Origin of the sequence: Novosphingobium sp. HII-3 (genome assembly GCF_002916655.1) — a bacterium.
Lineage (GTDB): Bacteria > Pseudomonadota > Alphaproteobacteria > Sphingomonadales > Sphingomonadaceae > Novosphingobium > Novosphingobium panipatense.
Map to the genome: position 1 here is coordinate 1 of NZ_PPSM01000005.1, position 89,803 is coordinate 89,803.

General features: G+C 65.8%; 90 protein-coding genes, 1 tRNA gene and 2 pseudogenes. 39 read left to right on the plus strand and 54 right to left on the minus strand.

Going from position 1 to position 89,803, the window contains the following annotated elements:
* Window positions 1-127: 127 nt before the first annotated feature.
* Window positions 128-982: pseudogene (locus C2R25_RS00665) on the plus strand (YifB family Mg chelatase-like AAA ATPase); the annotation flags it as partial.
* A gap of 13 nt (window positions 983-995) precedes the next feature.
* Here C2R25_RS00665 and C2R25_RS00670 read toward each other — a convergent pair.
* Together C2R25_RS00670 and C2R25_RS00675 are read right to left on the minus strand one after the other, a co-directional pair.
* The gene (locus C2R25_RS00670; protein ID WP_103727384.1) at window positions 996-1,757 is read right to left on the minus strand and encodes a triacylglycerol lipase; all 762 of its coding nucleotides are present in this window, start codon (window positions 1,755-1,757) and stop codon (window positions 996-998) included.
* Between the two features lie 16 nt (window positions 1,758-1,773).
* Window positions 1,774-2,319: a DUF3617 domain-containing protein gene (locus tag C2R25_RS00675; RefSeq protein WP_103727385.1), complete on the minus strand. Its 546-nt coding sequence runs from the start codon at window positions 2,317-2,319 to the stop codon at window positions 1,774-1,776.
* 114 nt (window positions 2,320-2,433) lie between these two features.
* On the opposite strand from C2R25_RS00675, the gene uvrB reads away from it, so the two are divergent.
* On the plus strand, window positions 2,434-4,620 hold the full coding sequence (uvrB, locus tag C2R25_RS00680) for an excinuclease ABC subunit UvrB (RefSeq protein WP_103727386.1): 2,187 nt from the start codon (window positions 2,434-2,436) through the stop codon (window positions 4,618-4,620).
* A gap of 203 nt (window positions 4,621-4,823) precedes the next feature.
* Here the strand turns inward: uvrB and C2R25_RS00685 are convergent, their stop codons facing one another.
* The 4 genes from C2R25_RS00685 to hemF form a co-directional block, all read right to left on the minus strand.
* Window positions 4,824-5,234, minus strand: a complete 411-nt coding sequence (locus C2R25_RS00685) for a hypothetical protein (RefSeq protein WP_103727387.1) — start codon at window positions 5,232-5,234, stop codon at window positions 4,824-4,826.
* A gap of 39 nt (window positions 5,235-5,273) precedes the next feature.
* Window positions 5,274-5,480, minus strand: coding sequence for a ParD-like family protein (locus tag C2R25_RS00690; protein WP_103727388.1), 207 nt, complete (start codon window positions 5,478-5,480; stop codon window positions 5,274-5,276).
* A gap of 287 nt (window positions 5,481-5,767) precedes the next feature.
* Window positions 5,768-7,066, minus strand: coding sequence for an MFS transporter (locus tag C2R25_RS00695; RefSeq protein ID WP_233203694.1), 1,299 nt, complete (start codon window positions 7,064-7,066; stop codon window positions 5,768-5,770).
* A gap of 81 nt (window positions 7,067-7,147) precedes the next feature.
* Window positions 7,148-8,011, minus strand: coding sequence for an oxygen-dependent coproporphyrinogen oxidase (hemF, locus tag C2R25_RS00700; protein ID WP_103727389.1), 864 nt, complete (start codon window positions 8,009-8,011; stop codon window positions 7,148-7,150).
* Window positions 8,012-8,102: 91 nt separating this feature from the next.
* Between hemF and pdeM the strand changes: the two genes are divergently transcribed.
* Both pdeM and infC read left to right on the plus strand, forming a co-directional pair.
* Window positions 8,103-8,795 carry a ligase-associated DNA damage response endonuclease PdeM gene (pdeM, locus tag C2R25_RS00705; protein WP_103727390.1) on the plus strand — a complete coding sequence of 231 codons (693 nt, stop codon included), beginning with the start codon at window positions 8,103-8,105 and terminating at the stop codon, window positions 8,793-8,795.
* Between the two features lie 164 nt (window positions 8,796-8,959).
* Entirely contained in the window at window positions 8,960-9,481 is a 522-nt protein-coding gene (infC, locus tag C2R25_RS00710) for a translation initiation factor IF-3 (protein ID WP_103727391.1), read from the plus strand.
* Between the two features lie 91 nt (window positions 9,482-9,572).
* Here infC and C2R25_RS00715 read toward each other — a convergent pair whose 3' ends face one another.
* From C2R25_RS00715 to hisB, 15 genes are all read right to left on the minus strand, one after another.
* On the minus strand, window positions 9,573-10,106 hold the full coding sequence (locus C2R25_RS00715; RefSeq protein WP_103727392.1) for a J domain-containing protein: 534 nt from the start codon (window positions 10,104-10,106) through the stop codon (window positions 9,573-9,575).
* Window positions 10,107-10,210: 104 nt separating this feature from the next.
* Window positions 10,211-10,750 (minus strand): peptidoglycan-associated lipoprotein Pal, encoded by a 540-nt coding sequence (gene pal, locus C2R25_RS00720; protein ID WP_103727393.1) that lies wholly within the window; start codon window positions 10,748-10,750, stop codon window positions 10,211-10,213.
* A 154-nt stretch (window positions 10,751-10,904) separates the two neighbouring features.
* Window positions 10,905-12,272, minus strand: a complete 1,368-nt coding sequence (gene tolB, locus C2R25_RS00725) for a Tol-Pal system beta propeller repeat protein TolB (RefSeq protein ID WP_103727394.1) — start codon at window positions 12,270-12,272, stop codon at window positions 10,905-10,907.
* Entirely contained in the window at window positions 12,269-13,318 is a 1,050-nt protein-coding gene (locus C2R25_RS00730; protein WP_103727395.1) for a hypothetical protein, read from the minus strand. The genes tolB and C2R25_RS00730 overlap by 4 nt, the downstream gene beginning before the upstream one ends.
* Before the next feature lie 24 nt (window positions 13,319-13,342).
* Complete coding sequence (locus tag C2R25_RS00735; protein ID WP_103727396.1) at window positions 13,343-13,786, minus strand: ExbD/TolR family protein; 444 nt, start codon at window positions 13,784-13,786, stop codon at window positions 13,343-13,345.
* Window positions 13,786-14,493 carry a protein TolQ gene (tolQ, locus tag C2R25_RS00740; RefSeq protein WP_103727397.1) on the minus strand — a complete coding sequence of 236 codons (708 nt, stop codon included), beginning with the start codon at window positions 14,491-14,493 and terminating at the stop codon, window positions 13,786-13,788. The genes C2R25_RS00735 and tolQ overlap by 1 nt, the downstream gene beginning before the upstream one ends.
* Window positions 14,490-14,975, minus strand: a complete 486-nt coding sequence (locus C2R25_RS00745; RefSeq protein ID WP_103727398.1) for a YbgC/FadM family acyl-CoA thioesterase — start codon at window positions 14,973-14,975, stop codon at window positions 14,490-14,492. Before C2R25_RS00745 ends, tolQ begins: the two co-directional genes overlap by 4 nt.
* Before the next feature lie 102 nt (window positions 14,976-15,077).
* Window positions 15,078-15,455: a histidine triad nucleotide-binding protein gene (locus C2R25_RS00750; protein ID WP_103727399.1), complete on the minus strand. Its 378-nt coding sequence runs from the start codon at window positions 15,453-15,455 to the stop codon at window positions 15,078-15,080.
* A gap of 13 nt (window positions 15,456-15,468) precedes the next feature.
* Window positions 15,469-15,795, minus strand: coding sequence for a phosphoribosyl-ATP diphosphatase (locus C2R25_RS00755; protein WP_103727467.1), 327 nt, complete (start codon window positions 15,793-15,795; stop codon window positions 15,469-15,471).
* A gap of 67 nt (window positions 15,796-15,862) precedes the next feature.
* Complete coding sequence (locus tag C2R25_RS21235; protein WP_369825680.1) at window positions 15,863-16,066, minus strand: PEP-CTERM sorting domain-containing protein; 204 nt, start codon at window positions 16,064-16,066, stop codon at window positions 15,863-15,865.
* 86 nt (window positions 16,067-16,152) lie between these two features.
* Complete coding sequence (gene hisF / locus C2R25_RS00765) at window positions 16,153-16,914, minus strand: imidazole glycerol phosphate synthase subunit HisF (RefSeq protein WP_103727400.1); 762 nt, start codon at window positions 16,912-16,914, stop codon at window positions 16,153-16,155.
* 4 nt (window positions 16,915-16,918) lie between these two features.
* On the minus strand, window positions 16,919-17,164 hold the full coding sequence (locus C2R25_RS00770) for a hypothetical protein (protein ID WP_103727401.1): 246 nt from the start codon (window positions 17,162-17,164) through the stop codon (window positions 16,919-16,921).
* Window positions 17,161-17,892: a 1-(5-phosphoribosyl)-5-[(5-phosphoribosylamino)methylideneamino]imidazole-4-carboxamide isomerase gene (gene hisA / locus C2R25_RS00775; protein ID WP_103727402.1), complete on the minus strand. Its 732-nt coding sequence runs from the start codon at window positions 17,890-17,892 to the stop codon at window positions 17,161-17,163. Before hisA ends, C2R25_RS00770 begins: the two co-directional genes overlap by 4 nt.
* Window positions 17,893-17,896: 4 nt before the next feature.
* Window positions 17,897-18,520 (minus strand): imidazole glycerol phosphate synthase subunit HisH, encoded by a 624-nt coding sequence (gene hisH / locus C2R25_RS00780; protein WP_103727403.1) that lies wholly within the window; start codon window positions 18,518-18,520, stop codon window positions 17,897-17,899.
* Between the two features lie 49 nt (window positions 18,521-18,569).
* Complete coding sequence (gene hisB, locus C2R25_RS00785; RefSeq protein ID WP_103727404.1) at window positions 18,570-19,172, minus strand: imidazoleglycerol-phosphate dehydratase HisB; 603 nt, start codon at window positions 19,170-19,172, stop codon at window positions 18,570-18,572.
* A 197-nt stretch (window positions 19,173-19,369) separates the two neighbouring features.
* Between hisB and C2R25_RS00790 the strand changes: the two genes are divergently transcribed.
* The 7 genes from C2R25_RS00790 (at window position 19,370) to C2R25_RS00820 (ending at window position 23,212) form a co-directional block, all read left to right on the plus strand.
* Entirely contained in the window at window positions 19,370-19,867 is a 498-nt protein-coding gene (locus tag C2R25_RS00790) for an SspB family protein (RefSeq protein ID WP_103727405.1), read from the plus strand.
* A gap of 28 nt (window positions 19,868-19,895) precedes the next feature.
* The gene (locus C2R25_RS00795) at window positions 19,896-20,345 is read left to right on the plus strand and encodes a hypothetical protein (protein WP_103727406.1); all 450 of its coding nucleotides are present in this window, start codon (window positions 19,896-19,898) and stop codon (window positions 20,343-20,345) included.
* Between the two features lie 96 nt (window positions 20,346-20,441).
* Window positions 20,442-21,107, plus strand: a complete 666-nt coding sequence (gene gmk / locus C2R25_RS00800) for a guanylate kinase (RefSeq protein WP_103727407.1) — start codon at window positions 20,442-20,444, stop codon at window positions 21,105-21,107.
* Between the two features lie 122 nt (window positions 21,108-21,229).
* Entirely contained in the window at window positions 21,230-22,063 is an 834-nt protein-coding gene (gene dapD, locus C2R25_RS00805; protein ID WP_103727408.1) for a 2,3,4,5-tetrahydropyridine-2,6-dicarboxylate N-succinyltransferase, read from the plus strand.
* A gap of 149 nt (window positions 22,064-22,212) precedes the next feature.
* A complete protein-coding gene (locus tag C2R25_RS00810) occupies window positions 22,213-22,434 on the plus strand; it encodes a hypothetical protein (RefSeq protein WP_103727409.1) in 222 nt (73 codons plus the stop codon).
* A 3-nt stretch (window positions 22,435-22,437) separates the two neighbouring features.
* A complete protein-coding gene (locus C2R25_RS00815; protein WP_199183726.1) occupies window positions 22,438-22,932 on the plus strand; it encodes a DUF1810 domain-containing protein in 495 nt (164 codons plus the stop codon).
* Between the two features lie 79 nt (window positions 22,933-23,011).
* A complete protein-coding gene (locus C2R25_RS00820; protein WP_103727410.1) occupies window positions 23,012-23,212 on the plus strand; it encodes a hypothetical protein in 201 nt (66 codons plus the stop codon).
* Between the two features lie 196 nt (window positions 23,213-23,408).
* On the opposite strand, the gene C2R25_RS00825 is transcribed toward C2R25_RS00820, so the two are convergent.
* Complete coding sequence (locus C2R25_RS00825; protein ID WP_103727411.1) at window positions 23,409-24,299, minus strand: TIGR03620 family F420-dependent LLM class oxidoreductase; 891 nt, start codon at window positions 24,297-24,299, stop codon at window positions 23,409-23,411.
* A gap of 163 nt (window positions 24,300-24,462) precedes the next feature.
* Between C2R25_RS00825 and C2R25_RS00830 the strand changes: the two genes are divergently transcribed.
* Window positions 24,463-26,046 carry a GMC family oxidoreductase gene (locus C2R25_RS00830; RefSeq protein WP_103727412.1) on the plus strand — a complete coding sequence of 528 codons (1,584 nt, stop codon included), beginning with the start codon at window positions 24,463-24,465 and terminating at the stop codon, window positions 26,044-26,046.
* 3 nt (window positions 26,047-26,049) lie between these two features.
* Here C2R25_RS00830 and C2R25_RS00835 read toward each other — a convergent pair whose 3' ends face one another.
* The gene (locus C2R25_RS00835; RefSeq protein WP_103727413.1) at window positions 26,050-26,877 is read right to left on the minus strand and encodes a sugar phosphate isomerase/epimerase; all 828 of its coding nucleotides are present in this window, start codon (window positions 26,875-26,877) and stop codon (window positions 26,050-26,052) included.
* A 66-nt stretch (window positions 26,878-26,943) separates the two neighbouring features.
* A complete protein-coding gene (locus C2R25_RS00840; RefSeq protein WP_103727414.1) occupies window positions 26,944-27,378 on the minus strand; it encodes a hypothetical protein in 435 nt (144 codons plus the stop codon).
* A gap of 78 nt (window positions 27,379-27,456) precedes the next feature.
* On the opposite strand from C2R25_RS00840, the gene C2R25_RS00845 reads away from it, so the two are divergent.
* The 3 genes from C2R25_RS00845 to C2R25_RS00855 all read left to right on the plus strand — a co-directional run bounded on the left by C2R25_RS00845 (window position 27,457) and on the right by C2R25_RS00855 (window position 29,881).
* On the plus strand, window positions 27,457-28,779 hold the full coding sequence (locus tag C2R25_RS00845) for a replication-associated recombination protein A (protein WP_103727415.1): 1,323 nt from the start codon (window positions 27,457-27,459) through the stop codon (window positions 28,777-28,779).
* Window positions 28,780-28,813: 34 nt separating this feature from the next.
* Window positions 28,814-29,707 carry a hypothetical protein gene (locus tag C2R25_RS00850; RefSeq protein ID WP_103727416.1) on the plus strand — a complete coding sequence of 298 codons (894 nt, stop codon included), beginning with the start codon at window positions 28,814-28,816 and terminating at the stop codon, window positions 29,705-29,707.
* A gap of 98 nt (window positions 29,708-29,805) precedes the next feature.
* Window positions 29,806-29,881: transfer RNA gene (locus C2R25_RS00855), tRNA-Thr, on the plus strand.
* A 40-nt stretch (window positions 29,882-29,921) separates the two neighbouring features.
* On the opposite strand, the gene C2R25_RS00860 is transcribed toward C2R25_RS00855, so the two are convergent.
* From C2R25_RS00860 to C2R25_RS00870, 3 genes are all read right to left on the minus strand, one after another.
* On the minus strand, window positions 29,922-31,211 hold the full coding sequence (locus C2R25_RS00860; protein ID WP_103727470.1) for an MFS transporter: 1,290 nt from the start codon (window positions 31,209-31,211) through the stop codon (window positions 29,922-29,924).
* Window positions 31,212-31,324: 113 nt separating this feature from the next.
* Window positions 31,325-32,191, minus strand: a complete 867-nt coding sequence (locus C2R25_RS00865) for an alpha/beta fold hydrolase (RefSeq protein WP_103727417.1) — start codon at window positions 32,189-32,191, stop codon at window positions 31,325-31,327.
* 22 nt (window positions 32,192-32,213) lie between these two features.
* Window positions 32,214-34,586 (minus strand): TonB-dependent receptor, encoded by a 2,373-nt coding sequence (locus C2R25_RS00870; protein WP_103727471.1) that lies wholly within the window; start codon window positions 34,584-34,586, stop codon window positions 32,214-32,216.
* Between the two features lie 136 nt (window positions 34,587-34,722).
* On the opposite strand from C2R25_RS00870, the gene C2R25_RS00875 reads away from it, so the two are divergent.
* Window positions 34,723-35,331: a TetR/AcrR family transcriptional regulator gene (locus tag C2R25_RS00875; RefSeq protein ID WP_199183729.1), complete on the plus strand. Its 609-nt coding sequence runs from the start codon at window positions 34,723-34,725 to the stop codon at window positions 35,329-35,331.
* 95 nt (window positions 35,332-35,426) lie between these two features.
* Window positions 35,427-36,074: a L,D-transpeptidase family protein gene (locus C2R25_RS00880; protein WP_103727419.1), complete on the plus strand. Its 648-nt coding sequence runs from the start codon at window positions 35,427-35,429 to the stop codon at window positions 36,072-36,074.
* 6 nt (window positions 36,075-36,080) lie between these two features.
* Here the strand turns inward: C2R25_RS00880 and tilS are convergent, their stop codons facing one another.
* The 5 genes from tilS to C2R25_RS00905 all read right to left on the minus strand — a co-directional run bounded on the left by tilS (window position 36,081) and on the right by C2R25_RS00905 (window position 41,846).
* Window positions 36,081-37,067, minus strand: a complete 987-nt coding sequence (tilS, locus tag C2R25_RS00885) for a tRNA lysidine(34) synthetase TilS (protein ID WP_103727420.1) — start codon at window positions 37,065-37,067, stop codon at window positions 36,081-36,083.
* The gene (locus C2R25_RS00890; RefSeq protein ID WP_103727421.1) at window positions 37,048-38,001 is read right to left on the minus strand and encodes a hypothetical protein; all 954 of its coding nucleotides are present in this window, start codon (window positions 37,999-38,001) and stop codon (window positions 37,048-37,050) included. The genes tilS and C2R25_RS00890 overlap by 20 nt, the downstream gene beginning before the upstream one ends.
* Window positions 38,002-38,148: 147 nt before the next feature.
* Window positions 38,149-39,105: a helix-turn-helix domain-containing protein gene (locus C2R25_RS00895; RefSeq protein WP_103727422.1), complete on the minus strand. Its 957-nt coding sequence runs from the start codon at window positions 39,103-39,105 to the stop codon at window positions 38,149-38,151.
* Between the two features lie 169 nt (window positions 39,106-39,274).
* Entirely contained in the window at window positions 39,275-41,551 is a 2,277-nt protein-coding gene (gene ptsP, locus C2R25_RS00900) for a phosphoenolpyruvate--protein phosphotransferase (protein ID WP_103727423.1), read from the minus strand.
* Window positions 41,552-41,690: 139 nt separating this feature from the next.
* Window positions 41,691-41,846, minus strand: coding sequence for a DUF465 domain-containing protein (locus tag C2R25_RS00905; protein ID WP_103727424.1), 156 nt, complete (start codon window positions 41,844-41,846; stop codon window positions 41,691-41,693).
* Between the two features lie 248 nt (window positions 41,847-42,094).
* On the opposite strand from C2R25_RS00905, the gene C2R25_RS00910 reads away from it, so the two are divergent.
* The 8 genes from C2R25_RS00910 (at window position 42,095) to C2R25_RS20305 (ending at window position 48,069) form a co-directional block, all read left to right on the plus strand.
* Window positions 42,095-42,292 carry a YdcH family protein gene (locus C2R25_RS00910; protein ID WP_103727425.1) on the plus strand — a complete coding sequence of 66 codons (198 nt, stop codon included), beginning with the start codon at window positions 42,095-42,097 and terminating at the stop codon, window positions 42,290-42,292.
* A gap of 112 nt (window positions 42,293-42,404) precedes the next feature.
* Window positions 42,405-42,923 (plus strand): DUF1465 family protein, encoded by a 519-nt coding sequence (locus C2R25_RS00915; RefSeq protein WP_103727426.1) that lies wholly within the window; start codon window positions 42,405-42,407, stop codon window positions 42,921-42,923.
* The gene (locus C2R25_RS00920) at window positions 42,920-43,816 is read left to right on the plus strand and encodes an MBL fold metallo-hydrolase (protein WP_103727427.1); all 897 of its coding nucleotides are present in this window, start codon (window positions 42,920-42,922) and stop codon (window positions 43,814-43,816) included. Before C2R25_RS00915 ends, C2R25_RS00920 begins: the two co-directional genes overlap by 4 nt.
* 73 nt (window positions 43,817-43,889) lie before the next feature.
* A complete protein-coding gene (locus C2R25_RS00925; RefSeq protein WP_103727428.1) occupies window positions 43,890-44,600 on the plus strand; it encodes a hypothetical protein in 711 nt (236 codons plus the stop codon).
* 83 nt (window positions 44,601-44,683) lie between these two features.
* Window positions 44,684-45,670, plus strand: coding sequence for a quinolinate synthase NadA (gene nadA / locus C2R25_RS00930; protein WP_103727429.1), 987 nt, complete (start codon window positions 44,684-44,686; stop codon window positions 45,668-45,670).
* A gap of 154 nt (window positions 45,671-45,824) precedes the next feature.
* On the plus strand, window positions 45,825-46,157 hold the full coding sequence (locus tag C2R25_RS00935) for a hypothetical protein (RefSeq protein WP_146049590.1): 333 nt from the start codon (window positions 45,825-45,827) through the stop codon (window positions 46,155-46,157).
* 95 nt (window positions 46,158-46,252) lie between these two features.
* Window positions 46,253-47,929 carry a YbaL family putative K(+) efflux transporter gene (gene ybaL, locus C2R25_RS00940; RefSeq protein WP_103727431.1) on the plus strand — a complete coding sequence of 559 codons (1,677 nt, stop codon included), beginning with the start codon at window positions 46,253-46,255 and terminating at the stop codon, window positions 47,927-47,929.
* Window positions 47,926-48,069, plus strand: coding sequence for a hypothetical protein (locus C2R25_RS20305; protein ID WP_158250593.1), 144 nt, complete (start codon window positions 47,926-47,928; stop codon window positions 48,067-48,069). Before ybaL ends, C2R25_RS20305 begins: the two co-directional genes overlap by 4 nt.
* 27 nt (window positions 48,070-48,096) lie before the next feature.
* Here the strand turns inward: C2R25_RS20305 and trxC are convergent, their stop codons facing one another.
* From trxC to C2R25_RS00980, 8 genes are all read right to left on the minus strand, one after another.
* Window positions 48,097-48,549 carry a thioredoxin TrxC gene (gene trxC / locus C2R25_RS00945; RefSeq protein ID WP_103727432.1) on the minus strand — a complete coding sequence of 151 codons (453 nt, stop codon included), beginning with the start codon at window positions 48,547-48,549 and terminating at the stop codon, window positions 48,097-48,099.
* 15 nt (window positions 48,550-48,564) lie between these two features.
* Window positions 48,565-49,113 carry a pseudouridine synthase gene (locus tag C2R25_RS00950; protein WP_103727433.1) on the minus strand — a complete coding sequence of 183 codons (549 nt, stop codon included), beginning with the start codon at window positions 49,111-49,113 and terminating at the stop codon, window positions 48,565-48,567.
* Window positions 49,114-49,234: 121 nt separating this feature from the next.
* Complete coding sequence (locus C2R25_RS00955) at window positions 49,235-50,236, minus strand: TerC family protein (RefSeq protein WP_103727434.1); 1,002 nt, start codon at window positions 50,234-50,236, stop codon at window positions 49,235-49,237.
* A gap of 74 nt (window positions 50,237-50,310) precedes the next feature.
* Entirely contained in the window at window positions 50,311-50,499 is a 189-nt protein-coding gene (locus C2R25_RS00960) for a DUF465 domain-containing protein (protein ID WP_103727435.1), read from the minus strand.
* Window positions 50,500-50,761: 262 nt separating this feature from the next.
* Entirely contained in the window at window positions 50,762-51,634 is an 873-nt protein-coding gene (locus C2R25_RS00965; protein ID WP_103727436.1) for a dienelactone hydrolase family protein, read from the minus strand.
* Window positions 51,635-51,691: 57 nt separating this feature from the next.
* Window positions 51,692-52,093 carry a VOC family protein gene (locus tag C2R25_RS00970; protein ID WP_103727437.1) on the minus strand — a complete coding sequence of 134 codons (402 nt, stop codon included), beginning with the start codon at window positions 52,091-52,093 and terminating at the stop codon, window positions 51,692-51,694.
* A 72-nt stretch (window positions 52,094-52,165) separates the two neighbouring features.
* Window positions 52,166-53,020: a formyltetrahydrofolate deformylase gene (gene purU, locus C2R25_RS00975; protein WP_103727438.1), complete on the minus strand. Its 855-nt coding sequence runs from the start codon at window positions 53,018-53,020 to the stop codon at window positions 52,166-52,168.
* Window positions 53,021-53,031: 11 nt separating this feature from the next.
* Entirely contained in the window at window positions 53,032-54,063 is a 1,032-nt protein-coding gene (locus tag C2R25_RS00980) for a nitronate monooxygenase family protein (protein WP_103727439.1), read from the minus strand.
* Window positions 54,064-54,287: 224 nt separating this feature from the next.
* Here C2R25_RS00980 and C2R25_RS00985 point away from each other — a divergent pair, with 224 nt between their 5' ends.
* On the plus strand, window positions 54,288-55,583 hold the full coding sequence (locus C2R25_RS00985; RefSeq protein WP_283405703.1) for an acetyl-CoA hydrolase/transferase family protein: 1,296 nt from the start codon (window positions 54,288-54,290) through the stop codon (window positions 55,581-55,583).
* A 63-nt stretch (window positions 55,584-55,646) separates the two neighbouring features.
* Here the strand turns inward: C2R25_RS00985 and C2R25_RS00990 are convergent, their stop codons facing one another.
* Window positions 55,647-56,891 (minus strand): aspartate kinase, encoded by a 1,245-nt coding sequence (locus C2R25_RS00990; protein ID WP_199183731.1) that lies wholly within the window; start codon window positions 56,889-56,891, stop codon window positions 55,647-55,649.
* Between the two features lie 97 nt (window positions 56,892-56,988).
* Between C2R25_RS00990 and ubiG the strand changes: the two genes are divergently transcribed.
* Together ubiG and C2R25_RS01000 are read left to right on the plus strand one after the other, a co-directional pair.
* Window positions 56,989-57,738: a bifunctional 2-polyprenyl-6-hydroxyphenol methylase/3-demethylubiquinol 3-O-methyltransferase UbiG gene (ubiG, locus tag C2R25_RS00995; RefSeq protein WP_103727442.1), complete on the plus strand. Its 750-nt coding sequence runs from the start codon at window positions 56,989-56,991 to the stop codon at window positions 57,736-57,738.
* A gap of 92 nt (window positions 57,739-57,830) precedes the next feature.
* Window positions 57,831-58,880 (plus strand): hypothetical protein, encoded by a 1,050-nt coding sequence (locus C2R25_RS01000; protein WP_103727443.1) that lies wholly within the window; start codon window positions 57,831-57,833, stop codon window positions 58,878-58,880.
* Here C2R25_RS01000 and C2R25_RS01005 read toward each other — a convergent pair.
* From C2R25_RS01005 to C2R25_RS01015, 3 genes are read right to left on the minus strand one after another with little or no spacing between them, the layout of a single operon-like run.
* The gene (locus tag C2R25_RS01005; protein WP_103727444.1) at window positions 58,877-59,386 is read right to left on the minus strand and encodes an AAA family ATPase; all 510 of its coding nucleotides are present in this window, start codon (window positions 59,384-59,386) and stop codon (window positions 58,877-58,879) included. The two genes, C2R25_RS01000 and C2R25_RS01005, sit on opposite strands and share 4 nt — an antisense overlap.
* Window positions 59,383-59,946: a nicotinamide riboside transporter PnuC gene (gene pnuC / locus C2R25_RS01010; RefSeq protein ID WP_103727445.1), complete on the minus strand. Its 564-nt coding sequence runs from the start codon at window positions 59,944-59,946 to the stop codon at window positions 59,383-59,385. The genes C2R25_RS01005 and pnuC overlap by 4 nt, the downstream gene beginning before the upstream one ends.
* A gap of 26 nt (window positions 59,947-59,972) precedes the next feature.
* Complete coding sequence (locus C2R25_RS01015; RefSeq protein WP_103727446.1) at window positions 59,973-60,320, minus strand: ArsC family reductase; 348 nt, start codon at window positions 60,318-60,320, stop codon at window positions 59,973-59,975.
* Between the two features lie 232 nt (window positions 60,321-60,552).
* Here C2R25_RS01015 and aroC point away from each other — a divergent pair, with 232 nt between their 5' ends.
* The 4 genes from aroC (at window position 60,553) to ahpF (ending at window position 64,646) form a co-directional block, all read left to right on the plus strand.
* Window positions 60,553-61,632: a chorismate synthase gene (aroC, locus tag C2R25_RS01025; protein WP_103727448.1), complete on the plus strand. Its 1,080-nt coding sequence runs from the start codon at window positions 60,553-60,555 to the stop codon at window positions 61,630-61,632.
* 43 nt (window positions 61,633-61,675) lie between these two features.
* Window positions 61,676-62,128, plus strand: coding sequence for a YaiI/YqxD family protein (locus C2R25_RS01030; RefSeq protein WP_103727472.1), 453 nt, complete (start codon window positions 61,676-61,678; stop codon window positions 62,126-62,128).
* Window positions 62,129-62,347: 219 nt separating this feature from the next.
* Entirely contained in the window at window positions 62,348-62,914 is a 567-nt protein-coding gene (gene ahpC, locus C2R25_RS01035) for an alkyl hydroperoxide reductase subunit C (protein WP_103727449.1), read from the plus strand.
* 142 nt (window positions 62,915-63,056) lie between these two features.
* Window positions 63,057-64,646 (plus strand): alkyl hydroperoxide reductase subunit F, encoded by a 1,590-nt coding sequence (gene ahpF / locus C2R25_RS01040; protein WP_103727473.1) that lies wholly within the window; start codon window positions 63,057-63,059, stop codon window positions 64,644-64,646.
* 72 nt (window positions 64,647-64,718) lie between these two features.
* Here the strand turns inward: ahpF and glpK are convergent, their stop codons facing one another.
* From glpK to C2R25_RS01055, 3 genes are read right to left on the minus strand one after another with little or no spacing between them, the layout of a single operon-like run.
* A complete protein-coding gene (glpK, locus tag C2R25_RS01045; protein WP_103727450.1) occupies window positions 64,719-66,197 on the minus strand; it encodes a glycerol kinase GlpK in 1,479 nt (492 codons plus the stop codon).
* Window positions 66,194-67,678, minus strand: coding sequence for a glycerol-3-phosphate dehydrogenase (locus C2R25_RS01050; RefSeq protein ID WP_103727451.1), 1,485 nt, complete (start codon window positions 67,676-67,678; stop codon window positions 66,194-66,196). The genes glpK and C2R25_RS01050 overlap by 4 nt, the downstream gene beginning before the upstream one ends.
* Before the next feature lie 20 nt (window positions 67,679-67,698).
* Window positions 67,699-68,763 carry a YeiH family protein gene (locus tag C2R25_RS01055; RefSeq protein WP_103727452.1) on the minus strand — a complete coding sequence of 355 codons (1,065 nt, stop codon included), beginning with the start codon at window positions 68,761-68,763 and terminating at the stop codon, window positions 67,699-67,701.
* 164 nt (window positions 68,764-68,927) lie between these two features.
* On the opposite strand from C2R25_RS01055, the gene C2R25_RS01060 reads away from it, so the two are divergent.
* A complete protein-coding gene (locus C2R25_RS01060; RefSeq protein ID WP_103727453.1) occupies window positions 68,928-70,199 on the plus strand; it encodes an MFS transporter in 1,272 nt (423 codons plus the stop codon).
* Window positions 70,200-70,744: 545 nt separating this feature from the next.
* On the opposite strand, the gene C2R25_RS01070 is transcribed toward C2R25_RS01060, so the two are convergent.
* Window positions 70,745-73,069 carry a TonB-dependent receptor gene (locus tag C2R25_RS01070; protein ID WP_103727455.1) on the minus strand — a complete coding sequence of 775 codons (2,325 nt, stop codon included), beginning with the start codon at window positions 73,067-73,069 and terminating at the stop codon, window positions 70,745-70,747.
* A gap of 127 nt (window positions 73,070-73,196) precedes the next feature.
* Between C2R25_RS01070 and C2R25_RS01075 the strand changes: the two genes are divergently transcribed.
* From C2R25_RS01075 to C2R25_RS01090, 4 genes are read left to right on the plus strand one after another with little or no spacing between them, the layout of a single operon-like run.
* Complete coding sequence (locus tag C2R25_RS01075) at window positions 73,197-75,230, plus strand: alpha-glucosidase (protein ID WP_103727456.1); 2,034 nt, start codon at window positions 73,197-73,199, stop codon at window positions 75,228-75,230.
* Entirely contained in the window at window positions 75,227-76,243 is a 1,017-nt protein-coding gene (locus C2R25_RS01080) for a LacI family DNA-binding transcriptional regulator (protein WP_103727457.1), read from the plus strand. The genes C2R25_RS01075 and C2R25_RS01080 overlap by 4 nt, the downstream gene beginning before the upstream one ends.
* A gap of 11 nt (window positions 76,244-76,254) precedes the next feature.
* A complete protein-coding gene (locus tag C2R25_RS01085) occupies window positions 76,255-77,163 on the plus strand; it encodes an aldo/keto reductase family oxidoreductase (protein WP_103727458.1) in 909 nt (302 codons plus the stop codon).
* Window positions 77,160-78,248: an LLM class flavin-dependent oxidoreductase gene (locus tag C2R25_RS01090; protein ID WP_233203696.1), complete on the plus strand. Its 1,089-nt coding sequence runs from the start codon at window positions 77,160-77,162 to the stop codon at window positions 78,246-78,248. Before C2R25_RS01085 ends, C2R25_RS01090 begins: the two co-directional genes overlap by 4 nt.
* A gap of 80 nt (window positions 78,249-78,328) precedes the next feature.
* Here C2R25_RS01090 and C2R25_RS01095 read toward each other — a convergent pair whose 3' ends face one another.
* From C2R25_RS01095 to C2R25_RS01110, 4 genes are all read right to left on the minus strand, one after another.
* Window positions 78,329-80,593 carry an NADP-dependent malic enzyme gene (locus C2R25_RS01095; RefSeq protein WP_103727459.1) on the minus strand — a complete coding sequence of 755 codons (2,265 nt, stop codon included), beginning with the start codon at window positions 80,591-80,593 and terminating at the stop codon, window positions 78,329-78,331.
* 187 nt (window positions 80,594-80,780) lie between these two features.
* The gene (locus tag C2R25_RS01100; RefSeq protein WP_199183727.1) at window positions 80,781-82,232 is read right to left on the minus strand and encodes an efflux transporter outer membrane subunit; all 1,452 of its coding nucleotides are present in this window, start codon (window positions 82,230-82,232) and stop codon (window positions 80,781-80,783) included.
* Window positions 82,233-82,234: 2 nt separating this feature from the next.
* Entirely contained in the window at window positions 82,235-85,417 is a 3,183-nt protein-coding gene (locus C2R25_RS01105) for an efflux RND transporter permease subunit (protein ID WP_103727461.1), read from the minus strand.
* Window positions 85,418-85,423: 6 nt separating this feature from the next.
* Window positions 85,424-86,602: an efflux RND transporter periplasmic adaptor subunit gene (locus C2R25_RS01110; RefSeq protein WP_103727462.1), complete on the minus strand. Its 1,179-nt coding sequence runs from the start codon at window positions 86,600-86,602 to the stop codon at window positions 85,424-85,426.
* Window positions 86,603-86,701: 99 nt separating this feature from the next.
* On the opposite strand from C2R25_RS01110, the gene C2R25_RS01115 reads away from it, so the two are divergent.
* Complete coding sequence (locus C2R25_RS01115) at window positions 86,702-87,319, plus strand: TetR/AcrR family transcriptional regulator (RefSeq protein WP_103727463.1); 618 nt, start codon at window positions 86,702-86,704, stop codon at window positions 87,317-87,319.
* A gap of 137 nt (window positions 87,320-87,456) precedes the next feature.
* A complete protein-coding gene (locus C2R25_RS01120; protein ID WP_103727464.1) occupies window positions 87,457-87,717 on the plus strand; it encodes a hypothetical protein in 261 nt (86 codons plus the stop codon).
* Between the two features lie 117 nt (window positions 87,718-87,834).
* Here C2R25_RS01120 and C2R25_RS01125 read toward each other — a convergent pair whose 3' ends face one another.
* Both C2R25_RS01125 and C2R25_RS01130 read right to left on the minus strand, forming a co-directional pair.
* Window positions 87,835-88,653: a hypothetical protein gene (locus C2R25_RS01125; protein ID WP_103727465.1), complete on the minus strand. Its 819-nt coding sequence runs from the start codon at window positions 88,651-88,653 to the stop codon at window positions 87,835-87,837.
* Window positions 88,654-89,103: 450 nt separating this feature from the next.
* Window positions 89,104-89,803, minus strand: a pseudogene (locus tag C2R25_RS01130) (transposase); the annotation flags it as partial.

An 89,803-nucleotide genomic window follows, 5' to 3' on the forward strand; every position in this document is an offset into this window, starting at 1 on the left:
CTTCCGCTCCGCTACAGCCGCTTCCCCGCTGCCGAGAGCGTCCAGCCTCAACCATGAGGCTTTTTATTCAAACCAACTGGCCCCTTTTTAAACCGGTGCCTGGCCCAATTTTATCCCGGCGTTGACAGGAGCCGGCAAGTCGCTCCTCGCGTCCTGTCTGCCGGGAGTGCTGCCGGAACTCACCCCGGCAGAGGCCCTCGAAGTCTCCATGATCGCCTCGGTCGCAGGCACGCTGGAAGGCGGGCGCATCAGCCGCGCGCGGCCTTACCGCTCGCCCCATCACTCAGCGTCGATTGCTGCTCTAACCGGCGGCGGTATCAAGGTTCGCCCCGGCGAGGTTTCCATGGCGCACCTGGGCGTCCTCTTCCTTGATGAGTTGCCGGAGTTTCAGCGGCAGGCCCTCGATTCACTGCGTCAGCCACTGGAAAGCGGGGAAGTGACGGTGGCGCGGGCCAACGCGCACCTCACCTATCCGGCCCGGGTGCAACTCGTGGCCGCCATGAACCCCTGCCGCTGCGGGCATCTCGGCGACCCGGCACTCGCCTGTTCCCGTGCGCCGCGCTGCGCCGCCGATTACCAGAGCAAGGTTTCCGGCCCCCTGCTGGACCGCATCGACCTTCACGTGGAGGTCGACCCCGTGCGCGCCGCCGATCTCGCGCTGCCCCCGCCCGAGGAAGGCAGCGCCGAAGTGGCCGCACGCGTGGCGCGGGCGCGGCGGGTGCAGACGGAACGCCTTGCCGGCACCGGCACCAGGACGAACGCCGAACTGGACGGCGACCGTCTCGAAAAGCACGCCACGCCTGACGAGGGCGGAAAACGCCTGCTCTTCCAGGCTGCGGAGGCGATGCGGCTCTCCGCACGCGGCTACACCCGCATCCTGAGGGTGGCGCGCACAATCGCCGATCTCGCCGGAAGCGAGCGAGTTCAGCGCATCCACGTGGCCGAGGCTTTGAGCTACAGGCGCCAGGCTCCGCGGGCCTGACCGGACGCCTCGTTCACTCCTCCACGTCGAGTTGGCGCAGGACTTCGGCCACGACCTGCGGCGCTCCGGCGAAATCCAGGTGCGTGCAGCGAACCGCGACGGCGCGGTCGCGCTCCTGCGGCCAACCCGCTGCGGCGCGGGGATCGACGATGCCGTCCCGTGGGCTCCAGAGCGCCACGGTCGGCACGGGAGGCTTGGATGCGTGGCACTCGACGGGCGGCGTGTCCACCGTGTGCCCGGTGATGATCTGGTAGGCCCGCCACGCGTTGTTCGCGTGCCGATCGCCCGAAAAGGGCGAGCCCATCGTGATCACTTTCGCCACAAATTCCGGTTGCTGCCGCGCCACCTCCCGCGCGAAGACGCCGCCCAGGCTCCACCCGACCAGCGCCACCGGTTCCGCGTTTTCGGACGCGATACGGGCGACGCGGTCCAGGAGGCGGGAGAATTTGCGGGCGCTCGGCCCCATGTTGAAGCCGAGACCCCAGTCGTAGACGCGGTGCCCGGCCGCCCGCAACGCATCGGCCATCGGCTTCATGCGAAGCGGGTGCGTGCAGAAGCCGGGCAGGAGCATGACCGGCATCGGCCGCGCAGCGGCCGTCACCGCCTGCCCTCGATAGCCGCCGCGATAGAGCGAGCGAAGTTCGCCCAGCAGCAACCGCTTCGACGGAGCGCGGACGCCCTGCGGGTGTTGCTCGCGCACGTATGCGATACGCCGGGCTATCGCATCGCGCAGGCTTTCGCCGGCCGGAGGAACTTGCGCGTTCAGTCGCTCCATCAGGCCTCCGTCAGCATCAGGACGCCGGACAGTCGCCCACGCGCGTGGTGGTCAGGCGCATGGTCATCTTCATCCCCTGACCAGGTAACGGGTTGCCCACGGGATCCACGTCGATGGTAACGTCCGAACGATTCGGCCCGAGCGTACCGGCCAGCTTCATAATCATCTGGCCCTGCCCCGCCGCCTTGCAGTCCATCTGCGCGTCCAGTTTTCCGCCGTTCACCTCGAAACGGGAATAGGCGCATTCGCTGCCCTTGCGCACGTCCTTGAACATGTCGCGGTAGCCCTTGGCGGCATCGGCCTGCGTTATGCAGACGAGGGTCTCCTGCTTGTCCGCCATCGCCGTCTTCATCTGCTCCGCCGCTTCGGGGGGAAGGCCCGGCAAGTCGAGCCGCGTCACTTCCAGAACCTGCCGGTACTGGCCCGGTTCCGGCGCGTCGAGCTTCGCGACCTCCTTCTTCAGGTCCGCCTCGCTGCGTGGCGCACCATCGGCCGTGTCCTTCGAACCGCAACCCGAGAGCGCCAGCGCGGCCAGCGCCGCCATCATGATACCTGCCTTCACCGCTCTCTCTCCCTGTGTACAAACCGCAGCGCTAACACCCGCTCGCCCCCGCGCCAACGCACAATGCTGCGGCAGCTGTTGCCGTGACGAACGGCAGACCCCATATGTTCCGCCATGGCAGAGCTCATCATTCGTCGCGGCCTGGAAGAACCGGATACGACCGGCGCCTTCGTCCCTCACAAGCCGCAGCGGCCCGACAAGTCGATGCCGGGCAAGCCGTTCAAGATCGTCTCGGATTACGCACCCGCCGGCGACCAGCCCACCGCCATCGCCGATCTCGTCGCCTCCGCCCGCGAAGGGGAAAAGACGCAGGTGCTGCTCGGCGTCACCGGTTCGGGCAAAACGTTCACGATGGCCAAGGTCATCGAGGAACTGCAGCGCCCCGCGCTGATCCTCGCGCCGAACAAGATCCTCGCCGCGCAGCTCTATGCGGAGTTCCGGGACTTCTTCCCGGAGAACGCGGTCGAATACTTCGTGTCGTACTACGATTATTACCAGCCCGAAGCCTACGTGCCCCGGTCCGACACCTACATCGAGAAGGAAAGCTCGGTGAACGAGGCGATCGACCGGATGCGCCACTCGGCCACCCGCGCGCTGCTGGAGCGCGACGACGTTATCATCGTCGCTTCCGTATCGTGCCTTTACGGCATCGGCTCGGTCGAGACCTACTCCGCCATGATCTTCGACCTGGAAACGGGCAAGGCCCAGGACCAGACCGAGATCATCCGCAAGCTCGTCGCCCTCCAGTACAAGCGCAACGACGTAGCGTTTTCACGCGGCAACTTCCGCGTGCGGGGTGATAACCTCGAACTGTTCCCGAGCCACCTGGAGGACGTTGCATGGCGCATCAGCTTCTTCGGCGACGAGATCGAGGAGATCGCCGAGTTCGATCCCCTGACCGGCAAGAAGGGCGCGGTTCTGCCCAAGGTGCGCGTCTATGCGAATTCGCACTACGTCACGCCGGGGCCGACGATGCGCCAGGCCAGCGAGGCGATCCGCTTCGAGTTGACGGAACGCCTGAAGGAACTGGAAGCCGAAGGCCGCCTGCTGGAAGCGCAGCGTCTGGAACAGCGCACCAACTTCGACCTCGAGATGATCGCCGCCACGGGATCGTGCAACGGCATCGAGAACTACAGCCGCTTCCTGACCGGCCGCCTGCCCGGCGAGCCGCCGCCGACGCTGTTCGAGTACCTTCCGGACAACGCCCTGCTCTTCATCGATGAAAGCCACCAGACGGTGCCGCAGATCGGCGCGATGGCGCGGGGGGACCACCGGCGGAAGATCACGCTGGCCGAGTACGGCTTCCGGCTGCCCTCCTGCATCGACAACCGGCCGCTACGCTTCAACGAGTGGGACGCGATGCGCCCGCAAACCTTCGCCGTGTCGGCCACGCCGGGGGGCTGGGAAATGGAGCAGACCGGCGGCGTCTTCGCCGAGCAGGTCATCCGGCCCACCGGCCTGATCGACCCGCCGGTGGAGATCCGCCCGGTCGAGGACCAGGTGCAGGACTGCATCGCCCAGTGCAAGGAAACGGCGGCCAAGGGCTACCGCACCCTCGTCACCACCCTCACGAAGCGCATGGCCGAGGATCTGACCGAGTTCATGCACGAACAGGGCGTGCGGGTGCGCTACATGCACTCCGACGTCGAGACGCTGGAGCGCATCGAACTGATCCGCGACTTGCGCATGGGCGTCTACGACGTGCTGATCGGCATCAACCTGCTGCGCGAGGGCCTCGATATTCCCGAATGCGGCCTCGTCTGCATCCTTGATGCCGACAAGGAAGGTTTCCTGCGCTCGGAAACCTCCCTGATCCAGACCATCGGCCGCGCCGCGCGCAACGTGGATGGCCGCGTCATCCTCTACGCGGACCGCATGACCGGATCCATGGAGCGGGCGATCGCCGAAACCGACCGCCGCCGCGCCAAGCAGGAGGAGTACAACGCCGAGCACGGCATCACCCCGCAGACGATCAAGCGCCGCATCGCCGACATCGTGGCGGACACCGCCAGCCGCGACGGCGTGGTGATCGACCTAGAGGACGACAGCACCAACAACCTCGTGGGCCACAACCTGCGCGGCTACATCGAAGACTTGGAAAAGCGCATGCGCGCCGCAGCCGCCGACCTCGAATTCGAGGAAGCCGGCCGCCTGCGCGACGAGATCCGACGTCTCGAACAGAGCGAACTTGGGTTGCCCGAGGCGGAACATAAAGCCCCCCGCGTCGGCCGCAGCAACGAAGGCAAGCCCGGAACACGCAAGCTGCGGTACGGCAAGACGCAAAGGAAGTTCGGGAAATAGGGCTGGGCCGCCATCTCGCTTGCCCAGCCCGCGGGGCAAAATCTTCAAACAGCACGACTGTCCGCTATCAACCCGCTTCGCGAGCAACTCTCATGGCGAGTAAGGGTGGATTTGCAGCCGTCAGCTTCTGGCCAGTAGGTTGCGATAGCTGCCGTCCCGAAAACGATCGCGTTCCGGGAATGGCCAAGCGGTAGCAAACCCGATCAGAGCTGAACGCCCTTGGCCGTCCAAGCCGCCATCTCACCATCGGCTATGGTCAGCGATACGCGCCAGGTGTCGGTGCGGCGCAGGATATAGACATGCTCCCACTCGGCCACAGGAGCGCCGTCGGCCCCCATCATGCGATAAACCATGCGTGCCTGGGCAACGTTCGGGAACAACTCCTCGGCGGACAGCAGGGCACCTTCCGGTCGCACGATGCCTTGCGCTCGATAGAAGTCGAACAGTGAGATGCAATGATCGCGGAACGGGGATCGCGCCATGGCGAAATTGCCGTTGGGGGCGGGAAATAGCCTAACCTCGTCCCACAGCTCGCTTAACGCGTCGGCGTCCTCGCGAGCGAAGGCATCGACGTAGCGGCTGAAGAAGTCCGTGATTTCGTCATGAAAGGTCATGTCCGTCCTAGCGGTAGCGGAAGTGATGGCAGCGCTCGATCAGGCGACGCGCGGCTGGGCGAGGCAGACGTTCGCTTCCGCGAGCTGCATCTTCACGAGATCATTGAAGGCGAGGGTGGGATTGGCCTCGGCAAGCATCCCGATCTTCATCCAGAATTCGGCTTGGGCGTTGATCGACCGGCACATCACGGCGCTGGCGCGGCGGGCCTCCTCATGCAGTTCGTCATCAATCTTTACCAAACCCATTAGCCAATACCCGTCTTGTTGATATACGATTCGTTTATGAAACGCATATAATTCCGTCAATGGCTATCCCGACCTGTCGTCGCTCTGCCCATTGCTTTGCGCGCGTCGAATGGCCGGTTTCGGGATGCTGACCTTACCTCGCGAACTTCCGCAATGGGGCGGAACCGGGAAGTCCGCTCTGGAGGCAATCGCAGATACCTAATGAAGAGATGGGGGCGCTTCCGAAATGCCTCGCCCGGCGGGGCCACGAGGGCGATCCCGAACGCATAACGCCTCGCGCGGCCTGATCATCGCGGCCGCGTTTCCGGTAGTTTCAGCAGCACCGGCAGCACGCCTATCGCCACCAGCGCGATCATGACGCCGGGAGCACTCGGGCTTTGCGTGCGCAGGGTCAGCACTTGCGCCAGCCAGGGAGTCAGGCCGCCGAAGATCGCGGTCGCGCTCGTGGCGCCGAGGGCCAGGCCGCTCAGGCGGCCTTCGGCGGGCATCTGCTCGGCCGTTGCGACCGCTCCGACCGCGCTGACGCCGCCAGCCAGCGAAGCCAGCAGGATGGCGCCCAACCACACCGCCGCAGGGGCGGCTCCTGCAAGCAACTGGAACAATGCGTAAGGCAGCGCGGCAGAGAGCACGGCCAGGCTGACGAGGACGGGGCGGCGGCCGAAGCGGTCGGATAACAGCCCGATAACCGGGGTAACCAGTATGACGGCCAATCCTGCCCCGGTGGCGAGTTGCAGCGCCTGTGCTTCGTTCAGGCTTCCCGCAGTAGTCAGGAATACCGGCACATACGTGATGCCGACATAGTACGTGATGGAGCCCAGAGCCGAGATGGCGAAGCCGCGCAGAATACCCGACCGGTAATGAGTCATGGCGCGGCGAAGCGGTCGCCGGGCCAAGGCACCCGCCTCCCTTTGCGCTTCAAACTCCGGCGATTCGGCCATGGCTGCGCGGGCAAGAAGAATCAGTCCGGCCAGTGCGGCTCCGACGAAGAAAGGGATGCGCCAGCCCCAACCATCGAGCACGGCGGTGGGCATCAAGGTCACGACCAGAGCCGACACCCCGGCCGCAAGGAGCCCGCCAACCTCGCTGGTTGCCGCCGCCAGCGAGGTGACGAGGCCGCGCCGATGCACGGGCGCGCCTTCGAGGAGATAGGCGACGACGCCGGTGTACTCGCCCCCGACGGCGAATCCCATGACGCAGCGCAAAGCCAGCAGCAGGACGCCGGCCACCGGCCCAATCTGCGCCGCCGTCGGCAGCAACGCGGTGAGCAGCATCGCCACCGTCATGAGCGCCATCGACGCGAGCAGCGTCGCCCGCCGCCCGTGCCGGTCTCCGAAGTGGCCGAAGACCGCTGCACCCACGGGGCGCATCAGGTAAGCCATCGCAAATCCCAGCAACGTGGTGAGCACCGCTCCTTTGCCCACGAAGAACACGCGGGACAGGACCGTGGCGAGGTAAAGGAAGAGAGTGAAGTCGTACCACTCCACGACGGTCGACAAGGCCGCGAGGGTAAGGGAGCGGCGGTCGAGCGAAGCGGGTGGTGCTGGCGGCATGGCGCTTACAACGCAATCGCCCTGCTGCGGCTGCATGCGGCACGATCCTCCCCGCGCAGGCCGCTGGGCTCCTCTTCACTTCCCAGGTCGCGCACGTACGCAGCGCAGGCCCGGTCGTCAGCTCCAGGTGGCTTCGGGCGGCAGGCTCATCAGGATCGCGTCGATGTTGCCGCCGGTCTTCAGGCCGAACAGCGTGCCACGGTCGTAAACGAGATTGAACTCGGCATAACGGCCGCGCCATTCGAGCTGCTGTGCCTTGTCTTCCGGCGTGAAAGCCATGCCCATGCGGCGGCGGACCAGGCGCGGGAACACGGCAAGAAACGCCTCCCCCACGGCCTGCGTGAAGGCGAAGTTGGCTTCCCAGGCTGCTTCGTCCGCGCACTCGAGATGGTCATAGAAGATGCCGCCGACGCCGCGATGGACCTTGCGGTGGGGGATGTAGAAGTACTCGTCCGCCCAAGCCTTGAACCGGTCGTAGTAATCCGCGCCATGCGCGTCGCAGGCGCCCTTGAACGCGGCGTGGAACTCGGCGGTGTCCTCGGCATAGGGCAGCGGCGGGTTGAGGTCCGCGCCGCCGCCGAACCACGCCTTCGTGGTGGTGAGGAAGCGGGTGTTCATGTGGACCGCCGGGACGTGCGGGTTGGCCATATGCGCGACGAGGCTGATGCCCGTCGCGGAGAAGGCGTTGTTCTCCGCCGAGGCGCCGTTGATGGTCGCGGCAAAGTCCTTCGCCAGCCCGCCCGAGACGGCGGAGATGTTGACGCCGACCTTCTCGAAGACGCGGCCCTTCATGAGGCCCCGCGTCCCGCCGCCGGTCTCGCCGCCTTCCCCTTCGACGGCGGCGCGCTGCCATGGCGTGTAACCGAACACCGCCTCCGAACCCGCCTCGCGCTCGATCGCCTCGAACTCAGCGCAAATGCGGTCCCGCAGGCTACGGAACCAGTCGCTGGCGCGTGCGGTGTAGGGAGTCCAGTCAGTCATCCGTGTCCTCATGGCAAGGCGGCGTCGCTTTGGCGCCGTCAACGTCCATGGCGCGCTTGCCAAATCGAACCGGCTGCGGCAAGGGAAAGCCATGGTTCCCTTTTCGTTCTGCTCAGAGGAGATGCGGCTCGTCGATGAAGGCAGCCGAGGCCCCAGCGCGCTGTTCTGGCCGCGTGAGCAGGCCCTCCTTGTTGCGGACCTGCACCTTGAGAAAGCCAGCTTCTTTGCCCGCACAGGGCAGATGCTGCCACCCTACGACACGCGCGAAACGCTGGAGCGCGTCGCCTCCGCCATCCGTGTGACGGGGGCCCGCCGCGTCTTTGCGCTGGGAGACAACTTCCATGACAGCAAGGGACCGGCGCGGCTTGAACCGCACGCTGCTGGCATGCTCTCCGCTCTGACGCGGGCGCTCGACTGGGTGTGGATCACCGGCAACCACGATCCTCATCTCGGTGCCGAAGCCGGGGGAACACGGGTGGAGGAGATGGCCGTGAACGGGCTGATGCTGCGTCATCAGGCGCTGCCCGGCACGCGCGAAGCCGAAGTCTCCGGCCATTTCCATCCCCGCCTCGTGGTTGAAGCGCGCGGGAGACGGATCGCTCGCCCCTGTGCCGTTCGCAGCGAGAACCGGCTCATCCTTCCTGCGTTCGGCGCCCTGACCGGCGGAATGAATGCCGGCGATTCGGCCATCCTATCGGCCCTTCAGCCTGCCGACGCAATCGAAGCGCTCGTGCCGGCACGTGGCCAGCTGGTTCGCTATCCGCTCTGGCGTAAAGCGGCCTGAAGGCCTATATAGCGCCCGTGGCCGCACCCTCGGCCGGGGCATCATGCGAATCGTGACGAAATCCTGCTTTGCGCGGGACGCCGATTCGCATTAATGACCGCCGAATTCAGCCACGTCGACAGTAACGACTCAGGAGAACGCTTATAGCACCCCCACCCCGGCGCATGATGACGCCACCGGTCAAGAGTGGACCGCGCTACAATAACATGATCCAGTCGGACAAGGTCCGCGTCATCGACCAGGATGGCGAAAATCTGGGCGTCATGTACACGCGCCAGGCTATCGAGCAGGCTGCGGATGTGGGTCTGGATCTCGTTGAGGTTTCCCCGAACGCGGATCCGCCGGTGTGCAAGTTCCTCGATGTGGGCAAGTACCGGTACGAGGCTCAGAAGAAGGCCAACGCCGCACGAAAGACGCAGAAGACGCAGGAGATCAAGGAGATCAAGATGCGTCCGAACATCGATGACCATGACTACGACACCAAGATGCGCAACGTCGTGCGCTTCATCGGTGACGGTGACAAGGTCAAGGTGACGCTGCGCTTCCGCGGCCGCGAACTTTCGCACCAGCAGCTGGGAATGGACCTGCTGCGCCGCGTCCAGCAGGACGTCGAGGAAGTGGCGAAGGTCGAAGCCTACCCGCGCATGGAAGGCCGCCAGATGCTGATGGTGCTGGCGCCGAAGTAAGCGCCGCCGTCCGGAGCTGACGAAACACAAAGGGCGTGGCCGATGGCCGCGCCCTTTGTCGTTTCAACTCACGATGGCGTCAAAATGCCGATCAGCCCCGCCATTCCCGGCGCTCCTCCGCCGCGCGCAGGACTTCGTAGGCAAGTTGGTAGGTCTGGAACGCCTTGGCGGCTTCGGGATCGTTAGGCCGAACATCGGGGTGGACCTCCTTGGCGCGGCTGCGCCAGGCCTTGCGCACGGCATCGAAATCGGCATCGGGATCGAGCCCAAGAGCTTCGAGAGCCCGCAATTCGTCCCTGCTGCGGGTCCCGTCTCCGGAACCGGCCCATCCATAGTGCGCCGATTCGCGAAAGCCGGAGGCTTCGGAACGTTCGCTCGCCTCGCGTTCGGCGGCTTCCTCCGCGTCAAGACCGGCGAAGTAATCCCACCCCGCGTTGTATTCGGCGGCGTGGCGCTGGCAGAACATCCAGCGGTCGGGGCTGTTGGGGCTTTTGGGCGCGGGGCAGTTCCCGGGCTCGGAACAGCCGTGGCGATCGCACAGGCGCACCTGTGCCGCTTCGCGCGAACTGCCATAGCCGCGCCAGCGTGGGAACCCCCAGTCAGTGGATCGGCGTGCGCGGCTCATCAGATGAGCGATATGCTCCGAACGCCCTGCGATTCAAGCCTTGGGAAGGGAAATATCATACTGTTCGGAAAGAACCCGGCGGCCCGCCGGGTCCTCCTCGTTCCTCAATCGATGGTGACGGTCACAGCGCGGCGGTTCTGGGCCCACGACTGTTCGTCGGAGCCGAGAGCGATCGGGCGCTCCTTGCCGTAGCTTACGGTGGTGACGCGAGCAGGATCGATGCCGAGGCTGACCAGGTAGTTCTTGGCGGCATTGGCGCGGCGTTCACCCAGCGCGATGTTGTATTCGCGGGTTCCGCGTTCGTCGCAGTGGCCTTCGATGGTGACGCGCTTGGCCGAATACTGCTGCAGCCACTGCGCCTGCTTCGTGAGCGCTGCCTGATCTTCCGCGTCGATGTCCGTCCGGTCGAGGCCGAAGTAGATCGTATCCGAGCCCATCATCTTCGCGACGAAGTCGGCCTGGCTTCCGGGCTGCGCACCATAGCTGTCGGTCGGACCGGTCGGAGCGGCGGTGGCCGAACCCGGATCGGGCGGCAGCTGCGCAGGAGCTTTCTTGCCGCACCCGGACAGCGCCAAGGCGCCGGCTGCGACGAGCGCGACCGCGCCCGTGCGGCTTACGCGCAGAGTGGAGAGGAAAGAAGGCATCGGCAGACTCCTATGCAGCTCGCCCCGGAAATGGGCGGCATGGTAATTTGGTTCCGTTCAATTTCCTACACAAGCAAGATGAACGCTGCGCAACCCGGCACACCCGGTCGGGTCTGGAGAATCCAGGCTGCACGTACGCGTCTCATCTCCGGCTTCAGGGGCGAACCGGCCCCCATGCGGGGTCCGATGCACCAACCGGAGTGGGCAGCTTGCGCTCGTTTCGGCCGGTGAGGTCCACCTGCCAGATCGACGCCAGGCCGGAGCGCTGTTCCGTACGGAAGAACTGCACGATGCGGCCGTTGGGGGACCAGGTCGGAGCTTCGTCCTGCCAGGAGTTGGTCAGATGGCGCATGCCGCCCCCGCCAGGCGTCATCACCGCGACGCGCAGGTTCCCGGCGATGTGCGTGAAGGCGATCTGGTCACCGCGCGGGCTCCACTCCGGCGTGGCCGCACGGCCTCCGAAGAAGCTGATGCGCCGCTGGTTGGATCCGTCCGCATTCATGACGTAGATCTGCTGGCTGCCCGATCGATCGCTTTCGAAGACGATCTGCGAGCCATCGGGCGAATAGCTTCCGCCGATGTTGATACCGGGCCCATTGGTCAGACGCTGCGGGGTGCCGCCGCCCGCCGACGAGATGCGGTAGATGTCCGTCGTACCGCCCTTCGCCACTGAATAGAGCACCCATTTGCCATCCGGCGACCAACGTGGTGCAAGGGTCGGAGCGCCGGTGCGGGCGATGAGCGTCTGCCGGTCAGTCGCCAGATCGTACGCGTAGATGCTCGGCTGTCCGTTGAGATAGGACAGGTAGAGGATCTTGCTGTAGTCCGGCGAGTAGCGCGGCGTCAGCGCCATGGACTGCCCACTGGTGAGATAGCGATGGTTCGCGCCGTCGGAATCCATGATCGCGAGGCGCTTCATGCGGCGGTCCTTGGGACCGGTTTCAGCGATGTAGGCGATCTTGGAATCGAAGAACGGACTTTCTCCGGACAGGCGGGAATAGACCATGTCGGCACACTTGTGCGCCGCGCGGCGCCAGTCGGAAGGCGGCACCTGCCAGCCACCCTTCACCAGCTGCTGCTTGAGCTGCACGTCATAGAGATAGCAGCCAACGGTTAGATTGCCGTCGCCGCCGGCCCGCACATAGCCCTGCACGAGCATGTCGGCCCCGCGAGACACCCAGGGTGCATAGTCCGGTGACTGAACCTGCGGATAAGACGGCTGCGGAAGGCCGTCCGGCCCCGAGGGCTTGAAGAGACCGTTGTTCTTGAGGTCACCGGCAACCACTTGCGCCAGGGCGCGGCCGAGCTGCACGGTCGAGCCGGCATTTGTCCGGGTCGGCACATCCGCATCGGTGGCGAAGGTCGTGATGGCAATGCCGAGATCCTGCCACTCGCTCTCGTCGGAGACGGTGACCTCGAGGCCACCCTCCGTCTGAGGCTCGACCGGGGTCGGCACCTGCGCGGCAACCCCACTTGCGGCGGACAGCAGCAGACCAAGTGCGAGGATGCGGGTTATCTTCATTGCGATAGCCTTCTGTCAAAGTTTGTCGTGACGACCTTCCAGCCCTCGTAAAGGTCGTCGGGCAAGCTGAAGGGAGCGGCCAGCCGGACTGCGCGAACGGCCTGCTCCTGGTGACGCGTCACCTGTGCCTGGTTCGTGGCGTTCTGCCCCGTCGTGCTTACCACCTGCGGCGCACCGGCCAGGCTGCCATCACGATTGAGCCGGAAGCGCACCTTCGTCACCAGCAGTTCCACGTCGGCGCCTTGTGGCGCCTGCCAGTGCGGCTTGAGCTGCCGATTGATCGCCGCGCCAAGAGCCGAGCGGGCCTGCGCGCCGATCTGGGCAGCGGGCGTTCCCGTCTGCCGCGTGGCAGTGGCTCCCGGCGTTCCGTTCTTGAAGGCATCGTCGAAGGCACTGCTTCCTGCCTTCTTCGGCGCGGCAGTGGCCTTGGAAGCCGACGCGCCGCTGCTGCCGGAAGCGGGCTTCGCGGCCGGCTTGGCCGCAGGCTTGGCTGCGGACGGCTTAGTCGCAGGCTTGGCCGCAGGCTTCGCGGTCGTCTTCTTGCTGACGATGTCGTCGATCGCGCTGGTCTTGCGCGAGGGCGAAGGCTTTGGTGCAGGTTTCGGCTTTGGCTTCGGCACGGGCTTGGGAGTTGACTTCGGCTGCGGCTTCGGCGCGGGCTTGGGAACTGCCTTCGGAGTGGGCCGCGGCTCCGGCTTCGGCGCGGGCTCCGGACGCGGCTTCTCGGTCACACGAGGTGCAGGCGCCGAGGCGGGCGCGGGTTCCGGATCCGCGACGGGCGCAGGTGCAGGCTCCGGCGGAGCGGCGGCAGCGGGCGGTGCCGGCTCGCCCTGCTCCGGTCCGGCGTCAGGCGCCGCCTTGCCGGGGTCGGGCGCGGTCGAGGTCATCCCCACCTGATCGCTGATGGTCACGGCGATACGCTCTGGCGGCTTCACCACGTCATTCGAGCGCGGGCTGAACAGGATCGCGCCCAGCACCGCCAGATGCAGTGCCACGGCAACGGCCAGGCCGACCCCTTCATCCTTGCGCAATCCCAGTGCAGCCATCAGCCGGAACCTAGCCTGAGCGCCTTAACCGCCGCTGACATCTGTCACCAGGGAGATGGAGCTGAAGCCCGCACGATTGAGTTCGCCCATGACCTCCATCACGCGTCCGTATTCCAGCGCTTTGTCGGCACGCAAAGTGACGAGCGGCGGCTTGCCATCCGGCCCCCGCGGTGTAGCAGCCAGCCGGTCCGGCAGCTCACCCGGCGCGAGCTCGTTTTCTTCATAGAAGACGGCGCCGTCACTGCGCACGGTGATGGTGATCTGGCCCTGCTCCTCGCTCATCGCCTTGGCCCGGCTTTCGGGAAGTTCGATGGGGACCGCCGCTTTCAATAGCGGCGCCGTGACCATGAAGATGATCAGCAGCACCAACATCACGTCCACGAGCGGTGTGACGTTGATTTCCGCCATGGGGCCGCGCGCGCCGCGCCGGCGCCGGCGGCCGCCCCCTCCGGAGAGGCCCATCGCCATCAGCGCTGCTCCAGCTGACGCGTCAGGGCGGCGTGCAGGTGGTCCGCGAACCGCTGCAGGCGGGCCTCGAAGCCATTAACGCGATGCGAGAAGCGGTTGTAGGCGATCACTGCGGGAATAGCGGCGAAGAGGCCGATTGCGGTTGCAAACAGCGCCTCGGAGATACCCGGCGCCACGACAGCCAGGGACGAGTTCTGCTGCTGACCGATCTGGAAGAAGCTGTTCATGATGCCCCAGACCGTACCGAACAGACCCACGAAAGGGGCGACCGAGCCGACTGTGGCGAGAAAGTTCAGGCGGTCCGACAGCTTGTCGGCCTCTTCGCCCACGGCCGAGTTCATGACGCCGGCGATGCGCTGGCGGGCGCCCTCAAGGTCGATGTTGGCCGCCGCGTTGAGCTTGAATTCTCCAAGCCCGGCACCGGCGACCTTGCCCATCGGCACGTCGCCACGACGGCGTTCCTTCTGGTAGACATCGAAGTTTTGCGCCTCCCAGAACCCTTCCTCGTACTCGTCGCAACGGCGGTTCACGGCACCCATGCGAAGGGTGAAGGTGACGATGATCATCCACACCCAGACACTGGCCAGAACCAGCCCGGCCATGATCGCCTGAACGACGATATCGGCGTCGAGAAACAGCTTAACCGGATTGAGATGGTCATTGTCGCCGGCGAAACTGATAGTCGAGGCAAGCAGATCGAGCGTCATTCTGGTCCTTCCGGGGCCGGATTGGCGATGGGAACAAGTGAGGTAAAAGCCTGTTGCCAGGCTTCAGGTTGTCGGCGTGGTCGTCCTTCAGGGCTGATGAACCCTACCTTTACGAGCCCTTCGCAAAGCCGAACGCCGTCGCGCAGCGCGACCTGCCGCAGGGTGCAGGCAACCCGCCCGACGGTGAAGGCGCTCGTCTCGATGACGATCGTATCGCCCAGTCGTGCGGGAGCCAGGTAACGCAGGTTCGCCTCGGCTACGGTGTACAGGCCGGTACCTGCCTCAAGCGCGGCCCGCTGGTCTATGCCAAGGACGTCGAGGAGATCCGATCGTGCCCGCTCGAACCATCGAAGATAATTGGCGTGGTACACCACTCCGCCGGCGTCGGTGTCCTCGTAGAACACGCGCAAAGCATAATGGTGCACGTCGCCGGCGATCACGCCGGATGCGGGCGCGGGTAAGGAGGCTGGTGCGTCCATCATGCCCGGATGTGTAACGGCAGGGCACATGACTTCAAGCCCGCCCCACCAGTAACCACCCCCGCTACCTGTATTGCGAGGTAAATTTCCGGTGGATTGCGGCGATCAGTCGGCGATCATCTGGTAGAACTGTCGGCCGCCGAAGATATGGAAATGCAGATGGGGCACTTCCTGATGGCCGCTCGCCCCCATGTTCACCATCAGGCGATAACCGGGGCCGTCGAGCTCCAGCTGGCGCGTGACGTTGCCGACGGCGCGCATGAAGCCTGCGATCTCCGCATCGTCGGCCTTCATGGTGAAATCATCCCACGAGACATACGGCCCCTTCGGGATTACCAGCACGTGCACGGGTGCCTGCGGACGGATGTCGTTGAAGGCGAGCGCGTGATCGTCCTCGTAGACCTTGGAGCACGGCAGTTCACCGCGCAGGATCCTGGCGAAGATGTTCGTGTCGTCGTACGGCAGTGTCGGGTCGATCGGCATCGGTTTCTCCGGTTCAGTCCTTGGGGCGGGCGGCCTTTTCGGCGATCCCGGACACTCCCTCACGGCGATCCAGTTCCGCCAGCACGTCCGCGAACGGCACACCCTTTTCGCCAAGCAGCACCATCATATGGAAAAGAAGGTCCGCCGCCTCCCCCACCAATGCCGAAGAACTGCCGGTGAGCGCGGCAATGACAGTCTCCGTCGCCTCTTCGCCCACCTTCTGCGCGATCTTCTCGACACCCTTGGCTGTCAGCTTGGCGACATAGCTGGTATCGGGGCTGGCTAATCGCCGCTCGGCGATGGTGGCTTCTAGACGCGCGAGGGTATCGGGGCTGCTCATGCTGGGGCAATGCGGCGGACGGGCAGCGTGGTCAAGCGCCTGCGCGCCCGAACCGTCCGCGGCGGCTTCAATCATCGCGCCGCTTTACCGAAAATCTGCGCCCTATCACCACGCCTGCAACACCGATCCCCAGCAGCATGAGGCCGCTTGGCTCAGGAAGCGGGATGCCACCCGCCGCATGGGCAGGAAACGGTGGAAGCGAGGCCGCAATGATGGCGGGCAAGACCTTCAGCCGGGGCAATGCGAATCCTTCTGTCGGCTCAATCGCCACGTCCGCCTTCGGTGAAGAACGGCTCCGGGGCAAGCGCGCTCATGGCCGCTCCCCGGTTTCGGATTCCCGCAACGGGACGCCGTGCCTCAGCCGCGGGCGGGCAATCCGGCCGCGCGCAGGGCGGCGTGAGCCTCTGCAACGGTATACTTGCCGAAGTGGAAGATGGAGGCGGCCAACACCGCGCTCGCCTTCCCCTGCGTCACCCCGGCAACCAGATGATCGAGGTTGCCGACGCCGCCGCTCGCCACCACCGGCACGGAGACCGCCTCGGCGATGGCGCGCGTGAGAGCAAGATCATACCCATTCTGCGTGCCGTCCCCGTCCATCGAGGTCACGAGAAGTTCGCCGGCTCCGAAACGCGCAAGCTTCATGGCGTGTTCGAGGGCGTCGATGCCCGTGGCCTTGCGGCCGCCATGCGTGAAAATTTCCCACTTGCCCGGTGCCGTGCGCCGAGCGTCCACCGACGCCACGATGCACTGCGATCCGAACTTCTCCGCGATGTCCGCGACCACTTCGGGCCGCGTCACGGCAGCGGAATTGACCGCCACCTTGTCCGCACCCGCCAGCAGGAGCGCGCGCGCGTCCTCGGCCGTGCGCACGCCGCCGCCGACGGTCAGGGGCATGAAGCAGACTTCGGCCGTCCGCTGCACCACATCGAGGAGCGTTCCGCGTCCCTCGTGGCTGGCTGAAATATCAAGAAAGCACAGCTCGTCCGCTCCGGCGGCATCATAGGCGCGCGCCTGCTCGACGGGATCGCCGGCGTCCTTCAGGTCGACGAAGTTCACGCCCTTCACCACGCGCCCATCGCGGACGTCGAGGCAGGGGATGACCCGGATACGTACGGTCATGGCCTCACTCCACCGGCTTGAAGAACAGCAAGACTGCGAACACCGCCACCACCGCGCAGAGCGCGAAGTTGAAGGCGGTGTAGATGGCGAACTTGCGCGGATTGTCCGCACGCATCGTCTCGATCTTCACCCGCGCGCGGCTGAACAGCATCAGGCGGGCTTTCCCGGCGCGGAAGTCCTGCCAGGCCCACACCGCGCCCGGCACGAAGATGGCAAGCGCAAGCACCGCCATCAGGCGATTCTCGTTCACCCCTCGCGCTCCGCGAACTGGATCGCCGTCGCCAGGTCGAGGCGACCGTCGTAGAGCGCGCGGCCGGTGATCACGCCTTCGATGCCGTCCTTCGCGTGCAGCGCCAGCAGGCGGATGTCGTCAAGCCCCTTCACCCCACCGCTGGCGATCACGGGAAGATCGGTGCGCCGCGCAAGATCCACCGTCGCCTCGATGTTGACGCCCTTGAGCAGGCCATCGCGTCCGATGTCGGTGAACAGGAGGCTGGCAACGCCCGCGTCCTCGAACCGCCGGGCCATGTCCACGATCGAGACGTCGGACACTTCCGCCCAGCCTTCCGTCGCGACCATGCCGTCGCGCGCATCCACGGCAACGACGATGCCGCCTGGGAAGGCCTTTGCCATGTCTTTGACGAACTGCGGATCCTTTAGTGCCGCCGTGCCCATGACCACGCGCGAGACGCCAAGGTCGAACCACCCTTCGACCGCTTCGGGGGTTCGGATGCCGCCGCCCAGCTGCACATGGCCGGGAAACACCTCCAGGATCGCTTCCACCGCGCCGCGGTTCTCGGCCCGACCGGCAAACGAGCCGTCCAGATCGACGACGTGCAGGAACTGCGATCCGGCTTCGGCGAAGAGCGTGGCCTGTGCCGCAGGGTTGTCGCCATAGACGGTGGCGCGTTCCATGTCGCCTTCGGCAAGGCGGACGACCTGCCCCTGCTTGAGGTCGATGGCGGGAAAGACGATCATGATCTCAGGGCTTCCATTCGAGGAAACGGGACAGCAGCGAAAGGCCGTACTGCTGGCTCTTCTCAGGGTGAAACTGCACACCCACGACATTGTCCTGCGCCACGGCCGCGACAAGCCCGCCGCCATGGTCCGTCATGGCAGCCACGTTTGCCCCGTCTTCCGGCTGGAAGTGGTAAGAGTGCAGGAAGTAGGCCTCGCCCGCATCGATCAGGCCCTCTGCGGGATCGTGAAGACCAAGCGACACGTCGTTCCAGCCCATGTGAGGGATCTTGATCTGGGGGTCCGTCCGCTCGATCAGGCGAACTTCGCCGGCGATCCAGTCGAGCCCCGGCGTAACGCCATGCTCCAGGCCGCGGGTGGCGAGCAGTTGCATCCCAACGCAGATGCCAAGGAAAGGCGCGCCGCCCACATGCACGCGCTCGGCCATTGCCTCGACCATGCCGCCGATGGCGCGCAGCCCTTCCGCGCAGGCCTTGAAGGAGCCGACGCCGGGCAGAACGATGCGGTCCGCCGCACGCACCACATCGGGACTGGCGGTGATGGTCAGGTCTTCCGCACCCGCAGCGCGAAGAGCGTTGGCGACCGAGTGCAGGTTGCCCGCACCATAGTCGATCAGCGCCAACGTCATGCGCGCGAAGCCCTGGAAGGGCGGCGGCTCATGGAGACGAACCCTGCCATCACAGCGTATCCTGCCCGAGAATTCCCTTGGTCGAGGGGATGGCTCCGCCCTTGCGCGGGTCGAGTTCGACCGCACTGCGCATCGCGCGCGCAAAGCCTTTGAAGATGCCTTCGCAGATGTGGTGATTGTTGGTGCCGTAGAGCAGTTCGATGTGCAGCGTGATGCCGATCGCCTGCGCAATCGAGTGGAACCAGTGCTCCACCATCTCAGTATCGAATTCGCCGAGTTTCTCCTGGGTGAACCTGGCCTTCCACACAAGATAGGGACGGCCCGAGATGTCCAGCGATACGCGGCTCAATGCCTCATCCATCGGGGAATTCACGTCGCCGTAGCGCCCGATACCCGCCTTGTCGCCGAGCGCCCTGGTGATCGCCTGTCCGATGGCGATGGCGCTGTCCTCGGTCGTGTGGTGCTGGTCGACGTGGAGGTCGCCCTTGATCCGGCACCGGATGTCGATCAGCGAATGGCGGCTGAACTGCTCGATCATGTGGTCAAGAAAACCGATGCCGGTCGACACGTCATAGGCGCCGGTGCCGTCGAGATTGACCTCGACTTCGATGTCGGTCTCGTGAGTCTTGCGGCTGATCGTGGCGGTACGCATGGCCGTGCCTAATAGACGTGTCTGAGCGGGAATCAATTCCGCACCTCATCCGGAGCCGGAAGGCCACGGGGGCGTTGAACAGGCGAGAGCCGAAACAGGCGATTTTCTCTCCTGCAACAGAGAAAATGGGACCATCGGCGTCTTTTTAGGTCGGAACACGCTTGACCGGACAAGCCAGCATGAGCACGTAGGGCGCGATGAACGACACCACGCAAGACAGCCTGATCCCTTACGACGAAATCGTGCAGGAGGCCCTGCGCGCCGTCGTCGGCCGCGTGCTTGGCCAGGTAGAAGCCTCCAACGGCGTTCTTCCCGGCGGACACCACTTCTACATCACCTTCAAGACGGGGGCCCCCGGCGTAAGCATCCCCGCCGACCTGCGGGCCCGCTTCCCCGATGAGATGACCATCGTCCTGCAGAACAAGTTCTGGGATCTCGGCGTCTCGGACACCGGTTTCACCGTCAGCCTTTCCTTCAACCAGATGCCGGCCAAGCTGGACATTCCGTTCTCCGCGATCACCGCGTTCGTCGATCCGGCCGTCGACTTTGGCCTCCAGTTCCATGCCATGGCCGACGTCGAGAGCGAGCAGGTCTCCCCGGCGGAGAACGACGCGGAACGCGATGTCGCCTCGCGCATTACTCCCAGCGAGGATGGCTCGAACGTGGTCTCCGTGGATTTCGGCAAGAAGAAGTGACCGGGCTCGCCCGGGGATAGGGCGCAAGATGGCTACGAAGCTTGGAACCGGAGTTCTCAAGAAGCAGGCAAAGAAGGCGGCAAATGTCGTCTCCGCCCCCGCCAGGGGGCTCAAGAACCTTGCGAACAACGGCGGCGAACTCCACGGGCCCAGCCCCAACCCGGCGACGAACCTGGTCATCGCGGACATCGCGCTGCGCACCGGGACCATGGTCGCCCGCCGCGCGGTAGAGCGGTCCGTCCTCGGAGCGAGCTATTCGCCGCGCAAGGCCAAGTCGATCCTGAAGGGCCGCTCGATCAGCGAAACGCTGCTGCACGGCGCCCTGGCGCGAGTCGCCGTCGGGTCTGTCCCCGGAGCGCTGGCGGTCAGCGGTGCCCTTGTGGTCAAGACACTGTACGACCGGAGCCGTGCCCGGCAGGCGCGCGCCGAAGGCGCCAGGGATCTCCATGAACAGGCGAAGGATGGGGAAACCTCCTGAGTTGGAGGCTGCGGCCCGGGCCTTCTGTCCGCGACTGACCTGCCCCCTCGCGCAACCGCCACTTGATTTGCGGGGCCGTCATCGGCATCGGGAACCATGGCCCATGACGCTCCCTCTCCCGACACCACCGGTACACTCGCCCGCCGCGGGCTGATGTTCATCCTGTCCTCGCCCTCGGGCGCTGGCAAGACCACCATCGCCAGGATGCTGCTCGAAGGCGATCCCCATATCCGCAACTCCGTCTCCTGCACCACCCGCGCGCCGCGGCCGGGTGAGGTCGATGGGCGTGACTATCACTTCGTCAGCCATGCCCAGTTCGATCGCATGGCCGAGGACGGGGAGTTCCTGGAATGGGCGACCGTCTTTGGCCAGAGCTACGGAACGCCCAAGGCCCAGGTCAAGGCCGGCCTGAAGGAGGGTGTCGACTACATGTTCGACATCGACTGGCAAGGGACCCAGCAGCTTTACCAGAAGCTCGAGCGCGACGTGGTGCGCGTGTTCCTACTGCCCCCCAGCATTGCGGAACTTCGCCGCCGCCTCACTGGCCGTGGAACCGACACTCCGGAGGTCATCCACGGCCGGATGGAGCGCGCCCGGTCCGAAATCAGCCACTGGGACGGTTACGACTACGTCGTCGTCAATGATGATATCGATCGCTGCTTCGAACAGGTGCAGAAGATTCTCCATGCCGAGCGACTCCGCCGCGCCCGCCAGACGGGGCTGATCGGCTTCGTGCGCGAACTGATGCAGCCCGACGACTGACCCGGCCGCTATGGCGAAGCCGCCTGCGCGCCGCCACGGTGACGTAGCTCTTGCCGCCCCGCCGCTCAGCCTCTAGGCCGCGCCGCAACAGATCGACCTACCCATCTTCCGGAGACCCAGCCATGTCCGACCTTGCCGCCAAGATCGAAGCCGCATTCGACGCCCGCGACACCGTCACGCCCGCCAGTGAGGACGTTCGCCAGATCGTCGACGAAGCCCTGGAGTTGCTTGATGCGGGCAAAGCCCGCGTGGCCGAAAAGGTCGACGGCGAATGGGTCGTGAACCAGTGGCTCAAGAAGGCTGTCCTTCTCAGCTTCCGCCTGAACGACAATGGCGTGATGGACTACGGCGCAGCCGGCGCGCCCGCCTTCGACAAGGTGCCGCTCAAGTTCGCGGGCTGGGATGAAAGCCGCTTCAAGGCTGCCGGCGTCCGCGTGGTTCCCGGTGCCGTGGTGCGCCGCAGCGCCCATGTCTCCAAGGGCGTGGTGCTGATGCCGAGCTTCGTGAATCTTGGCGCCTACATCGGCGAGGGCACGATGGTGGACACCTGGGCCACCGTCGGATCCTGCGCGCAGATCGGCAGGAACGTGCACATCTCGGGCGGCGCCGGCATCGGTGGCGTGCTTGAGCCCCTCCAGGCGGGCCCCGTCATCATCGAGGACGGCGCCTTCATCGGCGCCCGCTCGGAAGTCGCCGAAGGCGTCATCGTCGGCGAGGGTGCGGTTCTCTCGATGGGTGTGTTCATCGGTGCCTCGACCAAGATCGTCGACCGTGCGACCGGCGAAGTCCACATCGGCCGTGTCCCCCCCTACGCCGTCGTCGTGCCTGGCGCGATGCCCGGCAAGCCGCTTGCCGACGGCACGCCCGGCCCATCGCTCTACTGCGCGGTGATCGTGAAGACCGTTGACGCGCAGACCCGCTCGAAGACCGGTATCAACGAACTCCTGCGCGACTGATCGCGGCTATAGCGGCCGTTCGCCTTACCGATGGCGTGCGGCTCACGGTAACGAAACCATCTCTGCAGGGCGGCTGGCGGAACGCCGGTCGCCCTGAAGTGTTTCGTGTGGAAATGGGCGGAACACCGTTCGCTACCGGAGAGACGAGAATGGAAAGACGGAAAGAGGAAGTACACCTCGGCGACGTCGAGGCCCGCAGCGGTTCGACACCCGGCATTGTGCGGTATATCCTCCTCATCAGCCTCGTTCTTGTCATCCTCGGTTTCTCGGCTGTCTGGCTGACAGGCGTGCTCACCACGCCGGAAACGGGTGGTCATGCGGACACCGAGCGAGCCGTCGCCGAACAGCGCGACGAGCCGCAACAACCCTGACCGATGGGTACCAGTCAGGCGTTCGGCACGGTGCCCGATCTTGAACGTTTCGTGCCGGCGCAGGACGAAATCTTCGATGAGGTCCGGGTGGAGCTGTCAGCCGGACACAAACGCACGCACTGGATGTGGTTCGTCTTTCCCCAGATCGCAGGGCTGGGATCAAGCCCGATGGCGCGCCACTACGCCATTGCGAATCTGAACGAGGCCCAGGACTACCTTGCCCACCCTATCCTGGGTCGCCGTTTGCATGAGGTCACTCACCTCATGCTGGCCTGGCGCGGACGGCGAAGCGCGGATGAGATCCTCGGCTCTATCGATGCCATGAAGTTCTGCAGCAGCATGACCCTGTTCGAGTACGCGTCGCCGGATGGCCAGGCTGCCGCCCCTTTCGCCGATGCGCTCGAGACGTTCTTCGGAGGGAAGCGGGATGAGCGCACCCTGCATCTGCTCGAGGAGCAATCCGCGCGTCATGCTCGAAGCGCATCGCCGGGAACTTGATTGCCGCTCCTGGCGTTCCGCAAGATGGTCCGATGATGCGCGACCATGAAGGCCGCCGTCGGGCCGACGGAGAGCAGCCATGCATCGTACCGGTGATGAAGTTCATCTCGATGACGATGAAGCGCGCGGGGGAAGCACCCCGCAGATCGTCCGCTATGTCCTGATCGTCAGCCTGCTGCTGGCGCTGGTCGCGATGTCCGCCGTGTGGATCACGCGCGCCGTCGTGGACCAGCCGTCCCGCGCCCCGGTGACGGCGGAACAGCATGCACTAGGAGGCTGAGGGGTAGCTGTCGGGAATTGCCAGGAGCCGCTCGCGAAAGGTGCCGATGCGCCAGACGGCGGCACCTTCACCACGGTTTCGACCCCAACCTGTCGGCAGGGATCACGCCCGGTTCGCCGGCGGCTCCTGTCAATCTGACGGCCGAAGCCGCCATCTCCTGTGTCCCCGGATCTAGCCTGGAAGGGTTTCCAAACCGTTAACGCGGCGCCTGCCGCCTCGTCGTCAGGCCGAGTTCGTCAGCGATCGCGCGCCACCTGGGCAGCAGGACGTCCAAATCTCCACCCTGCGCCCCGGCAAGAACCTGGACGCAGACGTGGTCCGCTCCCGCGTCGAAGTGCGCCTGCAGACGCGCCGCTGCCTCACCCGGTCCTCCGGCGGAAAACAAGGCGGCGAGGAGACGGGGATCGTCGGCATCAATCTCCGCGTCGGTGAAACCCAGGCGCAGCCAGTTCTTGCGATAGTTCGGGAGCCGCCGGTAATGCGTGAGCGCCTCGACCGCCGTGGCCCGGGCCTTCTGCGGGTCACTCTCCAGAATGACGCCCTGTTCGGGCGCAAGCAGCGCCCGAGGACCGAGTATCGCGCGGGCGCCCGCCGTGTGTTCGGGTGTCACGAGATAGGGGTGGGCGCCCGCCGTCCGTGCGCCGGACAGCGCCACCATCCCGGGGCCGAGCGCAGCAAGGCAGAGGTTGTCGCGCGGCATTCCTGCGGCGGCCAGCGAGTCAAGGAAAGCGCTCATGACCTCGAGCGGCCTGCCCCACTTTTCGCCGATGATCGGACCATGGCTGATGCCGAGGCCCAGGAGCGTGCGGGCGCGCCAGTCGTCCGGAAGGCCCAGAAACCAGGCCGCCAGTTCGGCGGGGTCATGCTTCCAGATGTTGAGGATGCCGGTGGCCACAGTGATGGTCGATGTCGCGGCCAGCAGCCGTTCGACGTCGGCAGGCGCGCCATCGTCGATACCTCCCGGTATCCACAAGGCCCCATAGCCCATTGCCTCAAGCTCGGCGGCCGCTGCGGCGGATCGGGCCTTGTCTCCGAAACGCAGCTCCAGCGACCAGACCCCGACCTTTCCGATGGAAGGTATCGTCATGGCCTCCTCCTCCTTGTCTGGGGTGTGAGGGGCGCCCACCGGCGCATCAAGCCTTTTACGCCTCTTGCCCGACGGCATCGCCCGTGCGGCCATTCGCCCCGGAGGAGGGCCTGCCCCAAGCGGCCGCTTGATAGCTTGAGGACTGCGGCATAGCCCATGATGAATGGGAGAGTTCGACTATATCATCGTGGGTGGAGGAAGCGCAGGCTGCGTGCTCGCCAATCGCCTCAGCGCCAATCCCGCAAACCGCGTCCTGCTGCTGGAGGCGGGCGGCAAGGACAACTACATCTGGATCCGGGTCCCCGTGGGCTACCTGTACTGCATCGGCAATCCGCGTACCGACTGGTGCCTTTCCACCGAAGCCGAGGAGGGTCTGGGCGGCCGGGCGCTCAAGTATCCGCGCGGACGCGTGCTGGGCGGCTGCTCCTCGATCAACGGCATGATCTACATGCGCGGCCAGGCGGCCGACTACGACGGATGGCGGCAAGCGGGAAACAGCGGCTGGGGCTGGGACGACGTGCTGCCCTACTTCACCCGCGCGGAGGACCACTACGAAGGAGCCAGCGCCTACCATGGCGAGGGCGGCGAAATCCGCGTCGAAAAGCAGCGCCTTCGCTGGGACATCCTGGAGGCGTTCCGTGACGCCTGCGAGCAGCAGGGCATTCGCCATAGCCATGACTTCAACACCGGCGACAACGAGGGGGCGGGCTTCTTTCAGGTCACGCAGCGCCGCGGCTGGCGCTGGAGCGCCGCCGATGCCTTCCTCAAGCCGGTGCGCACCCGGCGCAACCTGAAGGTGGAAACCGGCGCGCTGGTTGATCGCGTCCTTGTCGAGAACGGTCGCGCGATCGGCATCGCCTACACTCTGGCAGGCGAAAGCCGACAGGCTCGCGCACGGGGGGAAGTCGTGCTGGCGGCAGGTGCCATCGGCTCGCCCGCGATCCTCGAACGCAGTGGCATCGGGGATGGTGCGCACCTTGCGCAACTCGGCGTGGTGCCCGTTGTTCATCGTCCGCAGGTCGGGGCGAACCTGCAGGACCATCTGCAACTGCGCTGCGCATACCGCGTGTCAGGCGTGGCGACACTCAATGCCCGGGCGGGCAACCTGCTGGGCAAGGCAATGATCGGGCTGGAATACGCTCTGCGCCGCACAGGGCCGATGGCGATGGCGCCGAGCCAGCTCGGCGTCTTTACGCGCAGCCACGCGCGTTACGCGACGCCGAACCTTGAATATCACGTGCAGCCGCTCAGCCTCGCGGCGTTCGGTGGCGCTCTGGACCCCTATCCCGCCTTCACCGCCAGTGTGTGCAACCTGCGACCGGAAAGCCGGGGCGCCACGCACATCACCGCAGCCGATCCGGCTGAACCGCCGTCCATCCGCCCCAACTATCTCTCGACCGAGGAAGACCGCCGCGTCGCTGCAGAGGCGATCCGCATCACCCGGCGAATCGTGGCGCAGCCTGCCCTCGCCCGCTTCCACCCGGAGGAGGTGCGCCCCGGCGCCGGCCTTGAGAGTGAAGGCGACCTGCAACGCGCGGCCGGGGAGATCGGCACCACCATCTTCCACCCGGTGGGCACGGCGGCCATGGGTTCCGTCGTCGACGCAAGGCTGCGCGTCACGGGCATCGACGGGCTTCGCGTGATTGATGCATCGGTGATGCCCTCCATCACGTCCGGCAACACCAATGCGCCAACCATGATGATCGCGGAGAAAGGCGCCGAGATGATGTTGGCCGATCGGCGCTGACGTTCAGGCCAGATACTCTCGCGTTCGCCGGAGGATCTCGCCGACATAGTCGCGCACGTCCCGCCCGCTGCGCGCGGCGCCGATGAGAGGAACGTCAAGGCCCAGCACCTGCCCCCGCGGAAGCGCTTCCACAAATTCGCGCAGGGGAAGCTCGCCCTGCCCCGGTATCATCCGTCCGGACGTGCTTTCGGCCATGTAGTCGCCGGTTCCCCGTCGCGGCACATCGCAAAGCTGGACATGGCCAATCAGGGCCGGGTCAAGCTCGGCCACCTGCTGCACCGTCCCGCCGGAGCGAAAGAAGTGCATGGCGTCGATCAGCACCGTGGTTGCGCTTCCCGGCCCGCCTTGCGCGCCGATCCGCGCGATAACCTGCAGGGCATCCGGCAAAGACCGCATCGTGAGCACCGGGGAAAACGCGATGCACAGTTCCATGCCCCGTGCCGCCGCCATTTCGGCCAGCGCGCCGAACTGATCGAACGCGCGCTCCCGCTCCGCGCCCATATCGGAAGCGCTGACGCGGACCGCCCCGAGTTCCGCGAACATGTCCATGTCAGCAGCTCTTTGCGAAGCATCGATCTGCTGCGAGATGTCGCACCCGGTTCCCACGGCGATGACCACGCCCCCGTCGCGGAGCGCCGCCTTCGTCTCGCGCACAAGCACCGCATCCTCGCGCAGGGACCATGGCGGATACCGGTGCGGGTTCTCCCCCCCAGCGTTCTGGGCAAGCCCGAGCGTGACGGCACGGCACCCCAGGTCCGCCGCCAGCCCGACGTGCGCCACAGGGTCAAGCCCCAGCACGGTCTGCTGATCAAGCCCGAACGGATGCGGCATGGGCCCGTTTCCTTTCATCGAAGGGGCAAACGAAGCGCGACGCCGCCAGCTGAACCCTCGCCCGAGTCACCGCAGGACGCCCGCGCGCCGTTGTCGCCAGGCGAACCACAGGAGAGCGATCGCAACGATCCAGATCAGCGCCGACATGGCGCTTGCAGCGAACGTGCCCCCCGGCATCGGGGAGGCAACCTGCCACGCCTGCGTCAGCCCCAGCCCTGTCAGCGACGCCGCGAAGGCCACAGGGGCAAAGTGGGACCGCAGCAGCAATAACAGCGCGCCAGCCGCACCGCCGCCCACCCCCAGCGCCCAGGCCGCCATGCTCCATGTCGGCGCGCTATCCAGCCAGTCGATGACCTCCGGCTTCATCTGGGCGAGGTAAACCGGAGTGCGCGATGCCGTGAGAGTGAAGTCGATGCAGCCAAGGGCATTCCAGGCAAGCGCAGCAGCCGCAATCGCCCAATAGGCCCAACCCGGCTTTCCTGCCCTTTCGCTGTTCCTCACGCCGCGTCCCCTTTGCAGCGAGCCTACTCCTCTGCGCAAACCGATGCAATTCGCTGCACAAGCGACTAAGTAAGCAGCATGGCCGACCTTTTCGCCGATGACCTTCCCCCTGCCGCCGCACCAGAGGTGCTGCGGGACGACGCGCCCCTTGCGGACCGTCTCCGCCCCCGCAACCTGTCCGAGGTTGTTGGCCAGGAACACCTCACCGGGCCGGAAGGCGCGATCGGCCGCATGGTCGCTGCGGGACGGCTTTCCTCCATGATCCTTTGGGGGCCACCCGGCACAGGCAAGACCAGCATCGCGCGGCTGCTGGCGGACGCCGTGGGCATGCGTTTCGCGGCGGTCTCTGCGGTATTCTCAGGCGTGGCCGACCTGAAGAAGGCCTTCGCCGAAGCCGATGTTGCCGGGAAGGCTGGACAACGCACGCTGCTTTTCGTGGACGAGATACACCGCTTCAACCGCGCCCAGCAGGATGGCTTCCTTCCTTTCGTTGAGCGGGGCACCGTGACGCTTGTGGGCGCCACGACCGAAAACCCCAGTTTCGCTCTCAACGCGGCACTGCTGAGCCGGGCCCAGGTGCTGATCCTCCACCGCCTTGGGCCGGAGGCGCTGAACGCGCTGCTCGACAAGGCCGAGGCTCTGGAAGGCCGCTTGCCTGTCACACAGGACGCGCGCGACGCGCTTGTGGCCTCCGCCGATGGGGACGGGCGCTTCCTGCTCAACCAAGTGGAGACGCTGTATGCCGCCGGTATTTCCGAACCGCTCGACCCTGGTGGGCTGGGGCATTTCCTGCAGCGCCGGGTAGCGGTCTACGACAAGGACCGCGACGGGCACTACAATCTCATCAGCGCACTGCACAAATCGGTACGTGGGTCGGATCCGCAGGCCGCCCTGTACTATCTTGCGCGGATGCTGACGGCCGGAGAAGAGCCACTTTACGTCCTGCGCCGCCTGGTACGCATGGCGAACGAGGACATCGGCCTTGCCGACCCGCAGGCGCTCGTCCAGTGCCTGGCCGCCAAGGACACCTACGAGTTCCTCGGATCGCCCGAAGGCGAACTGGCGATCGCGCAGGCCTGCCTCTATCTGGCGACGGCGCCCAAGTCGAACGCCGCCTATTCCGCGTTCAAGGCCGCCTGGAAGAGCGCGAGGGAAACAGGGTCGCTCAATCCTCCCGCCAATATCCTGAATGCCCCCACCAAGCTGATGAAGGAGATCGGCTACGGCAAGGACTACGCCTACGACCATGATGCCCCCGATGGCTTTTCAGGTGACAACTACTGGCCTGAGGGCATGCCACCGCAGACGTACTATGAGCCGGTGGAACGGGGCTTCGAACGCGAAGTCAGGAAGCGGATAGAATGGTGGGACAAGAAGCGGGCCGAGCGGCGCGGCGAGTGATGCGGGCGCCACCTGCAGCCCCATTCCCGGCTTCATGACGGAGCCGCGTTTCCGGCATTTCCTTGCCGTCGACTGGTCGGGCGCCGTCGGGGAACGGCAGAAAGGCATCGCCGTAGCCCTGTGCGCAAGCGGAGACGAGGCTCCCTGCCTGTTGCGCCCGCCATCGCACGATGTCTGGTCCCGGCAGGATGTCCTCGATTTCCTCCTTCACCGCCTGCCTGCCGAGACCCTGGTGGGCCTCGACCTGGGGCTCTCCCTGCCGTTCCGGGATGGCGGCGCCTTCTTTCCCGGCTGGTCTGACAGCCCTGCCGACGCGCCCGCGCTCTGGGCGCTGGTTGACGCAATCTGCGCCGATGACCCTCATCTCTCCGCAAGCAGCTTCGTCGATCACGAGGCGGCGAGCGCTTACTTCCGGCGGCATGGCGGGCGAGAAGGCGCGCTGTTTCACCTTCCAGGCGCCGTTCACCGGCGCGGACGCATGCGCGTGACGGAAGAAGCCCAGGCACGAGCGGGCTGCCGCCCCTATTCGAACTTCAACCTCGTGGGCGCCGCGCAAGTAGGCAAGTCCAGTCTCACGGGGATGCGGCTGCTCCACCGTCTGCGCGGGCGGCTCCCCGTCTGGCCGGTCGATCCCGTTCCGGACACCGGGTCGGTGGTGACGGAAATCTACACCTCGCTCGCAGCCCTTGAGGCCGGACGAAGCGTGGGCCGTGCGAAGATGACCGACTACTGCGAGGTCAATGCGGCCCTCCAACGGCTCGGATCGAAACGTGCGGACGGAATGGGCCGCATCGATGATCACAGCGCCGACGCGATCGTGACCGCGGCCTGGCTGCGCGTGGCAGCGCACCGACCGCACCTGTGGCGCCCGGCCGAGCTCGATCGCGAGCTTGCTATCACGGAAGGGTGGACTTTCGGCGCGGCCTGATCGGGGAGCGGCGACGTCCCGGATACAGGCCACGTTCGATTTGGCTTTACCGCCGCCCCTTCGTCGCGTTAAGGGCCGCAGACGTACTGTAAAGCACCGCCGGCTTAGCTCAGTTGGTAGAGCACCTGATTTGTAATCAGGGGGCCACGGGTTCGAATCCTGTAGCCGGCACCATTTTCGTCCTCCCCCGCGCCTACCTGCGCCTGACCATAGCTCAAGCGGGCTGCCGGGGTGGCGCCTCGTCTACCCAGTCGGTGCGGAGCCTTGGTCCCGCCAATGTCATCAGCAGGGCTGCCACGAGGTAGAGGACCAGAGCGAAGAGCATGGAGTAGCGCAGCGATTGCGTGCCCCAGACGGGCTGCAACGCCGTGGAAAGCGCCCCCAGCGCGTAAATGCCCCCGCCAAGGCCGATCAGGTTGTTGATCAGCAGAAAAAGCGCCGAAGCGGTGGCACGGGCGGGCGGATCCACCAGATGCTGCACGGCGCTGGTCACCGGGCCAAGCCAGAAATAGGCCAGGGCCTGCGGCAGCAGGAACAGCACGAAAGCGACGGGCACGCTCGAGGTCCAGATGCCACCCGCGTAGAACGGGACCGCGCAGACGAAACCGATCGCCGGTACGCGGCCGTACCAGGCGCGGTCGCCCTTCCCGAAGCGATCCGCAAGAGCGCCGCCGCCGAGAACACCCACCGTACCGCCCAGAAGAAGGATGGCGCCGAAGAACCAGGACGTCTCGACAAGAGTCAGCCCGAAGCTGCGCTGCAGCAGGCTGGGCAGCCAGAAGGCCACGCCGTATCCCAGCATGGAACTGGACGCAGCGCCGAAGCTGAACAGCCAGAATGAAGGTTTGCGCGCGAGCGTCGCCGCGACATCGGCGAAGCGCACCGTAGGTCCGGACTGAGGCCGGGGCCGATCCTTGACCACCATCTTGAACAAGGGCGCGATCACCACTCCGCAGAGTCCGACGACAAGGAAGGCCATCCGCCAGTCGACAGCCTGGGCGACATACCCACCGGCCATCACCCCGGCTGCGGAGCCAAGGGGGATGCCAAGGGCGTAGATGGAAAGCGCGAACGCCCGTCGATGGCTGGGGAAGTGATCGCCGATCACGGCATAGCTTGGCGCCACGCCGCCGGCCTCTCCCACCCCGACGCCCAGCCGCGCGAGGAAGATGTGCCAGAAGCCCTGCGCCATGGCGCAGGCAGCCGTGAAAAGGCTCCACACCACCAGCGACCCGGTGATGACCCAGGACCGGCTAGTCCGGTCCGCGATCCAGGCGAGCGGCACCCCCAGCGTAGAATAGAGGATCGCGAAGGCAAGACCGCCCAGCATGCCCATTTGCGCATCCGTCAGACCGAGATCAGCCTGGATTGGAGCCGCGAGGATGGACAGTATCTGCCGGTCCACGAAGTTGAACACGTAGACCAGCAGCAGCATGCCCAGCACGAGCTTCGGTGAGGCCCCCTGTGCTGTCTGCGTATCTGAGGCGCGTTCGGATTGCTGCATCATGTCTGCCTTCTTGTCGCTTCCGCGCGGCGGGGCGGCCGCAGTGAGCGGAACTCCTGCGGGATGGCCCGCGCCCGCCGCGTCCTCCCGGTGCGCAGGACCCCGCGCCTGGGTCAAGCCATGTGCTGCTGGAGAAAGGCGTCGATGGCAGCGAAGGCGACCGGCTCGTCAAGGATGGGCGCATGCCCGACCCGTGGCACCTCGACAGCGAAAAAGGGGCCGGAGTGGCGCCGCGCCATCTCCTCCACTGTCGCAGCTGCCAGCAGGTCCGAGAGAGCCCCCCGGACGACCAGCGCGGGCACCGTATCCAGCAGATCCCACAGAGGCCACAGGTCGGGCGGCACCGTCTGCGGATCGTCTCCGGCGATGCTCTGGGATATGGCCGGATCGTAGGCGAAGACGATGCCCCCGGCGTCATCGTCCTTCGCGATGCGGCGGGCGAAGGCAAGCCACTGCTCGTCTTCGTAATCGGGGAAAGCTGCTTCGTTGATGGCCTGGGTGCGGGCGGCGGCTTCGGCCCAGTCGGCCATCGCCCCGCCAGGACCCACATAGGACTGGATGCGGGCAAGCCCGGCAGGGTCCAGCACCGGGCCGATGTCATTGAAGACGATTGCACGCGCCAGTCCGGGACGAAGCGCGTTCATGACCATCGCCATGAGCCCGCCCATGGACGTTCCCACCAGCCCCGCCTGCCTGATCTCCAGCCCGTCGAGAAGCGCCAGCATGTCCTGCGCGTAGACATCCGGGCGATAGCGGTCGGGATCAGGATCCCACTGCGACAGCCCGCGCCCCCGCTGGTCCGGCACGATCATCCGGTAACGACCGGCCAGACCCGCCACCAAGGGCTCGAAGTCCGCACTGTTGCGGGTGAGGCCATGCATCAGCAGCAGCACCGGCGCGCCCTCCGCCGCCGCATAGTCACGTGCGGCAAGTTCAAGGCGCCCGCAGGCGCTGCGGTAGCGGTGGACATGGTACTCCATCCTGTGCATCTCCCCTGTGACGTCAGAAGGCCAGGGTTGCCGTGGCGAAGATCTGACGCGGGTTGCCGTAGTAGGCGGTCAGGATACCTTCGGTGCCGAGCGTCGGTACGAATTGACCATTCGGCCGCGTCGCCAGTTCGCCGGTGCGCGGGTCGGCGGCCAGGAAGGTGTAGCCCGACGTCTTGTAGCGCTTGTCGAACAGGTTCTTGCCATGCACGCCCAGGCTCCAGCGGCCTTCCGGCGCGGTGTAGACCAGGCTGGCGTCGAACAGACCGAAACCCTTCTGGTCCAGGTAGGGATTGGGGATCTCGAACTGATAGGTCTTGCTGCGGTAGGCATATGTCGCGCTCAGATCGAGGTCGCCCTCTCCGATGGGCGTGGAGTAGGCGAGCGTACCGCTGACGGTCCACTTGGGCGTGTTCTGAACCTTGCGGTACTCGGCCACGTCGGTGGGCTGGGTGATCGACGGAACGGCCGGGTCGATCGGAATGTTCGCGATGTATTCGCGGTACTCGGCATCGATGTAGCCGAGCGCGCCCGAAAGGCTCAGCCTGTCGCCACCGGTCATCAGGTCCTGCGCCAGCCGGGCATTCGCTTCGAGTTCCACGCCCTTGAAGCGCGCCTTGCCGGCATTGGTGATGATGCCGCAGAACGTCGGAATCCCGCCTACCGTGCAGCCTGCGGAGCCGGGGATCTGGACGTCCTTGTAGTCCATGTAGAATCCGGCGGCGGCGAGATAAAGGGCGCCGTCGAACAGGTTGCCCTTGTAGCCGATCTCGTAGCTGTCGACCGTCTCCGGTTCGAAGCTGAGGTAGTCGGCGATTTCGGCGCTGGTCGGCGCACCGGGTGTCGCCGACGGAGCGTTGACACCCACGCCGCGCGGGTCGAACCCACCGCCCTTGAAGCCCTGGCTGAAGCTTGCGTAGATGTTGTGATCGGGCGTCGGCTTGAAGCTGATCGAGGCGCGCGGCGTGAACTTCTTGAAGGTGGCCTTGCCTGAGAAGTTCGTGCTTGGAGCCCCGAGCGCAAGGCCCGCGCCGCCGAAGACCGGAGAACCGCCGCCGAGGTAGTTCTGCCGCAGGATCTCGGCCTTGCGCTCATCCCACGTGTACCGGCCGCCGACCGACAGGCTGAGCCGCTCGCTGAAGTCGACCGTGAAATCACCGAAAACTGCAAAAGTCTCGGTATCGACATCGGCCTGCGTAAAGGCGGTCAGACCATTGAGGGCGGTGAAGAGCCGCGTGTCGAACTGGGTGTCGGCGTTGGCATTGAGGTAGTAGGCGCCGATCAGGCCCTGAACCATGCCGCCGTCGTCGTAGAGCAGTTGGAATTCCTGGCTGATCTGCTCGTTGCGGTAATAGGCCGGAACATCGACGTCGACGGCGGGAAGCGCGTCGAAGTCGATGGGTGAAGCGCTGTCGTCCTTGCGCCAGGAGCTGATGGACCGGAACGTCAGCTGATCGGTGAGGTCGGCGCTGGCGTTTATGGCAAAGCCGTAGGCCTCGACTTCCTGCCTCGGATCGTTGAGGCCGCCGCGCGTGTCATAGACGTCACTCAGCACCGGGGCGCCCGAGACATAGCCTGGTATCAGGCGATGGCCACCGCGCGCGTTCGACTTGTCCTTGGTATAGTCGCCGGAGATGCGGATCAGCACAGGTTCGCCATAGCCGCCGATATCGACGCTGGCCCGCCCTGCCCAGATATCCTTGTTGTAGTTGTCCTCGCCCGTGGTCAGGTTCTTGCCGAAGCCGCCCCGCGACAGGCGCGCGACCGAACCGCCCACGCGGATCAGTTCGCTGACCGGCGCCGACGCGGTCGCGACGAGGTCGGCCTGGTCGTAGCTGCCGTAGGTGCCGCGAATCCGGAATGCGAAGTCCTGGGGCAGTTGCCTGGTCACGTACTTGACCGCGCCGCCGATGGTATTGCGTCCGTAGAGCGTGCCCTGCGGCCCGCGCAGCACCTCAATCCGCTCGACGTCGTAGATGTCCAGAACAGCGGCCTGCGGGCGGTTGAGGTACACGTCATCAAGGTAGATGCCGACACCCTGCTCAAACCCGGAGACCGGATCCTGCTGCCCCACGCCGCGGATGAATGCCGAGAGAGTGGAGTTCGTACCTCGGGAGGGTTCCAGCGTCACGTTCGGGGACACGTTGGCGATGTCCGTGATGTCGAGCGCGCCCGACTTCTCGAGCTGGTCGCCGCTGAAGGTCGAAACCGAGATCGGGACATCGACAAGACGCTCCTCCCGTCGCCGCGCGGTGACGATAATGTCGCCAGCCTGGGCCGCCGTTTCAGCCGCGGGTGCGGCGTCCTGGGCCATCGTGGGCGCTGCGCCAAAGCCACCGGACAGCGCCAGCACACTCGAAGAAATCGCGAAAAAGCGCGCCTTTGGCATCACAATCACTCCCATTGCTTTTCGTTCTTGGCGCACAGCTATATTGACACCTGAACCAACTTTCAACTTTGAAAATTTGCCTTCGCTTGATCCCCGGTCTAGCTGTGGCCGGGTGACCACAGAGCCGTCCTCCCGAATCCCTCCTGATGCAGCTGCGGCAAACAAGTCGCCGAGGACGGAGCGCGGTCGGCGGACATTGCGCAAGCTGCTGGACGCGGCGGCCGTCGAATTCGGGGAGCGCGGGTTTCACGAGGCGTCCATCACCGGCATCACCCGGCGCGCGGGCACTGCGCTGGGCAGCTTCTACACCTACTTCAATTCAAAGGACGAGATCTTCCGGGCGCTCGTCGATGATCTGTCAGGCAAGGTGCGCGAAGCGGCGCGAAGCGCCCGCAGCCGGGATCTTCCCGCACTGGAAACGGAGCGGGCGTCGCTCGTAGGCTTCCTGCGGTTTGCGGCGGAGCACAAGGAAATCTACCGCATCATCGACGAGTGCGAATTCGTCGATCCCGCAAGCTTCCGCCAGCATTACCAGTCCACCGCGACGCGAATCCACGAGCGCCTTGCAGACGGCATTGTAAAGGGCGATCTTCGCGAGGATCTGGGAGAAGCGCACGCATGGGCCATCATGGGCATGAACGTGTTCCTCGGTCTGCGTTACGCGGTCTGGGATGACGAGCCGCCGGAACACATCGCTGAACTGGCCAATTCAATCCTGCGCGAGGGGATAGTCAAACGTCCCTAAGCGAAAAATCGGGCACGATCCTCCGGCCCGACGCTTTACGTGATACTAACGAGTGGCTGCCAGGAATAACGGTGCCATTGTCTGGGTTGTAGAAGTTGAACGCGCGCCTTTTCCTCGCCTCCGGGTTCATCGCAGCGGGTACCATCGCCGCCGTGCTCTTTGCCTCCGCGTCCTCGGGCTCATCCGAACAGGCTCCGCCTTTCGCGCCGTCCGCGCCCCGTCAGCAGGCCGCCCCCGCGCCCCAGTTCGCCCCTGCACCCGCGCCCACCGAAGAAGAGCCCTTCGTCATAAGGCGTGTCCTGCCCATCAAGGGTCCGATCCGGTACGGAGAGTGGCACTGGAACGATGCGGACGCGCCGGACGGTCCGATCGTGCTCACCGTGGATCTGGACGCGCGGGTGATCTCGGTCTTTCGCGGCGGGTATGAAATTGGTGCGGCTGCCGTCCTCCTCGGAACCGATGAGAAGCCGACACCGCTGGGCGTCTTTCCCATCACTGAGAAGGACCGCGACCACGTGTCGAACATCTATACCGGTGCGCCCATGCCCTTCATGCAACGCCTGACCAACGACGGGATCAGCCTGCACGGCTCCGACGTGGCGCTCGGTTATGCCAGCCATGGCTGCGTGGGTATGCCCAACGCCTTCGCCGCCAAGGTGTTCGACACGACGAAGCTGGGCGACAAGGTTTACATCACACGCGGCAAGCGGATTACCGTGGGCGACAATCTCCTCGGCGGATAAGCTGCCTCAGCCCTGCCTTCTCGGAGCCCGGGCCGGAGCACGAGAGAAGCTCCACCCGCCGGCGTTCGGCCGAGCCACCAGGTTGCCGATGGACGCGGGCCGCCCGCTCGACAGACCGTCCACCAGCCGGGCGATGGCTCCGCCCCGCGCTTCGGCACTATCCAGTTCGGCAACGATCCGGGCGACCACGCGAATCACGACGGCACGCGGCGCCTGAGGGCGGTACCTCAGGCCCATGGGCTCCGGCTTCACGCACGAGCGCCACTCCAGCGCCGCCATCCACTCGAGCGCGGCGTCCGCTTCGGCGATATGCGCAGCGCTCCGCGCGAGGGCATCCACGTCCAGCCACTCCGACTGCGCCAGCGCCTTGCGGATGCGCACGCGATCGAAGCGATCGTTGGCGTTGCTGGGATCGTCCGCCGCGACAAGGCCTGCTGCCGTGACAACTTCGGCCAGTTCCGCCCGACGCCAGTCCAACACCGGACGAAGAAGAAGCAGGCGAGCCCCCGGTACGGTGCCCCGCGCCCGCGCACCCGCCAGTCCTGCCACGCCGCTCGCCCGGTTAAGGCGCATGAGCAGGGTTTCGGCCTGATCGTCCGCGTGGTGCGCGGTCGCCAGTGCGCACAGGCCGCGCCGCGAAGCCCAGTCCGCCATTGCGGCGTAGCGCACGGCGCGCGCTTCGGCCTGGACGTTCCCGGGCGCCACTTCGACCCGCAGTGTTTCGTGAGCGATGCCTCGTTCACCGCAGACCGCCGCCACCTCAGCCGCTTCCGCCGCGCTCTCCGGCCGCAGCGCATGGTCCACCGTCGCCACTTCCACGCGGCCCGGCACGACCGCGTGCGCAAGCAGCAGGAGCGCCAGACTGTCAGGGCCGCCGGAGACCGCCAGGCCCAGCTTCGCCCCTTCCTCCGCTCCCTCGGGCCAGACTGACGAAAGGCTGAGCCGGAAGCGGTCTGCCGCGGCGCCTAGCCCGTCAGTTGCAGGTGAGTCCATTGCGCGTGGTGTTGTAGGTCGATGCCAGGCGCCCAGCGGCTTCGGCGGGATAAGTCTCGCTGAATTCGGCAAGGGCGATGCAGGCGCGCTTCGTATCCTTGAGCTGCTTCATCGACACGGCGAGGTAGAGCAGGCTATCGGGAGCGCGGTCCCCGCGCTTGTCGGCCTGGAAGTTCTGCAGGAACCATTTCGCCGCCTCTCCCGCGTTGCCATCGTCCAGATAGGCGCGACCCAGCAGGTTGCGGCCGAAGCTGGCACGTGCGTGCTTGGGGTACTTCTCCAGGAACAGCTTCAGCTGCTGCTGCGCTTCCGGGTAGAACTTCGCTTCCCATAGCCGAAAGCCGTAGCTGTACTCATCATCGCCCGCGTCGGCGGTCTGCGGCTTCACGATCGCCTTCACGGCCTCGATCCGCGAGTTCGACGGCGCGGCGGGGCGCGGCGTTGCCACCGGAGCCAGCGGCTGCGGCGTGGTCGCCACCGGCAGCGTCGTCGGAGCGCCGACGGGTGCGGGTGCCGGGGCACCGATTACCTCCGCAGGGGCAGGATTAGCCGCCACCAGCTTCGCTTCAAGCTGGCTGATGCGGTTGGTGTTCTGCTCCACCTGCGCGGTAAGGCGGGCCATCTGGGCTTCCACCGCTTCCATGCGCGTCAGCACGTCGGTAAGCGGCGTAGTGGACGGCGAACCGACCGAAGGCGTCGGAGTGGGAGCGGTGCTGATCTGCGGCTCGAAATACTTCCCGTCGGCACCGGGGAATACCTTGCGCTGCAGGGCGCGCACTTCCGCTTCGACCTTGTTGAGCCGAGCGCTGGTGTTGGCATCCTGGGCAAGCGCGGGGCCCGCACCGACAGTTGCCAGGACCACCATCGCCGTGCAGGCAAGCCATCGGGCCTCACGTCCAGCACGCCAGCCTACTGCAGCAAGAGAACGTATCATCGCCAAATCAACTCCCAACCAACCCACAAGTGATCGCCTGCCGTATATCGGCGCGATCTGCACAATGGATTAACCAATCGCCCTGCCGGTGTTGCCCAAGTCAGACAGGCCTGTCGAGGAGGGCGGACCTCGAAAATCGTGGAAAGCCTACTGCACCGATGCGGGCAGAAGGGACTCCGGCGTCGGCGCCTCTGCAGGCTGGTGCGCCGGGTTCCGCCGACGAACAGGCCGCTCGGCGACGGCGACGGGGACGGCCGGGGCGGCCGCCACAGGACCGGGTGATGCCGCCGGCGTAGCGCCCTGCGACGGGACGGCAGCCGGATTGCCGCGTGCCAGCAGATCGGCTGCGGCAAGCGACACGCCGGATACGACACGCGGTTCGGTCGCAAGCGGGGGAATGGCCTTGCCCCCAACGGTGATCTGCAGCGCGTCCGGACGCCCGGTGCGCAGTTCAAGGCCCGCCACTTCGCCCGGTGCGGCCCAGCTTTCGCCCTTGGCGAGCTCCTTCTGCAGCACCTGGGCACCGTTCGCGTCAGTGACCTTCACCCACACCCGATCGCCCGTCGCCGTGAGCACCACCGGTCCCGTCGATGCCGCAGCCTGTGGCGAGGGCACAGCCCGTGCCGCTGAGCGGTTGGCAGGCGTAGCGGTCTTTTCGGCCACAAGCTCGGGCAGTTCACCTTCGGGCGAAAGGTAATTGCTCCAGAACACCAGCAGCACGACCACAACGGCGACAACCCCCAGCGCCGCACCCCAGGCAACGCGGCGGGTCGGCACACGGGCCGGGTCGCCGGGTTCGAAGCTCGGCGGCGTTTGGGGGCGGTCCGGCGTATCCTGATCGAGCTGTTCGCGGACCTTTGCCGCAATCTGGCGCTCGTCCAGCCCCACGGCGCGGGCATAGGCGCGCGCAAAGCCGACCGCGTACGTGCGGGCCGCGAGGTCTCCCAGGCGATCGTCTTCCAGCGCGGCCAGATGACGCTCCGCGATCTTGGTGTGCGTTGCGATGTCGGAACGCGTCTTGCCGGCAGCCTCACGGGCCGCACGAAGCTGCTTTCCTACGCTTTGTGGCCCACGAGCAAGACCTTGGGTTTCGACGTTTTCCATTCCGCTCCGTCGGGTGGTGAAGGCAACCTTTGATGGCCCTAACCAAACCGTGCAGCGCCGCAAAGTCAATGAGCGGCCGCCTTTCCGGCCAAATTAATAGGGCAAATCCCTCAGGAGACGAAAGCAGGCGCGAACAGGGCGCGAACGGTGCCGCGCCCTGTTCCCGTTCTCAGTCGACCGAAATGTCCCGATCCGCCGCCCACGCGGTAATGGCGCCGCGCAGGTCCGCAGGCGGGGCCGCCAGCCAGTCGTCCATCGCGGCGCTGATCTCACTGAGATCCACTTTGCCGACGAGTTCCTTGATCGGTCCTACCGCCGCCGGGGTGATCGACAGGCGCCGCACGCCGAGACCGAGCAGGGCAAGCGCCTCAAGCCGCCGGCCGCCCATTTCCCCGCAGACGCTGATGTCGACCGACGTCCCTTCCAGTGTCCGCACGACGCGGCGAACGAAGCGGAGGATCGCGGGACTCAGCCAGTCGTACCGCTCCGCCAGCTTCGGGTTCGATCGGTCGGCGGCGAAGAGAAACTGCGTCAGGTCGTTCGTGCCGATCGACAGGAACGCGATCTTCGGCGCCAGCAGGTCAAGCTGCTCCGCCAGCGAGGGCACCTCCAGCATCACGCCATAGCGGATCGCCTCGGGCAGAGCCTTCTTCTGCCGCCGCAGATACGCGAGCTGCTGGTCGAACACGGCCTTGGCCGCATCGAATTCCCAGGGCTCGGCGACCATAGGGAACATGACGTTGAGAGGACGGCCCGCCGCAGCTTCAAGAAGCGCGCGCGCCTGTGCCTTGAGGAGCGCATCGCGTTCCAGCGCCACGCGCAGCGCGCGCCAGCCCATGGCCGGGTTCTCCTCCCCCTCGCCATCGTCGTGGCGCAGGTAAGGCAGCGTCTTGTCCCCGCCGATGTCAACGGTACGGAAGATGACCGGACGATCCCCGGCCGCGTCCATGACGTCGCGATAAAGCCGTGTCTGCTTCTCGCGCTGGGGAAGCGTGGCGGAGACAAGGAACTGGAATTCGGTCCGGAACAGGCCGATGCCGTCGGCGCCGGTGAGGTTCAGGTTGGCCACGTCGTCCCGGAGCCCGGCGTTGATCATGACCTTGACGCGTGTGCCGTCGCGGGTCATCGGCTGGACGTCGCGCATGCCGGCGTAGATGGCCTGACGCTCCCGGTTTCGGGCGAAGCGCGCCGCGAAGGCCTCGGAGATGCCGGTGGACGGACGCACGATCGCCGTGCCCTGATCGGCGTCGAGCAACAGGGGGTCGCCTTCGCGCACGACACCGCGCAACCCGCGCACCCGGCCGAGCACCGGAACACCCATCGCGCGTGCGACGATGACCACGTGGCTGGTGAGCGATCCTTCCTCGAGGATCACGCCCTTCAGGCGCCGCCGATCGTATTCGAGAAGTTCGGCCGGGCCGAGATTGCGGGCGATGAGGATCGCATCGTTGCGCAGCCCCATCGTGGCGGCCGTGCCGATCTGGCCGGAGACAATCCGCAGGAGACGGTTTGCAAGATCCTCCAGATCGTGCATGCGGTCGGCCAAGAGGGGGTCGTCGATCTGGCGCATGCGCATGCGGGTGCGCTGTTGCACACGCTCTATTGCGGCTTCGGCCGTCAGCCCTGAATCGATGGCCTCGTTGATCCGGCGCGTCCACCCCTCATCGTAGGCGAACATCCGGTACGTCTCGAGCACTTCCTCATGCTCGCCCCCGACGCCGAATTCCGCCTGGTTGGCCATCCGGTCGATCTGCTCGCGCATGCGCTCGAAGGCGAGAATCACGCGCTGGCGCTCCGCCTCGGTGTCCTCTGCAACGACATGTTCGATCGTAACGCGCGGCTGGTGGTAGACAGCGACGCCGGATGCGAGCCCCTTTACAAGAGTGAGACCACGAAGCTGCTCCGGCCCGGTCTGCGCGGCGGACAGGGCGCGGGCATCCTCCTCATCGATGAGGTCGGCGTTCACGATGAGTTCGGAAAGCACCATCGCCACCGTCTGCAGCGCTTCGATCTCAACCTCTTCGTAACGGCGCGGCTCGACGTGCTGGACGCACAGGGCACCCACCGCGCGCTCGCGCCGCACGATCGGTACGCCGGCGAAGGAGTGGAACTTGTCCTCGCCCGTTTCGGGCCGGTACATGAAGTCAGGGTGCGCAGCCGCTTCGGCCAGGTTCAGCGTTTCAATGCGATCGGCAATAGTGCCGACGAGCCCTTCGCCTATGGCCATTCGCGTGACGTGGACGGCCTCCTGCGCCAGGCCGCGAGTCGCAAACAGCTCAAGCATGCCTTCGCGCAGCAGGTAGATCGAGCAGACCTCGCTGTTCAGCGATTCGCCGATCACTTCCACGACGTTGTTGAGCTTGGTTTGCGCGTTGCTGCGCGACGCCATCACCTCATGAAGGCGCGTGAGAATGGTTCGGGCTGCTTCGACGGCTCCGCTGGTCATCGCCGAGGCGTACCGCAAAGTCTTCGCTTTGGGAACGCAGCGGATGCCGCCGATGCGACTTGGTTGGATTAAACTGGCGTCATGCCAGCCAACCGGCCCGATTTCTGCGGCTTTTCGATGCGAAACATCGGCGCCACGCTCAATATCGGGCCATTTCTTCCTTGATCTTGAGCTTCTTCTTCTTGAGAGCCTGGATCGTCGCGGCATCAGGGATCGGGCGGCCCAACTCCTCGTGGATCTGCCGTTCGATACCGGCATGCTTGAGCTGCAGAGTGCTGACGTGCGAATTATCCATTGGACGTTCCTCCTCTTGGGGGCCGGACCCTATGCGAACGGTGCCCAGAAGAGGGCTGATGACAAGCGACCTGATTGGCGACTCGCCATCGGAGATCCGGCGCGGCAAACAAGGAAACACATCCACTGCACCTTGCGAAGACCCGGAATGCTACATATCGGTGAACCGCATCAAACCTGCGTCGGCGAGAATCGGTCGCAGCAGGCTCAACAGCGTAGCAAGTGCCTTGAACACTGGGGAATTCCGGCGTGACCGAAGAGGAAATGCGTAAGCGCCTGGAGATCTTGAGGGTCGAACACCGCGACCTGGACGCTGCCATCGACGCGCTCATGACCGCAGGCGGCGGCGACCAGTTGCAGATTGCCCGCCTCAAGAAGCGCAAGCTGCGTCTGAAGGACCAGATCGCGCACATCGAGGATTACCTCATCCCCGACATCATCGCCTGAGCAGGCCGACCCGGAGACGGCATCGAGTCCCGCATATTACAGTGCGTATTGCGCAGGAAAGGCTGAACGGACCGCTTGCAGCGGGCCGCCGACTGCGAAATAGGGCCGTGCCATGCCGTCCGCAGTGACCATCAAGCCGCGTATTGTCGAAGGGCTGCGCCGCGAGGCACTTGCCCTCTCCAGCGAGGTGGCCGTCACATTCGCACCGCTACCGGCTCCGACCGCTCCGGCGGGGAAAGACGAACGCCGCTCGGTCATGGCACAGGAGGGATTGCGCGCGGCCACGACCCTGATCGCCGCCCTCACCTGGCTCGATGCGTACCAGGCGTTCTTCCGCCGGGAGATCGGTCGGGCGGAGCTTTCGCATCGCACCCGCCTGCCGGCTGCGGCCGCGCCAAGCCCTCAATTCCATCGGCTCGATCCCGCCGCCCGGCGCCTCTGCGAAGCGACGCGCCAATTCCATGAGCGCCTGTCCCGCCTTGACGAGACCTGGCGCCTCACTGCGCCATGCACCTCTGCGGCCACCGAGGCTCTGCAACGCCTGCGAGAAAGGATGAAGAGAGCACCCTCGGACCCGAGGGCGCCGTCGAACTCGACAGGCGGCACCCGAGACCCCATATCGCCTGCATGAACGCTTCCCTCGAGATCGAGCGGCCATACGCGCGCGCCGAGCAGGTCGGCCCGCTCGTGCGCCGCGTGCTGGCCCGCAATCCTTCGGCTTTCACCTTCACCGGCACCCAGACCTACCTGGTAGGCCCGCACGGCAAGGGCGAAATCGCGGTGATTGATCCAGGCCCCGACGAGCCGGAGCACCTCTCGGCCCTGGTGGAGGCGATCGGCGACAGCACGGTCGTTGCGATCTGCTGCACGCACACGCACCGGGATCATTCGCCCGCCGCAGCCCCGCTGAGCGCCCTCACCGGCGCGCCCATCGTCGGCTGCGCGCCTCTTTCGCTGCGGGACGACGGCCCGCGCGCCGACGCCTCGTTCGATGACGCCTATGCGCCCGACCGCGTGCTTGCCGATGGCGAGGCGGTGACCGGCACGGGCTGGACGCTCCGGGCTGTCGCGACACCCGGCCACACCTCGAACCACCTCTGCTTTGCCCTCGAGGAGACCGGCGCGCTCTTCACAGGCGATCATGTCATGGGATGGTCGACGAGCGTGGTGTCACCGCCAGACGGGGACATGACGGCCTACATGGCCAGCCTCGCCCGGCTGTACGAGCGCGAACAGGATCGTGTCTACTACCCCGCGCACGGGCCGGAAGTAACGAAGCCGCGCCAGCTGGTGCGCGGCATGATCGGCCATCGCCGGCAGCGCGAAAAGCAGATCCTGCGCCAGATCGAGTCGGGCTGCCCCCGAATCGCAGACATGGTGCCCCGTATGTACAAGGGCGTAGACGAGCGGCTCTGGCCGGCGGCGGGTCGCTCCGTTCTCGCGCACCTCATCGATCTTGAAAAGCGCGGCATTACAACAAGACACGACGACACCTGGGCACTCACCCACACAGTCGAGGCATAGAGCACCACGAGTATTGCCTGAACCCTGCGCAGGGCGGTATTATCGACCGGCCTGAAAAGGGTGGAGGATAGTCATGGCGACAGTCACGGCGGCCCGTGTTTCCCGCGTCTCGTTCTGGGCAAGAATGACGATCGGCCTCAGCCTGTTCATCGTCTTCGGCTTTGCGCAATTTGCCCTTCGCGGCTTTGTTCCATACATGCAGGTGCCGATCGTCTTTCACGTCCACGGCGCGGTGATGCTGGCGTGGCTGGGGCTTGCCGTCACGCAGGCACTGCTGGCGAGGGGAGCGGGCCGCGAACTTCACCGCCGGCTAGGCTGGGCGAGCGCCGTCATGCTTCCGACGATCATCGTGCTGGCGAGCATGACCTGCCTTGCCGCCCTGCGGGCCGGGTTCTTTCCGCCGATGTTCACCCCCGCCTACTTTCTTGCGCTGGTTCACGTCGGCATCATCGTCTTCGCGACCCTGGTGATGGCGGCGGTGGCACGCCGCAATGAGGGGGACTGGCACAAGCGCCTGATGGTAGGTTCGATGATCGTCATCATGGAGCCCGCGCTGGGACGTGTCCTGCCCATGCCGCTCCTGGCCCCCTGGGGCGAGTGGCTGGTCATGGCGGTGCAGCTAGGCGTCGTCGCCCTCATCGCGCGGCACGACCGGCGCGAGCGCGGGCATGTCCACCCCGCCACAGCCGCCGTCGCCGTCGCCGTCGTCCTCGCGCACGTGCTCATCGAACTTCTCGCCATCAGCCCGCCGTGGATCGCCTTCGCGTCGCAGTTCACGGCCTGAAAATTCCTCTTGGGTCCGGGCCTTCCCGCCCCTAGATAGGCCCCCACCCGGAGCAAGGTCCGGGACAGGATGTAGGGAACGCCATGACCGTAATGCCCGCCGACCTTTCCGGCATCGACGTGCGCGCCGAGATCGAGCGCCTGCGCAAGGAGCGCAACGCGGTCATCCTCGCTCATTATTACCAGAAGCCGGAACTGCAGGACTTGGCCGACTTCGTGGGCGACAGCCTGGAACTCAGCCGCAAGGCCGCCGAGACCGACGCCGAGGTGATCGCCTTCTGCGGCGTGAAGTTCATGGCGGATACCGCCAAGATCCTCTCGCCCGACAAGATCGTCGTGCTGCCTGACCTCGACGCCGGCTGCAGCCTGGAAGATTCCTGCCCTCCGGCGAAGTTCAAGGCCTTCCGGGAAGCGCATCCCGATCACATCGCACTCACCTACATCAACTGCTCCACGGAAGTTAAGGCGCTGTCCGATGTCATCGTGACCAGTTCCAGCGCCGAGACCATCCTCCAGCAGATCCCCCGTGACCAGAAAATCATTTTCGGTCCCGACCGCCACTTGGGCGGATACCTGTCGCGCAAGTTCGATCGCGAGATGCTGCTCTGGCCGGGCGTCTGCATCGTGCATGAGGCCTTCAGCGAAACCGAGCTGCTCAAGCTGCGCGCCCAGCATCCGAACGCACCGATCGCCGCGCATCCGGAATGCCCGCCGCACATCGTCGATCATGCCGATTACGTGGGCTCGACCAGCGGCATCCTCCAGTATGCCAAGACCATGCCGGGCGACACGCTGATCGTGGCGACCGAGCCGCACATCATCCACCAGATGCAGCTGGCGATCCCGGACAAGACCTTCATCGGCGCGCCGGGCGCGGACGGCAACTGCAACTGCAACATCTGCCCGTACATGGCGCTCAACAACCTCGAAAAGCTCTACCTCGCCCTGCGCGACCTGAGCCCGCGCGTGGAAATCGAGGAAGGGCTTCGTCTTGCCGCGAAGAAGAGCCTCGACCGGATGCTGGAGATGGCAAGCGGCACGATCGGACAGGGCGACCTCGGCGCGCGCTGACCTCCTGGGCGCTACTCTCCGCTGTCGACGGAGAGAACAGCGGCGCTGACGACTGGCGAAACCGGCCTTCGTCTCCTACATTGCAAGGGGCTGGCACATCAGGTGCCGCCCCTCACAATCCCGGAGACCCGAGCGCTTGCGTGAAAACCTCATCATGAGGAAACTGGAAGTCTGGTGCCTGCTTCTGCTGGCGGCGGTCTTCGCGCATGCGCTCCTGCCCACGAACGAAGTCCGCACCACGGGCTCCCCCTTCAGCCCTTCGACGGTGGACGTCTCCACCGAGCAGCCGCGCCGAATGGCGCCCGGCCAGCTCGCCGCAGCCCAGCCCGATCCATCGGACGACGCACTTACCGTCCTGCATTCCGGCTCGACGGCATCGACGCTTGCCGTCCTTATTGCTCCTCGGGAGCCCGGGCGCACCTGCGCTCCTGAACGTCCGGGCTGGCGCTGTACCCGGGCCCAGCCGCGAGCACCCCCGGTGGCCTGACACGCCGCGGGATCGGGTTGACCCGATCCAGGATTCAGCCATGCCCGCCCTGCGCCCCGGAGGCATGGCGGGTGCTGCGTAGCACGGGACGTTCAATGCCTCATCACACACCTCTCATCGGCACGGTGGTCGCCGGTCTGGTGATCGCTTTCTTCATGGGCGCACTTGCCCACCGCCTGCGGGTCTCTCCCCTTGCAGGCTATCTTCTCGCCGGCGTCCTCGTCGGCCCCTTCACACCCGGCTTCGTCGCCGATGTCGGGCTTGCCCAGGAACTCGCCGAGATCGGCGTGATCCTCCTCATGTTCGGCGTGGGCCTTCACTTTTCGCTGCGGGATCTCCTCGCCGTGAAGTCCATCGCCATACCCGGGGCGCTGGTGCAGATCAGCGCCGCCACGCTCATGGGCATCGGCATAGGCACCCTGATGGGCTGGGGCCTGATCGCCGGCTTCGTGTTCGGCCTGGCTCTTTCGGTGGCCAGTACCGTGGTGCTCCTGCGCGCGCTCCAGAGCCGGAACCTCGTGGAAACGGAGCGGGGACGCATCGCCGTAGGCTGGCTCATCGTCGAGGATCTCGTCATGGTGCTCGCGCTCGTGCTGCTGCCTGCGCTCGCGTCCGGGCTGGCCGGCGGTGACGCCGCAGCCTCGCTCCCGTGGGTGCTGGCCAGCACATTGCTCAAGGTGGCGGGCTTCGTTGCGCTCATGCTGATCGTCGGACGCCGGGTCCTGCCCTGGGGGCTGCACTGGGTCGTGCACACAGGCTCCCGCGAGCTGTTCCGGCTCGCCGTCCTGGCGGTGGCGCTCGGCGTGGCTTTCGGCGCGGCTTACGTCTTCGACGTCAGCTTTGCCCTGGGGGCGTTCTTCGCAGGCATGATCCTTGGCGAGACTCAGCTCAGCCGCCGAGCGGCGGAAGAAACCCTGCCCCTGCGTGATGCCTTCGCCGTCCTGTTCTTCGTTTCCGTCGGCATGCTGTTCGACCCGACCGTGGTGACCGAGCAGCCGCTGCCGCTTCTGGTGACGGTGCTCACCATCATCGTCGGCAAATCCTTCGCGGCCTGGTTCATCGTACGCGCCTTCGGGCACAGGAACGACACCGCACTGACCATCTCGGCCAGCCTGGCCCAGATCGGTGAGTTTTCCTTCATCCTTGCCGGACTGGGCGCCGGGCTTGGTCTCCTGCCGGACGCCGGACGCGATCTCATCCTGGCGGGTGCGATCATCTCGATCTTCCTTAACCCGTTCATCTTCAATCTCGCGGTAGGTCGGTCCAGTTCCGTGAAGAAGCAACTGGCGGAAGAGGCGGCCCAGACCGAAATCGAACGCGAGCGCAGGCACGAGGAGCACGTCATCCTCGTCGGCTACGGCCGCGTCGGCAAGCTCGTCGCACGGGGACTGCGGGCGCAGCCCACGGCGGTGCTGCTGATCGAATCGCAGGGCGACCTTGCCCGGCAGGCCCGCGCGGACGGCTTCGAAGTGGTCACGGGCAACGCGGTCGAGCCCGGCGTGCTGCGCGAGGCCGGCATCGAGCGGGCGCACCGGATGCTTATCGCCATTCCCGAGGGATTCGAAGCGGGCGCCATCTGCGAACAGGCCAAGGCCCTGCGTCCCGACCTTTCAGTGATCGCACGCGCACATAGCGACGCCCAATGCGAACACCTTGTGCAGCATGGCGCCGACAGCGTGGTGCTTGGCGAACGTGAGATTGCCCGGCAGATGCTGGCCACCATCGAAGACGACCGGCGCAAGGCGCCCGCGCCTGGGGAGCTGACGGCATGACGCCGCGCAGAAAGCCGCCGCACTGGTTCAAGTGGGCAATCTGGAGCGGCATCGTCCTTGCCGTCGCCGTTCCCACCGCCTGCGTGATGAACCACGGGGCACTTCCCGGCCATGCGACGTTCTCCGCGCTCGCGCACTAGCGTTGCGGCCGGAGAATACGGGAGGCGCTAGGAGGTCTGCCGCCCCCCTGCCGCCTGCCTTGCCCAGGCGGTGATGGCCCCTGCGGGCATGGCCCCTGCCTTGCGCGCGATCTCGCGGCCCCCGCGAATAAGGACAAGGGTCGGGATGGACTGGATGCCGAAGCGAGCGGCGATTGCGCCTTCGGCCTCGGTATCCAGCTTACCCAGCCGCATTTCCGGTTCCAGCTGCCCCGCTGCCGCAGCGAACGCCGGTGCCATCTGACGGCAGGGCCCGCACCACGCGGCCCAGAAATCAACCAGCAGCGGCAGACCGCTACGGGCGGCGTGTGCGTCGAAATTCCGGGACGTGAGTGTCACCGGCGCGGCGGCGAACAGCGGCGAGCCGCACTTCCCGCACTTGCCCCCCGCCCCAAGCCGTTCGCGCGCCACGCGGTTCAGGGTGGAGCAGGCCGGACAGGCCACGATCATCGTGTCGGACATGCAACGCCTCCTTGGTCAGATCGTCACTTCACGCCATTCGCCGGGAGCGATGCCGTCGAGCGACCATTCACCTACCCGCCAACGCACGAGCCGCAGCGTGGGATGCCCGATCGCTGCCGTCATGCGGCGAACCTGCCGGTTACGCCCTTCCCGGATCGACAGTTCTACCCAGCAATCCGGAACGCTCTTGCGGTAGCGAACGGGAGGCGTGCGCGGCCAGAGATCGGGCGGAGAGATCCGCCGCGCTTCGGCCGGGCGCGTCGGCCCGTCGTTCAACACCACGCCCGAGCGCAGCGCCTGCAGCGCGGCTTCGTTCGGCTCCCCCTCCACCTGCGCGAGATAGGTCTTGGGCACCTTGAAACGGGGATTTGCGATGCGGGCCTGAAGCCGGCCATCGTCCGTCAGCAGGAGCAGGCCTTCGCTGTCGCGGTCGAGGCGCCCGGCGGGATAGACGCCGGGTACGTCCACGAAATCCGACAGCGTCGCCCGGGGCGTGGGTGACCGCGCGTCGGTGAACTGGGAGAGCACGTCAAAGGGTTTGTTGAACAGGATCAGGCGCCCCATGGCGCGGTCCTCTGCGGGCGAGTGGCACGTCGTGCTTTCATGCCGGAGTGGTAGCGGCATGGCGGGAGCGGCGCACCTGATTATTGCCGCTCCCGCCAGTGCCTTGTCTTTCGAGCAGGTCCTAGCGGTGCGATGCGCCCGTCGAAGTAGCGTTGGCCGCTTCGCCGCGCGTCTTCCACAGCGACCACGCCACCCCTCCCGCGATCAGCGCGAGGGTCACGCCGAGGCTTATCAGCGGCGGGAACTTGGCGCCGCCCAAAACGAAGTCGGCGATCAGGATCTTGCCACCGATGAACACCAGCACGAGCGCCAGGGCATATTTGAGGTAGTGGAAGCGGTGCACCATCGCCGCCAGCGCAAAGTAAAGCGCGCGAAGGCCAAGGATCGCCATGATGTTCGAGGTGTAGACGATGAAGGTATCCGTCGTGATCGAGAAGATCGCCGGCACCGAATCTATCGCGAAGACCAAGTCCGCCAGATTGATGACGACGAGTGCCAGGAACAGCGGCGTTGCGGCCAGAACCATGCGCCCGCTGGCGTTCGCTTCCCGGACGAAGAAGTGCTCGCCGTGATGCTGCTTGGTGACGCGCATGTGGCGCGATATCCAGCGGATGGCGGCGTTGTTGCCGATGTCCGGATCATGGTCGCTGGTGAACAGCATCTTGATACCGGTGAAGATCAGGAACGCGGCGAACAGGTACATGACCCAGTAGGCGTTCGCGATCAGTGCGGCGCCGCCCGCGATCATCAGGCCGCGCAGCACGATCACCGCAAGGATGCCCCACAGCAGCGCGCGATACTGGTACTTGGCGGGGACCGCGAAGTATCCGAAGATCATGGAGATCACGAACACGTTATCGATCGAGAGCGCCTTCTCGATGAAGTAGCCCGTGTAGTAATCGATCGCCGGTGCCGAGCCCTTGGCCCACCAGATCCAGGCACCAAAAACCATGGCGATGCCGATGTAGAACACCGACAGCTTCAGGGATTCGGAGATACCCATCTCCCGGTCATCCTTGTGCAGGACGCCGAGATCGAAGGCGGTGAGCAGCAGGACCACGGCGGCGAAGGCCAGCCAGAACCAGGCAGGGGTGCCAAGCCAGTCAGCGGAGAGAAATTCCATTGTCGAACGCCCTTGTCACGGCAAAAGGGTTGCGCCGGCGCGCAGGAAGGGGGGAGGGCGCGCCGGCGCGCAGGTTACAGGCTAGCTACGGCCACGGGCGGAACGATCTGCCGGGCCAACCTGTTCCTGAGCTTGAGTTTTCGTGTGGTAAGGAGAGTGATTTCAACGAAATCGCCGATCTCGCGCCGTGCCGCCTTCTTGCGGCGCAGGGAGGCATCGAGCTTCTGGTGGAGCTCGAGCAGGCGGAACATGCGTTCAGTCATTACGTATCCCTATCGAACGGGTTGCTGTTCGATCGGATGAGCGGCGCATGGTTTGCTTGAAAGGACTGCTGAACCTGCACCGGGATCACCCGATGCGGTCCGACATCACGAGGCGCGAGGGAAATATCCCGATCGCGCCGCGCCAGAGGGGCCCGGCCCGCCCCGTTTCAATACGTGAATTCCGGAGTCTGTTCAACCCCCAACGATGTCCACCGCGTCCGACATGGCCGAAGGCGCGCGAACAGGGAGTGCGGGCCGAACCTCAGAGCTGCGCGAAAAGCTCCAGCATGTGCTGCCATGCGCGATCCGCCTGAACGGGATCATAAGCCGGCGAATCGGGAACGCACCATCCGTGGTCGGCGGGGTAGACTTCGACCTGCGCCGGGCGATGTGCAGCCTCGGCCGCCTTGCGCAGCGCATCCTTGGCCCCGGGCTGCTTCGCATCGTCGTTTCGAGCGATGGCGAAGTGGAAGCCTGCCTTCGTTCCGGCCAGCAGCCGGTGAGGACTATCGGCAGCATCGGTGACGAGCCCGGCTCCGTGCAGGGACACCGCCGCTCCAACCCTGGCGGGTACGGCCGCTGCCGTCCGCACGGTGAAGGGTCCACCCATGCAATAGCCGTTGCTGCCTATCCTGCGCCTGCGATCCACCGCCTTCTGCGCATCGAGAAAGGTCACGTAGGCCTTCGCGTCCCCTGTGACGGCGTCCGGGGTCAGCGCGGCGCGCATGGGCCCGATCTTCGCCTGTCCTTCCGGGGTCCGAAATTCTGCGAAGCTCTTCATGATGGGCGCGGGGGCTGAGCGGTAATAGGGGTTCACGACAAGCACGGCATAGCCGCGCGCCGCAAGGCTGCGGGCCATGATCTTCTTCGCATCCCGCAAACCGGCCACATCGGGCCACATTACGACGCCGGGGTGAGCCCCCTTGCCCGGATGGACGAAGAACGCATCGCACACGCCATCGGCGGTGGTGATGGAAACCATGCGCTCCTGCAGCGACGGTCCACTCTCACCCGCAACCGCACCGCATCCCGCCAGTGCCGCGCCGGCGCCAAGCACGGTAAACTGTCGCCGGTCGAGCCCCCTCATGCGGTGGTCTGCCCTGGCGAAATCCTCGGCCGTGAAGTCTTCACACATAGGCTTTTTCTCCGCTCGTCGCTTCGCTGGCCAGCCTAGCGTTGCGCACCGATCCGCTCAATCACCGTTGAAATTCAATTCCAGGTTCACTGCATTCGGATCCGTCAGGAAGATCTGACGCAGACCAATGTGGCGCAGGTCGTTCACGCGGTAGGAGAGCCCCATCGCATCCAGCCGCTCGCAGGCGGCACCGAAGCCTGTGCAGCGCAGGGCGACGTGGTGCAGCGCGTTCGTGGGCGCACCGGGCTGGTACTCGTCATAGCGGCCGGGCGCGGTCGTCCGGTCAACGAGATGCACGATTGGCAGACCGGAGGCGTCCCTCATCCAGTATCCCGCGATGCCGGCGCGGATGGAAGGGTTCTCGCTGCGCACCAGGCCCAGCACCCGCTCATAGAAGCTGGCAGTGCCTTCGAGGTCGTCCGTCAGTACGTTGACGTGATCGATACCGCTGACCTGCATGGCCCTCTTCCCTCCGTCTTTCCCGCCACTGTCGCGCGGGATGAGCCGGGAGGCAATGGGGATCGTGCCGCGTCAGCTGCGAAATACAACCGTTCTCGCGCCGTTGAGCAGCACGCGATCCTCAAGGTGAAGGCGTACCGCCTCGGCGAGCACGCGACGCTCGATGTCGCGACCCTTGCGGACCATATCCTCTGGCGTGTCGGCGTGTGTGACGGGTTCGACGTCCTGGTGGATGATCGGTCCTTCGTCGAGATCGGCGGTCACGTAGTGCGCAGTCGCCCCGATCATCTTCACGCCCCGCGCGTGCGCCTGGTGATAGGGCTTGGCGCCCTTGAAGCCCGGCAGGAACGAGTGGTGGATGTTGATGCACCGCCCCGAAAGGAAGGCGGCCATTTCATCGGACAGGATCTGCATGTAGCGGGCGAGGACGATGAGTTCGGCCCGCGTCTCCTCCACCAGAGCGCGCACCTGCGCCTCCTGCTCGGCCTTGGTGTCACGGGTCACCGGCAGGTGATGGAAGGGAATGTCACCCAGCATCAAGGTGTTCACCGCCTCGCGCGGGTGGTTCGACACCACGCCGACGATGTCCATGGCGATTTCGCCGATCCGGTGGCGGTACAGCAAATCGGCCAGACAGTGATCGAACTTGCTGACCATCAGCAGCACGCGCCGGGGCCGGTCGCGCCGCTGCATCGACCAGGCCATTCCGTATTCGTGAGCGATTGGGCCGAAGCCCTCGCGAATGTCCTCTCGGTCGGCAGTGCCGGGATCGAAGGCGACCCGCATGAAGAAGCGGCCCTGCTCCTGATCGTCGAACTGCTGGGCCTCGACGATGTTCGCCCCCATCTGCGCGAGATAGCCGGTGACGCGCGCGACGATGCCGGGACGGTCGGCGCAGGACAGCGCCAGGATCAGCGGTTCGGCCATGGTTCCCGTCCTCAGGCGGCGATCGGCGCGCCGGCGCGGTTGGTCAGCGCGGCTTCGCTTTCGGCCATGAGGGCGGCGATGATATCCGTGACCGGCTCTTCCTTGCTGACCATGCCGACCGATTGTCCGGCCATGATCGAGCCGCTCTCCACGTCGCCGTCGATGACCGCGCGACGCAGGGCTCCGGCCCAGAAATGCTCGATCTGAAGCTGCGCCTCGCCCATGTCGACCTCACCGGCGTCGAGGCGGCGCGCCACCTCGATCTGCTTGGCGGTGAACTCCTCGGTGCCCTTGTTCTTGAGCGCGCGGACGGGAATCACCGGCAGGCGGGGGTCGACCTGCACCGAGGCGATGGCATCCCGCGCGGAGGCACGGAAGAACGCCTTCTTGAAATCGGGATGCGCGATCGATTCACTGGCGCAGGCAAAGCGGGTGCCGAGTTGCACGCCGGCCGCGCCCATCTCCAGGTAACCTGCCATCGCTTCGCCGCGGCCGATGCCGCCGGCCACGAACACCAGATGATCCGCCGCAAGGCTCGGCAGGATTTCCTGCGCGAGGACGGACGTGGACACGGGGCCGATGTGGCCGCCCGCTTCCATGCCCTCGATCACAAGCGCGTCCGCGCCGGAGCGCAGCAGCTTCTTGCCGAGCGCCAGCGTGGGCGCAAAGCAGATGACCTTGGCACCATGCGCCTTGATCGCCTCGACACTGCCCTTGGGCGGGATACCGCCAGCCAGCACGACATGCGTGACGCCGTGCTTTGCGCAGACATCGATAAGATCGAACAACTGCGGGTGCATGGTGATGAGGTTCACGCCGAAGGGCTTGGACGTCAGCGCCTTGGTGGCGGCGATTTCCGTGTCCAGAAGCGCAGGCGTCATCGCGCCGCAGGCGATCACACCGAAGCCGCCCGCGTTACTGATCGCCGAAACGAGATTGCGTTCGGACACCCACGACATCGCGCCGCACAGGATCGCGGTCTCGCTACCGAGGAATTCGCAGCCACGCGCCATCAGCGCTGAAGTCTTGGTGTTGGCGGTCATTGACGTTCCCATGCCCCGGATTTTTCGACAGCCGTGCGCCATACGGGTCGAAGCGGCCCCAGACAAGCGGCCAGAAAGGGCAGACGTTGGATGAGCCCGCCGGACCATCGCCGCCCGGCTTGACGAGTGACCGTTGGAGCGGCTCGATTGCACGCACTGCACTTGCCTCGACGGCGCCCCCCGGCAAACCTGCGCGGAGGATAAGGCAATGCCGGGAGTTGATGATGAACGCGAAGCAGATCTATGCCGACAGGCTCATGAGTGCGGACGAAGCGGTCCGCCTCGTCAGGAGCGGCAGCGATCTTGCCCTTGGCATGGCGGTGGCGGAGCCCCCCGCCCTCCTTGCAGCTCTCGCCCGCCGTGCAGAGGCAGGCGACGTGCAGGACCTGCGGGTGTGGTACCTGCTTTCGCAGGCGCACGCCGGATCGACCATCCTGCGACGCGACCGGCTTGGGGCCATCCAGCCACGGTGCGTCTTCATGAGCGGGGTGGAACGCGCCCTCGTCGCTGCCGACCCTTCGGCCGAAGCGCTGATCGACTTCGTGCCCTGCGCCTTCAGCGGATCACCCCGCCTCCTGCGCGACGAACTGGCGCTCGACAGCTGCATCCTCACTGTTTCACCCATGGACGAGAACGGATACTTCAGCTTCGGCGTCGCGAACGACTACACCTCCGTTGCCGCTCACTGCGCGCGCACCGTCATTGTCGAGGTCAACCCTGCGATGCCGCGCGTCGCCTGTTCGACGCCGCTTCACATCTCGCAGGTCAGCGCGGTGGTGGAAAACCGGGCAGCACTGCTGTCCTTCGGCGAACAGGGCATGTCGGCCGAGGATGAGACGATCGCCGGCTATATCGCGGAACTGGTGGACGACGGCGCCTGCCTGCAGATGGGCATCGGCAACCTGCCCGCTGCGGTCTGCCGCCTCATCGGCAACCGCGCGGAGCTGGGTATTCATACGGAACTGCTGACCCCCTCGCTGGCCGGGCTGGTGCACTCGGGCGCCGTCACCAACCGGCGCAAGGCGACGCATCCCGGGCGCAGCGTCTTCACCTTCGCCATGGGGGACGAGCCGTTCTACCGCTGGATGGACGGGAACGCGCAGCTCTATTCGCTCCCGGTCGACATCGTGAACGACCCGGCGGAAATCGGCCGCAACGATCATGTCGTATCCGTGAACGCCACCATCCAGGTGGACCTGCAGGGCGCCTGCAACTCGGAGTTCATGGCGGGACGGCAGCATTCCGCCGCAGGCGGCCAGCTCGATTTCGTGCGAGGAGCCAATGCGTCGCGCCATGGGGTGTCAGTGATCGCCTGCCGGTCCACCGCACGCGGCGGCACCGTCAGCCGGATCGTCCCGCGCCTCGACGGACCGGTGACCACGCCGCGCAACGACGTCCACTGGGTCGTCACCGAACACGGCGCGGCGAACCTGCGCGGCAAGTCCCTGCGGGAGCGCGCCGACCTTCTCATCGGCCTTGCCGACCCGAAGTTCCGGGACGAACTGGCGAGAGCGCTCTGAAAACGCGAAAAGGCGGCGCTCGGCGCGCCGCCTTTTCCTGATGTCCCGGCAGGAGCGCTGCGATCAGGCGGCGGCGTCCAGCCCATAGGCGGTGTGCAACACGCGCACGGCCAGTTCGGTCTCGTCCGTGTCGATCAGGACCGAAACCTTGATCTCGCTGGTCGAGATGGCGATGATGTTGATGCCGCGATCGGCAAGCGTCTTGAACATGGTGCTCGCCACGCCCGCGTGGCTGCGCATGCCCACGCCCACGACGCTGATCTTCGCCACTGTACCGTCGGCGATGAGGCGGTAGTAGCCGATCACTTCCTTGCGTTCTTCCAGCAGCGCCTGGGCGCGCACGAGGTCGGCCTGAGGCACGGTGAAGGTGACGTCCGTCTCGCCCTTGTCCTTGGCGACGTTCTGGATGATCATGTCGACGTTGATGTTCGATTCCGCCAGCGGAGCGAAGATCGACGCCACCGCGCCCGGACGGTCAGGCACGCGGGTCAGGGTGACCTTGGCCTCGTTCTTGTCGGCGGCGATGCCGGTGATGAGCTGGCGTTCCATATCGCTTCCTTCAAGTTCTTCGTCGCTGACGATCAGGGTTCCAGGGATGGTGTCGGCGGCAGGCGCGCCCTCGTCGATGAACGAGGAAAGCACCTGCACCCGCACGTTCTCCTTCATGGCGAGGGAGACCGAGCGGGTCTGCAGCACCTTGGAGCCGACCGAGGCCAGCTCGAGCATTTCCTCATACGTCACGAGCGGCAGCTTGCGCGCCTTGGCGACGATGCGCGGGTCAGTGGTGTAGACGCCATCGACGTCGGTGTAGATGTCGCAGCGATCCGCCTTCACCGCCGCCGCCACGGCCACGGCCGAGGTGTCCGAGCCGCCACGGCCAAGCGTGGTCACCCGGCCTTCGGGCGAAACGCCCTGGAAGCCGGGGATGACCGCGATCTCGCCCGCCTGCATGGAAGCGATCAGGGCATCCGCATCGATCTCCTCGATTCGGGCCTTGGCGTGTGCGTCGTCGGTCTTGATCGGCACCTGCCAGCCGAGCCAGGACCGCGCCTTGCAGCCCATCGCCTGCAACGTCAACGCCAGGAGACCGGAGGTCACCTGTTCGCCGGATGCGACGACGACGTCATATTCGGCGGGATCGTAAAGCGCGTTGGCTTCCCGGCAGAAGTTCACCAGGCGATCCGTCTCGCCGGCCATGGCGGAAACGACCACCGCCACTTCATGCCCGGCTTCCTGCTGGCGTTTGACGATGCCCGCCACGCGCCGGATGCGCTCGGTGCCGGCCATGGAAGTGCCGCCGAATTTCATCACGATACGTGCCAAGGCGCCGTTGCTCCCCTGCATAAATACCCGGGCGACATGCGCGGGTGTGGATAAGAGTCGGCGGCGCTGTTAGGGGGGGATCATGGACAATGCAACTGCCTCGATGCCTGCTTCCGGCGCAACAATCGATCCCAAGGAGGCCGCTCACTTCGGCGCCCTGGCCGCAGAGTGGTGGGATCCCGCCGGTTCCTCCGCGATGCTCCACAAGCTCAATCCGGTACGACTGGCCTTCATCCGTGAGGCGATCGACCTGCATTTCAGCCAGGATTCGCGCGCGCTGAAGCCTCTGGCCGGAAAGACCGCGCTCGATGCCGGGTGTGGTGCGGGCCTGCTGTGCGAACCCCTGGCGCGCATGGGCGCAGCCGTGACCGGCGTCGATGCCGCGCCGGAAAACATTGCCGCCGCCCGCGCCCATGCCGACGCGATGGGTCTGCCGATCAGCTACCGGGCGGGGGAGCTGGGAACGCTGGGCCTCGCAAACTTCGATCTCGTCTGTTCGCTGGAGGTGGTCGAGCATGTGACGGACAAGGCCGCCTTCATGAGCCAGCTTGCCGCAGCGCTCGCTCCGGATGGTCTGATGATTCTCTCCTGCCCCAACCGCACCGCCCGCTCGCGCCTGCTTCTGGTGGAGGCAGCCGAGCGGCTCGGCCATGTGCCGCGCGGGACCCATGACTGGACCCAGTTCGTGACGCCGTCGGAACTGCAGGATCTGGCCAGCAGGGCCGGCCTGGAACTCGGCACCCCGCGCGGTATCGCCTGGTCGCCGCTCAAAGGCCTCCACCTCTCCGACGATCTCTCGCTCAACTTCATCGTCACCGCCCGCAAGCGCTGAGACCGGCGGGCGGACGAGACGGACGTACCCACGCGGGAATTCCCTCGCCGCCCGGATGCCGGAACATTCCCTCCCGGAAGAGGGAGAGCAAGATGGAACGGCTGCGCGTCATTCAGTGGACCACCGGCAAGGTCGGCAAGCACGCCCTTCGCGCGATCCTCGACGATCCCCGGCTGGAACTGGTGGGGTGCTTCGCCTGGTCGGATGACAAGAACGGCCAGGATGCCGGGGCACTGTGCGGACGACCGGACACCGGCATCCTTGCCACCAACGATGTCGAAACCCTTCTCGCGCTGGGCGCCGACACCATCCTCTACACGCCGTTCGAAGCCGATCTCGATCAGGCCGTGCGACTGCTGGAGAGCGGCGCCGACGTGGTCTCCACCAACCTGTTCCTCAATGTCGGCGGCATCCGGGGCGAAGTGAAGGAGCGGCTCGAGGCGGCCTGCGCCAGGGGAAATTCCTCGCTGTACATCACCGGCATCAATCCCGGCTGGATCAACTCCGTCACCGCCAGCCTGACTGCGATCTGCCGCGATGTGCGTTCCGTTTCCCTCACCGAATCAGCGGACTGTTCCGTCTACGAATCCGTGGAGACCTGGGGCTTCCTCGGCATCGGAGAGCCGGGGGGCATGACGCCGCAACTGGCGGAACGGGCGCAGGCCTGGCTGATCCTCTTTCGCGACGCTGTCGAACGCATCGGTGCCGCCCTTGACCTGACCTTCGACGACATCGAGTTCTTCTGCGAGTACGCCACCGCTGCGGAGAACGTCGACCTTGGCTGGATGCGGATGGACAAGGGCACCAACGCCGCCCTGCGCGGCGGCTGGCGTGGCAAGGTCGGCGGTCAAACCGTCGTGATCCTGACGGTCGTGTGGTACCTCACCCGCAATCTGGCCGAAGGCTGGGAAATCGACGACGATCAGTATCATCTCGTCGTGCAGGGTGAACCGAGCATCGACACGCGCATGCGCCTGATCCCGGAGCCGCACTGGAAGAACCACGATTGGGACATCATGACCGCCCTGCCCGCCGTCAGCGCCGTGCCGCAGATCAAGGCCTCACCCGCTGGCGTGCTCGGGCTGCTCGACGTCGGGCTGCCGGTGGCACCCGTGGGCGAATGGAACCGCGCGCGGCGCTAGGCGAGCAGAAGGTCTATCGCGCCAAGCGCCATCGTCTCGCGCTCCTGCCAGGAACCGGAAACCCGCACGAACGGTACACCGGCTCGCAGCAGCATCTCTTCGCTGAGCGCGGCGAAACGGCGGCGCTCCATGTCCTCGCCGAAAAAGCGGGTACCATCCTCGCACCAGGGCACATCCGGTTCGAACAGCAGGTAGAGATCGGCCTTCGGATACGAAAGGAGCGTATCGGGAACTTCGCCGAACAGCATCTGCGCCCAGGCGGCCGTCATGAGCTGGTCGGTATCGAGCACGAGCAGCGGCGGCTGCTCGGCCATGGCGCGCCGATTGGCCCGCGCCTGCCCCTCCGCGATGACGAGAAGATCGACCATCGAGAGGTCGGTGCCACGCTCCTCGCAATAGGCGCGGCCGTACTCCGGCACGAAGGGCCAACCGCGCAGCGTCAGCAGGCGCTCGCACAAGACTGACTTGCCCGTGCTTTCCGCGCCGTGCAGGCACACTGTCTTCATCCCGGTTTCCTCGCGGCGGAGATCCATTCCCGCAGACCCTGCACGGACATCAGAAGCATCACCAGATAAAGCCCCGAAGTCGGCCACAGGCCCTTGCTCACATAAACGGCGATGGACGCCACATCGATGAGAATCCACAGCACCCAATTCTCAATACGGCGAAAGGCCAGCAGGATCTGCGCCGCGATGCTGGCGCCTGCGATCGCGGCGTCGGCATAGGGCAGCGACGCGTCGGTGAAGCGGTGCATCACCCATCCCAGGTTCAGCGCCAGCGCTGCGGTCGCCGTTGCCCAGACGAGGCGGCTGAAGTTCCCGAGCCAACGGACCGGCACCTGCGTGTCGCCTCCGCCGGCCCGGACCCACAGCACCCAGCCCCAGGCCTGCGCGGCGAAGAAGAAGCCCTGCAGCCCGGCCTCGGCGTAGAGCTTCGCCTCGAAGAACACGAGGGCGTAAAGCGCGACCATCGCCATGCCGAACGGGTAGTTCCAGACACTGCGGCGTACCAGCAGGGCGATGTTGGCAAGGCCGAGCAGCGCCGCCGCCCATTCGACAAGGTTCATGAAGCCTGCCCCGCGTCAGCCGCCGATCACGCCAGCGCCGCAGCCCATTCCGGCTCCCTGAATCCCACCAGCAGCCCGCCCGGATGCTCCACGAGCGGGCGCTTTATCGTGCTCGGGTGCGCGACCATGATCGCGACGGCCCTGGCGGCATCGAGGTCCTGCTTCTCTTCCTCCGGCAGCTTCCTGAAGGTGGTGCCCGCCCGGTTCAGCAGCGTTTCCCAGCCAACGTCGGCCACCCACGCCTCAAGCCGCGCGGCATCGGCGCCTTCCTTCTTGTAGTCGTGGAAGGTGTAGTCGGCGTCCCGGGCCTCCAGCCACTTGCGGGCCTTCTTCACCGTGTCGCAATTGGGGATGCCGTAGAAGTGAAGGCTCACGATTCTGTGTCTCTCTCGCTGTGATGCACGCGTCGTCTGTTGCACAGGAGGACGGCCTTGACCTGCGCCTCGGCACCGGCCGGTACGCGGCGGTGCCTATGTCACCGCGCTTGGGGTTGCGGAAGACCTCCAGGAACATGGTCGCGCTCATGGACCTTCGCAGTCGCTTCCGCAAGCATGTGGCACGCCGCGCATTCTGGACAATCGGAAGATTGCGCGCCAAGGCGCAGGCATGAGCGTGAACACTTTCGGCCGCCTTCTGCGATTCACCACCTGGGGCGAGAGCCACGGACCGGCGATCGGTGCCGTCGTCGACGGGTGCCCCCCCGGCCTGGCGATTGACGAAAGCGTGATTCAGCCATTCCTTGATGCGCGCCGTCCTGGCCAGTCGAAATTCACGACCCAGCGTCAGGAGCCGGACCAGGTCCGTATCCTCTCCGGCGTCTTCGAAGGGCGCACGACCGGCACGCCGATCAGCCTCATGATCGAGAACGTCGACCAGCGGTCGAAGGACTACTCGGAAGTCGCGGTCGCCTATCGCCCGGGTCACGCCGATTACGCCTACGACGCCAAGTACGGCTTTCGCGACTATCGCGGCGGCGGACGCTCTTCCGCGCGCGAGACCGCAAGCCGGGTGGCTGCGGGCGCAGTGGCGCGCCTCGTCATCCCAGAGGTCAGGATCGTCGCCTACGTGTCCGAGATCGGCGGCGACATGATCGATCCCGGCAAGTTCGACGAGGCGGAGATCGCCAACAACCCCTTCTTCTGCCCCGATGCCGCCGCTGCCGAGCGCTGGGAGAAGATCGTTGACGATGCGCGCAAGTCCGGCTCCTCGGTCGGTGCGGTGGTGGAATGCTACGCCAGCGGCGTCCCCGCCGGCTGGGGAGCGCCGCTCTATGCCAAGCTCGACGCCGACCTTGCAGCGGCGATGATGGGCATCAACGCGGTCAAGGGCGTGGAGATCGGCGACGGGTTCGCCGCCGCGCGCCTTTCGGGCGAGCAGAACGCCGACCCGATGCGCCCTTCCGCCGAGGCTCCTGACGGAGCGCCCGAATTCCTTGCGAACCACGCGGGCGGCATCGCAGGCGGTATTTCCACCGGCCAGCCGGTGACCTGCCGGGTCGCCTTCAAGCCCACCAGCTCGATCCTCACCCCGCAGCAAACCATCACTCGCTCCGGTGAGGCGACCGAGATGTTCACCAAGGGCCGTCACGATCCTTGCGTCGGTATCCGCGGGGTTCCCGTGGTCGAGGCAATGATGGCTCTCGTGCTGGCGGACCACAAGCTGCTTCACAGGGGCCAATGCGGGTGATCGTGCGCATGATCGCCGGGCCGGCGCAACCGTGAGCGCAGCCCTGCGCATCCTGATCGACGCCGACGCCTGTCCGGTGAAGGATGAGGTCTACAAGGTGGCCACGCGGCACAAGGTGCCGGTCGTCGTTGTCAGCAACAGCCCGATCCGCGTCCCTCAGGGCACTCTCGTCACCCGCAAGCTGGTGAGCGATGCTTTCGACGCCGCCGACGACTGGATCGTCGCGAACACCGATACGGGCACCGTGGTCATCACCGCCGACATTCTCCTCGCTGACCGCTGTCTGAAGCTTGGCGCAAGCGTGCTGGCACCCAACGGCAAGCCCTTCACCACCGCCTCGATCGGTGGCGCCATCGCCACACGGGCGATCATGGCCGACCTGCGCGCCAACGGCGACGTCGTTGGCGGTCCCCCGCCCTTCTCGAAGCAGGACCGCTCCCGCTTCCTCTCCTCGCTCGACGAGATGCTGGTGAAGCTCGCCCGCCGCACGAGGTGAACGGCCGAGCCGGGCCGCAACCTCGCGCTGCGCTCCTGCGTCGTTCCTTCAGCGAGAACCCGCAGACGGGGGCATTTCATCGACAGAGCCCATAAGTTGCATCCTGCGTGATCGCCACATCCGATTATGCCAATCGGATCAAGCGGCTACAAATCCACACTCGCAGGGCCTATCTGCGTCACGTCAGTTTTAACCACCCATCTGAGGGAGATTACATCCATGGGTATCGTCGGCAGCACCATCAAGCCGTTCAAGAACACCGCCTTCCAGGCCGGCAAGGACTTCTTCGACGTCACGGAAGCAGACATCGCGGGCAAGTGGGCCGTCTTCTTCTTCTACCCGGCGGACTTCACCTTCGTATGCCCGACCGAGCTGGAAGACCTTGGTGAGCAGTACGAAACGCTTCAGGGCATGGGTGTGGAAGTGTTCGGCGTTTCGACCGACACGCACTTCAGCCACAAGGCATGGCACGACACCTCCGACAAGATCGGCAAGCTGAAGTACGCCTTCCTTGGTGACCAGAACCACAAGCTCACCAACAACTTCGGCGTTCTGCGCGAGGATTCGGGCCTTGCCGATCGCGCCACCTTCGTGGTCGATCCCGACGGCGTGATCCAGCTCGTTGAAATCACCCCTGAGGGCGTGGGCCGCAACGCAGCCGAACTCGTCCGCAAGATCAAGGCCGCCAAGTACTGGCGCGAGCACCCCGGCCAGGTCTGCCCGGCCAAGTGGGAAGAAGGCAGCGAAACCCTCGCTCCCTCGCTCGACCTCGTCGGCAAGCTCTAAGACAGCCGCGACTTTCCGGGTCGCGTGCTGAAGGTGTGCGGCCCGGGGCATCCCTCCCCCGGAGCCGCACCCCTGTGCTCTCCGGTGGAACCCGGACCCCGGGCCACCCCTTTATCCAGAAATGTCAAAGGACCTGAGATTCATGCTCGACGCCAACCTGAAGCAACAGCTCTCGCAATACCTCGGCATGCTGCGCGAGCCGATCGAGCTCGTCGCCTCCCTGGGCGACGATGCGAAATCGGACGAGACCCGCGAGCTGCTGACCACGATCGCCTCGCTCTCTGACAAGGTCACTGCCACGTTCGACGGCGACGACGCGCGCCGCCCCAGCTTCATCATCCGCCGCGCTTCGGACGCAAGCGCCTGGGTGCGCTTTGCGGGCCTGCCGCTCGGCCACGAATTCACCTCGCTGGTGCTCGCTCTCCTCTGGACCGGCGGCCACCCGCCGAAGGTCTCGGACGAGGTGCTGGAGCAGGCGAAGGCGCTCGAAGGCTCGCTGCAGTTCGAGATGTATTTCTCGCTCTCGTGCCACAACTGCCCCGACGTGGTGCAGGCGCTGACGCTGATCGCGCTCAACAACCCGCATGTGGACGTCACTCTGATCGAAGGCGGCACCTTCCAGGCCGAGGTCGAGGAGCGCGGTGTAATGGCTGTGCCGGCGGTCTTCCTGAACGGCCAGATGTGGGGTTCGGGCAAGATGAGCATCGAGGAAATCCTCGGCAAGCTCGACAGCACGGCAGACGCCAAGGCCGCAGCCAAGCTGGCCGAGAAGACGCCGTTCGAAGTGCTCGTCGTCGGCGGCGGTCCTGCTGGCGCGGCAGCGGCGGTCTACACCGCGCGCAAGGGCTTCTCCACCGGCATCGCCGCAGAGCGTTTCGGCGGGCAGGTGCAGGACACGATGGGCATCGAAAACTTCATTTCGGTTCCCTACACCGAAGGCCCCAAGCTCGCCGCCGCGCTGGAAACGCATGTGGGTGAATACGATATCGACGTGATGAACTTGCAGCGTGCGGAAAAGCTGATCCCGGCGAAGGAACTCGGCGGCCTGCACGAGATCGTTTTCGCCAACGGCGCATCGCTCAAGGCGCGCTCGGTCATCCTGACCACGGGTGCCCGCTGGCGCAACCTCGGCGTTCCGGGTGAAGCCGAGTACAAGAACAAGGGCGTGGCCTACTGCCCGCACTGCGACGGCCCGCTGTTCAAGGGCAAGCGCGTGGCGGTGATCGGCGGCGGTAACTCCGGCGTCGAGGCCGCGATCGACCTTGCGAACATCGTCGGTCACGTGACGCTGATCGAATTTGATGCCAAGCTGCGCGCCGATCAGGTTCTGGTCGACAAGCTGCAGTCGATGAAGAACGTCGTCATCATCACCAGCGCCCAGACCACCGAGGTCGAAGGCGATGGCGAGAAGGTCAACGCCTTGGTCTACAAGGACCGCACTTCGGGCGAAGAGCGCAAGATCGAGCTGGAAGGCGTGTTCGTCCAGATCGGCCTGGTGCCCAACACCGAATGGCTGGAGGACAGCGGCGTCGAACTGACCGGCCGCGGCGAGATCGTCATCGATGAGAAAGCCGCGACCAACCTGCCCGGCGTGTTCGCGGCGGGCGACGTGACCACGGTGCCGTACAAGCAGATCATCATCGCCATGGGCGAAGGTTCGAAGGCGGCGCTTTCCGCGTTCGACTACCTGATCCGCAACGAAGCTCCGGCGGAGATCGCGCAGGCCGCCTGAGCCTGCCCAGAACCAGTCCCAACGAGAGGCGGGCGGGAATCTCCAGGATTCCCGCCCGCTTTTTCATGCGCGTCAGGCCAGCCCGTGGATATGCCTGCGCAAGCCCGCCTGCCACAGCCCGATACGAGCAGTTCGGGTGCCCTCGTCCATGTCTGGGATGAAGCGGCGCGAAGCGCTGCCCATCGTCATCGCATCTTCGAGCGTGGCGTGGATACCGGCACCGACGCCAGCCAGCATCGCCGCGCCAAGTGCCGTCGTCTCGGTATCGGCGGGTCGTTCCACCGGCAGCCCCAGCAGGTCGGCAAGATCCTGCGCCATCCAGTCGTTGGCGCTCATTCCGCCATCGATCCGCAAGGAAGTCCAGGCAGCTCCGTCCGCGGCGAAGGCCGCCTGAAGGTCATGGCACTGGTGGGCCATCGACTCCATAGCGGCCCGCACGATATGCGCCCGGGTGCTGCCTTGCGTCAGGCCGGTCACCACGCCCTTGGCGTCGGGCTTCCAGTGGGGAGCGCCCAGCCCCGCCAGCGCCGGAAGGAACAACACCCCGCCGTTGTCAGGCACCGCGCGCGCCAGCGTTTCGCTCTCCCCCGCCGTGCGGATGACACCGAGTTCGTCGCGCAGCCATTTGATCAGGCTACCCGCCGCGAAGATCGAGCCTTCCAGGGCATAAGTCCGCTTGCCCTCGTGCTGACACAGCACGGTGCCGAGCAGGCGGTGCGAGGAGCGCGGCAGTTTCTCCCCCATGTTGGTGAGGATGAAGGCGCCGGTGCCGAAGGTGGCCTTGGTCTCGCCGACCTTGAGGCAATGCTGGCCGATCGTCGCCGCCTGCTGGTCCCCCGCAAGGCCACTGATCGGGATCGGCGCACCCAGAAGGGCCGTGTCGCAGGTGCCGATCACGCCACAGGTATCGACCACCTCGGGCAGCGCGTGCCGGGGCACGCCGAAGAGCGCGAGCAGGTCCTCATCCCAGTCCGCTCCGTCGAGCGCCAGAAGCTGTGTCCGGCTGGCGTTGCTGGCGTCCGTCACGTGAAGCCCGCCGGTCAGCTTCCAGACGAGCCAGCTCTCCACCGTGCCCAGCGCCAGCCGATCGCCAAGCTCTCGCGCCGCCGGCACGTTGTCGAGAATCCAGCGCATCTTGGTGCCGGAGAAATAGGGGTCCACGACAAGGCCGGTGCGCTCCTGCAACATGGCCTCGTGCCCGGCGTCGCGCAGGCGCGTGCAGGCCTCCGCCGTGCGCCGGTCCTGCCAGACGATGGCGCGCGTGATCGGCTCCCCGGTGGTGCGGTCCCAGGCCACGACGGTTTCGCGCTGGTTGGTGATGCCAAGGGCGGCGATGCGCTCCGCGCCGCCCGCCTCGCCAATCACCTTTCGCGCGCAGGACAGCGTCTTTTCCCAGATTTCGGAGGCATCGTGCTCCACCCGGCCGGGTTCGGGATAATACTGCGTCAGTTCGGCCTGCGCGAGGTGGAGAATGGTCCCGTCCACCGCGTAGACGATCGCCCGTGTCGAAGTGGTCCCTTCGTCAAGGACCAGGATATATTCGCCGCTCACTCTTCCCCACCCATGTAGTTCTTCAGCCTCTCCACCTGCATCGCGTCCAGCCGCAGCCCCAGCTTTGTCCGCCGCCACAGCACGTCCTCCGCCGTACGCGCCCATTCGCGAGCGACGAGGTAATCCACTTCGGCAGCCGTAAGACCATGGCCGAAGTTCGCACCCAGCGCCTCCAGGCTGCTCGCCGGACCGAGCCACCCGCGCGCCTTCGTGCCATATGCCCTCGCGATGCGATCGACCGTGCCTTCGTCCAAGAACCGGTAGTCGCGCGCGAGGCCGGCCTTCAGCCCGTCCAGCTCCTTCATCGGGAAGTCGCCGCCGGGCAGCGGGGCTTCGGCGGTCCAGTCGCTTCCCGCGAGCGCGGGCACGAGCGGCTGCAGCTTCTCGACCGCGTCCTTCGCCAGATGGCGGTACGTGGTGATCTTGCCGCCGAAGACGGAAAGGAGCGGTGCGCCACCCTGCGGGTCAAGGTCGAGATCGAAGCTGTATCCGCGTGTAGCGGCCTCGGGCTTGCCGGACCCATCGTCGACCAGGGGCCGAACGCCGGAATACGTCCACACTACATCCGCCGGCGAAATGGCCTTGTCGAAATAGGCGTTGGCCGCTTCGCAAAGGTAGGCGATCTCCTCCTCGCTCGCGTGGACTTCATCGAGCGAACCCTCGTGGTCGCGGTCGGTCGTGCCGATGAGGGTGAAATCCTGCTGGTACGGTATCGCGAAGAAGATGCGGCCGTCGGGAATTTGGAAGAAGTAGGCGTAAGGGTGATCGAACAGGCGGGGCACCACGATGTGCGAGCCGCGGACAAGCCGCATGCGCCGCTGCGTCGCCTCTCCCGCGCGGCCGATCAGGTCGAGCACGGCAGGGCCTGCCGCGTTCACCACGGCCTTGGCGCGAAATTCGCACGTGCGGGTGTGAATGGTCCAGGCGCCGTCCACGCGCTCCAGCCCTTCGACCCCGGTGCGCGTGAGGATGGTTGCGCCCTTGTCCGCCGCGTCCCGCGCGTTGAGGACGACGAGGCGCGCGTCATCGACCCATCCGTCGGAATAGACGAACGCCGGACCGAACCCCGCCTTCAGCGGCCGACCGGCGGGATGCTTGCGCAAGTCGATGCCTTGCGTCGGCGGCAGCGCGCGACGGCCGCCGATATGATCGTAAAGGAACAAACCGAGCCGCAGAAGCCAGCGCGGGCGCAGGCCCTTCACGTGCGGCAGCACGAAGCGCATCGGGTGGATGATGTGCGGTGCGATCTGCCACAGCCGCTCGCGCTCCGTGAGGGCTTCGCGAACGAGGGCGAACTCGTAATGCTCGAGATAACGCAGGCCGCCGTGGATCAGCTTGGTGGAGGCCGAGGATGTGCCGCTCGCCAGGTCGCCCTTCTCCAGCACCAGCACCCTGGCGCCCCGCCCTGCCGCATCGCGCGCGATGCCGCAGCCGTTCACGCCTCCGCCGATGACGGCGATATCGTAGAGGGTTCCACTCATTTTCTGTTCCTTGGGCAAAGTCACAAGATCACCATGCTGAACGCCGTCGCCACCAGCAGCGACGCGAGCGTCGCGGCGACCACGGGCATTGCTGCGCGCCAGCCCATCTGCATGACGAGGTCAAGGCGCGAGCGCATGGCCGTGGCGGTAACCGCCAGCAGCAGCAGCGCCTTCGACAGCGTCAGGTTCAGGTGAACCACGAAAGGCGGAATCGTGACCAGGGAGTTGATCACGACCACGGCCAGAAACAGGGTAATGAACCAGGGCATCGCGAGTTTCCGGATCCAGTGCCGCTGGCCTGCGTCCTCGTCCGTGAAGATGAGGGAGACCACCGCCACCACCGGCGCCAGCAAGGCGACGCGGCTGAGCTTCACGATCGTCGCGTAACTGCCCGCCACGTCCGAATAGGCGTAACCGCCGCCGATGGCCTGCGCCACGTCGTGGATGGAGGCCCCGATCAGAAAGCCGGCCTGCCGATCATCCAGATGCATCATCCCGGCAAGCGGCGGGTAGAACGACATCGCCAGCGCGCTGGCCATCGAAATGACGACGAGGGTTAGCGCGAACTGCGCCTGGCTGACCCGCTTGCCGCCCAGCACCCCGAACAGCGCCAGAGCGGCCGACGCGCCGCAGATCGCCGTCGCGCCGCCCGCCAGGATGCCGATCGCCGTGGAGGCCCCGGTCATCCGCGCCACCAGCAGAGCCGCTCCCATGGCTGCCGCCATCACCATCAGCAGCGCGAGGAAAGGCACCGGCCCGAGCGCGACGATCTGCGCCAGGGTCACTTGCGTGCCCAGCACGACTATGCCCCAGCGAAGGCACGCCTTTGAAGCGAAGTCGAGGCCCGGGTGCGTGCGCGTGTCGCTGGTGACGAAGTTGAGGGAAAGCCCGATCAGCAGTCCCATGAGGATGATAGGCGCGCCGTAGTGTTCGGAAAGCCAGGCCGCGGCGATGCTGGCGATGCCGCAGATGGCGAGCCCCGGCCACAGCTTCTTCCATGTTTCAAGGCGGCTGGGCTTTGCCGCCTGTCCCTGCTCGGCAAGAAACATCTCGCCATAAAGGTCGCCGGCGTGTTGTGCGCTCACTCGTCCCCGTCCTTTCGCCGCATCCTTCTCGACGAAGATGCTTGCCGTATGTCCTGCGCTGTCATACTGACCTCTATGGCGATGCACGCGATGGAGCAAGAGCTTTAGCGAGCAGGCACGGTTGAATTGCCGCTGCTGCAAGGGCCGGATATGGGAGAACGACAATGACCAGCCACCAGACCACGGGCGGACCGGCCGCGCCCCTTACCGAACCGGGCTCGGCCCGCGCGCAGAACGTGCTGATCGCGCTGATCTTCTTCGCGACCGCCCTGAATTACGTCGACCGGCAGGTGCTGGCCCTTCTCAAGCCGATGCTGGAAGCCGAATTCCAGTGGAGCGACCAGCAGTTCGCGCACCTCGGTTCGATCTTCCAGCTGTCCGCCGCCGTATCGCTGCTGGGCGTGGGCTGGTTCGTCGACCGCTTCGGCGTGCGCTTCGCCTATGGGCTTGCCGTCACCGTCTGGAGTCTTGCGGGCATGGCTCATGCGCTGGCGGCGAGCGTGCAGCAGTTCGTGATCGCGCGTGCCGTTCTCGCCACGGCGGAATCGGTGAACACCCCTGCGGCGATGAAGACGGCGGCGATCTACCTGCCGGTGCAGCGGCGTTCCGTTGGCATCGGCATCATCAACACCGCGCCCAACATCGGCGCCATCCTCACCCCGCTGATCATCCCGCCCTTCGCCATCGCCTTCGGCTGGAAGGCCGCCTTCCTGGTGACTGGCGGCCTTGGCCTCGTCTGGCTGGTGCTCTGGAAGCTCAACACCGCGAGGCTGACGCCCGTCGCAGCGCAGACCGGCGGAACGTCCGGCACGGAGAAGGGCGCAAAGGTGGAATGGCGCGCCATCCTGTCCGACCGCCGCAGCTGGACCGTCATCGGCGCGAAGGCATTCACTGACCTCGTCTGGTGGTTCGTCCTGTTTTGGACCCCGGACTTCTTCGCCCGGCAGTTCGACCTCAGCCAGGGCGAACTCGGCTGGCCAATCGCCGTGATCTTCGTCTTGGCGGCGCTGGGCGCGATCAGCAGCGGAGCGCTTTATCCCGCGCTGCTGCTGCGCGGCGTTTCGATGAACGTAGCGCGCAAGGGATCGATGCTGGCCTTCGCGCTGATCGTCCTTGTCATGCCGCTCGCGCTGATAGCCCAGAGCCCGTGGATCGCCGCCGTCTGCATCGGCCTTGGCCTTTTTGCGCACCAGGGGTTCTCGACCAACATCTTCGGCATGGCGACCGAGATCATTCCGGCGCGGCGGATGGCGACCGTCATCGCGCTGGGCGCCGTGGCCGGAAACCTGACCGGGACGGGCATCATCGAGTTCGCCGGCTGGTCACTCCACACCGGCCTCGGCTACGCCCCGCTCTTCGTGATCTGCGGCTCCGCCTACCTCGTTGCGCTGGCCTTCATCCACCTCATGCAGCCCCGGCTTGCCACGGCGGACTGAACGTTCGTTTCTCTCAAGCCCAAAGAAAAAGGGGAGGCGCCGCCTGCGGCCCTCCCCTTTTTCTTGTCCACGCACGCCGATGTGCCCGCTGGCGAATGCGGGATAACGCCTGGGAATTCAGCGGACGGGCTGCGGCCGGCGCTGGGGGCCGCCGGCTTCAGGCGACATGCCGGGTCTTGCCTTTGACGGCTGCGAACGGTCGGAGAGGGGCAGACCTCACGATACTCCCGACACGGCCCTGTGGTGCGCGGGGGTGGCGGGTCGGGCTCGCTCCCCTGCCGCCGGCCCTGGAGGCATACCTCCAGCTTCATCCACGCATCCCTTAACTGCGGCTTTGTCCGGTGTTCCGCAACCGGGCGCCGACCGCGTGCGGGAGAGGAAACGTCAGCTTCACGCGCCCGCCCCGCCGCTTGCCGATCGAGACCGGCAGGATCAGATAACCAAAATGGTACAAAATGTCAAGAAGACAAAGAAAACCCCCGGTGCGGAGGAGGAGGAGCACCGGGGGTTCTTTGCAAGCATTCACCTGAGGCGGGGGGGCCGCCTCAGTTGAAGCGCGCTCGCAAGTTGATACCTGCATAACGGTCCGCGTCGCGCGGGATCATCAGGCGCTGGCCTGCGCTCGTGTTGAGCAGGACGTAACTGTCGTCGAGGATGTTGCGGACCATGAAGGTCAGGCGGTACTTGTCGTCCGGGTCCGACACGCCCACGCTGGCGTTCCAGATGCCGTACGGGTCGATCGGTCCGCTTTCGCCAAGGTCCGAGTACTGCTTGCTGACATGGTGCCAGTCGCTCGACAGGTAGAGCTTCACCGGGCCGAGATCGGCGTCGTAATCGCCGCCGATGGTGTAGCTGAACTTCGGCGCCAGCGGCAGACGGGTTCCGTCACGCGCGTCGGGTGCGTTGGTCAGCGGGTTCGGGTTGAAGCGGCGAACCTTGGCATCGGCATAGGCCGCGTTGGCGCGCAGCGTCAGGCCTTCGGTCGGCGCAACGGTCAGGTCTGCTTCGAAGCCCTTGGAGCGTACGGTGCCCGCGTTGGTCAGGTTGGTGACCACGGCGCCGTTCAGGAGCAAGAAGTTGTTGGCCTGGAAGCCCTTGTAATCGACCAGGAAGGCGGCGGCGTTGAGCTGCACCATGCGGTCGAGGAACTGGCTCTTGAAGCCGACTTCGAAGCTGTCCGACTTCTCAGGATCGATCGGCGTCGAATTGGTCGGCGCGGTGTGGTTGAAGAAGACGTTGAACGCCGGCCCCTTGTAGCCACGCGTGTAGCTGCCGTAGACCATCACGTCCTGCGCGACGTCGTACTGCAACACGGCCTTGCCCGAGAAGTTGTCGGCGCTGGTGCTGCCGCGCGAGGTGTTGGTGCCGTTGCCGCCGCCGGCAATCGAGCCACCCGCGCCAACGCCCGAAAGACCGGCGCCGGTGCCCGGAAGCCCCGTCACCGCGTCCACTGCCGGAGCACGGGTGTGGGTGTAGCTGACGCTGTCATGCGTGAAGCGGCCGCCCAGGGTCAGGCGCAGCGCGTCCGTGAACGCGTACGTCGCCTGCCCGAACACCGCCCAGTTACGGAACGACACGTCGCTGCGCGAAGTCGCGGTCGGGAAGCGGGTCGTGAGAGGGTCCGCAAGGTTGCACGGAGCCGCACCCGTAGCGGGATCGACCGCCGCGGCCGAGCAGGTGATGTCGGCGCGGGTGAAGTCCTGCGTGTTCTTCGAGTACCACAGGAAACCACCGACCTGATAGGTGAGCGGCTGGTTCTGCGGCGATGCCAGCCGGACCTCGGCCGAGACCTGGTCGGTCTTGACGGTGCCGCGGTCATGCAGCTGGTCGGTTCCGGCGAGCTGGCCCGGAAGGGGAGCGAGAGGACGCGGCAGGAAGTCGCCGTCGCGGATCTCGGTGTTGCGCCAGTTGCGGTAGCCGGTGACGATGCTGAAGGTGTGATCCGCGAAGGTATCGATGTCAGCGTTCAGCGTGAAGCTGTACTGCCGGTCGAGCGAGCGGGTGATGAGGTTCTGGTTGACGTCACGCGTGTCCTCGCCACGCGGAACGATGCCCAGTTCGTTGTCGATGGCCGAGCCGCGCGACACGCCGGTCACTTCGGCGCAGCAATCGTCATCGGCCTTGAAGTAATCGGCGATGAACCGCAGGCGGCTGCTGCCGTCATCGTAGTCAAGGACGCCGCGGGCGCCATAATGCTCGTAGCCGTTGACCGTCTTGTCGTAGTAGGTGTTCTTCAGGTTGCCGTCGAACGTGCCGTAGAACCCCGTCAGGCGGCCGGTGACGTTTTCAGCGACAGGCCCCGAAAGGGTGAGACGCGCGCGATATTCATCGTCTGTCGTGCCCGACACATTGGCTTCCGCCTCGAACGTGTCGGTGCCGCCCCTGGAGACGATGTTGACGAGGCCGGCCGACGCGTTCTTGCCGAACAGCGTGCCCTGCGGGCCGCGCAGCACTTCGAGGCGATCGAAGTCGACGAGGTCGAGGAAGGACTGGCCCGAACGGCTGAGAACCACGCCGTCGACAACGGTGGACACACTGGGCTCGGCCGCGATCGAGAAGCTGATCGTGCCCACGCCGCGCATCACGATCGCGCTGTTGGCGCTGGTCGTGCCCTTGCGGAACGTGACGGAGGGAACGATGGAGGTGATGTCTTCCAGGCTCTTGGCGCCAGCGCGTGCAAGCGCTTCACCCGTCACCGCGCTGATGGCGATGGGAACATCCTGAATGTTCTGCTCAACCTTTTGAGCAGTAACGACAATTTCGTCAACCTGCGCCTGTGCGGGCGTAGCCGCCACAAACGCCAGCGCCGATGCCGATAGCCCCAGCGCCGTCTGCCGGAACGTGAATATACCCTGTGCGGAAATCGTCATTCTCCCCTCCTTGCGCAGTCAGCCTAGGTGTTACACCTCAGGTGGTCCTGTCGGTTAAGCTCCTCTTGATTGGCCGCAACATTTCTGTCAAGCGTTGTCACATGAGGACAGCACGGTGGCTTCACCGATGCTGCAAAAGAAACACACTTATGGGATCTGGATCTTGCCGCTGACCTTCACCGTTCGCGACGATGGCTTCGCCTGCTTCCTGGCAGGAACCGAGGTGCTGCGCAGCACATCCGCGCGCCCTGCGGTCGCCGTGGCGCGCGGCGAGCCCAGCGTCGAGATGGTGCGCGGCAACTTCGCCATTTCCGATGCGCCGCGTGATCGGGTCGAGGCTGCGTTTGCCACGGCGGATGGCGATGCGATCGTCCTTTCCGCCCAACGGGGCGGCGCGCCGCTCCTGCGCCTCAGCGCGCAGGGCAACACGCTGCGGATCGAGGCGCTGGAGCCCGGCTTCGACCGCGTATGGATCGACCTCGCGGCGCAGGCGGGCGAACATGTCTGGGGCGGCGGGGAGCAGATGAGCTACCTCGACCTTTCCGGGCGGCGCTTTCCGATCTGGACCAGCGAACCCGGCGTGGGGCGGGACAAGTCAACCGAGTTGACTCGCCTCATGGACGAGCAGGGCATGGCGGGCGGCGACTACTGGTGGACCAACTACCCGCAGCCGACGTTCATCTCCTCGCACCTGTGGGCCTGCCATCTCGATTCCAGCGCCTACTCGGTGCTCGACTTCACGGACGCCAGCCGTCACCGGATCGAGGTCTGGGAAGGCAGTTTCACGCTCGAATTCTTCGCCGCCGCCGATCTGCCTGCGCTGGTGGGTCAGCTCAGCACCCGCTTCGGCCGCCAGCCCGCCCTCCCTGACTGGGCAATCGGCGGTGCGATCGTGGGCCTCAAGGACGGCGAAAACAGCTTCGCCCGCCTCGACGCGATCATGGACGCAGGCGCCGAAGTCTCCGGCCTGTGGTGCGAAGACTGGATCGGCATCCGCCAGACCAGCTTCGGGCGCCGCCTGTTCTGGGACTGGTCCTGGAACGAGGCGCGCTACCCCGCCCTGCCCGCGCGTATCGCCGCCCTTTCCGAAAAGGGCGTGCGCTTCCTCGGCTACGTGAACCCTTATCTGGCGAACGACGGCAAGCAGTACGCCGAAGCCGCCGAGCTGGGATATCTTGCCCTGCGGCAGGACAGCGACGAGGTCTATCTCGTCGACTTCGGCGAGTTCGACTGCGGCGTGGTGGACTTCACCAACCCCGCCGCGATGGACTGGTTCGCCGAGCGCGTGATCGGACGGGAAATGCTGGACTTCGGCCTCTCCGGGTGGATGGCCGACTTCGGCGAATACCTGCCGGTCGACCTGCGCCTGCACGACGGCAGCGATCCGATGCTGATGCATAACCGCTGGCCGGTGCTCTGGGCCGAGGCGAATGCCCGCGCGGTCGCCTCCCGGGGGAAGACCGGCGAGGTCGTGTTCTTCATGCGCGCCGGGTTCTCCGGCGTTCAGGCGCACTGCCCGCTGCTCTGGGCCGGGGACCAGTCGGTCGACTTCACCCGGCATGACGGCATCAACACCGTCATCACCGCCGCCCTTTCGGCCGGGCTCGTCGGCAACGCCTACTCGCACAGCGACGTCGGCGGTTACACCAGCCTGCACGGGAACCTCCGCACCGCCGACCTGATGATGCGCTGGTGCGAGCTGGGCGCGTTTTCGCCGGTCATGCGCAGCCATGAGGGCAATCGCCCGGACAACAACCTCCAACTGGACTCGACCCCGGAATTGCTCGCCCAGTTCGCCGCCATGTCCCGCGTTCACAAGGCGCTGGCACCCTATGTCCGGCACCTGAGCGACGAGGCGGTGGAGACCGGGCTGCCGGTGCAGCGCCCGCTGTTCCTCCACTACTTCGAGGAAGCGCTGTTCGCAGTGCAGGACCAGTACCTCTACGGCCGCGACATGCTCGTCGCTCCGATCGTGGAAGCCGATGCCACGACACGCGAGGTCATCCTCCCCGGCGACCGGCCGTGGCACCATCTGTGGACCGGTGAGACCTTCGCGCCCGGTACGTACAGAATCGCGGCGCCTTATGGTCAGCCGCCCGTTTTCTATTTGCCTGACAGCAACTTCGCTCCACTCTTCGCCTCCCTGAAGGAGAGGATATGAGCGAACGATCGAACATCAAGGACGTCTCGGCGCTGGCCGGGGTATCGATCAAGACCGTCAGCCGGGTGCTGAACGGCCACCGCTACGTCAGCGCGGACACGCGTGAGCGGGTGGAGAAGGCGATGCAGGACCTGGGGTTCCGGCCCAGCGTCGCGGCGCGCATCCTGGCGGGCACCAAGTCCGGCCAGATCGCGCTCATTTACGACAACCACAGCCCCTATTACATGAACCAGGTGCAGATGGGCTGCTGGGAGGCCTGCCAGCAAGCCGGATCGCGCCTCATCGCGCAGCCGGTCGACGTTGCGGATCCTCTCGTGGGAGATCAGGTACGAGGCCTCGTCACTGAGACGCACGTCGATGGTATCGTGCTGTCCTCGCCGGTGACGGACTGCGTTCCGGTGCTGAAGGCGCTGGAAGGCATGGACATCCCCTTCGTGCGCATATCCCCCGGCACGAACCACGCGATGACCTCCTCCGTGTTCATGGACGACGCGCAGGCCGCCGATGACATGACCAGCTTCCTGATCGCGAAGGGGCACCGCCACATCGGCTTCGTGAAGGGCCATTCCAACCACATGGCCTCCGAGGAACGCCTGTTCGGCTATCGCCGCGCGCTTGACCGCGCGGGCCTGTCCTTCGAACCGGCGCTGGTCCAGCCCGGCGAATTCGACTTCGACAGCGGCGTGGCGGCCGCTCATGCGCTTCTTGCCGGTGGACGCCGCCCGACGGCCATCTTCGCCAGCAACGACGACATGGCCGCCGGTGTCCTTTCGGTGGCGCACGACCTGGGCCTCATCGTTCCCGACGATCTTTCCGTCGTCGGCTTCGACGATACCATGGTGGCGCGGATGGTCTGGCCCCAGCTCACCACGATCCGCCAACCCACGCGAGAGCTGGCGCACGAGGCGACCAAGCTTCTCCTCGGCGGTTCGCAACTCACGCACCGCCGTCTGCCGCACGACCTTGTCGAGCGCGCATCCGTCGCATCCATCAATCCCGATCTTCTTCCCTGACAGGACGTTCCATGACTCACCTTCCCTCTCCGGCCGCGCGCCGCCAGCTCGGCAAGAGCGGCATCGAAGTTTCCGCCCTCGCCTGGGGCAACTGGCGCCTTTGCGGCGACGATGTGGACGCGGTGGTCAAGCTGCTTCACGCCGCGCTCGACGCCGGCATCACGCTCATCGACACGGCTGACATCTACGGTCCCGACAACGACGAGGCCTTCGGTGCTTCCGAAGCCCTGCTGGGTCGGGCCCTCGCGACCGATCCCTCGCTGCGCGGCAAGTTCGTGATCGCCACCAAGGGCGGCATCTCGATGGGCGTGCCCTACGATTCCAGCGCCGGGTATCTCACCTCGGCCATTGACGCTTCACTCACCCGCCTCGGGACGGACACTGTCGAACTGTGGCAGATTCACCGTCCCGATATTCTCACGCACCCTTCGGAAATCGCAAAAGCCATCGGCGAAGCCTATAAAGCAGGAAAAATCCGCAGCTTCGGCGTCTCTAACTTCACTACGAGCCAGATCGCGACGCTCCAACAGTTTCTGGAGCTTCCGATCGTCTCGACCCAGCCCGAGCTTTCGCCGCTCAAGCTCGCTCCGATCGAGAACGGCGAACTGGACCAGGCCATTGCCATGGACATGGCGGTCCTGGCCTGGTCCCCGCTTGGCGGTGGGCGTATCGCCAATCCCTCGGATGAGCGCACAAAGGCCGTCGCGGGCCTGCTTGACGAGGTGGCTGAAGAGTTCGGCGTGTCGCGCACGGCGGCCGCCTACAGCTGGATCATGGCGCACCCCGCGCGCGTCATTCCGATCGTCGGATCGCAAAAAGCGGACCGGATCGCCGAAGCGGCGGACGCACTGAAGGTCCGCTGGACCCGCGCCCGCTGGTACGCGGTACTGGTCGCATCGAAAGGAGAGCCCCTGCCATGACGAACAGCTCCATGACTGCAACTGACAAGACCTGCGAAGTAAGCTGGTTCTCGGCCCTTTGCGACGATGACTACGAGTTCCTGGGCCAGCCCGACCCGGCGCTGGCGTCAAGCTGGGAGCACTGCCGCAACATCGTGCTGCAGGCGGAGAAAGGCGGGTTCGACAACATCCTGCTTCCCTCCGGCTATGCGCTCGGCATCGACACCACCATGTTCGCGGGCGCCATCGCCCCGCTGGTGGAGAAGATCCGCCTGCTCTGGGCCGTGCGCATGGGCGAGGACTGGCCGCCGCAGCTGGCCCGCCGCATCGCCACGCTCGACCGCATCCTTGGCGGACGTCTGACGGTCAACATCATCTCCTCCGACCTGCCTGGTGAAAAGCTGGGCAGCCGGGAACGCTACCAGCGCACGCTGGAGGTGATGCAGATCCTCAAGATCATGCTGAACGGCGAGCACCTCAAGTACCAGGGCGAGTTCTACAACCTCGACCTGCCTCCGGCCCGCATCACCACCGTCTCCGGCAAGTGCCCGCCGCTCTACTTCGGCGGACTGTCCGAGGACGCGCGTGAGGCGGCGGCGCAGGGGTGCGACGTGTACCTCATGTGGCCCGACACGATGGACAAGGTTCGCGAAACTATCGCCGACATGACCGCGCGGGCTGCCAAATACGGCCGGACGCTGAAGTTCGGTTACCGCGCCCACGTCATCGTGCGCGAAACCGAGGACGAGGCACGGACCTACGCCGACCGCCTGCTCTCCAAGCTGGATGACGCGGCCGGCGAAGCCATTCGCCAGAAGTCGCTCGACACCGCCAGCGTCGGCGTGACCCGTCAGGCCGAACTGCGCTCCGCCGCAGGTGGCGACGGCTTCGTCGAGGAGAACCTGTGGACCGGCATCGGCCGTGCCCGCTCGGGCTGTGGCGCAGCGATCGTGGGCGATCCCGACCAGGTGCTCGCCAAGATCAAGGCCTACCAGGCGGAAGGCATCGATGCCTTCATTCTCTCGGGCTATCCCCATGCCGCGGAGGCGGACCTGTTCTCGCGGCACGTCCTGCCCAAGATCAATCACGCCCCTCTGGTGCTCTGATACGAAAAAGGTTCCGGGTAGCCCCCGGAACCTTTTTTCTTAGGCCGTCCTGAAAACGCTTCAGGAGGCGTCCGCAAGCCTCAGTGACTGTCCGCGGCGCAGACGGCAATGCTGGTCAGGTTGAGGATGCCGCGCGCGGTGACACCCGGCGTCAGCACGTGGATCGGCTGCGAAAGCCCCAGCAGCATCGGCCCGACCGTGGGCGAGCTCGACGATGCCGAGAGCGCCGTAAGCGCGATGTTCGCGGAATCCAGGTTGGGCATCACCAAGAGGTTCGCCGCGCCCTCGAACGCGGAATCCGGCACAAGCTTGTCCCGCAGCGCCTGGCTCAGCGCCGCGTCCGCGTGCATTTCCCCGTCCACCTTCAGCTCCGGCGCAGCGGCGCGCACCAGCTGCGTGGCGGCGCGCATCTTGCGCGCGCTCGGGCTGTGCGAGGCGCCGAAGTTCGAGTGGGACAGGAGCGCGATCTTCGGATCGAGCCCGAAGTGGCGGACCGCCTGCGCGGCCAACACCGTCATTTCCGCCACCTGCTCCGGCGTCGGATCGGGCACCATATGCGTGTCCGTCAGGAACAGCGCGCCTGCGTCGAGAATGAGGCCCGAGAGTGCATAGACCCGCTTCACGCCCGGCGCGCGGTCGATGATCCGCAGCACGTGCTCGATCTGGCCCCAGTATTCCGAGTTGCCACCAACCAGCGCGGCGTCCACCCGCCCCGTACGCAGCAGCATGGCCGCCGTAACCGTGGGCCGACGATAGGTGTGGCGCACCACTTCCGCCGCCGGCACGCCCTTGCGCGCAGCGACCATGCGATAGGCCTCGGCCAGCTGGTCCATGATCTCGACGTCGGTTTCGGGGTCGATCACGTCGACGTCCTTGCCGAGTTCGAAGGTGAGGCCCAGCTTCGGCAGCTTCTCTTCGAGAATGCGGCGGCGGGCGACGAGCGTCGGGCGTACCATGCCCTCGTCGAGCGCATCTTTCACGGCGCGCAGGACACGCTCGTCCTCGCCTTCGCCATAGGCCACGCGCTTGTACGCGCCGCGCGCGGCCTGGAACACCGGCAGCATGAGCTGGCCCGAACGCGCATTGCCGGTGGCAAGACTGCGCTTGTACGCGTCAATGTCCAGCGTCCTGGTAGCGACCCCGCTGTCCATCGCCGCCTTGGCGACGGCGCCCGCGATCTCCACGATCAGGCGCGGGTCGAAAGGCGTGGGGATGATGTATTCCGGACCGAACACCAGCTTGCGCCCGCCATAAGCCTGCGCAACGCTGTCATGCGCGGGGACGCGGGCCAGCCCGGCGATTGCCTCGGCCGCGGCGGCCTTCATCGCCTCGTTGATCTGCGTCGCGCCCGCGTCGAGCGCGCCGCGGAAGATGTAAGGGAAGCACAGCACGTTGTTGACCTGGTTCGGGTAATCCGAACGGCCCGTGGCGATGATTGCGTCCGGCCGGACCTCGCGCGCGACTTCGGGGCGGATCTCCGGTTCCGGATTGGCCAGCGCGAAGATCAGCGGATTGTCGGCGAGCAGCGGAAGCCATTCCGGCTTGAGCACGCCCGGCGCCGAGAGGCCGAGGAAGACGTTGGCCCCTGGCAGGACTTCGGGAAGCGTTCGCGCGTCCGTGTCGCGGGCATAGCGCGCCATGTTGGGCAGCATACCCTCCCGGCCGGAATGGATGACGCCGTCCTTGTCAGTCAACGTGACGTTCTCGGCCGGAAGGCCCATCGATACCAGCAGGTCCACGCAAGCGAGCGCGGCGGCACCGGCGCCAGAGGTGACGAGGCGCGCATCGGCCAGCGTGCGTCCCTGCAGCACCAGCGCATTGCGCACGGCGGCGGCCACGACGATGGCGGTGCCATGCTGGTCATCGTGGAACACCGGGATGTTCATCCGCGCCTTCAGAGCGGCCTCGATCGCGAAGCACTCCGGCGCCTTGATGTCCTCCAGGTTGATGCCGCCGAAGGTCGGCTCCAGCAGCGCCACGGCCTCCACGAACTTGTCGGGATCGGTGGTGTCGACTTCGATGTCGAAGACGTCGATCCCGGCGAACTTCTTGAACAGGACTGCCTTGCCTTCCATCACCGGCTTCGACGCCAGCGCGCCGATGGCGCCGAGGCCGAGCACGGCGGTGCCGTTGGAGATCACCGCGACCAGATTGCCGCGCGCGGTATAATCGAGCGCCTTGGCTGGATCCTCGGCAATCTCGAGGCACGGCGCAGCCACGCCGGGCGAGTAGGCGAGCGCGAGGTCACGCTGGTTGACCATGCGCTTCGTGGGCTCGATCGCCAGCTTTCCAGGGCTCGGAAGGCGGTGGTAATCAAGTGCGGCGCGGCGCAGCGTCTCGTCCATGTGTTCGTCCCGTGGTCAGTAGCCAAAGTCAGCGTCTCACCCCATCGTGGCAGCGATAGGATGTCCGTTTCCTCCAACACGCTTAGAGCCTCTGTGTCGAGTGCTCAGCGCCCTTTTTCGGCACGAATTCGAAGAGCAATAGCGGGAGAATCCGCCGTGCGCCCGGGCGCACGGCGCAAGATGAGACTTAGGGCGCCGCCGGTGCCCCGACCGGCGTCGTCTCCTCGATACCGCCGCCAAGCGACCGGTACAGCTCCACGAGATTGCTGGCCTGTGTCAGGCGCGTTCCCACGAGTTGCTGCTCGGCTGCGTAGGCCGTCCGCTGTTGGATCAGCGTCGTCAGGAACGAATCGACGCCCGAGCGGTACCGGGCATCCGAAAGGCGCGCGGCGACACGGGCCGCTTCGGCCCGGTTGGTCTGCGCCCGTAACTGCTCATCGATGCGGCCGCGCTGCGCAAGCGCGTCGGCCACCTCCCGGAACGCGGTCTGGATCGCGCGCTCGTACGTCGCCACCGCGACCTGCTGCGAGGCGCGGGCGTAGTCGAGGTTGCCCTGGCGACGGCCGAAGTCGAACAGCGGCAGGCCGATGCCCGGAGAGGCGTTGTAGGTGTAGGTGCCGTCCTTGAAGAGACCCGAAAGCGACGTACTGAGCGTGCCAAGGGTGGCCGTCAGGGAGATCGTCGGGAAGAAGGCGGCCCGTGCCGCGCCGATGTTCGCGTTCTCGGCAATGAGCTGATGCTCTGCCTGGAGCACGTCGGGCCGACGCAGCAGCACCTCCGAGGAGATGTCCCCCGGCAAGGCGTCCCGCGTCATGGGCGCATTGCCGAAGTCGGTCGGCAGGAGCGCGGCCGGCACGGTAGTCCCCGCCAGCAGGTTCAGCGCGTTCTGATCGCGTGCAATGCTGGTTTCCAGCACCGCGATGTCGTTCAGGGCACCCTGGTAGTTCGTCTCCGCCTGCCGGACTTCCAGTTCCGAGCCGATACCCACGCGGAACTGTTCACGGGTGAGCCGCAGGGTGTCCTCAAACGTGCGCAGCGTCCCGCGCGAGAGGCGCAGCTGCTCGCTGTCGGCGGCCATCGTCAGCCAGGCGTTCGCGATTTCCGCGATCAGGCTGATGCGGGCCGAGCGCTGCGCCTCCTCGCTGGCGAAGACCTGCTCCTGCGCGGCACGCGACAAGTTGCGCACCCGGCCGAAGAGGTCGAGCTCGAAGGCGGAAAGGCCGACAGTCGCCTGATAGGCCTCGATGTCGGTGCTGCCGCCGGTCGCACCGTTGGCACCGCCGGCGCCGAACACGTTGTTGGTGTACGTGCCCGTGCCGCTGGCGTTGACCGTCGGCAGCAGGTCGGACCGCTGGACGCGGTACTGCGCGCGCGCCTGCAGGACGTTCCCCGCCGCGATCCGCAAGTCGCGGTTGTTGGCGAGGCCCAGCTCGATGACCCGTTGCAGCCGGTCATCGAGGAAGAAGTCCCGCCAGCCGATGCGCGACACGTCCACCGCGTCCGTTGGGGCCGTGGGGTAGATGCCGCCCTGCGGAAGCGTGACGGGCACGGCCCCGGTCGGCCGCTCGTACTTCGGAGCGAGATTGCACCCCGAGAGCAGCACCGTACCGGCAAGCAGGAAGAGGATAGGCTTGGTCATATTCAGATTTCCTGCGGCGCGGGGCCGCGTCCGTAAGGCTCCCTCGCGTCCGGATCGTCTTGGACGCCGTCAGTCTGCCCGTGCTTGAACAGCCGGGCGATGACCACGAAGAACATCGGCACGAAGAAGATCGCGAAGATGGTGGCGGTGAGCATGCCGCCCACGACCGCGCGGCCGATGGCGTTCTGGCCACCTGCGCCCGCACCGGTCGACACCGCCAGCGGCATCACACCGAAGATGAAGGCGAGCGACGTCATCAGGATCGGCCGCAGGCGCAGGCGCGCGGCTTCCATGGCGGCGTCGAAGGCGTTCATGCCGGCCTGCACGCGCTCCTCCGCGAACTCCACGATGAGGATGGCGTTCTTGGCCGAGACGCCGATCGTGGTGATGAGGCCGACCTGCAGGTAGATGTCGTTACCCAGCCCGGTGAGCCAGGCCGCGAACAACGCGCCCACCACACCCAGCGGCACCACCAGCATGACCGAGATCGGCACCGACCAGCTTTCGTATAGAGCGGCAAGGCACAGGAACACGACCGCAAGCGACAAGGCATAGAGCGCGGGCGCCTGACCGCCGGAAAGGCGTTCCTCGTAGGACAGGCCGGTCCATTCGATCGCGGTGCCGGGCGGCAGCTTCTGCTGCATCTCCTCGATCGCCTCCATCGCAGCGCCCGTGCTCAGGCCCGCTGCCGGTGCGCCCTGAAGCTGCATGGCGGGACGGCCATTGTAGCGGGTGAGGATCACAGGGGCCTGCTTCCAGTCCACGGTGGCGAAGGAACTGAAGGGCGCCATCTGGCCGTTCTCACCGCGCACGTAGAGGTTCTCTATAGCTTCTGGAGACGAGCGGTACGGCTGGTCGGCCTGGATATAGACCCGCTTGGTGCGACCCCGATCAAGGAAGTCGTTGATGTAGGCCCCGCCCCATGCGGTCGAGATCTCCGAGTTGATCGCGCTGATGTCCAGCCCGAGCGCGCCGGCCTTGTCCTGATCGATCTGCACGTCGAGCTGCGGGGCATCGTCGAGGCTGACCGGACGGACCTGCGCCACCCGCTGGTCCTGGGCAGCCATGCCGAGCAGCTGGTTGCGTGCGGCCATCAGCTTCTCGTGACCCATGCCGGTCTCGTCCACCAGCCACAGGTCGAAGCCGGTGGCGTTGCCGAGTTCCTGCACGGCGGGCGGCATGACCGCGAAGATCATGGCGTCGCGGTACTTGGAGAACACGCCCATTGCGCGCTGCGCCAGCGCCGGAGCACGGTTCTCCGCCCCGCTGCGTTCCTCCCAGTCCTTCAGCTTCACGAAGGCGATGCCCGCGTTCTGGCCCTGGCCGGAGAAGGAAAAGCCGTTGATCGTGAAGATCGATTCGACGTTCGCCTTCTCCGTCTCGAGGAAGTGCTTGCGCACCACGTCGAGGGCCTTCTGCGTGCGCGGCATCGTCGAACCCGACGGGCCCTGCACGAGCGCGAACATCATGCCCTGGTCCTCGTCCGGCAGGAAGCCGCTGGGCAGGCGGATGAACAGGGCCGTCATCACGCCGATAATCAGCAGGTACACCAGCCCGGAACGCTTCCAGCCACGGGCGGTGCGGCGCACCCCGCGCTGGTACTTCTCGGTGCCCCGGTCGAACTTGTCGTTGAACCACCGGAAGAAGCGAGCGAGCAGTCCGTTGCCCTCCGGCTGGTCAGACTTGTGCGGCTTGAGGATCGCGGCGCAGAGCGCCGGCGTCAGGATCAGGGCCACCAGCACGGACAGGGCCATCGAGGAGACGATGGTGATCGAGAACTGGCGGTAGATCACGCCGGTAGAGCCGCCGAAGAACGCCATCGGCAGGAACACCGCCGAAAGCACCATGCCGATGCCGATCAGCGCCCCACTGATCTCGTCCATGGACTTGCGCGCGGCCTGTTTCGGAGAAAGATGCTCCTCCTGTATCAGGCGTTCGACGTTCTCGACGACGACGATGGCGTCGTCGACCAGCAGGCCGATGGCAAGCACCATGCCGAACAGCGTCAGGGTGTTGATCGAATAGCCCAGCATCGACATCACGCCGAAGGTGCCGAGCAGGACGACGGGAACCGCGATGGTCGGGATCAGCGTCGCGCGCCAGTTCTGCAGGAACAGGAACATGACGAGGAACACCAGCACCACCGCCTCGACGAGCGTATGGACCACCTGCTCGATCGAGAGGCGCACGAACGGCGTCGAATCGTAAGGGAAGGCGACCTTGACGTCGGCCGGGAAGTTCTTGGCGATCTTCTGGACCTCGGCCTTCACCGCGTCGACGGTGTCGAGCGCGTTCGCGCCGGACGCCAGCCGGACACCAAAGCCCGATGCGTTCTTGCCGTTGTACTGTGTGTCGAAGCCGTAGAGTTCGGCCCCAAGCTCCACGCGCGCAACGTCACGAAGGCGCACGGTGGCGCCGTCCGGCGTGGAGCGCAGGCGGATATTGCCGAACTCCTCGGGCGTCTGCAGGCGCGACTGCACCGAGACAGTCGCGTTGAGCATCTGCTCATTCGAGGCGGGCAGCGCGCCGATCTGGCCTGCGGAAACCTGAGCGTTCTGCCCCTGTACCGCGTTCCGGACGTCCGCGATCGTCAGGTCATAGCTGCGCAGCTTGAGCGGATCGACCCAGATGCGCATGGCGTACTGAGTGCCGAAGATCTGCAGTTCGCCCACGCCGTTGATGCGGCTGACAGGATCCTGCACCTGGCTGACGATGTAGTCCGCAAGGTCGGTGGCGCTGTGGCTGCCGTCCTCCGAATAGACGGCCGTTACGAGCAGGAAGCTCGCCGCGGACTTCTGGACCTGGACGCCCTGCCGCTGGACTTCCTGCGGCAGGAGCGGCGTGGCCGCCTGAAGCTTGTTCTGAACCTGGACCTGCGCGATGTCCGGATCCGTGCCCTGCTCGAAGGTCAGGGTGATCGAGACGGTGCCCGCCGACGAGGAGTTCGCCGAGAAGTAGCGCAGGTTGTCGATGCCCTTGAGCTGCTGCTCGATGATCTGCGTCGTGGTGCGTTCCAGCGTTTCCGCATCGGCGCCGGGATAGGTGGCGGAGATGGAGACGGTCGGTGGCGCGATCTCGGGAAACTGGGCGATCGGCAGACTGCGGATGGCGAGGAGACCCGCCATCATCAGAACGATCGCGATGACCCATGCGAAGATGGGTCTGTCGATGAAATAACGTGACATGGTCGCTTACCGGCCCTTGTTCGCGGGTTGCGCGTTGGAGGGGGCACCTGCCGGCTTTTGCCCCTGCCCCGCTGCCTGGCCCTGAGGCGCGACCGGCTTCACCGGCACGCCGGGCCTCAGCATCTGCGCTCCATCGACGACGACGCGGTCGCCGGCCTTCAGCCCCGAAGTGACCAGCCAGCTGCTGCCGATCGTGCGCGGTGCGGTGATCTTGCGCATCTCCAGCTTGTTCTGCGCCCCGATCACGAGGACCGTGGGATTGCCCTTTTCGTCGCGGGCGACGGCAATCTGCGGGACGAGAAGCCCGTTGGTCTTGGTGGCCTGCGCGAACTGGGCGCGCACATACATGCCGGGCAGGAGGAGACCGCGCGGATTGGGGAACTGAGCGCGAATGATCTGGCTGCCGGTCTGCGGGTCAACCGTCACGTCGGTGAACTTCAGCACGCCGTCCTGCGGATAGACGCTGCCGTCCTCCAGCTTCAGCTTGACGTTGACCTGGCCGCCTCCCCGCGAAAGCTCACCCGAGAGCAGCTGCTGGCGTAGGCGCAGCAGTTCGGCGCTGGACTGCTGGATGTCGACGTAGATGGGGTCGAGCCGCTGTATCGTCGTGAGCGGATCGGTCTGCGCGGCTGAAACCAGCGCACCCGTCGTGTAGGTGGAGCGGCCGATGCGGCCGGAGATCGGCGCGCGAATCGTCGTGCGGGCAAGATCGATCTCGGCGCTGCGCAGGAGCGCCTGCTGGGCCGCCACGTCCGCCCTTGCCTGCTGGGCGCTGGTCACGGCGTTTTCCGCCTCCTGCCGCGAGATCGCGTTGATCTTCACCAGCTCGCCGTAGCGACGGGCCAGCGCCTCGGTCGACGCGATGGCAGCGCGCGAGCGCGCCACCGCCGCCCGCGCATTTGCCACGGCCGCTTCGTAGGGCGCCGGATCGATCCTATAGAGCGGCTGCCCCGCTCGCACCTGATCGCCTTCGGTGAAGAGGCGCGACAGGATCAGACCGTTGACCTGCGGACGCACCTCCGAAGTCTCATAGGCATTCGTTCGGCCGGGAAGCTCGGTGGTGAGCTCCACCGCCTCCTCGCGCACCGTGATCACACCCACTTCCGGCGGACCGGCAGCCGGCTGTTCGCCACCTCCTCCGCAGGCCGTAAGAAGCAGCACGATGGCCGGGGCGATTTTTTTCATGGAGTATGTCCACAGAAAGAGTTAAAGCGTGAGTGAGCGTTCACTCATCTTTGGCGCGTTTATTGCGTCGCACAATCGAATGCAAGTCGGGATTGGGGAATGACAAAGGAAACCATGACGGATCGCCCCCGGGCCGCACGCTCGGCCGCGCGCCGGCAACACTTGCTCGACACCGCACGTAACCTTTTCGTCGAGAGAGGGTTCCATCAGACCGGCATTGCGCAAATTGCCGCTGCATCAGGGATTGCTGTCGGCCAGATCTACCGGGATTTCGCCAACAAGGAGGCGATCATCGCGGCTATTTGCGAGTCGCAGATCAGCGTCTGGCTGGACGAGGGGACGCTGTGCGCCGCAGTCGGGGCGCAGGACTGCGAGGCCATTCTCGCCTGGATCGAGCGGGTAAGCTTCGATGAGCCGGACGACGACGATCGACGCCTGATGTGCGAGATTCTCGCGGAGGTGGGGCGCAATCCGATCATCGCGGAAATGAACGCGCGCGTTGACGCACGCCTGCGCGGCAGCATCGGCGCCGCGCTCGAGTCGCTGGCGCCGAATGCGCCCGCGCCCCGCCTTTCGATGGTGATCGATCTCATCGTCGCCATGTCGTGGGGCCTGGCTGCGCTGCGCGAACTCTATCCTGGCAGCGACCCGCAGGCGCTGCACGCAACAATGCTCGATTTCCTACGCAAAGAGGTGAAGAACCTGTCACAAACCTGACAGATGCAGAAATGCTGCACTGCAAAATCTACGCGTCGCAGCTCTTCCTGATTTGCCCTGCCCTCTGGACAAGAGGCCGCAGGTATATCATCCTGTCTGCAATAAACGGCTAACGAGCCATACGAGAGGATGGGACGATGGAAAACAAGGAAGTCGAGTCCGGCGAAAAGGCGATGATCCTTCTGCAAAGCCTGATTTGCTACCTGCGTGAAAAGAACGTGCTGTCGCGCGCCGACATCGAGGAACTGCGGGACCGCGTGGAAGCCCGCATCGCCGCCAATGAGACCAGCCTGCCCTGCGCGGCTTCGATCGCAGCTGCGGCGGCTGCGGAGATGCGCGAACTCGACGACTACTGCGGTCGCACTTACGGCGGCAAGCACCGCCGCCGGGTCAACTGACCAGGCCGAGCCGGCGGCCCAAGCCGGCGGGCGCCAAGCGCCTGCCGTATCGCAAGCAGATCCTGGAGAATGCAGGAGCGCCCGGGCTTCCTTCGCAGCCACAGGAACCCGGCGAGTTCAGCGGGTGCCCTGCGGGAAGAGCAGGACTGCGCCGATCGTGATACCCCATTCGGGCTGATCGGTGGGCGCTTCAAACCAGTATTTCCCGCCGATGGAGAGGCTCATCATCTGCCCGCCGACTTTCGTCACCTTCGAAAATGAGACGTTTAACGGCACCTCCCACTGGTCGCCCTCCCAGTCATAGGACACGTCGAGATTGCTGGAAATCGTGCGGCCACCGCCGATATGCCATGCGAGAAACGGCTGGACTTCCGTGCTGCTGATGTCGGCCCTGTCGCTCTTGCCAGCAATGGACCAGAGATGATCGGCCGAAACGCCCATGGTCAGCGACTTTGTCTGGCGAAGAAGAAGCAGCGACGGGCCGACTGCTAGCTTTCCCGTGCCGAGGATTTTGCTGGTCGCGGTCGGGATGCTCGCCCGAGCCCCGAGGGCCCAGACGAGACCGCCGTGCTTGGCGGGCGTGAAAGACAGTGTCTGATTGATGTCGCCAAGGCCGAAGGTGCCGCCGCCGGGGCCCGCCGGATTGGAGTAGGCGAGCGGGAAATCCGTATGCGAAATCATGTTCCAGTTCTGGCTGAGCCGGAAGGGAATGACTGGCTCGATATCGAGAAGGTAGCGCTCGACGGTATCGTGCGCCGCGTCGCCGAGATCCAGGTCGGCGTGGATCGGAACGCTGATCATGAAGGCGGCGGGGTTGGAGATCTTGCGGGCAAGCTCGTCCGCATCCTCGGTCTCCTGGGCTGCGGCTGAGCAGGAGGAGAACCCCGCCAGAACCACGATGATGATGCGAAAGGAAAGACTGAGGTTGTCTGACACCTTGATCTCCGGCCCTGGCTCGCTGAGTTGGCGGAACGCACCGCCAATAGGAGCCTTGTTTCTGGACTGCCCCTGATACGGGTTCGGCTGCTTAGCTCGTCGATATTCGTTTCCGATCCCGGCTGCGGGGGCGCGACGCCGTGGCCGCTATTCGACCACTACGTCTAAGTTCCAGCGTTCCAGGCCGCTGAGCGGCAGGAACCCGCCGTCATCCTCTCCGACTTCCTGTCTGATAACGTCCTGGGTCACGAAGGAAAGCGAGATTTGGTCAACAGATCTCTATGCGCCGGCATTGAGCGGCGAGGCATGCATTCTGAGCCAGATGGCTTCCACCGTCAACGGGATCGCTCCCTGCCATAGCAAACACAGGATCCAGCGGCGCCGAAACGGCCGTGGTCCTCACCGTCCTTAGAACGAGATACGCACCCAGGTGGAAGGCCCGAACATTATCTACAGGGTCGCTTTCGCGCCCTCACGGCACTTGCAGAGAGGGGTCCTTCCACCTGGCATCCGACCGTTCAAGGAACGGTCGGTACTCTGTCCCCGTCTTGATGACGGCATGGGCAACGCGCGCCATCTTGGCGGTGAGCGCCGTCATCGCCTTGCGGCGACGATCGGCATCATCCGCGTGCCCGGCAGTGTATCGTCCGAGCTTGTCGCGGAAACTGTTGTTGCGCTGACGTGCGGCGACCTGGGCAGCCATCCAAAAGGTCCGCCGCAATCGCGCATTACCGTACTTGGACAGCATCGTGCGGCCTCGGAATGTACCGGACTGCCGGGTCGCAAGATCAAGACCGCAGAACTTCAGGAACTGACGGTGATGGCTGAAGCGGCGTAGATCGCCTGCCTCGGCGAGAATGGTCAACGCATTGATGGGCCCAATGCCGGGGATCATGCGCAGGAGCTGATAATCGCGGTTTTCGGCCAGCATGGCATGCGCCGTTCGCTCGATCTCGTCGCGCTGCCGGATCAGGTTGCGTGCTTGGGCGATCACCATGCGGAACATAGCGATCGAGACGGAATCCTCGTCGACAGGTAGCGCCACGGAGGCGCAGGCGGTCTCGTAGATATCGTTGATCAGCCGGGCTTTGGACACCTTGCGGCCGACCAAGTCCCATGCTTCGCGGGAGAAAGTCTCCTGGCCGAGCAC

Excerpts from the sequence above, each read along its gene's own strand:
- C2R25_RS00820 (WP_103727410.1), top strand. The coding sequence starts at position 23,012 with ATGCATCGTACCGGTGATGAAGTTCATCTCGATGACGATGAAGCGCGC.
- gmk (WP_103727407.1), top strand. The coding sequence starts at position 20,442 with ATGGCCCATGACGCTCCCTCTCCCGACACCACCGGTACACTCGCCCGC.
- C2R25_RS00795 (WP_103727406.1), top strand. The coding sequence starts at position 19,896 with ATGGCTACGAAGCTTGGAACCGGAGTTCTCAAGAAGCAGGCAAAGAAG.
- C2R25_RS00830 (WP_103727412.1), top strand. The coding sequence starts at position 24,463 with ATGGGAGAGTTCGACTATATCATCGTGGGTGGAGGAAGCGCAGGCTGC.
- C2R25_RS00965 (WP_103727436.1), bottom strand. The coding sequence starts at position 51,634 with ATGTGTGAAGACTTCACGGCCGAGGATTTCGCCAGGGCAGACCACCGC.
- C2R25_RS00845 (WP_103727415.1), top strand. The coding sequence starts at position 27,457 with ATGGCCGACCTTTTCGCCGATGACCTTCCCCCTGCCGCCGCACCAGAG.
- C2R25_RS00745 (WP_103727398.1), bottom strand. The coding sequence starts at position 14,975 with ATGATGGACGCACCAGCCTCCTTACCCGCGCCCGCATCCGGCGTGATC.
- C2R25_RS01100 (WP_199183727.1), bottom strand. The coding sequence starts at position 82,232 with ATGACCAAGCCTATCCTCTTCCTGCTTGCCGGTACGGTGCTGCTCTCG.
- uvrB (WP_103727386.1), top strand. The coding sequence starts at position 2,434 with ATGGCAGAGCTCATCATTCGTCGCGGCCTGGAAGAACCGGATACGACC.
- hemF (WP_103727389.1), bottom strand. The coding sequence starts at position 8,011 with ATGACTGACTGGACTCCCTACACCGCACGCGCCAGCGACTGGTTCCGT.
- C2R25_RS00860 (WP_103727470.1), bottom strand. The coding sequence starts at position 31,211 with ATGCAGCAATCCGAACGCGCCTCAGATACGCAGACAGCACAGGGGGCC.
- C2R25_RS00870 (WP_103727471.1), bottom strand. The coding sequence starts at position 34,586 with ATGCCAAAGGCGCGCTTTTTCGCGATTTCTTCGAGTGTGCTGGCGCTG.
- C2R25_RS00835 (WP_103727413.1), bottom strand. The coding sequence starts at position 26,877 with ATGCCGCATCCGTTCGGGCTTGATCAGCAGACCGTGCTGGGGCTTGAC.
- C2R25_RS00730 (WP_103727395.1), bottom strand. The coding sequence starts at position 13,318 with ATGGCTGCACTGGGATTGCGCAAGGATGAAGGGGTCGGCCTGGCCGTT.
- C2R25_RS00895 (WP_103727422.1), bottom strand. The coding sequence starts at position 39,105 with ATGGAAAACGTCGAAACCCAAGGTCTTGCTCGTGGGCCACAAAGCGTA.
- C2R25_RS01110 (WP_103727462.1), bottom strand. The coding sequence starts at position 86,602 with ATGAAAAAAATCGCCCCGGCCATCGTGCTGCTTCTTACGGCCTGCGGA.
- C2R25_RS00695 (WP_233203694.1), bottom strand. The coding sequence starts at position 7,066 with ATGCAGCCGCAGCAGGGCGATTGCGTTGTAAGCGCCATGCCGCCAGCA.
- tolB (WP_103727394.1), bottom strand. The coding sequence starts at position 12,272 with ATGAAGATAACCCGCATCCTCGCACTTGGTCTGCTGCTGTCCGCCGCA.
- C2R25_RS01050 (WP_103727451.1), bottom strand. The coding sequence starts at position 67,678 with ATGAGTGGAACCCTCTACGATATCGCCGTCATCGGCGGAGGCGTGAAC.
- C2R25_RS00755 (WP_103727467.1), bottom strand. The coding sequence starts at position 15,795 with ATGAGCAGCCCCGATACCCTCGCGCGTCTAGAAGCCACCATCGCCGAG.
- C2R25_RS00750 (WP_103727399.1), bottom strand. The coding sequence starts at position 15,455 with ATGCCGATCGACCCGACACTGCCGTACGACGACACGAACATCTTCGCC.
- purU (WP_103727438.1), bottom strand. The coding sequence starts at position 53,020 with ATGGCCGAACCGCTGATCCTGGCGCTGTCCTGCGCCGACCGTCCCGGC.
- C2R25_RS00685 (WP_103727387.1), bottom strand. The coding sequence starts at position 5,234 with ATGACCTTTCATGACGAAATCACGGACTTCTTCAGCCGCTACGTCGAT.
- pnuC (WP_103727445.1), bottom strand. The coding sequence starts at position 59,946 with ATGAACCTTGTCGAATGGGCGGCGGCGCTGCTCGGCCTTGCCAACATC.
- C2R25_RS00935 (WP_146049590.1), top strand. The coding sequence starts at position 45,825 with ATGAGGAAACTGGAAGTCTGGTGCCTGCTTCTGCTGGCGGCGGTCTTC.
- hisH (WP_103727403.1), bottom strand. The coding sequence starts at position 18,520 with ATGACGTTGGCGCTGATCGACTATGGTGCGGGCAACCTGCACTCGGTC.
- hisF (WP_103727400.1), bottom strand. The coding sequence starts at position 16,914 with ATGACCGTACGTATCCGGGTCATCCCCTGCCTCGACGTCCGCGATGGG.
- ptsP (WP_103727423.1), bottom strand. The coding sequence starts at position 41,551 with ATGACCAGCGGAGCCGTCGAAGCAGCCCGAACCATTCTCACGCGCCTT.
- C2R25_RS20305 (WP_158250593.1), top strand. The coding sequence starts at position 47,926 with ATGACGCCGCGCAGAAAGCCGCCGCACTGGTTCAAGTGGGCAATCTGG.
- C2R25_RS00925 (WP_103727428.1), top strand. The coding sequence starts at position 43,890 with ATGGCGACAGTCACGGCGGCCCGTGTTTCCCGCGTCTCGTTCTGGGCA.
- tolQ (WP_103727397.1), bottom strand. The coding sequence starts at position 14,493 with ATGACGCTCGATCTGCTTGCCTCGACTATCAGTTTCGCCGGCGACAAT.
- dapD (WP_103727408.1), top strand. The coding sequence starts at position 21,230 with ATGTCCGACCTTGCCGCCAAGATCGAAGCCGCATTCGACGCCCGCGAC.
- C2R25_RS00950 (WP_103727433.1), bottom strand. The coding sequence starts at position 49,113 with ATGGGGCGCCTGATCCTGTTCAACAAACCCTTTGACGTGCTCTCCCAG.
- C2R25_RS01060 (WP_103727453.1), top strand. The coding sequence starts at position 68,928 with ATGACCAGCCACCAGACCACGGGCGGACCGGCCGCGCCCCTTACCGAA.
- pal (WP_103727393.1), bottom strand. The coding sequence starts at position 10,750 with ATGCCTTCTTTCCTCTCCACTCTGCGCGTAAGCCGCACGGGCGCGGTC.
- C2R25_RS01120 (WP_103727464.1), top strand. The coding sequence starts at position 87,457 with ATGGAAAACAAGGAAGTCGAGTCCGGCGAAAAGGCGATGATCCTTCTG.
- ahpF (WP_103727473.1), top strand. The coding sequence starts at position 63,057 with ATGCTCGACGCCAACCTGAAGCAACAGCTCTCGCAATACCTCGGCATG.
- C2R25_RS00905 (WP_103727424.1), bottom strand. The coding sequence starts at position 41,846 with ATGGATAATTCGCACGTCAGCACTCTGCAGCTCAAGCATGCCGGTATC.
- trxC (WP_103727432.1), bottom strand. The coding sequence starts at position 48,549 with ATGTCCGACACGATGATCGTGGCCTGTCCGGCCTGCTCCACCCTGAAC.
- C2R25_RS00890 (WP_103727421.1), bottom strand. The coding sequence starts at position 38,001 with ATGATACGTTCTCTTGCTGCAGTAGGCTGGCGTGCTGGACGTGAGGCC.
- C2R25_RS00790 (WP_103727405.1), top strand. The coding sequence starts at position 19,370 with ATGAACGACACCACGCAAGACAGCCTGATCCCTTACGACGAAATCGTG.
- C2R25_RS00670 (WP_103727384.1), bottom strand. The coding sequence starts at position 1,757 with ATGGAGCGACTGAACGCGCAAGTTCCTCCGGCCGGCGAAAGCCTGCGC.
- C2R25_RS00955 (WP_103727434.1), bottom strand. The coding sequence starts at position 50,236 with ATGGAATTTCTCTCCGCTGACTGGCTTGGCACCCCTGCCTGGTTCTGG.
- C2R25_RS01105 (WP_103727461.1), bottom strand. The coding sequence starts at position 85,417 with ATGTCACGTTATTTCATCGACAGACCCATCTTCGCATGGGTCATCGCG.
- C2R25_RS01095 (WP_103727459.1), bottom strand. The coding sequence starts at position 80,593 with ATGGACGAGACGCTGCGCCGCGCCGCACTTGATTACCACCGCCTTCCG.
- C2R25_RS01070 (WP_103727455.1), bottom strand. The coding sequence starts at position 73,069 with ATGACGATTTCCGCACAGGGTATATTCACGTTCCGGCAGACGGCGCTG.
- C2R25_RS00850 (WP_103727416.1), top strand. The coding sequence starts at position 28,814 with ATGACGGAGCCGCGTTTCCGGCATTTCCTTGCCGTCGACTGGTCGGGC.
- tilS (WP_103727420.1), bottom strand. The coding sequence starts at position 37,067 with ATGGACTCACCTGCAACTGACGGGCTAGGCGCCGCGGCAGACCGCTTC.
- C2R25_RS00815 (WP_199183726.1), top strand. The coding sequence starts at position 22,438 with ATGGGTACCAGTCAGGCGTTCGGCACGGTGCCCGATCTTGAACGTTTC.
- C2R25_RS00915 (WP_103727426.1), top strand. The coding sequence starts at position 42,405 with ATGCCGTCCGCAGTGACCATCAAGCCGCGTATTGTCGAAGGGCTGCGC.
- aroC (WP_103727448.1), top strand. The coding sequence starts at position 60,553 with ATGAGCGTGAACACTTTCGGCCGCCTTCTGCGATTCACCACCTGGGGC.
- C2R25_RS01075 (WP_103727456.1), top strand. The coding sequence starts at position 73,197 with ATGCTGCAAAAGAAACACACTTATGGGATCTGGATCTTGCCGCTGACC.
- C2R25_RS00715 (WP_103727392.1), bottom strand. The coding sequence starts at position 10,106 with ATGAGCCGCGCACGCCGATCCACTGACTGGGGGTTCCCACGCTGGCGC.
- C2R25_RS00960 (WP_103727435.1), bottom strand. The coding sequence starts at position 50,499 with ATGACTGAACGCATGTTCCGCCTGCTCGAGCTCCACCAGAAGCTCGAT.
- pdeM (WP_103727390.1), top strand. The coding sequence starts at position 8,103 with ATGGTTCCCTTTTCGTTCTGCTCAGAGGAGATGCGGCTCGTCGATGAA.
- C2R25_RS01085 (WP_103727458.1), top strand. The coding sequence starts at position 76,255 with ATGACTCACCTTCCCTCTCCGGCCGCGCGCCGCCAGCTCGGCAAGAGC.
- ybaL (WP_103727431.1), top strand. The coding sequence starts at position 46,253 with ATGCCTCATCACACACCTCTCATCGGCACGGTGGTCGCCGGTCTGGTG.
- C2R25_RS00735 (WP_103727396.1), bottom strand. The coding sequence starts at position 13,786 with ATGGCGATGGGCCTCTCCGGAGGGGGCGGCCGCCGGCGCCGGCGCGGC.
- C2R25_RS00990 (WP_199183731.1), bottom strand. The coding sequence starts at position 56,891 with ATGAAATTCGGCGGCACTTCCATGGCCGGCACCGAGCGCATCCGGCGC.
- C2R25_RS00985 (WP_283405703.1), top strand. The coding sequence starts at position 54,288 with ATGAACGCGAAGCAGATCTATGCCGACAGGCTCATGAGTGCGGACGAA.
- C2R25_RS01005 (WP_103727444.1), bottom strand. The coding sequence starts at position 59,386 with ATGAAGACAGTGTGCCTGCACGGCGCGGAAAGCACGGGCAAGTCAGTC.
- ubiG (WP_103727442.1), top strand. The coding sequence starts at position 56,989 with ATGGACAATGCAACTGCCTCGATGCCTGCTTCCGGCGCAACAATCGAT.
- infC (WP_103727391.1), top strand. The coding sequence starts at position 8,960 with ATGATGACGCCACCGGTCAAGAGTGGACCGCGCTACAATAACATGATC.
- C2R25_RS00920 (WP_103727427.1), top strand. The coding sequence starts at position 42,920 with ATGAACGCTTCCCTCGAGATCGAGCGGCCATACGCGCGCGCCGAGCAG.
- nadA (WP_103727429.1), top strand. The coding sequence starts at position 44,684 with ATGACCGTAATGCCCGCCGACCTTTCCGGCATCGACGTGCGCGCCGAG.
- C2R25_RS00970 (WP_103727437.1), bottom strand. The coding sequence starts at position 52,093 with ATGCAGGTCAGCGGTATCGATCACGTCAACGTACTGACGGACGACCTC.
- C2R25_RS00825 (WP_103727411.1), bottom strand. The coding sequence starts at position 24,299 with ATGACGATACCTTCCATCGGAAAGGTCGGGGTCTGGTCGCTGGAGCTG.
- C2R25_RS00980 (WP_103727439.1), bottom strand. The coding sequence starts at position 54,063 with ATGACCGCCAACACCAAGACTTCAGCGCTGATGGCGCGTGGCTGCGAA.
- C2R25_RS00865 (WP_103727417.1), bottom strand. The coding sequence starts at position 32,191 with ATGGAGTACCATGTCCACCGCTACCGCAGCGCCTGCGGGCGCCTTGAA.
- C2R25_RS00810 (WP_103727409.1), top strand. The coding sequence starts at position 22,213 with ATGGAAAGACGGAAAGAGGAAGTACACCTCGGCGACGTCGAGGCCCGC.
- C2R25_RS01080 (WP_103727457.1), top strand. The coding sequence starts at position 75,227 with ATGAGCGAACGATCGAACATCAAGGACGTCTCGGCGCTGGCCGGGGTA.
- ahpC (WP_103727449.1), top strand. The coding sequence starts at position 62,348 with ATGGGTATCGTCGGCAGCACCATCAAGCCGTTCAAGAACACCGCCTTC.
- C2R25_RS01115 (WP_103727463.1), top strand. The coding sequence starts at position 86,702 with ATGACAAAGGAAACCATGACGGATCGCCCCCGGGCCGCACGCTCGGCC.
- C2R25_RS01090 (WP_233203696.1), top strand. The coding sequence starts at position 77,160 with ATGACGAACAGCTCCATGACTGCAACTGACAAGACCTGCGAAGTAAGC.
- hisB (WP_103727404.1), bottom strand. The coding sequence starts at position 19,172 with ATGCGTACCGCCACGATCAGCCGCAAGACTCACGAGACCGACATCGAA.
- C2R25_RS00690 (WP_103727388.1), bottom strand. The coding sequence starts at position 5,480 with ATGGGTTTGGTAAAGATTGATGACGAACTGCATGAGGAGGCCCGCCGC.
- hisA (WP_103727402.1), bottom strand. The coding sequence starts at position 17,892 with ATGATCGTCTTTCCCGCCATCGACCTCAAGCAGGGGCAGGTCGTCCGC.
- C2R25_RS01000 (WP_103727443.1), top strand. The coding sequence starts at position 57,831 with ATGGAACGGCTGCGCGTCATTCAGTGGACCACCGGCAAGGTCGGCAAG.